At 68.5% G+C, this 111,419-nt stretch carries 105 protein-coding genes, 1 tRNA gene, 1 pseudogene and 1 riboswitch (1 of these 108 running past the window's edge); of the genes and pseudogenes, 57 read left to right on the forward strand and 50 right to left on the reverse strand.

The features are described 5' to 3' along the window. Positions 1–134 precede the first annotated feature (134 nt). The 3 genes from KF708C_RS00005 to KF708C_RS00015 are packed head-to-tail and all read right to left on the reverse strand — an operon-like array spanning position 135 to position 5,915. Complete coding sequence (locus tag KF708C_RS00005) at positions 135–1,583, reverse strand: AdeC/AdeK/OprM family multidrug efflux complex outer membrane factor (RefSeq protein ID WP_059410351.1); 1,449 nt, start codon at positions 1,581–1,583, stop codon at positions 135–137. Beyond that, positions 1,580–4,726: an efflux RND transporter permease subunit gene (locus tag KF708C_RS00010; protein ID WP_020206317.1), complete on the reverse strand. Its 3,147-nt coding sequence runs from the start codon at positions 4,724–4,726 to the stop codon at positions 1,580–1,582. Before KF708C_RS00010 ends, KF708C_RS00005 begins: the two co-directional genes overlap by 4 nt. Before the next feature lie 40 nt (positions 4,727–4,766). After that, complete coding sequence (locus tag KF708C_RS00015) at positions 4,767–5,915, reverse strand: efflux RND transporter periplasmic adaptor subunit (protein ID WP_029044303.1); 1,149 nt, start codon at positions 5,913–5,915, stop codon at positions 4,767–4,769. A gap of 661 nt (positions 5,916–6,576) precedes the next feature. On the opposite strand from KF708C_RS00015, the gene KF708C_RS00020 reads away from it, so the two are divergent. The 3 genes from KF708C_RS00020 to KF708C_RS00030 all read left to right on the forward strand — a co-directional run bounded on the left by KF708C_RS00020 (position 6,577) and on the right by KF708C_RS00030 (position 9,500). Beyond that, the gene (locus KF708C_RS00020) at positions 6,577–7,476 is read left to right on the forward strand and encodes a LysR family transcriptional regulator (RefSeq protein ID WP_029044302.1); all 900 of its coding nucleotides are present in this window, start codon (positions 6,577–6,579) and stop codon (positions 7,474–7,476) included. Between the two features lie 219 nt (positions 7,477–7,695). Next, positions 7,696–8,448 (forward strand): SDR family NAD(P)-dependent oxidoreductase, encoded by a 753-nt coding sequence (locus KF708C_RS00025; protein WP_020206314.1) that lies wholly within the window; start codon positions 7,696–7,698, stop codon positions 8,446–8,448. 62 nt (positions 8,449–8,510) lie between these two features. Then, complete coding sequence (locus KF708C_RS00030) at positions 8,511–9,500, forward strand: zinc-dependent alcohol dehydrogenase family protein (RefSeq protein WP_059410352.1); 990 nt, start codon at positions 8,511–8,513, stop codon at positions 9,498–9,500. Positions 9,501–9,544: 44 nt separating this feature from the next. Here the strand turns inward: KF708C_RS00030 and pstS are convergent, their stop codons facing one another. Both pstS and KF708C_RS00040 read right to left on the reverse strand, forming a co-directional pair. Beyond that, the gene (gene pstS / locus KF708C_RS00035) at positions 9,545–10,603 is read right to left on the reverse strand and encodes a phosphate ABC transporter substrate-binding protein PstS (protein WP_059410353.1); all 1,059 of its coding nucleotides are present in this window, start codon (positions 10,601–10,603) and stop codon (positions 9,545–9,547) included. A 173-nt stretch (positions 10,604–10,776) separates the two neighbouring features. Beyond that, on the reverse strand, positions 10,777–11,445 hold the full coding sequence (locus KF708C_RS00040) for a Crp/Fnr family transcriptional regulator (protein ID WP_020206311.1): 669 nt from the start codon (positions 11,443–11,445) through the stop codon (positions 10,777–10,779). Positions 11,446–11,688: 243 nt separating this feature from the next. Between KF708C_RS00040 and KF708C_RS00045 the strand changes: the two genes are divergently transcribed. From KF708C_RS00045 to KF708C_RS00075, 7 genes are all read left to right on the forward strand, one after another. Continuing rightward, positions 11,689–13,641 (forward strand): AMP-dependent synthetase/ligase, encoded by a 1,953-nt coding sequence (locus KF708C_RS00045; protein ID WP_059410354.1) that lies wholly within the window; start codon positions 11,689–11,691, stop codon positions 13,639–13,641. A gap of 14 nt (positions 13,642–13,655) precedes the next feature. Beyond that, entirely contained in the window at positions 13,656–14,561 is a 906-nt protein-coding gene (locus tag KF708C_RS00050; protein WP_020206309.1) for an ABC transporter ATP-binding protein, read from the forward strand. A gap of 36 nt (positions 14,562–14,597) precedes the next feature. After that, positions 14,598–15,512 (forward strand): branched-chain amino acid ABC transporter permease, encoded by a 915-nt coding sequence (locus KF708C_RS00055; protein ID WP_020206308.1) that lies wholly within the window; start codon positions 14,598–14,600, stop codon positions 15,510–15,512. Positions 15,513–15,541: 29 nt separating this feature from the next. Next, complete coding sequence (locus KF708C_RS00060) at positions 15,542–16,618, forward strand: branched-chain amino acid ABC transporter permease (protein ID WP_059410355.1); 1,077 nt, start codon at positions 15,542–15,544, stop codon at positions 16,616–16,618. Positions 16,619–16,702: 84 nt separating this feature from the next. Next, positions 16,703–18,037, forward strand: a complete 1,335-nt coding sequence (locus tag KF708C_RS00065) for an ABC transporter substrate-binding protein (RefSeq protein ID WP_059410356.1) — start codon at positions 16,703–16,705, stop codon at positions 18,035–18,037. A gap of 101 nt (positions 18,038–18,138) precedes the next feature. Beyond that, positions 18,139–18,954 (forward strand): ABC transporter ATP-binding protein, encoded by an 816-nt coding sequence (locus tag KF708C_RS00070; RefSeq protein WP_059410357.1) that lies wholly within the window; start codon positions 18,139–18,141, stop codon positions 18,952–18,954. A gap of 40 nt (positions 18,955–18,994) precedes the next feature. Next, complete coding sequence (locus KF708C_RS00075) at positions 18,995–20,245, forward strand: phenylacetate--CoA ligase family protein (protein ID WP_020206304.1); 1,251 nt, start codon at positions 18,995–18,997, stop codon at positions 20,243–20,245. A gap of 875 nt (positions 20,246–21,120) precedes the next feature. Here the strand turns inward: KF708C_RS00075 and KF708C_RS00080 are convergent. Further along, positions 21,121–21,591, reverse strand: a complete 471-nt coding sequence (locus KF708C_RS00080) for an Lrp/AsnC family transcriptional regulator (RefSeq protein WP_020206949.1) — start codon at positions 21,589–21,591, stop codon at positions 21,121–21,123. Positions 21,592–21,810: 219 nt separating this feature from the next. On the opposite strand from KF708C_RS00080, the gene KF708C_RS00085 reads away from it, so the two are divergent. Together KF708C_RS00085 and KF708C_RS00090 are read left to right on the forward strand one after the other, a co-directional pair. Beyond that, complete coding sequence (locus KF708C_RS00085) at positions 21,811–22,875, forward strand: porin (protein WP_059410358.1); 1,065 nt, start codon at positions 21,811–21,813, stop codon at positions 22,873–22,875. 82 nt (positions 22,876–22,957) lie between these two features. After that, positions 22,958–24,388, forward strand: a complete 1,431-nt coding sequence (locus KF708C_RS00090; protein ID WP_059410359.1) for an amino acid permease — start codon at positions 22,958–22,960, stop codon at positions 24,386–24,388. Positions 24,389–24,397: 9 nt separating this feature from the next. On the opposite strand, the gene KF708C_RS00095 is transcribed toward KF708C_RS00090, so the two are convergent. Both KF708C_RS00095 and KF708C_RS00100 read right to left on the reverse strand, forming a co-directional pair. Continuing rightward, positions 24,398–24,820 (reverse strand): YbaN family protein, encoded by a 423-nt coding sequence (locus tag KF708C_RS00095; protein ID WP_020206945.1) that lies wholly within the window; start codon positions 24,818–24,820, stop codon positions 24,398–24,400. Positions 24,821–24,903: 83 nt separating this feature from the next. Continuing rightward, on the reverse strand, positions 24,904–25,881 hold the full coding sequence (locus KF708C_RS00100; protein WP_059410360.1) for an NAD(P)H-dependent flavin oxidoreductase: 978 nt from the start codon (positions 25,879–25,881) through the stop codon (positions 24,904–24,906). 448 nt (positions 25,882–26,329) lie between these two features. On the opposite strand from KF708C_RS00100, the gene KF708C_RS00105 reads away from it, so the two are divergent. Continuing rightward, on the forward strand, positions 26,330–26,731 hold the full coding sequence (locus tag KF708C_RS00105) for a hypothetical protein (RefSeq protein ID WP_020206943.1): 402 nt from the start codon (positions 26,330–26,332) through the stop codon (positions 26,729–26,731). Positions 26,732–27,345: 614 nt separating this feature from the next. Continuing rightward, the gene (locus KF708C_RS00110; protein WP_059410361.1) at positions 27,346–27,636 is read left to right on the forward strand and encodes a hypothetical protein; all 291 of its coding nucleotides are present in this window, start codon (positions 27,346–27,348) and stop codon (positions 27,634–27,636) included. Between the two features lie 302 nt (positions 27,637–27,938). On the opposite strand, the gene KF708C_RS34230 is transcribed toward KF708C_RS00110, so the two are convergent. The 14 genes and pseudogenes from KF708C_RS34230 to KF708C_RS00170 all read right to left on the reverse strand — a co-directional run bounded on the left by KF708C_RS34230 (position 27,939) and on the right by KF708C_RS00170 (position 42,377). Next, positions 27,939–29,153 (reverse strand): reverse transcriptase family protein, encoded by a 1,215-nt coding sequence (locus tag KF708C_RS34230; RefSeq protein WP_156173671.1) that lies wholly within the window; start codon positions 29,151–29,153, stop codon positions 27,939–27,941. Positions 29,154–29,327: 174 nt separating this feature from the next. After that, complete coding sequence (locus tag KF708C_RS37115) at positions 29,328–30,548, reverse strand: phosphoribosyltransferase-like protein (protein ID WP_441601682.1); 1,221 nt, start codon at positions 30,546–30,548, stop codon at positions 29,328–29,330. 464 nt (positions 30,549–31,012) lie between these two features. Beyond that, a complete protein-coding gene (locus KF708C_RS00115) occupies positions 31,013–31,510 on the reverse strand; it encodes a DUF4411 family protein (RefSeq protein ID WP_059410362.1) in 498 nt (165 codons plus the stop codon). Next, positions 31,507–32,661 carry an XRE family transcriptional regulator gene (locus tag KF708C_RS00120; RefSeq protein ID WP_197090294.1) on the reverse strand — a complete coding sequence of 385 codons (1,155 nt, stop codon included), beginning with the start codon at positions 32,659–32,661 and terminating at the stop codon, positions 31,507–31,509. The genes KF708C_RS00115 and KF708C_RS00120 overlap by 4 nt, the downstream gene beginning before the upstream one ends. A gap of 91 nt (positions 32,662–32,752) precedes the next feature. Then, on the reverse strand, positions 32,753–33,115 hold the full coding sequence (locus KF708C_RS00125) for a DUF4124 domain-containing protein (protein ID WP_197090295.1): 363 nt from the start codon (positions 33,113–33,115) through the stop codon (positions 32,753–32,755). A gap of 152 nt (positions 33,116–33,267) precedes the next feature. Next, positions 33,268–33,663: a VOC family protein gene (locus KF708C_RS00130; protein ID WP_059410364.1), complete on the reverse strand. Its 396-nt coding sequence runs from the start codon at positions 33,661–33,663 to the stop codon at positions 33,268–33,270. A 2-nt stretch (positions 33,664–33,665) separates the two neighbouring features. After that, the gene (locus KF708C_RS00135; RefSeq protein WP_020204468.1) at positions 33,666–34,004 is read right to left on the reverse strand and encodes a ribbon-helix-helix domain-containing protein; all 339 of its coding nucleotides are present in this window, start codon (positions 34,002–34,004) and stop codon (positions 33,666–33,668) included. Between the two features lie 42 nt (positions 34,005–34,046). Beyond that, positions 34,047–35,616 (reverse strand): annotated as a pseudogene (locus KF708C_RS00140) (GMC family oxidoreductase). Positions 35,617–35,726: 110 nt separating this feature from the next. Next, positions 35,727–36,335, reverse strand: coding sequence for a twin-arginine translocation signal domain-containing protein (locus KF708C_RS00145; protein WP_059410365.1), 609 nt, complete (start codon positions 36,333–36,335; stop codon positions 35,727–35,729). Between the two features lie 403 nt (positions 36,336–36,738). After that, on the reverse strand, positions 36,739–39,123 hold the full coding sequence (locus KF708C_RS00150; RefSeq protein ID WP_082079380.1) for a TonB-dependent siderophore receptor: 2,385 nt from the start codon (positions 39,121–39,123) through the stop codon (positions 36,739–36,741). A 157-nt stretch (positions 39,124–39,280) separates the two neighbouring features. After that, positions 39,281–40,156, reverse strand: coding sequence for a FecR family protein (locus tag KF708C_RS00155; protein ID WP_063922928.1), 876 nt, complete (start codon positions 40,154–40,156; stop codon positions 39,281–39,283). A 41-nt stretch (positions 40,157–40,197) separates the two neighbouring features. Further along, entirely contained in the window at positions 40,198–40,746 is a 549-nt protein-coding gene (locus KF708C_RS00160) for an RNA polymerase sigma factor (RefSeq protein ID WP_059410368.1), read from the reverse strand. A 72-nt stretch (positions 40,747–40,818) separates the two neighbouring features. Further along, complete coding sequence (locus KF708C_RS00165; RefSeq protein ID WP_059410369.1) at positions 40,819–41,511, reverse strand: alpha/beta hydrolase; 693 nt, start codon at positions 41,509–41,511, stop codon at positions 40,819–40,821. Beyond that, positions 41,508–42,377 carry a DODA-type extradiol aromatic ring-opening family dioxygenase gene (locus tag KF708C_RS00170; protein WP_156173673.1) on the reverse strand — a complete coding sequence of 290 codons (870 nt, stop codon included), beginning with the start codon at positions 42,375–42,377 and terminating at the stop codon, positions 41,508–41,510. The genes KF708C_RS00165 and KF708C_RS00170 overlap by 4 nt, the downstream gene beginning before the upstream one ends. A gap of 120 nt (positions 42,378–42,497) precedes the next feature. Between KF708C_RS00170 and KF708C_RS00175 the strand changes: the two genes are divergently transcribed. After that, positions 42,498–43,397 (forward strand): LysR family transcriptional regulator, encoded by a 900-nt coding sequence (locus tag KF708C_RS00175; protein ID WP_059410370.1) that lies wholly within the window; start codon positions 42,498–42,500, stop codon positions 43,395–43,397. A gap of 63 nt (positions 43,398–43,460) precedes the next feature. Next, positions 43,461–43,536, forward strand: a riboswitch (Fluoride riboswitch). 87 nt (positions 43,537–43,623) lie between these two features. Next, a complete protein-coding gene (locus tag KF708C_RS00180; RefSeq protein WP_059410371.1) occupies positions 43,624–44,928 on the forward strand; it encodes a voltage-gated chloride channel family protein in 1,305 nt (434 codons plus the stop codon). Positions 44,929–44,947: 19 nt separating this feature from the next. Here the strand turns inward: KF708C_RS00180 and KF708C_RS00185 are convergent, their stop codons facing one another. Next, the gene (locus KF708C_RS00185) at positions 44,948–45,607 is read right to left on the reverse strand and encodes a Vgb family protein (RefSeq protein ID WP_020204458.1); all 660 of its coding nucleotides are present in this window, start codon (positions 45,605–45,607) and stop codon (positions 44,948–44,950) included. 36 nt (positions 45,608–45,643) lie between these two features. Further along, entirely contained in the window at positions 45,644–46,864 is a 1,221-nt protein-coding gene (locus KF708C_RS00190; protein ID WP_059410372.1) for a hypothetical protein, read from the reverse strand. 120 nt (positions 46,865–46,984) lie between these two features. Here KF708C_RS00190 and KF708C_RS00195 point away from each other — a divergent pair, with 120 nt between their 5' ends. Next, on the forward strand, positions 46,985–47,749 hold the full coding sequence (locus KF708C_RS00195) for a DUF899 domain-containing protein (protein ID WP_059410373.1): 765 nt from the start codon (positions 46,985–46,987) through the stop codon (positions 47,747–47,749). Between the two features lie 79 nt (positions 47,750–47,828). Here KF708C_RS00195 and KF708C_RS00200 read toward each other — a convergent pair whose 3' ends face one another. The 7 genes from KF708C_RS00200 to KF708C_RS00230 form a co-directional block, all read right to left on the reverse strand. After that, complete coding sequence (locus KF708C_RS00200) at positions 47,829–48,527, reverse strand: DUF2076 domain-containing protein (protein WP_059410374.1); 699 nt, start codon at positions 48,525–48,527, stop codon at positions 47,829–47,831. A 148-nt stretch (positions 48,528–48,675) separates the two neighbouring features. Further along, the gene (locus KF708C_RS36860; RefSeq protein ID WP_269432131.1) at positions 48,676–48,810 is read right to left on the reverse strand and encodes a hypothetical protein; all 135 of its coding nucleotides are present in this window, start codon (positions 48,808–48,810) and stop codon (positions 48,676–48,678) included. A gap of 286 nt (positions 48,811–49,096) precedes the next feature. Then, positions 49,097–49,888, reverse strand: coding sequence for a type I methionyl aminopeptidase (gene map / locus KF708C_RS00210; RefSeq protein ID WP_020204453.1), 792 nt, complete (start codon positions 49,886–49,888; stop codon positions 49,097–49,099). Continuing rightward, positions 49,885–50,136, reverse strand: coding sequence for a ParD-like family protein (locus tag KF708C_RS00215; RefSeq protein ID WP_020204452.1), 252 nt, complete (start codon positions 50,134–50,136; stop codon positions 49,885–49,887). The genes map and KF708C_RS00215 overlap by 4 nt, the downstream gene beginning before the upstream one ends. 125 nt (positions 50,137–50,261) lie before the next feature. Further along, positions 50,262–51,335 (reverse strand): DNA alkylation repair protein, encoded by a 1,074-nt coding sequence (locus KF708C_RS00220; RefSeq protein ID WP_082079382.1) that lies wholly within the window; start codon positions 51,333–51,335, stop codon positions 50,262–50,264. A 318-nt stretch (positions 51,336–51,653) separates the two neighbouring features. Further along, positions 51,654–51,740: transfer RNA gene (locus tag KF708C_RS00225), tRNA-Leu, on the reverse strand. Positions 51,741–52,221: 481 nt separating this feature from the next. Then, on the reverse strand, positions 52,222–53,220 hold the full coding sequence (locus KF708C_RS00230) for an NAD-dependent epimerase/dehydratase family protein (protein ID WP_059410376.1): 999 nt from the start codon (positions 53,218–53,220) through the stop codon (positions 52,222–52,224). Positions 53,221–53,316: 96 nt separating this feature from the next. Here KF708C_RS00230 and KF708C_RS00235 point away from each other — a divergent pair, with 96 nt between their 5' ends. The 3 genes from KF708C_RS00235 (at position 53,317) to KF708C_RS00245 (ending at position 57,466) form a co-directional block, all read left to right on the forward strand. Continuing rightward, positions 53,317–54,207, forward strand: coding sequence for a LysR family transcriptional regulator (locus tag KF708C_RS00235; RefSeq protein WP_020204448.1), 891 nt, complete (start codon positions 53,317–53,319; stop codon positions 54,205–54,207). 240 nt (positions 54,208–54,447) lie between these two features. After that, positions 54,448–55,149 carry a glutathione S-transferase C-terminal domain-containing protein gene (locus KF708C_RS00240; protein ID WP_059410377.1) on the forward strand — a complete coding sequence of 234 codons (702 nt, stop codon included), beginning with the start codon at positions 54,448–54,450 and terminating at the stop codon, positions 55,147–55,149. 685 nt (positions 55,150–55,834) lie between these two features. Beyond that, entirely contained in the window at positions 55,835–57,466 is a 1,632-nt protein-coding gene (locus KF708C_RS00245) for an EAL domain-containing protein (protein ID WP_020204446.1), read from the forward strand. A gap of 132 nt (positions 57,467–57,598) precedes the next feature. Here the strand turns inward: KF708C_RS00245 and KF708C_RS00250 are convergent, their stop codons facing one another. Further along, the gene (locus KF708C_RS00250) at positions 57,599–58,567 is read right to left on the reverse strand and encodes a LysR substrate-binding domain-containing protein (RefSeq protein WP_197090296.1); all 969 of its coding nucleotides are present in this window, start codon (positions 58,565–58,567) and stop codon (positions 57,599–57,601) included. A gap of 142 nt (positions 58,568–58,709) precedes the next feature. On the opposite strand from KF708C_RS00250, the gene KF708C_RS00255 reads away from it, so the two are divergent. Further along, a complete protein-coding gene (locus KF708C_RS00255) occupies positions 58,710–59,459 on the forward strand; it encodes an SDR family NAD(P)-dependent oxidoreductase (protein ID WP_020204444.1) in 750 nt (249 codons plus the stop codon). Between the two features lie 83 nt (positions 59,460–59,542). On the opposite strand, the gene KF708C_RS00260 is transcribed toward KF708C_RS00255, so the two are convergent. From KF708C_RS00260 to KF708C_RS00280, 5 genes are all read right to left on the reverse strand, one after another. Beyond that, on the reverse strand, positions 59,543–60,736 hold the full coding sequence (locus KF708C_RS00260) for a class I SAM-dependent rRNA methyltransferase (RefSeq protein WP_020204443.1): 1,194 nt from the start codon (positions 60,734–60,736) through the stop codon (positions 59,543–59,545). 373 nt (positions 60,737–61,109) lie between these two features. Further along, a complete protein-coding gene (locus KF708C_RS00265) occupies positions 61,110–61,412 on the reverse strand; it encodes an HP0495 family protein (RefSeq protein WP_020204442.1) in 303 nt (100 codons plus the stop codon). A 16-nt stretch (positions 61,413–61,428) separates the two neighbouring features. Then, positions 61,429–62,646, reverse strand: a complete 1,218-nt coding sequence (locus KF708C_RS00270) for a D-alanyl-D-alanine carboxypeptidase family protein (RefSeq protein ID WP_020423858.1) — start codon at positions 62,644–62,646, stop codon at positions 61,429–61,431. Between the two features lie 68 nt (positions 62,647–62,714). Further along, complete coding sequence (locus KF708C_RS00275; RefSeq protein WP_059410378.1) at positions 62,715–63,359, reverse strand: alpha/beta hydrolase; 645 nt, start codon at positions 63,357–63,359, stop codon at positions 62,715–62,717. 118 nt (positions 63,360–63,477) lie between these two features. Continuing rightward, positions 63,478–63,795 (reverse strand): (2Fe-2S) ferredoxin domain-containing protein, encoded by a 318-nt coding sequence (locus KF708C_RS00280; protein ID WP_020204439.1) that lies wholly within the window; start codon positions 63,793–63,795, stop codon positions 63,478–63,480. A 433-nt stretch (positions 63,796–64,228) separates the two neighbouring features. On the opposite strand from KF708C_RS00280, the gene KF708C_RS00285 reads away from it, so the two are divergent. From KF708C_RS00285 to cmdF, 4 genes are all read left to right on the forward strand, one after another. Further along, positions 64,229–65,527: a dicarboxylate/amino acid:cation symporter gene (locus KF708C_RS00285; protein WP_020204438.1), complete on the forward strand. Its 1,299-nt coding sequence runs from the start codon at positions 64,229–64,231 to the stop codon at positions 65,525–65,527. Between the two features lie 91 nt (positions 65,528–65,618). Next, positions 65,619–67,607: a sensor histidine kinase gene (locus tag KF708C_RS00290; RefSeq protein ID WP_059410379.1), complete on the forward strand. Its 1,989-nt coding sequence runs from the start codon at positions 65,619–65,621 to the stop codon at positions 67,605–67,607. 8 nt (positions 67,608–67,615) lie between these two features. Continuing rightward, on the forward strand, positions 67,616–68,932 hold the full coding sequence (locus KF708C_RS00295; protein WP_029043905.1) for a sigma-54-dependent transcriptional regulator: 1,317 nt from the start codon (positions 67,616–67,618) through the stop codon (positions 68,930–68,932). A gap of 131 nt (positions 68,933–69,063) precedes the next feature. Beyond that, complete coding sequence (gene cmdF, locus KF708C_RS00300) at positions 69,064–70,677, forward strand: tyrosine 2,3-aminomutase (RefSeq protein WP_059410380.1); 1,614 nt, start codon at positions 69,064–69,066, stop codon at positions 70,675–70,677. Between the two features lie 79 nt (positions 70,678–70,756). Here the strand turns inward: cmdF and KF708C_RS00305 are convergent, their stop codons facing one another. The 3 genes from KF708C_RS00305 to KF708C_RS00315 form a co-directional block, all read right to left on the reverse strand. Beyond that, complete coding sequence (locus tag KF708C_RS00305; protein ID WP_197090297.1) at positions 70,757–72,805, reverse strand: ATP-dependent helicase; 2,049 nt, start codon at positions 72,803–72,805, stop codon at positions 70,757–70,759. 323 nt (positions 72,806–73,128) lie between these two features. Continuing rightward, entirely contained in the window at positions 73,129–73,686 is a 558-nt protein-coding gene (locus KF708C_RS00310) for a TlpA disulfide reductase family protein (protein WP_059410381.1), read from the reverse strand. 117 nt (positions 73,687–73,803) lie between these two features. Continuing rightward, positions 73,804–74,298, reverse strand: coding sequence for a thioredoxin fold domain-containing protein (locus KF708C_RS00315; protein ID WP_059410382.1), 495 nt, complete (start codon positions 74,296–74,298; stop codon positions 73,804–73,806). Positions 74,299–74,496: 198 nt separating this feature from the next. Here KF708C_RS00315 and KF708C_RS00320 point away from each other — a divergent pair, with 198 nt between their 5' ends. From KF708C_RS00320 to KF708C_RS36350, 3 genes are all read left to right on the forward strand, one after another. Then, positions 74,497–75,090, forward strand: a complete 594-nt coding sequence (locus tag KF708C_RS00320; RefSeq protein WP_059410383.1) for a hypothetical protein — start codon at positions 74,497–74,499, stop codon at positions 75,088–75,090. A 39-nt stretch (positions 75,091–75,129) separates the two neighbouring features. After that, positions 75,130–75,780 carry a LysE family transporter gene (locus KF708C_RS00325; RefSeq protein WP_059410384.1) on the forward strand — a complete coding sequence of 217 codons (651 nt, stop codon included), beginning with the start codon at positions 75,130–75,132 and terminating at the stop codon, positions 75,778–75,780. A 93-nt stretch (positions 75,781–75,873) separates the two neighbouring features. Beyond that, positions 75,874–76,041, forward strand: a complete 168-nt coding sequence (locus tag KF708C_RS36350; protein WP_196812966.1) for a hypothetical protein — start codon at positions 75,874–75,876, stop codon at positions 76,039–76,041. 43 nt (positions 76,042–76,084) lie between these two features. Here KF708C_RS36350 and KF708C_RS00330 read toward each other — a convergent pair whose 3' ends face one another. Beyond that, a complete protein-coding gene (locus KF708C_RS00330; RefSeq protein WP_059410385.1) occupies positions 76,085–77,629 on the reverse strand; it encodes a YifB family Mg chelatase-like AAA ATPase in 1,545 nt (514 codons plus the stop codon). 169 nt (positions 77,630–77,798) lie between these two features. Beyond that, on the reverse strand, positions 77,799–78,062 hold the full coding sequence (locus tag KF708C_RS00335; protein ID WP_020206861.1) for an accessory factor UbiK family protein: 264 nt from the start codon (positions 78,060–78,062) through the stop codon (positions 77,799–77,801). Between the two features lie 372 nt (positions 78,063–78,434). Between KF708C_RS00335 and KF708C_RS00340 the strand changes: the two genes are divergently transcribed. The 10 genes from KF708C_RS00340 to bfr all read left to right on the forward strand — a co-directional run bounded on the left by KF708C_RS00340 (position 78,435) and on the right by bfr (position 87,906). Continuing rightward, positions 78,435–79,244, forward strand: a complete 810-nt coding sequence (locus KF708C_RS00340) for a TorF family putative porin (protein ID WP_059410386.1) — start codon at positions 78,435–78,437, stop codon at positions 79,242–79,244. 64 nt (positions 79,245–79,308) lie between these two features. After that, positions 79,309–79,647 carry a P-II family nitrogen regulator gene (locus tag KF708C_RS00345; RefSeq protein WP_006159494.1) on the forward strand — a complete coding sequence of 113 codons (339 nt, stop codon included), beginning with the start codon at positions 79,309–79,311 and terminating at the stop codon, positions 79,645–79,647. A gap of 30 nt (positions 79,648–79,677) precedes the next feature. After that, complete coding sequence (locus KF708C_RS00350) at positions 79,678–81,216, forward strand: ammonium transporter (RefSeq protein ID WP_059410387.1); 1,539 nt, start codon at positions 79,678–79,680, stop codon at positions 81,214–81,216. Positions 81,217–81,757: 541 nt separating this feature from the next. Beyond that, positions 81,758–83,053 carry a glutamate--cysteine ligase gene (gene gshA, locus KF708C_RS00355; RefSeq protein WP_029043517.1) on the forward strand — a complete coding sequence of 432 codons (1,296 nt, stop codon included), beginning with the start codon at positions 81,758–81,760 and terminating at the stop codon, positions 83,051–83,053. Positions 83,054–83,128: 75 nt separating this feature from the next. Then, on the forward strand, positions 83,129–84,082 hold the full coding sequence (gene gshB / locus KF708C_RS00360) for a glutathione synthase (protein ID WP_059410388.1): 954 nt from the start codon (positions 83,129–83,131) through the stop codon (positions 84,080–84,082). A gap of 85 nt (positions 84,083–84,167) precedes the next feature. Beyond that, positions 84,168–84,623: a PTS sugar transporter subunit IIA gene (locus KF708C_RS00365; RefSeq protein ID WP_020202612.1), complete on the forward strand. Its 456-nt coding sequence runs from the start codon at positions 84,168–84,170 to the stop codon at positions 84,621–84,623. Next, entirely contained in the window at positions 84,592–84,861 is a 270-nt protein-coding gene (locus tag KF708C_RS00370; protein WP_020202613.1) for an HPr family phosphocarrier protein, read from the forward strand. Before KF708C_RS00365 ends, KF708C_RS00370 begins: the two co-directional genes overlap by 32 nt. A gap of 136 nt (positions 84,862–84,997) precedes the next feature. Then, positions 84,998–86,782 carry a phosphoenolpyruvate--protein phosphotransferase gene (gene ptsP / locus KF708C_RS00375; RefSeq protein ID WP_020202614.1) on the forward strand — a complete coding sequence of 595 codons (1,785 nt, stop codon included), beginning with the start codon at positions 84,998–85,000 and terminating at the stop codon, positions 86,780–86,782. 235 nt (positions 86,783–87,017) lie between these two features. Further along, positions 87,018–87,314 carry a (2Fe-2S)-binding protein gene (locus tag KF708C_RS00380; protein WP_020202615.1) on the forward strand — a complete coding sequence of 99 codons (297 nt, stop codon included), beginning with the start codon at positions 87,018–87,020 and terminating at the stop codon, positions 87,312–87,314. A gap of 112 nt (positions 87,315–87,426) precedes the next feature. Next, positions 87,427–87,906 (forward strand): bacterioferritin, encoded by a 480-nt coding sequence (gene bfr, locus KF708C_RS00385; protein WP_059410389.1) that lies wholly within the window; start codon positions 87,427–87,429, stop codon positions 87,904–87,906. Between the two features lie 249 nt (positions 87,907–88,155). On the opposite strand, the gene KF708C_RS00390 is transcribed toward bfr, so the two are convergent. The 3 genes from KF708C_RS00390 to gpmA all read right to left on the reverse strand — a co-directional run bounded on the left by KF708C_RS00390 (position 88,156) and on the right by gpmA (position 91,483). Next, the gene (locus tag KF708C_RS00390) at positions 88,156–88,923 is read right to left on the reverse strand and encodes a HesA/MoeB/ThiF family protein (protein ID WP_059410390.1); all 768 of its coding nucleotides are present in this window, start codon (positions 88,921–88,923) and stop codon (positions 88,156–88,158) included. 70 nt (positions 88,924–88,993) lie between these two features. Next, positions 88,994–90,574 carry a S41 family peptidase gene (locus KF708C_RS00395; protein ID WP_059410391.1) on the reverse strand — a complete coding sequence of 527 codons (1,581 nt, stop codon included), beginning with the start codon at positions 90,572–90,574 and terminating at the stop codon, positions 88,994–88,996. Positions 90,575–90,736: 162 nt separating this feature from the next. Further along, a complete protein-coding gene (gene gpmA, locus KF708C_RS00400) occupies positions 90,737–91,483 on the reverse strand; it encodes a 2,3-diphosphoglycerate-dependent phosphoglycerate mutase (protein WP_059410392.1) in 747 nt (248 codons plus the stop codon). A 139-nt stretch (positions 91,484–91,622) separates the two neighbouring features. On the opposite strand from gpmA, the gene KF708C_RS00405 reads away from it, so the two are divergent. From KF708C_RS00405 to KF708C_RS00425, 5 genes are all read left to right on the forward strand, one after another. After that, positions 91,623–92,039: a rhodanese-like domain-containing protein gene (locus KF708C_RS00405; protein ID WP_020202620.1), complete on the forward strand. Its 417-nt coding sequence runs from the start codon at positions 91,623–91,625 to the stop codon at positions 92,037–92,039. Positions 92,040–92,127: 88 nt separating this feature from the next. Further along, complete coding sequence (grxC, locus tag KF708C_RS00410) at positions 92,128–92,385, forward strand: glutaredoxin 3 (protein ID WP_020423754.1); 258 nt, start codon at positions 92,128–92,130, stop codon at positions 92,383–92,385. Positions 92,386–92,548: 163 nt separating this feature from the next. Further along, positions 92,549–93,067: a protein-export chaperone SecB gene (gene secB, locus KF708C_RS00415; protein WP_020202622.1), complete on the forward strand. Its 519-nt coding sequence runs from the start codon at positions 92,549–92,551 to the stop codon at positions 93,065–93,067. 116 nt (positions 93,068–93,183) lie between these two features. Next, complete coding sequence (locus tag KF708C_RS00420) at positions 93,184–94,197, forward strand: NAD(P)H-dependent glycerol-3-phosphate dehydrogenase (protein WP_059410393.1); 1,014 nt, start codon at positions 93,184–93,186, stop codon at positions 94,195–94,197. Between the two features lie 84 nt (positions 94,198–94,281). Further along, positions 94,282–95,277 (forward strand): Bug family tripartite tricarboxylate transporter substrate binding protein, encoded by a 996-nt coding sequence (locus KF708C_RS00425; RefSeq protein WP_370552776.1) that lies wholly within the window; start codon positions 94,282–94,284, stop codon positions 95,275–95,277. Positions 95,278–95,284: 7 nt separating this feature from the next. On the opposite strand, the gene trmL is transcribed toward KF708C_RS00425, so the two are convergent. Then, the gene (gene trmL, locus KF708C_RS00430; RefSeq protein ID WP_020202625.1) at positions 95,285–95,755 is read right to left on the reverse strand and encodes a tRNA (uridine(34)/cytosine(34)/5-carboxymethylaminomethyluridine(34)-2'-O)-methyltransferase TrmL; all 471 of its coding nucleotides are present in this window, start codon (positions 95,753–95,755) and stop codon (positions 95,285–95,287) included. A 99-nt stretch (positions 95,756–95,854) separates the two neighbouring features. Next, entirely contained in the window at positions 95,855–96,772 is a 918-nt protein-coding gene (locus tag KF708C_RS00435) for a ComF family protein (RefSeq protein WP_082079383.1), read from the reverse strand. On the opposite strand from KF708C_RS00435, the gene KF708C_RS00440 reads away from it, so the two are divergent. The 8 genes from KF708C_RS00440 to KF708C_RS00470 all read left to right on the forward strand — a co-directional run bounded on the left by KF708C_RS00440 (position 96,761) and on the right by KF708C_RS00470 (position 103,533). Further along, positions 96,761–97,705, forward strand: coding sequence for a methyltransferase domain-containing protein (locus KF708C_RS00440; RefSeq protein WP_020202627.1), 945 nt, complete (start codon positions 96,761–96,763; stop codon positions 97,703–97,705). The genes KF708C_RS00435 and KF708C_RS00440 overlap by 12 nt on opposite strands. Positions 97,706–97,937: 232 nt before the next feature. After that, positions 97,938–98,447, forward strand: coding sequence for a DUF2244 domain-containing protein (locus tag KF708C_RS00445; RefSeq protein ID WP_020202628.1), 510 nt, complete (start codon positions 97,938–97,940; stop codon positions 98,445–98,447). Between the two features lie 63 nt (positions 98,448–98,510). Continuing rightward, the gene (gene coxB, locus KF708C_RS00450; RefSeq protein ID WP_029043521.1) at positions 98,511–99,767 is read left to right on the forward strand and encodes a cytochrome c oxidase subunit II; all 1,257 of its coding nucleotides are present in this window, start codon (positions 98,511–98,513) and stop codon (positions 99,765–99,767) included. Positions 99,768–99,790: 23 nt separating this feature from the next. Continuing rightward, positions 99,791–101,419: a cytochrome c oxidase subunit I gene (ctaD, locus tag KF708C_RS00455; RefSeq protein ID WP_020202630.1), complete on the forward strand. Its 1,629-nt coding sequence runs from the start codon at positions 99,791–99,793 to the stop codon at positions 101,417–101,419. Between the two features lie 67 nt (positions 101,420–101,486). Further along, positions 101,487–101,618 (forward strand): cytochrome oxidase small assembly protein, encoded by a 132-nt coding sequence (locus tag KF708C_RS36595; protein WP_020202631.1) that lies wholly within the window; start codon positions 101,487–101,489, stop codon positions 101,616–101,618. Between the two features lie 18 nt (positions 101,619–101,636). Then, positions 101,637–102,248, forward strand: coding sequence for a cytochrome c oxidase assembly protein (locus tag KF708C_RS00460; RefSeq protein ID WP_059410394.1), 612 nt, complete (start codon positions 101,637–101,639; stop codon positions 102,246–102,248). Between the two features lie 100 nt (positions 102,249–102,348). Next, entirely contained in the window at positions 102,349–102,564 is a 216-nt protein-coding gene (locus KF708C_RS00465; RefSeq protein ID WP_020202633.1) for a DUF2970 domain-containing protein, read from the forward strand. A 108-nt stretch (positions 102,565–102,672) separates the two neighbouring features. Next, positions 102,673–103,533, forward strand: coding sequence for a cytochrome c oxidase subunit 3 (locus KF708C_RS00470; RefSeq protein WP_059410395.1), 861 nt, complete (start codon positions 102,673–102,675; stop codon positions 103,531–103,533). Positions 103,534–103,702: 169 nt separating this feature from the next. Here KF708C_RS00470 and KF708C_RS00475 read toward each other — a convergent pair whose 3' ends face one another. Then, positions 103,703–103,912, reverse strand: coding sequence for a twin transmembrane helix small protein (locus KF708C_RS00475; protein ID WP_020202635.1), 210 nt, complete (start codon positions 103,910–103,912; stop codon positions 103,703–103,705). Between the two features lie 84 nt (positions 103,913–103,996). On the opposite strand from KF708C_RS00475, the gene KF708C_RS00480 reads away from it, so the two are divergent. The 5 genes from KF708C_RS00480 (at position 103,997) to KF708C_RS00500 (ending at position 108,381) form a co-directional block, all read left to right on the forward strand. Then, positions 103,997–104,800, forward strand: coding sequence for an SURF1 family protein (locus KF708C_RS00480; RefSeq protein ID WP_059410396.1), 804 nt, complete (start codon positions 103,997–103,999; stop codon positions 104,798–104,800). Between the two features lie 61 nt (positions 104,801–104,861). Next, positions 104,862–105,518 (forward strand): SCO family protein, encoded by a 657-nt coding sequence (locus KF708C_RS00485; RefSeq protein WP_020202637.1) that lies wholly within the window; start codon positions 104,862–104,864, stop codon positions 105,516–105,518. A 51-nt stretch (positions 105,519–105,569) separates the two neighbouring features. Then, positions 105,570–106,673 carry a COX15/CtaA family protein gene (locus KF708C_RS00490; RefSeq protein ID WP_059410397.1) on the forward strand — a complete coding sequence of 368 codons (1,104 nt, stop codon included), beginning with the start codon at positions 105,570–105,572 and terminating at the stop codon, positions 106,671–106,673. Beyond that, a complete protein-coding gene (locus tag KF708C_RS00495) occupies positions 106,670–107,605 on the forward strand; it encodes a heme o synthase (RefSeq protein ID WP_059410398.1) in 936 nt (311 codons plus the stop codon). Before KF708C_RS00490 ends, KF708C_RS00495 begins: the two co-directional genes overlap by 4 nt. A gap of 146 nt (positions 107,606–107,751) precedes the next feature. Next, positions 107,752–108,381, forward strand: coding sequence for an SCO family protein (locus tag KF708C_RS00500; RefSeq protein ID WP_020202640.1), 630 nt, complete (start codon positions 107,752–107,754; stop codon positions 108,379–108,381). 112 nt (positions 108,382–108,493) lie between these two features. Here KF708C_RS00500 and rpoH read toward each other — a convergent pair whose 3' ends face one another. Further along, entirely contained in the window at positions 108,494–109,423 is a 930-nt protein-coding gene (gene rpoH / locus KF708C_RS00505) for an RNA polymerase sigma factor RpoH (RefSeq protein WP_029043524.1), read from the reverse strand. 353 nt (positions 109,424–109,776) lie between these two features. On the opposite strand from rpoH, the gene KF708C_RS00510 reads away from it, so the two are divergent. Beyond that, positions 109,777–110,655 carry a pirin family protein gene (locus KF708C_RS00510; protein ID WP_029043525.1) on the forward strand — a complete coding sequence of 293 codons (879 nt, stop codon included), beginning with the start codon at positions 109,777–109,779 and terminating at the stop codon, positions 110,653–110,655. On the opposite strand, the gene ybiB is transcribed toward KF708C_RS00510, so the two are convergent. Then, positions 110,652–111,419: the 3' portion of a DNA-binding protein YbiB gene (ybiB, locus tag KF708C_RS00515; protein ID WP_020202643.1), read on the reverse strand. The gene runs 243 nt beyond the window's last position; the window shows 768 of its 1,011 coding nt (coding positions 244–1,011); its start codon lies off the right edge, out of view — the gene reads right to left on this strand; the stop codon is at positions 110,652–110,654. The genes KF708C_RS00510 and ybiB overlap by 4 nt on opposite strands.

Here is a 111,419-nt window from a genome sequence, read left to right on the forward strand (position 1 = left end):
TTTGGGTTCAAGCACCAAAACCGCCCGAGCCTAAAGACCCACGAAAGCTAGAACAAGGACCCCAAGCTCGAACCACCAATCAAGCCCGAGCCGCCAGGCCCACAGCAGCTAGAACAAGGAGCCCAGCCTCCCCCCTACGAAGCCGGCGTCCCGGCCCCCCCAACCACATCCTTCCACCCACCTCCAAGCGCCTTGTACAGATTGACCTCGCTGCTCAACTGGTTGAGCCGGTCGCCAATCAGCACCTGCTGTGCGCTATACAGCTGGCGCTGCGCGTCGAGCACGGTCAGGTAGTTGTCGACCCCGGTGCGGTAACGCTGCTCGGCCAGCTTGTAGTAGTCCTGCGTGGCGTCGACCAGCCGCGTCTGCGCCTGGAGCTGCTCGCTGAACGTGCCGCGCGCGGCCAGCCCGTCGGCGACTTCGCGGAAGGCGGTCTGAATGGTGCGTTCGTACTGCGCCACGTTGATGTCCTTCTGGATGCGCGCGTAGTCCAGGCTTGCCGACAGGCTGCCCGCGGTAAACAGCGGCAGGTTGATGTGCGGCTGGAACAGCCAGGTGCCCGAGCCCGCCGAGAACAGGTCGGAGAGCTGGTTGCTGGCCGTGCCGGCGGAGGCGGTCAGGCTGATGCTGGGGAAGAACGCCGCGCGCGCCGCGCCGATGTCGGCGTTGGCCGACAGCAGCTGGTGCTCGGCCGAGAGGATGTCGGGCCGGTTCTGCAGCAGGTCGGACGGCAGGCCGGCCGGGACTTCGGCCAGCAGCTTCTGGTCGAGGTCCAGCCCTGGCGGCAGGTCGGCCGGCATGCTGGCGGTGCCGAGCAGCACCAGCAGCGCGTTCTCGTCCTGCGCGACCTGGCGCGTGTAGCGTGCCAGGCTGGCGCGCGCGGTTTCCACGCTGGTCTGCGCCTGGCGCAGGTCCAGGCGTGAGGCCACGCCTTCGTCGTAGCTGCGCTTGGTCAGGCGGTAGCTGCGCTCGTAGGTGCCGAGCGTGTCGCGCGTGAGCTTCAGCAGCGCCTCGTCGGCGCGCAGCGTCAGGTAGGCGTCCGCCACGCTGGCGACCAGCGCGACGTGGGTGCCGCGCATGGCTTCCTGGCTGGCGAAGTAGCGTTCCAGCGTGGCGGTGCTCAGGCTGCGCACGCGCCCGAACAGGTCGAGCTCCCACGCGGTGGTGCCGAGCGACACGCCGTAGCTGCTGCTGATGACGCGCTGGCCGGTGGTGGACAGGTCGGCCGGCACGCGCTGGCGCGAGCCCGAGCCGCTGGCGTCCACCTCGGGGAACAGCTCGGCGCGCTGGATGCGGTACTGCGCGCGGTAGGCCTCGACGTTGAGCGCGGCCACGCGCAGGTCGCGGTTGTTGTCGAGCGCCGTCTCGATGAGGCGGCGCAGGCGCGGGTCGGCGAAGAAATCGCGCCAGCCGAGTTCGGTCGCCTGCGGCGCCTGGGCGGGGGCGGCCTGCGGGTAGGCCGGGCCCTGCGGGTAGGCGCCCGCCACCGGCGCGGCCGGGCGCTCGTAGTGCGGAATCAGGCTGCAACCGGACAGCGCAGCGAGCGCCGCCGCGGCGGCCAGGCCAATCACGTGTTTTTTCATTGGAGCGCTTCCGTTTTGATGGGGGCGGCGTCGTCGTGGGGCTTGCGCTTGAACAGCGCGCCCACCGCGACGAAGAACAGCGGCACCCAGAAGATGGCCAGGACCGTGGCCGTCACCATGCCGCCGATCACGCCCGTGCCGATCGCGTGCTGGCTGCCGGCGCCGGCGCCGCTCGATACCGCCAGCGGCGCCACGCCCAGCATGAACGCGAGCGAGGTCATGATGATCGGGCGCAGCCGCATGCGGCAGGCCTCGACCGCGGATTCGACCAGACCCTTGCCCTGCTCATGCAGCTCCTTGGCGAATTCCACGATCAGGATCGCGTTCTTGGCCGACAGGCCGACCGTGGTCAGCAGGCCCACCTGGAAGAACACGTCGTTGGACAGCCCGCGCAGCAGCGTGGCCAGCAGCGCGCCGATCACGCCCAGCGGCACCACCAGCATCACCGAGAACGGGATCGACCAGCTTTCGTACAGCGCGGCCAGGCACAGGAACACCACGAGCAGCGACAGCGCGTACAGCGCCGGCGCCTGCGAGCCGGACAGCCGCTCTTCATACGACAGGCCGGTCCACGCATAGCCGATGCCCGGCGGCATCTGCTTCATGATTTCCTCGACGGCGGCCATCGCCTCGCCCGAACTGCGGCCCGCGGCCGGCTCGCCGAGCACTTCCACCGCCGGCACGCCGTTGTAGCGCTGCAGCTTGGGCGAGCCGTAGCCCCAGCGGCCGGTGGCGAAGGCCGAGAACGGCACCATCGTGCCCTTGTCGTTGCGCACGAACCACTTGTCCACGTCGTCCGGGTTCATGCGCGAGTTGGGCTGGCCCTGCAGGTAGACCCGCTTGACGCGGCCGCGGTCGATGAAGTCGTTGACGTAGCTCGAGCCCCACGCGATCGACACCGTGTTGTTGATGTCCGACAGCGACAGGCCCAGCGCGCGCGCCTTCTCGTCGTCGATCTCCAGCATGTACTGCGGCTGGTCGTTCAGGCCGTTCGGGCGCACGCGCTGCAGCACCGGGTTCTTCGACGCGAGCTGCAGGAACTTGTCGCGCGCGTTCATCAGCGCCTGGTGGCCCAGGCCCGCCTGGTCCTGCATGTAGAGGTCGAAGCCGGTGGCGTTGCCGAGCTCCTGCACCGCGGGCGGCGCGAACGCGAACGACAGCGAATCGCGGAACGAGGCGAACTTGCGCTGCGCGCGCTGGGTCAGGTCGAACACGCTGGTGTTCTCGCCGCTGCGTTCTTCCCACGGCTTGAGCAGGATGAACGCCAGGCCCGAGTTCTGGCCGCGGCCGGCGAAGTTGAAGCCGTTGACCGTGAACAGTGAGTCCACCACCTTGCCTTCGTCCTTGAGCAGGTACTCGCGCATCTGGTCGAGCACCTTCTGCGTGCGCTCGGCGGTCGCGCCCGGCGGCGTCTGCACCTGGGCATACAGCACGCCCTGGTCTTCTTCCGGCAGGAACGAGGTCGGGATGCGCGTGAACAGGAAGGCCATCGCCGCGACGATCGCCACGTAGAGCAGCAGGAACGGAATGCGCCGGCGCAGGATGCCCTGCACGCTGCGCTCGTAGCTCTGCGTGGTGGAGATGAACTTGCGGTTGAACCAGCCGAAGAAGCCGCGCTTGTGCTCGCCGTGGTCGCCCTTGTCGATCGGCTTGAGCATGGTCGCGCACAGCGCCGGCGTCAGCACCAGCGCCACCAGCACCGACAGCACCATCGACGAGACGATGGTGATCGAGAACTGGCGGTAGATCACGCCGGTCGAGCCGCCGAAGAACGCCATCGGCAGGAACACCGCCGAGAGCACCATCGCGATGCCCACCAGCGCGCCCTGGATCTGCCCCATCGACTTGCGCGCGGCCTCCTTGGGCGACAGTCCTTCCTCGGCCATCACCCGCTCGACGTTCTCCACCACCACGATGGCATCGTCCACCAGCAGGCCGATCGCCAGCACCATGCCGAACATGGTCAGCGTGTTGATCGAGTAGCCGAACGCCGCCAGCACGCCGAACGTGCCCAGCAGCACCACCGGCACGGCGATGGTCGGGATCAGCGTGGCGCGCACGTTCTGCAGGAACAGGTACATCACCAGGAACACCAGCACGATGGCTTCGAGCAGCGTCTTCACCACCTCGTGGATGGAGCCCGAGATCACCGGCGAGGTGTCATACGGGTACACCACCTTCATGCCCTGCGGGAAGAACGGCTGCAGCTGGTCCAGCGTCTGGCGGATCGCCTTGACCGTCTCCAGCGCGTTGGCGCCGCTGGCCAGGCGCACGGCGATGCCGGAAGCCGGCTGGCCGTTGTAGAGCGCGTTGATGTTGTAGTCCTGGCCGCCCAGCTCCACCTGCGCCACGTCCTTCAGGCGCACCTGCGAGCCGTCCGGGTTGACCTTGAGCAGGATGTTGCCGAACTGCTCGCTGGTCTGCAGGCGGGTCTTGCCGATCACGCTGGCGTTGAGCTGCTGGCCCTTGACCGCCGGCAGCCCGCCCAGCTGGCCGGAGGCCACCTGCACGTTCTGCGCCTTGATGGCGTTGCTGACGTCGAGCGGCGCGAGCTGGAAGCTGTTGAGCTTGGCCGGGTCGATCCACACGCGCATCGCGTACTGCGAGCCGAACACCTGGAAGTCGCCCACGCCGTAGGTGCGCGACAGCGGATCCTGGATGTTCGAGACGATGTAGTTCGACAAGTCCTCGCGCGTCACTTTCGGATCGGTCGAGATCAGGCCCACGATGAGCAGGAAGTTGCGCACCGACTTGGTCACGCGGATGCCCTGCTGCTGGACTTCCTGCGGCAGCAGCGGCGTGGCCAGCTGCAGCTTGTTCTGCACCTGCACCTGCGCGATGTCGGGGTTGGTGCCCTGCTCGAAGGTCACGGTGATGGTCATGCTGCCGTCGGAATTGCTTTCCGACGAGATGTAGCGCAGGCGGTCCAGGCCATTGAGCTGCTGCTCGATGACCTGCACGACCGTGTCCTGCACCGTCTCGGCGGAAGCGCCGGGGTAGTTGACCGAAATGGCGATGGTCGGCGGCGCGATCGCCGGGTACTGGCTGATCGGCAGTGCCCGGATCGACAGCACGCCGGCGAGCATGATGACCAGCGCGATCACCCACGCGAAGATCGGGCGATCGATGAAGAATTTAGACATGGAGGATTCCTTATCCCTTGTTCCTTGCTCGGGCGCGTGCTCAGGACTTGGCCGGCGCGGCGGCGGCCGGCGCGTTGCCGGAAGCCTGCGCGGCCGCCGGCACCGCCTTGACCTTGGCGCCCGGGCGCACGAACTGCAGGCCCTCGACGATGACGCGGTCGCCGGCGTTCAGGCCGCTGCTCACCAGCCACTTGTCGCCGACCGCGCGCTCGGTGGTGAGCGTGCGCAGCTCGACCTCGTCCTTGGCGTTGACCACCAGCGCGGTGGCCTGGCCCTTGAGGTCGCGCGTGACGCCGACCTGCGGCGCCAGGATCGCGTTGGCCTTGACGCCTTCGCTCAGGCGCGCGTGCACGAACATGCCCGGCAGCAGCACGTGGTTCGGGTTCGGGAACACCGCGCGCAGCGTCACCGAGCCGGTGCCCTGGTCCACCGACACCTCGGAGAACTCGAGCCGGCCGGTCTCGGGGTAGGTCGTGCCGTCCTCCAGCCGCAGGTTCACCTTGGCCGCGTTGGCGCCGGCGCCGTCGAGCTTGCCGTCGGCCAGCTCGCGGCGCAGGCGCAGCAGCGTGGACGAGGGCTGCGTCACGTCGACGAAGATCGGGTCGATCTGCTGCACCGTGGCCAGCGCGGTGGCCTGCCCGTTGACCGCCAGCGCGCCCTGGGTCACGCTGGAGCGGCCGATGCGCCCGGAGATCGGCGCCAGCACCTTGGTGTAGCGCAGGTTGATCTCGGCGCGCTGCACGGCGGCCTGCGCCTGCAGGAACGACGCCTTGGCCTCGGCCGCGGCCTGCTTGCTGACCGCCTCGTCGGCGACCAGCTTGCCGTAGCGCTCGGCCAGCAGCCGGCTCGATTCCAGCGTGGCCTGCGCGCTCTTGTAGGCGGCGTCGTAGGTGGACGGGTCGATCTGGTACAGCTGCTGACCCTGCTTGACGTCGCTGCCTTCCTTGAACAGCCGGTGCTGGATGATGCCGTCGACCTGCGGCCGCACTTCGGCGACGAGGTAGGCGGTGGTGCGGCCCGGCAGCTCGGAGTCCACCATGACCGACTCCGGCGCCAGCGTGACCACCCCGACCTGCGGCGGCTGCGGTGCCGCGGCCGCCTGTTCTTTCTTGCCGCATCCGGCGAGCGCGGCCAGGGCAATCCCCGGCACGCCCAGAATCAAAGCACGCGTGATGCGCGATCGTTGCATTGCGATTTCCTAGAAGATTGAAAGACTGCGAGACCCGCTCGACCGCCGGACCGTCCATTCTGCGGTCGCGTGGGTCAGCCGATACGGTTGAGTGAGAGCGCCCGCCAGCAGGCGCCTACGCCGGAAATCCGGCGGCAATTGCGATTGTGGATGCGAAGATAGCTGACAGGTCAGATGATTACAAGAGGATGATAGGGAAATGAAATACCGGGCAACGAACGCTCAGGCAGCCTGCGCCGGAGTTTGGTTCCTGGCGCGGGGCACGAGGCAGCCCGGTGTCGGGCGTTTCGGGACGGTGGCAGTCATGCCGCAGAAGCGAGCAAGGAACGTGCCGCCGGGGCCTCACGATGCGTGGCGTGAGTGCGCCTACCGATACGCAGATAGGTGATTCTATCCCGGCTACGCAGGGTTTTCCCGACATTGTCCGGGCGAAATATTTCAAACGATTAATGCGGTGCCCGATGCGGCGCTGTCACCTGCGGCATGTTGTCGCAGTGGCGGCGCGGCGATGATCCATTCTGGTGCGCGAGTCCGCACAAAAAACCGCACAAGAAAGCCGCACGAAAGAGCGCACGCGAAGCCGCGTCCCGCCCGCGCGCGGGCAATGAACGAAAATGGCGCGCGCCGGCAACTTTCAGATTTCAGACAGGACAAGGCAAGCATGAATATGTTCGAAGCGATGGGAATCTTCGTCCAGGTGGTCGATCACGGCAGCTTCGCGCGCGCCGCGCAGGCCAATCAGTTCCATCGCCCCGCCGTGACCAAGGCCATCCAGCAGCTCGAGCGCGAGCTGGGCGTGCAACTGCTCCACCGCACCACGCGCAAGCTGAGCATGACCGAGGAAGGCGAGGAGTTCTACCAGCGCTGCACCCAGCTGCTCGGCGACTTCGCCGACACGCTCGCGCTGTTCTCGCCGACGCGCCCGCCCAAGGGCAAGCTGCGCCTGGACATGCCCACGGCGGTGGCCAAGGCCATCATCGTGCCGGCGCTGCCCGACTTCCGCCGGCGCTATCCCGCCATCGAGCTCGTGCTGCGCTCATCCGACCACCACGTCGACCTGATCGGCGAAGGCGTGGACTGCGCCGTGCGCCTCGGCGAGCTGGCCGATTCCAGCCTGGTGGCGCGCCGCATCGGCACCATCCCGATGGTGACGTGCGGCTCGCCCGGCTACCTGGCCCGGCACGGCACGCCGGCCTCGCTCGACGACCTCGACCGCCACGTTGCGGTCAACTTCCTGGTCCAGCACGGCCGGCGCACGCTCGAATGGCAGTTCGACGCGGGCGACCGCATCGTCACCAGGCAGGTGCCCAGCGACATCGTGGTGGACGACTCCGAAGCGTTCCACGCCTGCGGGCTGGCCGGACTCGGCCTGCTGCAGGGCCTGCGGCCCGCGCTGCAGCCCTACATCGACGCCGGCCAGCTGGTCGAGGTCCTGCCGCACTGCAAGCCGGTGCCCAGGCCGATCTCCGTGGTCATGACGCAGCGCCGCCACCGGCCGCCCAAGGTCGATGCGTTCATCGGCTGGCTGGAGGCGCTGTTCGTCGAGCGCGGGCTGGCCTGAGCGCCGGCCGCGCGCCATTGTTATTGCCACGGCAATAGTCAAGTTCGCCGGCGCGCGTTTATCGGCGCGGGCATTGCGCGTAGATTCCCGCCGCGGGCAGTGCCGGTCCTTGCTGGTCTTCGCGGGTCTTCGCATGCCACGGCCGGGCGACGAGGTCGGCGCCTGCGCTCGCCTGCCAATCGCATTTGCCGCCCACGCGGCACCGAACCGGGAAACAAGATGGACCTGCAGCTCAGCGGCAAGACCGCCGTCGTCACCGGCGCCAGCCAGGGCATCGGCCGCGCCATCGCCAGGACGCTGGCCGCCGAGGGCGCCAGGGTGCTGGCGACCGCGCGCGACGAAGCGCTGCTCGCCAGCCTGGCCGACGAGATCGTCGCCGCCGGCGGCGCCGACCCCGTCCTGCTGGTGCAGGACTTCGTCGCCGACGACGGCCCGCGCCGCATCGCCGACGCCGCGCTGGCGCGGCTCGGCCACGTCGACATCCTCGTCAACAACGCCGGCGGCAGCCGCCCGATGGGCGTGGACGCCCCCGAGGCGCAATGGCTCGAAGGCATGACGCTCAACTTCGACCGCCACCGCCAGCTCACCCAGGCGCTGCTGCCCAATTTCCTCGAACGCAAGTCGGGCGCCATCGTCAGCCTGTCCGGCAACCTCGAGCCGGAAGTGGTCAATGCCGCGATGGTGGCCAAGGCCGGCCTCGTGGTCTGGTCCAAGGGCCTGTCCGAGCAGCTCGGCCAGCACGGCATCACGGTCAACTGCGTGCAGCCCGGCCTGATCGACACCGCGCAGATCCGCCGCCTGTACCCCGGCGACGAGCGCCGCAAGTTCGCCGAGCGCGAGATCGCGCTGCGCGACTTCGGCGAGCCCGAGGACGTGGCCAACGCGGTGGCGTTCCTGGTGTCGCCGCGGGCGCGCTACATCACCGGCACGGTGATGCTGGTCGACGGCGGCATGCGCCGCTACGCGTTCTGACCGCCGTTCCCCGCTTCGCTTCATTTTCAGACAACCGCCAGATTCGCCAAGAGAACGACGCAATGCCAAAGGTCTATCAGTTCAACCGCACCGGCGGTCCCGAGGTGCTGGAGCTGCATGAAGTGGAAGTGGCCGCGCCCGGCGCCGGCGAAGTGCGCATCCGCGTCAAGGCAATCGGCCTGAACCGTGCCGAAGTGATGTACCGCAGCGGGCAATACGTGATCGAGCCGCGTTTTCCGGCCCGCCTGGGCTATGAAGCCGCCGGCGTGGTCGATGCGGTCGGCGCCGGCGTGGCGGGCTTCGCGCCCGGCGACGAGGTCAGCGTGGTGCCCGCCTTCTCGTTCGCCGACTACGGTATGTACGGCGAGCTCGTCAACGCGCCCGCGCATGCGGTGGTGAAGCACCCGCGCGGCCTGTCGTTCGTCGATGCCGCCGCGGCGTGGATGATGTTCGTCACCGCCTACGGCGCGCTGGTCGAACTCGGCAACCTGCGCGCCGGCGAGACCGTGCTGGTGCGCGCGGCCTCCAGCAGCGTGGGCCTGGCCGCGATCCAGATCGCCAGGATGGCGGGCGCGGTGCCGGTGGCGCTGACGCGCGGCAGCGGCAAGCGGCAGGCGCTGCTGGACGCCGGCGCGGCGCACGTCATCGCCACGCAGGAGCAGGATCTCGTTGCCGAGGTGGCGCGCATCACCGGCGGCGCCGGCGCGCGTATGGCGTTCGACCCGGTCGGCGGGCCGGAGGCTGCCAGGCTGTTCAAGGCGCTGTGCGCGGGCGGCATCTTCTTCCAGTACGGCGCGCTCGACACTGGCGACATCCCGGTGCCGGTGATGGACCTGCTCGGCAAGCACCTGACGCTGCGCGGCTACGAGCTGTTCGAGATCACCACCGATCCGGAGCGGCTCGGCAAGGCCCGCGACTTCGTCAACGCCGGGCTCGCCTCCGGCCAGCTGCGCCCGGTGGTGGACAAGACCTTCGCCTTCGAAGACATGGCCGCGGCGCACCGCTACATGGAGTCCAACGCGCAGGTCGGCAAGATCGTCGTCACCTTGTAGTTGCCACCCCGTGGTCGCCGCCCGGCAGCGGGGCGGCCCGCGCGTCAGCGGCCCGGCGCGCCGATGCTGCTCAGGCCGATCGGCGCGCCCGAGCGGTCGGTCACGCGCGCCAGCTCGCGGTAGGCGCGCGCCTGCACGCGCTCGGGCAGCGGCACGAACTTCGCCTCGCGCGCCAGGTCGTCGCCGCGCAGGTAGCCCCAGGTGACGAACTTCAGCGCATCGAGCGTGCGCGCGCCGCTCTGGCTGACCGCCGGCACCACGATGAAGGTGCCCATCGTGATCGGCCACGCGTTGGCGCCCGGCTGGTTCACCAGGCTCGCGGTGAAGTTGCCCTTCTGGTTCCACTCGCTCTGCACCACCGCCTCGCGGAAGTTGTCGACCTGCGCCGGCACGAAGCGCCCGGCCGCGTTGCGCAGCTGCACGGCGTTGAGGCCGGCGTCGAGCACGTAGTTGTAGTCCACGTAGCCGATGGTGCCGGCCGTGCCCTGCACGGCGCCGACCACCTCGCTGCTGCCGCGCGCGGCGGTGAAGGACGACGGCCACGGCAAGGTGGACTGGGTGCCGTAGGTGGCCTTCCAGTCCGCGCTGACCGCGCTCAGGTAGCTGCTGAAATGGTAGGTGGTGCCCGAGCCGTCCGCGCGCACCACCGGGCGGATCGGCAGGCGCGGCAGCGCGACGCCGGGGTTGAGCGCGCGGATCTCCGGCGCGTCCCAGGCCGTGAGCTTGCCCAGGAAGATCGCCGCCAGCACCTCGCCGGTGAGCTTGAGCCTGCCCTGCGGCACGCCGGGCAGGTTGACCACCGGCACCGCGCCCGTCACCACCGACGGCACGAACACCAGCCCGGCCTTCTTCGCTTCCGCCTCCGGCATGGGCACGTCCGACGCGCCGAAGTCCACCTGCCCGGCGCGCACGCGCTTGAGGCCCTCGCCCGAGCCGACCGCGTCGTACTGGAGCGTGACGCCGGTGGCGGCCTTGTAGCCGTCCGCCCAGACGCGGTAGATGGGCGCGGCGGCGGTGGAGCCCGCGCCGCGGATCTCGGTGGCGGCCAGCGCGGACGCGCCGCAGGTCAGCGCCGCCAGGGCGGCCAGGAAAGCCTTTCGCATGATGGGGATACTTGTCGGAGGACGCTGGGAGACGAGGCGCGATTGTATAGGAGCGGCGTGACGCGCATGCCCGCCGGATGCGGCCCTGTCGCGCGGCGCGCATCGGCCCGCCGCCGTCATCATCCTGACGCACGGCGGCGGTAGCCGGCGCCGCGGGGAAGCAACCCGGAGCGTCACTCTCCGTACTGCCGCAGCCCCTCCAGGTCCAGCACCTCGATCACGCCGTAGTCCACCTTCACCAGCCCCTGCTGCTCCAGCACCTTGAGCGCCTGGTTGGCGCGCTGGCGCGAGATGCCCGCCAGCAGGCCGATCTCCTCCTGCGAGATTTCCAGCGTGGTGCCCAGCCCCGGATACAGGTGCTCGTTGAACAGCGACGACACCGCGCGCGCCACGCGCGAGTCGATGTCGAGCAGGCGCTCGTATTCCACCGCGGCGATGAACTGCCCGAGCCGCTCGTTGAACTGCGTGAGCAGGAAGCGCGTAAACGGCAGGCTGGTATCGAGCAGCCACTGGAAGGTGTCGAGCGGCAGGAAGGCGATGCGCGAGCGGCGCAGCGCCATCACGTCGTACTTGCGGATCTCGCGCTTGAGCACCGCGCCCTCGCCGAACCAGCCGCCGGTGGGCACGCCGGTGAACGTCACCGACTTGCCCGAGGGCGACACCGTGGTGATCTTGACGATGCCTTCGAGCACGCCCAGCCAGTGCTCGGCCACGTCGCCCTTGTGGCAGACGTAGTCGCCCTGGCTGTACTCGCGCACGCACATCGCGCGGCGCACGCGGTCGCGCTGCTCGGGCGTGAGGTCGGCCGCCCACACGCAGCGGTCCACGAAATCGTTAAGCATTAGCTGAAAACCCTTCCCGTAGGGATTAACCCCGAATTGTCACCGGCGTGACAACCGGGGGAAATGGCATGAACTATCTTACGATCACCACGAACCGCGAGTGCGCGCCAGGACAGGCGCGGCGGGCTTGTTGCGACGCGGCAGCCGCAGGGCCGCCGGCGGGCAAAACAGGCCAAGTATAACCAGCGGAAGCAGGCTTGACACCGGCCGCGGAGCCCCGCCGCCGAGGGAAAGGAGACAGCGATGCAGGAACCGTCGGCGACGACCTTCCCGCGCCTGCTGCTGGCGCATGCCCAGCAGCGGCCCGGAAGCCCGGCCTACCGCGAGAAGGACCTCGGTATCTGGCAGACCTACAGCTGGGCGCAGGCCGCGCAGGAGGTGCGCGCGCTCGCCTGCGGGCTGGCCGCGCTCGGTTTTGCGCGCGGCATGAACCTCGCGGTGGTGGGCGACAACCGCCCGCGCCTGTACTGGGCCATGAGCGCCGCGCAGGCGCTCGGCGGCGTGCCCGTGCCGCTGTACCAGGACGCCATCGGCGGCGAGATGGTCTACGTGCTCGACGACGCCGAGATCGACTTCGCCATCGTCGAGGACCAGGAGCAGGTCGACAAGCTGCTCGAAGTCCAGGCGCAGCGCGCCGTGCGCCACATCGTCTACGAAGACCCGCGCGGGCTGCGCGGCTACGACCATCCGGCGCTGATGTCGTATGCGCGCCTGCAGGAGATCGGCCGCGAGTTCGACCGCGCCAACCCTGGTTTCTTCGATGCCGCGGTCGAGGCCGGCTCGCCCGAGGACACCGCCATCATCCTCTACACCTCCGGCACCACCGGCAAGCCCAAGGGCGTGTGCCATTCGCACCGCGGCCTGATCGGCGCGGCGCGCAACGGCTGCGCGTTCGACGGCCTGGTGCCCGGCGACGACGTGCTGTCCTACCTGCCGATGGCGTGGGTCGGCGACAACCTGTTCTCCTACGCGCAGGCGCTGGTGGCCGGTTTCACGGTGAACTGCCCCGAGTCGCGCGACACCGTGATGACCGACCTGCGCGAGATCGGCCCTACCTATTACTTCGCGCCGCCGCGCATCTACGAGAACCTGCTCACGCAGGTGATGATCCGCATGGAAGACGCGGGCTGGGCCAAGCGGCGCCTGTTCCGCTGGGCCATGAACGTGGCGCGCCGCTGCGGCACCGACATCCTCGACGGCCGCCCGGTGCCGCTGGCCGAGCGCCTGCGCTACGCCGCCGGCGAAGCGCTGATCTACGGGCCGTTGCGCAACGTGCTCGGCATGAGCCGCATCCGCGTGGGCTACACCGCCGGCGAGGCCATCGGCCCGGACCTGTTCCGCTTCTACCGCTCCATCGGCGTCAACCTCAAGCAGTTCTACGGCCAGACCGAGACCTGCGCCTACGTCTGCCTGCAGCCCGACGGCAAGGTCAAGTTCGACTCGGTCGGCCCGGCCGCGCCCGGCATGGAGATCCGCATCGCCGACAACGGCGAGGTGCTGGTGCGCGGCGTGGGCCTGCTCAAGTCCTACTACAAGCGCGACGACGCCACCCGCGAGGCCATCAACGACGAAGGCTATTTCATGACCGGCGACGCTGGCGTGATCGACGCCGACGGCCACCTCAAGATCATCGACCGCGCCAAGGACGTGGGCAAGCTCGCCGACGGCGCGATGTTCGCGCCCAAGTACATCGAGAACAAGCTCAAGTTCTTCCCCTACATCAAGGAAGCGGTGGCCTTCGGCACCGGGCGCGAGCGCGTCTGCGCGTTCATCAACATCGACTTCGACGCGGTGGGCAACTGGGCCGAGCGGCGCCACCTGCCGTATGCCGGTTATATCGACCTGGCCGCGCAGCCCGAGGTGATCGCCATGATCGGCGAGTGCGTGGCGCAGGTGAACGCGGACCTCGCGGCCGACGCCATGCTGGCCGGCTCGCAGGTGGCGCGCTTCCTGATCCTGCACAAGGAGCTCGACCCCGACGACGACGAGCTCACGCGCACGCGCAAGGTGCGGCGCGGCTTTATCGCGGAGAAATACGCCGCGCTGGTCGATGCGCTGTTCGCCGGCCGCGGCGAACAGTTCATCGAGACGCGCGTGAAGTTCGAGGACGGACGCGAAGGCAGCGTCTCGGCCACCCTGAAGCTGGTCGATGTGAAGCGCTTCCCGCCGGCCGCCGGCGCGGCGCGCGCGGCATGAGCGGGGACGCAAGGATGACGCAGATGGCATGGCAAGGCGTAGCGCGCGGCGGCGATGGCCAGCCCGCATGGAGCGGCGCGTCCGCCGCGGCGATCGCGGCGGAGTCTCCGCGGGAGGATGCGCAGGCCGCGCAGGCGCACGCGCGCCAGGCCGGCGACGTGATCCTGGACCTGCAGAACATTTCGCTCTCGTTCGGCGGGGTGAAGGCGCTCACGGACATCTCGTTCGACGTGCGCGAGCACGAGATCCGCGCCATCATCGGCCCCAACGGCGCGGGCAAGAGTTCCATGCTCAACGTCATCAACGGGGTCTACCACCCGCAGCAGGGCCGCATCGTCTTTCGCGGCGAGGAACGCCGCAAGATGCATCCGACCGAGGCCGCGCGCCAGGGCATCGCGCGCACCTTCCAGAACATCGCGCTGTTCAAGGGCATGACCGTGCTCGACAACATCATGACCGGGCGCAACACCAAATTCCGCAGCGGCCTGCTGGCCAACGCGCTGTGGTGGGGCCCGGCGCGCAACGAGGAAACGCGGCACCGCCGCAAGGTCGAGGAAGTGATCGACTTCCTGGAGATCCAGGCCATCCGCAAGACCCCGGTGGGGCGCCTGCCCTACGGCCTGCAAAAGCGCGTGGAACTCGCGCGGGCGCTGGCGGCCGAGCCGTCCATGCTGCTGCTCGACGAACCGATGGCCGGCATGAACGTGGAAGAAAAGCAGGACATGTGCCGCTTCATCCTCGACGTGAACCACCAGTTCGGCACCACCATCGTGCTGATCGAGCACGACATGGGCGTGGTGATGGACATCTCCGACCGCGTGGTGGTGCTCGACTACGGCAAGAAGATCGGCGACGGCACGCCCGACGTGGTCAAGGCCAACCCGGACGTGATCCGCGCCTACCTCGGCGCCGGGCACTGACGCGCGGGATCCAGGTAACAGGGAACAAGGAACACCATGACGTTCTTCTTCGAGATCCTGATCGGCGGCCTGCTGTCGGGACTGATGTACTCGCTGGTGGCGCTCGGCTTCGTGCTGATCTACAAGGCCTCGGGCGTGTTCAACTTCGCCCAGGGCGCGATGGTCTACTTCGCCGCGCTCGCGGTGGTGGGGCTGATGGACAAGGGCCTGCCGATGTGGGCCGCGGTGATCGGCGCGTTCGGCGTGATGCTGGTGGTGGGCATCAGCACCGAGCGCTTCGTGCTGCGCAAGCTGGTCAACCAGCCGCCCATCACGCTGTTCATGGCCACCATCGGCCTGTCGTTCTTCCTCGAAGGGCTGGGGCCGCTGCTGTTCGGCAACGAAGTGCGGCCGATCAACCTCGGCATCGTCGACGAGCCGATCGAGGCCATCCTCACGCGCTTCAACATCGTGCTGTCCAAGTTCGACCTCGCCGCGGCGGCCATCGCCGGCATCCTGGTCGGCGCGCTGGCGCTGTTCTTCCAGTTCACCAAGGTCGGCCGCGCGCTGCGCGCGGTGGCGGACGACCACCAGGCGGCGCTGTCGCTGGGGATTCCGCTGCAGCATATCTGGGCCATCGTGTGGGGCGTGGCGGGGTTCGTCGCGCTGGTGGCGGGCATGCTGTGGGGCTCGCGCAATGGCGTGCAGTTCGCGCTGACGCTGACGGCGCTCAAGGCGCTGCCGGTGCTGATCCTGGGCGGCTTCACCTCGGTGCCGGGCGCCATTGTCGGCGGGCTCATCATCGGCGCGTCGGAGAAGCTGGCCGAGATCTACATTCCGCCGGTGTTCCAGTCCGCGTTCGGCGGCAACTTCGGCGGCATCGAAGGGTGGTTCCCCTACGTGTTCGCGTTGCTCTTCCTGCTGGTGCGGCCCGAGGGGCTGTTCGGCGAGAAACACATCGACCGCGTCTGAGCGGCACGGCCCCAACAGGAGACAAGCCCATGTTCTATCGTGAAGCCGGCCAGTTCAAGACCACCTACGAGGCCGACAGCCAGGTATTCCCGATCCGCCAGGACCGCATCGGCTTCGCCGTGCTGATGGCGGTGGCCTTCGTGGCGATTCCGTTCACCGCGTCGGAATACTGGTTCTCCGCCATCCTGATCCCGTTCCTGATCTTCGCGCTGGCCGCGCTCGGCCTCAACATCCTGACCGGCTACGCCGGCCAGCTCTCGCTCGGCACCGCCGCGTTCATGGCGGTGGGCGCCTACGCCGCGTACAACTTCCAGCTGCGCATCGAAGGGCTGCCGGTGCTGCTCACGTTCATCCTGGCGGGGTTGTCCGCCGCGCTGGTCGGCGTGGCGTTCGGCCTGCCGTCGCTGCGCATCAAGGGCTTCTACCTCGCCGTGGCCACGCTGGCCGCGCAGTTCTTCGTGGTGTGGGCGCTGACCAAGTTTCCCTGGTTCTCCAACAACAGCTCCTCCGGCGTGATCACCGCGCAGAAGCTCGCGCTGTTCGGCATCGCCATCGATACGCCCGTGAAGAAATACCTGTTCGTGCTGGCGCTGGTGACGGTGCTGGCGGTGGTGGCCAAGAACCTGGTGCGCTCGTCCACGGGCCGCGCGTGGATGTCGGTGCGCGACATGGACGTGGCCGCCGAGGTGATCGGCATCCCGCTCATGCGCACCAAGCTGCTGGCGTTCGCCGTCAGCTCGTTCTACTGCGGCGTGGCCGGCGCGCTCTATGCGTTCTGCTACCTCGGCTCGGTGGAGCCGGACGGCTTCTCGCTGGACCTGTCGTTCCGCGTGCTGTTCATGATCATCATCGGCGGCGTGGGCAGCATCCTCGGCGCCTTCCTCGGCGCGGCCTTCATCCTGCTGCTGCCGATCTTCCTGGACAACGTGCTGCCGCCGCTGGCCGCGCTGCTGCACCTGCCGTTCACCAACGCGGCGGTGTCGCACATCCAGCTGATGGTGTTCGGCGCGCTCATCATCTTCTTCCTGGTGGTGGAGCCGCACGGGCTCGCGCGGCTGTGGCAGATCGCCAAGGAAAAGCTGCGGCTGTGGCCGTTCCCGCATTGAGACATTGACGAGATTTCGAGGTCGGACCAAGCAAAACGGGTATTCCATAACAAACACACACCTGCCAAGGTGAAGGAGACTGTCATGACCATCCTGATTCGCAACCTGCGGCGCATCGCCGTGGCCGCGGGCGCGTGCGCCGCGCTGCTGGCGCCGCCGGCCGCGCAGGCCCAGAGCGGCGAGCAGTTCGTGGCGCTGCCCAGCTACCGCGTGGGGCCGTACGGCGCCAACGGGCAGTCCTTCTACGGCGGCTTCATCGACTACCTCAACTACGTCAACCTCAAGGACGGCGGCGTCAACGGCGTCAAGCTCTCTTGGGAAGAATGCGAGACCGAGTACAACAACGCCAAGGGCGTGGAATGCTATGAGCGCCTGAAGTCCAAGAGCGCGGCCAGCAAGGGCACCGCGTACCACACCATGTCCACCGGCATCTCCTACGCGCTGGTGGACAAGACCTCGGCCGACAAGGTGCCGCTGGTGATGATGGGCTACGGCCGCACCGACGCGGTGGACGGCTCGGTGTTCCCCTATGCCTTCCCGCTCGTGACCACGTACCAGATGCAGGTCTCGGCCATCGTCAAGTTCCTGGCCGGCAAGAACGGCGGCTCGCTCGCCGGCAAGAAGATCGTCTACCTGTACCACGACTCCGCCTACGGCAAGGAACCCATCGTCGCGCTGGAAGCCGAGGCCAAGCTCGGCAAGTTCAACCTGGTCGAGATCCCGGTGGCGCACCCCGGCAACGAGCAGGGCGCGCAGTGGCTCAAGATCCGCCAGGAAAATCCCGACTACGTGATCTTCTGGGGCTGGGGCGTGATGAACCAGACCGCGCTCAAGGCCGCGCAGAAGGTCGGCTACGCGCGCGACAAGATGATCGGCTCGTGGTGGGCCGGCTCCGAGGAAGACACCGTGCCCGCCGGCGACGCCGCCAAGGGCTACATGAGCGCCACCTGGAACGTGGCCGGCAAGACCGTGCCCGTCATCGCCGACATCGACAAGGTGGTCTACGGCGCCGGCAAGGGCAACATGCAGGACCGCAACAAGGTCGGCTCCGTGCTCTACAACCGCGGCGTGTCCGCCGCCGTGGTCACGGTGGAAGCCATCCGCGTGGCGCAGGCCAAATACGGCAAGGGCAAGGTCATGAGCGGCGACGACATGCGCTGGGCCTTCGAGAACCTCAACCTCACCAGCGCGCGCCTGCAGCAGCTCGGCGCCACCGGCCTGCTGCCCGAGATCAAGACCAGCTGCGACAACCACGAAGGCTCCGGCAAGGTGAAGATCCAGCAATGGGACGGCACCAGGTGGACCGTGGTGTCCGACTGGATCGAAGGCAACAAGAACCTGATCCACCCGCTGTTCAAGGCCACCGCCGCGCAGTTCGCCAAGGAGAAGGGAATCACGCCGGGGTGCATGAAGTCGTGATGGCCTGATGCTGTGGGTTTGCTCCCCTCTCCCATGAAGTGGGAGAGGAGAGCAGGAAAACGCCAGGCGCAGCCAGAAAGAACCACCAACCGAGCCGTACCATGACCCTCTTGTCCGTCAACAACATCGAAGTCATCTACGACCACGTCATCCTGGTGCTCAAGGGCGTCTCGCTCGACGTGCCGGAAGGCCGGATCGTGGCGCTGCTGGGCGCCAACGGCGCGGGCAAGACCACCACGCTCAAGGCCATCTCCAACCTGCTGCATGCCGAGCGCGGCGACGTCACCAAGGGCTCCATCGAATACCGCGGCGACCGCGTGGACCGCCTCACGCCCAACGCGCTGGTCAGGCGCGGCGTGATCCAGGTGATGGAAGGGCGCCACTGCTTCGCCCACCTCACGCTGGAAGAAAACCTGCTCACCGGCGCCTACACGCGCGGCCTCTCGCGCGCCGAGACGCGCGACGCGCTGGAGCGCATCTACGCCTATTTCCCACGCCTGAAGACGCGCCGCAAGTCGCAGGCCGGCTACACCTCCGGCGGAGAGCAGCAGATGTGCGCGATCGGCCGGGCCATGATGGCCAAGCCCAGCATGATCCTGCTCGACGAGCCCTCGATGGGCCTCGCGCCGCAGATCGTGGAAGAGATCTTCGAGATCGTGCGCGACCTCAACCAGCGCGAGAAGGTCAGCTTCCTGCTGGCCGAGCAGAACACGATGGTGGCGCTGCGCTACGCCGACTACGGCTACATCCTCGAGAACGGCCGCGTGGTGATGGACGGTGCCGCGGAGGCATTGCGCTCCAACGAGGACGTGAAGGAGTTCTACCTCGGCGTGGCGGCCAACGACGGCGAGGGCGGCGGGCGCAGCTCGTTCCGCGACGTCAAGAGTTATCGCCGCCGGAAGCGCTGGCTCGCCTGATTTCCGCATCGCCCCTATTCACGCGACTCATACGCAAACCATGTCCGAACACTTCGATTCGCTGGAAACGCGCGCGCCCGCCGCGCGCGCGCAGGCCCTGCTGGCGGACCTGCGCCGGCAGGTGGCCCACGCCAAGGCGCACGCGCCGTACTTCGCGCAACTGCTGCGCGAGGTGGACCCGGACGCGCTCGATTCGCGCGCGGCGCTGGCCGCGCTGCCGGTGACGCGCAAGTCCGAGCTCACGCAGCGCCAGCGTGCCGCGCCGCCGCTCGGCGGGCTCAACGCCACGCCGCTGGGCGGGCTGCGCCACATCTTCCAGTCGCCCGGCCCCATCCATGAGCCGGACGGCCACGGCGCGGACTGGTGGCGCATCGCGCGCGCCATGTTCGCCGCGGGCTTTCGCGCCGGGGATCTGGTCTACAACACCTTCTCCTATCACTTCACGCCGGCCGGCATGATGATGGAAAGCGGCGCGCACAAGCTGGGCTGCTGCGTGTTCCCGGCCGGCGTGGGCCAGACCGAATCGCAGGTGCAGGCGCTGGCCAGCCTGCAGCCGGCCGCCTACGCCGGCACGCCCTCGTTCCTGCGCATCCTGCTGGAGAAGGGCGACGAGATGGGCCTGCCGTGCACCAGCCTGCGCAAGGCACTCGTCTCCGGCGAAGCGTTGCCCCCCTCGCTGCGCGCGTGGTTCGGCGAGCGCGGCATCCGCGTGCAGCAGATGTACGGCAGCGCCGACGTCGGCCTGGTCGCCTACGAGAGCGAAGGCGCGGACGGCTGGGTGGTGGACGAAGGCGTGCTGGTGGAGATCGTCGAGCCCGGCGGCACGCAGCCGATGCCCGACGGCGAGGTCGGCGAGGTGGTGGTGACGGTGCTCGGCAACGGCGACTATCCGCTGATCCGCTTCGGCACCGGCGACCTCTCCGCCTTCGTGGCCGGCTCCGCCGAGCGCGCCAGCCCGTGCGGGCGCACCAACCTGCGGCTCAAGGGATGGCTCGGCCGCGCCGACCAGACCACCAAGGTCAAAGGGATGTTTGTGCATCCCGGGCAGGTTGGGGAGGTCATGCGGCGGCATCCCGAAGTGCGGGCCGCTCGCCTCATCGTCACGGGCCGCGTGGGAGCCGATGTGATGACCCTGCATTGCGAGGCTGTGGGGAATGACGAGAGCCTGGCCCGCGCGATCGGGGAATCGGTGCGGGAGGTGTTGCGGTTGCGTGGGGAGGTACGGTTTGTGGCAGTGGGGGCGTTGCCGCAGGATGGGAGGGTTATTGAGGATGCTAGGAGTTATGAGTGAGGGGGGAGTGGTTTATTTGTGCTGCTTGGCTTCAAAGGCAGCTTCAACGGCGTAACGTCAACGGCTGGACGTCAAAGTCAAAATCAACTTCAAAGTCAAAGTCAAAGGCTTTCGCTCCCCCGGAGCGACCTACTTTCTTTTCCCCGAAAAGAAAGTAGGCAAAGAAAGCGGGCTGCCTGGCCGGCAGGGGCAGAGCCGAACAGGGATGCTGGTTGTTGGTGGTTTCGTGGTGGGGGTGGTGGTTCTGCTGGGATTCTGCCGGTACCGGTTTTGGTGGCCACGTTCTCTCGGGTGGTGTTCGATTCGTGGTGGCGCTGCATGATGGCGGTGGCCCAGGCTCTTCGGGCTGCTGCCGCGACCGGGGCGGATGGGTGCGTCATAGGGACGGGGCTGGTTTCGTGGTGGGCGTGGTGGCCCCCAGTCGATCTCAGTGCCAAACGGTTTTGACTTGAGAGGCAATCCGGTTCAAAGCAACCCAGTACACCCGCGTGGGGTCCACCACGCCCACCACGAAACCAGTGCCGGTGCTATGCCGTGACCGCCAGCACCGGTAACGGCAGATGGCCGAACAGGCAGTGCGCCCGCCATCATAAGTCTGACCCCGCAACCCATACCGCCAGCCAGATCGTGGCCAGCCGAACCGGTAACGGCAGGATGCCAGCAGAACCGCAGGCCCCACGACGAAACCACCAACAACAAGAAACCCCAACGTTTCTGCCCCTGCCGGCCAGGCAGCCCGCTTTCTTTGCCTACTTTCTTTTCGGGGAAAAGAAAGTAGGTCGCTCCGGGGGAGCGAAAGCCTTTGACTTTGACTTTGAATTTGATTTTGATCTTGACATTAGGCCGTTGAATTTAAGTTTTTTCCTAGGGAAAGATCAAATCTCCAAGATATCAAGAACAGACCCCGTCCTCTTAACTGTAGCCAAAACAATATGAGAATTAATAGCCATAACCCCCGGCGCCTTATGCAACCGATCGACAACAAACTCAGAATAATGCTCTAAACTCCGTGCCCGCACAGTTAACACATAATTGGAAGGCCCCGACACGATCCGTGCGGTCACCACCTCCGGCCAGTCGTTCAAGGCCTGCACGAAGTTCTCGTGCCAGCGCTCCACGTCGGTGCGCATCGACACCTGCACCAGTGCCTCGAACTCCATGCCCAGCGCCTTGGCGTCGAGCACACAGCGGTAGCCGGCGATCACGCCGGCTTCTTCCAGTAGCTTCACCCGCCGGAAGCATGCCGAGGCGGACAGGTTCACCGCCTCGGCCAGTTCCTGGTTGGTGGTTTTTCCGTCGCGGGTCAGGTGGCGCAGGATGCGGACATCGATCAGGTCAAGTTTCATTCTGAATATTTAACCGCGAAATCGTTATTTGTCGAAATAAATGCAGCGCAAAACGATTTGATGCGGTAAAAAGTCGAAGAAAATTCAATTATCTGTTTGTTAATATACCTCTCCCTGAGCGTAAAAGCACTGGCTGGCATGCAGTGCCGCGCATCAGGCTGGCCTGTTCGCCGCGAGGTGCGCGGAGCCGGAAAAACAAAAAAGAGAGGAGACGCATTAATGAGAAAATTCCGACCCGCGCTATTGGCGGGCATGCTCGCCGCGGGCGGCGCCAGCGCACAGGGCTCGGCCACGCTCTACGGCATCGTCGACCAGAGCCTGCGCTTCACCACCCACGCCAACGCCGCCAACGACCACGACGTCGCGCTGGCCAACGGCGCCGTGACCAACAGCCGCTTTGGCCTGCGCGGCGAGGAAACGCTGGGCTCCGGCCTCAAGGCCATCTTCCGCCTGGAAAACGGCTTCGACCCGCAGACCGGCCACACCAACCAGAACGGCCGGCTGTTCGGCCGCTACGCCTACGTCGGCCTGTCCGGCCGCCTCGGCACGCTGCGGCTCGGCCGCCAGTCCACCGAAGGCTTCAACCTGTTCGGCGACTTCGACCCGCTCACCATCGCCAATTACACCGCCAACTACTGGCCGTACTTCATCACCGCCGGCCGCATCGACAACGCCGCCAGCTATGACGGCACCTTCGGCGGCCTCAACGTGGGCGCCAGCTACGGCTTCGGCGAGCAGCCCGGCAGCGTGGGCCGCAACGCGTACTGGGGCGCGCGCGCCGCCTACACCGCCGGCGCCGTCAGCGTGGGCGGCGTGTACCAGGAAACGCGCGACGCCGCCAGCAACGCGCAGCGCATGTGGGGCGCGGCCGCGCGCTACGCGGCGGGCGCCGGCAGGTATTTCCTCGGCTACCTCGGCGGCCGGGACGCCACCGGCTCGCTCGACGCCGCGCTCAACGATGCCGCCCGCGCCGTCGCCCACGGCACCATCACGGCCAACCCGCGCCGGGACGATACCGTGTACGCCGGCCTCGCTTATCAGATAGCGCCGGCGCTTACGCTGACCGCCGTCTTCTACTACGACCGCATCCGCAACGCCAACGGCATCGCCGGCAACGGCGGCAGGCGCTACACGGGTGTGGCGCTGGCCGAGTACGCGCTGTCGCGGCGCACGCAGTTGTACGGCACGGTGGACCACAACATCGTCAGCGGCGGCGCCGCCACGGAACTGCCCGGGCGCGGCAACCAGACCGGCGTGGCGCTCGGCATCCGCCACGTGTTCTGAGCCGCGGCGCCCTGCATCATCCAGCCCCCTGGCCCCGAGCAGGGGACCACGCGGAGCACCCAGCACCCGAAGGAGACAAGCCATGACAAAGCCCCCGCAGCAGTTCCAGCAGATCGTCGAGCGCGAGAAAGGGCTGCGGCGCAGCCTCAGCGCCAGCCAGATGACCATGATCGCCATCGGCGGCGCGGTCGGCACCGGGCTGTTCCTCGGCAGCGGTTTCGCCATCGGCTTTGCCGGCCCGAGCGTGCTGGTGAGCTACGCCATCGGCGCGTGCATCGCGCTGCTGCTGATGGGCTGCCTGGCCGAGATGACGGTCGCGCACCCGACCTCCGGCTCGTTCGGCGCCTATGCCGAGCACTACGTCGGGCCGCTGGCCGGCTTCCTGGTGCGCTATGCCTACTGGGCCTGCATCGTGCTGGCGGTCGGGGCCGAGGTCACGGCCACCGCACTCTACATGAAGTACTGGCTGCCGGCGGTGCCGGGCTGGTTCTGGATCGTGTCGTTCTCGGGCGCGCTGGTGCTGGTCAACGCGCTGAGCGTCAACATCTTCGGCGCGGTGGAGTACTGGTTCTCGGTCATCAAGATCACCGCCATCGTCGGCTTCATCCTGCTCGGCGCCTACGTGGTCTTCGGCGCGCCCACGCTGGTCGGCGACGGCGCGCGGCAGGCCGGCTTCCACCACTACACCGCGCACGGCGGCTTCTTTCCCAACGGCATTGGCGGCACGTGGGTGGCGGTGATCGTCTCCATCTTCAGCTACCTGAGCATCGAGATGATCGCCGTGGCCGCCGGCGAGGCGCAGGACCCGGAGCGCGCCGTCATGCGCGCGTTCCGCTCCACCATGCTGCGGCTGGTGCTGTTCTACCTGCTCACGCTCGCGCTGATGCTGGCCATCGTGCCGTGGACGGCCGCCGGCCACGACCAGAGCCCCTTCGTCAAGGTCATGGAAGCCATCCGCATTCCCGGCGCGGCCGGCGTCATCAACTTCGTGGTGCTGATCGCCGCGCTGTCGGCCATGAACAGCCAGCTCTACATCACCACGCGCATGATGTTCAGCCTCTCTCGCGCCGGCTACGCGCCGCGGCCGCTCGGCCAGCTCAGCGCGCGCGGCGTGCCGCTGCCGGCGCTGCTGCTGTCCACCGGCGGCATCGCCATCGCCACGCTGGTGAGCATCTTCTATCCCGATGCCTCGTTCACCATCATGATGGCCGTGTCGATGTTCGGCGCGCTGTTCACGTGGATGATGATCTTCGTCACCCACTACTTCTTCCGCCGCGCGTGGCATGCCCGGGGCGGCGCGCCGCTGCGCTTTCGCATGTGGGGTTTTCCGGTGCTCACGCTGCTCGGCGCGGGGCTGATGCTGGCCGTGATGCTCACCACGGCGTTCACGCAGGCATTCCGCATGACGCTGGTGTTCGGCGTGCCCTTCCTGGCGGTGCTGACGGTGGCTTACTTCGGCTGGTACAGGGCGCGCGCGCTGGCGGTGGCCGCGCGGGCAAACGAAGCGGCCTGAACCGGGCGCTCAGGCCTCGCCGTCCGTGGCGGACGGCGGATAGCCGCCGCGCGGGCGCGTCGGCAGCCACAGCAGCCACGCGGTCACGGCCGCCGCGCAGGCCAGCAAGGCAACCGAGATGAACGGGCGCTCGCGCAGCAGCCACGCCGTGGCGCCCATCGACGGCCACATGGTGCCGATGGCCAGCCACTTGGCGCGCAGCGGCACGCTGTGGTGCTGCTGCCAGTCATGCACCAGCGGCCCCAGCCGCGGATGCGCCAGCAGCCGCGCATGAAAACGCTCCGAGCCGCGCGCGAAGCACGCCGCGGCCAGCAGCACGAACGGCGTGGTCGGCAGCACCGGCAGGAAGATGCCGACGATGCCCAGCAGCAGGCTGAGCGCGCCGAGCGCGACGAACAGCGCGCGCAGCACCCGCTCGCGGTGGCTGCGCACGGCGGCGCCGGTACCGGCATTGGCGCCGGCGTCAGTGTCTGCGTCGGCGTTGGCGCCGGAGCCGGCGGGCGGCCGCTTCGCGCTCAGACCGCCAGCCCCAGGCGCGCGCGCGCCGCGTCGTACTCGGCCTTCATGCGCGCCACGATCTCGCCGGCGGCCGGGACATCGTGGATCTGGCCCACGCCCTGGCCCGCGCCCCACACGTCCTTCCACGCCTTCGCCTTGGACGCGCCGCTGGAGAAATCCATCTTGCTCTTGTCCGCTTCCGGCAGGTTCTCCGGGTCCAGCCCGGACGCCACGATGCTCTCGCGGATGTAGTTGCCGTGCACGCCGGTGAACAGGTTGGTGTAGATGATGTCCGCCGCGGCCGACGTGGTGATCGACTGCTTGTACTGCTCGCTCGCGTGCGCCTCCCGCGAAGCGATGAAGCGCGTGCCCACGTAGGCGAAGTCCGCGCCCATCGCCTGCGCGGCCAGCACCGCCTCGCCGGTGGCAATCGACCCCGACAGCGCGATCACGCCGTCGAAGATCTTGCGCACCTCGCCCACCAGCGCGAACGGCGACAGCGTGCCCGCGTGCCCGCCCGCGCCGGCCGCCACCAGGATCAGGCCATCCACGCCGGCCTCGATGGCCTTCTGCGCATGGCGGATGCTGATCACGTCGTGCAGCACGATGCCGCCGTAGCCGTGCACCGCGTCGATCATCTCCCTGGGCGGCGCGCGCAGCGAGGTGATGAAGATCGGCACCTTGTGGTCCACGCACACCTTGATGTCATGCTCCAGCCGCACGTTGGACGCATGCACGATCTGGTTCACCGCCACCGGCCCCACCGGCGCGCCCGGGTTGGCCGCGCGGAAGCTGGCCAGCTCCTCCTCGATCTGCGTCAGCCAGTCGCCCAGCACCTCCGCCGGGCGCGCGTTCAGCGCGGGGAAGGAACCGACGATGCCCGCCTTGCACTGCGCCAGCACCAGCTCCGGATAACTGACGATGAACATCGGCGAGGCAATGACGGGCAGGGTGAGGTTCTGCAGGACCTTCGGCAATTGTCTGGCGGCGGGCATGGTATCTCCTGAACCACGGCGGGCGCCGCGACCGGCGCCCGGGATGTGAACGATCGTTCGATTATAGGGAGTTTCCGCGCGGCGGCGTTGGGGGCTGGCTAGACGCGCCAGTCTACGGCCGGCTGGCCGGCGCGGGCGCGTGTAAGAAACGGATACAAGCCCGGAGCCCGCCCCGGTACACGGCGCATACGCCTCATCCGTTAAACCCATACGAGATGGCGCGCGGCGACTGGTGCATATGCAGCTTGGTTCCGCGCACATTGTTTCTTTTGCAGAACAGTGTATTGACTGAATCAGGGTTTCCCCTAGGTCAATCCCAGGCGTACATTTCGTGAACCGCCAGGCTTCCGCCCCGCCGCCACAAGGCGACGGCCACGGAACCAGGCAGCAGCGCCGGCCCGGCCGGCGCGCGTCCCCAGCCAGTAGTCAGCAGCAAAGGAGTGCATTCATGAGTTCCATCCTCGAAGCCCTGTTCTCCAGGCACATCGGCGACCCCGATCGCGTGGTCACGGCGCTCAACCACCAGGAAATCGTCGTCGCCCTGTCAGCGCTGGTCGCCGAGAAGAACGTCGCCATCCTGCACATGCTCTACCCGCGCACCGACGCCCGCACCCACCGCAGCCTGGACGCCCTGGTCGGCGCGCTGCACAACCACGGGCTGCACCAGACGGCCGAGCTGATCGCGCAGGAAGCGCACTACCTCGTGTTCAAGGAACCCGACAAGGCGTGGAAGACCCTGCAGGAAATCCGCCACGACTCGCTGGCCATCGGCGTGCATCTTTACTACAAGGGTGCCACTGGCGACGCGGCGGAACGTGAGCTGGATAAGGATGCGCACCGGAAGGCTTGAGGTGGTGCAGGTATTGCAGCGGCGTGGCCCCGCGCTGCGTGGTTGCTGATCTGCTGACTGACTTCCCGGTTTGCTCCCCTCTCCCGCGCAGTGGGAGAGGGGGCGGGGGAGAGGGCAGAGCGCTTGCGAATGACGAACGCGGTCACTTTGCAGAGCACCTGATTTCCTCCCCCGCCGCTGCCCCGCACACGGGAGAGCAGCGTGCCACAAAGCGCCAGGCCGACTTCATCAACAGCCTGAAGGCCCCGCAATGCGGGGCCTTGTTGCATGTTCTTGCTGAAGACGGACATGTGCCGGGTGCTTGCGCATGCAGTGACTTTGGGCTCGGTCCAGGCGCGCGCGTTTGCTGATCCTGCGTCGCCGCAGTTGAGCGAGGCGTTTGCTGTGACTGCTGAAATGCCAGGGTGGAGGGTGTTGCAGGCGGTTGTGGGACTGGCGTTCAGGGGTGCAAAAAAATCTGCGGTTGGTAACAGAAGTTATCAAATCGCACGCCAACTCGGAGCTAGACTCTAGTCGTTGCCGCTTTCTGCGGCGACCGGGAATAGCAGCCTGAATACGAAGGACGAACCGCCGGCATCCGGTGGACACCTTATTTCAGCTTGCGAGAACGCCCAATGCACCAGCACACCCGAGACGGCATCACCGTCGACCACAACGGCGCAGACATGTCCTTGACTGCGCGCTTCCCACATGAAAATCCCCTGAGCCTTGCGGTATTGAAGGCTGCGCAGCTGCATGCGTTGTTGTTAATGGCCAGCGATTTTGTGGTGGCCGATGGTTCGGCCAACGGCCTGCAGCCGATGGAGCGGGAGAGTGTTTTTTCGCTGGCTGCGGAGCTGGCGGGGGAGGTGTTGGCGTTGAGTGAGATGGTGGGGGTGGCGGGGCGGGAGGTGGTTGATGGGTGAGACAAGTGGCTCTTGGACCTAGCCTACCTAGAACACTGACTGTTGTTTACAGGGAATGGCTCACAGGTGTTTGAACTTGTTGGCCATTTTTTTTGAGCTAAGGGAGGGGCCGGTAAGCGGACATTGGGCGAGGCTGTCAGAGGGCTGCTGCCGACCCATTACAGCCACGCAATAAATTCGGGCCACCGTCTTAAGTTCCTGCAACAAGAGACATTCCTGATTCATGCATAGCCATACTTCAGCTGTGTGCGCCTCCAATAAATCATGAGCAATTCAAATCGAATTGCATCACCTAAATGAATCTAACCGAGCATGTGCCGATTCGGGCGAGGGCGGCCACTGAAGCTTCGTAGCAGTTCAACTGTCTCGCGTTCGGGAGCTAGCACGCGATCGAACTCTTTCTGAGCCCAAGCCCCAAAACGGTCATCTACAGAGTGAGCAAAGTGGATGAGTCCAGTCAGGTGGTTCAGGTAACCGAGCGGACTTTTGGTTTTCCTGCGCTTGGCGTGCGACAGAAGACCAAATTTTCCGATGTAGTACAGGGAAAGTTCGATCTCGTCCTTGATCGACTTGGTTAAGCGTGGCTTGACATCGTTTACTACTAGGCCAGTGACAATTTTTCGACTTCCCGGTCCGCGAATGAGGCACTTCTTTTCATTCAACCTGAAGCCGGCTGTCGTGACTGCCAAGCACACCTGGCGAAAAATCTCTTGGCACGATTCTCTATCGGAGTTCGTCAACGATAGAACGATGTCGTCTGCGTATCTGGTATACGCCGCACCAGCGGCGTCTGCGATTGTTTGGATTTTCGTGTCCAAGGATGCCGCTACATAGTTTGCCAGCATGGCGCTGCTAGGTGCACCTTGGGGCAGGTGCCCGACGGTTGTACGCGAACGGTATGGCACCTTACCAGCAACTTGTGGACTGCCCCAACGCCAAGTTTTATCTCTGCGACGCGGCTGCCCGTCATATCGACGTGGCGCTGTTCGAGTGCAAAGCCTTGCCAATTCGAAGGCGAGCAAAGCTCTATATCCAAACTTCCTAAAAACGTGGTAAACCTGCCTCTCTGAAATGGATTCAAAAAAGTCCTTAATATCGACTTTAATTATCCACTCACTACCAGCATGTACGGACGCATTATTCAGAATACTATCGCCGTCACCGTATGCCTTGGAAGCCTCATGTAGATAGTCAAGCGCACCTCGACTCTTCAGAATTTGATCGTGTATCCAACGCTGTGCACGCTTCAAGTGTGGGACGGGCACGCAAATTCGACGAAATCCGCCCGACTTCTTGCGGATATTAAACACACGATAATCATTTTCGGCCCGTCGGCCAATCGTTTGTATCAATGCCGCCCAAGGCGTGTTCGACAATGTCGCGAAATGCATTAACGTGAATACAACCGGTACACGCTTAACCGACATTTGTCTGGCCGTGTCGACAAGCACTTTGACATATTGCTCGTTGAGCCCGTGAGCGTGGGCTTTGATAGCGTGGAGAGAAGGGCCAAGCATCACTTTAATCCCGCCCCGCGAAGCGGGGTCAACACACGGCTCAGAGGTATAGGCGCTGTTTCGAAGCTCTGAACCGCGTGTTAACCTCGATCAAGAGAGAGCTACTTCCAAGGCATCAGGACTCCCGATGCCGCATTGTTGGCCTTCCAGCGCAACAAGGTCGCAACTACCAAATTAGGTAGCCACGTTTGACTGATGCTTGGTCACCCCTCCACATGAATCAGGATAATATAAATCGGTCACTCGACGCAATGGGGAAGACGAGCGCGGCCCGCGATTTTCGCGCCCAGCACCTCGTTTCACGAGCGATAGGAACTCTCGGCCGAAGATCGTAAGACGGTGAGTCTGGGTGTCTATCACCCCTAGTCGATAGGCGCGTCTGCGAAGCTCAGCAACTTCGCTGGTTAGAATTAGCAGGCGCTCGGCGAGTCGTGTGTCATTCCATCCAGATCGTGACGAGTGACCCAGCGCAAGGAGGAGTCGCCACTCCATCGGGCTCGCCTGGTGAAGACGGACGTGATCTAGCAAACCGACGGCCAATGAATATTGCCCATGGTCCCAAAGTGATTCAGCCTGCTGCGTAGGATTGGCATCATCAAAATAGTGTCTAATGTCTGTTGGGATTCCTCGGTTCGGAAAAATGGGCGACCATTTTCTACCGAAATCCCACAGGATGGTGGGCGCGTTGTTCGGGCAGCCATGCTCGAAGACTACTAAAGTTCCGCGCGATCCAAAGCCGAGCGGCATACCTGACTTTGATATGCGTTGAGCATATTTAATCGCCAAGGCTGTCATTGGCATGGTTGGCCTTATGCCTGCGGCCGTGGTCGGCAAGACAGAATGTATTCGCGCTGAGGTCAGCTTTGGAACTCTCCGACATACTTGGCGAAGGCCTTCAGCGTCTGCAGCGAATGTCACCAACCATAGCTTGGTCCATCCATAAGAAACCCAGCTCTTTATTGATGTGTCAATCTGCTCCGTCCAGAAATCTGACACACGTTTCCCCGTTCCCACATAGTCTTCAACGATGACTATATTGCGAATTCGCTCCGCTCGCATTGAATCAACGGTGGGGTTCGCGAGCACTCGATCGCCGTGGACTCGGCGCAAGTTCTCCACCATGTGTCGGACACGATCCGCGCTGCTCCCCGGCGTGCGCCGCTCCTTCCCTTCATCGAATATCTGAGGCTTAGGTTCGGTTACTGAAATTAAGGCAACGTTCTCTTTACCGACACTTGAGAGGATCTTTTCGATTTCGAATTGTACACCACGCTCAAACTCCGAGTGCGATACGAGTCGGAGAGCACGAAGCATCTGACGACCGATCTCGCGGTCGACGGGATCGTGGATTTGCGCGAGCCATCTACTTGCCCGCTCGGAGGACTCGATTGTCATATTACCTACTTTGGGGGAGGGTCGCCTGACGTTGTCTTCTGCTTAGTCGAAAATCGCTGCACTATAGTTGCCGCTGAGCGAATAAAATCGTTGGGCCACCGGCATCATGATAATTCCTCGGAGCGACCCAACCCGCTCAATAGCCACCGACAGTGCTACTGACAACAAGAATCTTTCGTCATGACCGTCAGCTATTGACAAGCATGCGGTCGTTCAAGGCCAGTCTGCGAGCGTCGCTTTGTGGCCGACAGCGGCCAGTGGCAGGCTCGTAATCTATGACCGCTGTTGAAACGTGAACTATTGCCGAACTAGACTGGCAACGAAAGCCTATCGGCAGTTACTAGTTTAAGCAATGCAAGAGATCTGGAGCGGGGGCAATACTCTTACCATTAGCAAGCGCTGCGTCCGCCGTGTGGGTGGAGGGAGGCTTAACGGCAGCCTTATTGTAGAGCCCCAAAAAAACACTAAGCCGCCAACACAAACTGCGCCCCAAGCTTATCCAGCAACTCAAACGTATTCATCCACCGCACACCAAAGTGCTGGCAGATATTCGGAATAAAGAACTTCTTCCGAGCATCCCTGTGAAAAGCCTCATGCGTAACCACAATCGCATCGGTCGCCATGGCCTTGGCAATCAACCAAGGATCGGCTCCGGCCATAAATTCTTCAAGAGCACCGACTTTCATCACAGGCGCCTGCTCGGCAACAACACGTGCAACATCAACGAAGGCCAACTGCGTGGCGTCGTCGCTGACATCCATGAAAAGCCCTGCATTGTCCTTGGCCCATTGGGCCAGTTCGTCGTTGCCCTTCTTCAACTCGTCGGCAACCATAGAGATGCTGCCTACCTGCAACAACTGATTTTGGCCATGAACCCACTGCCAGAAAGCCGGACAGAAGGTCATGCTGTAGTACCGGTTCTTTGCCTCAATCAACGTGTTGGAGTCGAGCAGATGCTTCATTCGGTGACGGTACTGGCGTAGGCTTTCATTTTCGATGGCTGGATACCGAGTAGCCTGGCGGCGTCGCGCAGCAGCATGTTGCCTCGCATCGTCTCCGCCAGCACGGCTCTGCTGAAGCGCGCGCTGTTCTTGGCGCCGGCGTTGCGGTAGAAATTCCCGCCGCCGTTGTCTTTGTCCCGGTATGCCTGGAGTTCGGCGAGGTAGTAGCCGCTGTAGGCCTCCCTGGCGATGAGGCCAAGATCGGCGGCGCGCCTGGCAATGACCAGCTTGCTGACCTTGAAGTCGGCGGCGAGCACGGGAAGGTTCTCCTTCCAGTCGACATCGCCGCGCCAGGCTTGGCGGAAGGCGGCCTCCGGCGCGAGAAACTCGCCGGCAACGGCGTTGCAGAAGATCTCTTCCCGCCGGTTGGCGTTCACCGATACGCTGGAAATGCCGCTGCTGTTGATCCAGACATGCGCCAATTCGTGGACGAGCGTGAAGAGCCGCGCTGCCGGCGCATCGGCGCTGTTGATGAACACCACGGGCGCCAGCGGGTTGCTGATGGCAAAGCCGCGGAATTCGCCCACGTCGAGTTTGCGATGGGTATTGGTTCCCACGATGCCGCTGCGCATCACGAGTATGCCGACGGACTCGGCAGCCGCTATGAGCGTGCGAAGGAATTCTTCATGGGTTGGCCGCGCGGCATTTTCTGCGACATGCAGTGTCTTCCGCATGTCCGCGACGACCTCCTTGACAGGGCTCTGGCTGGTGAAGCGCCCGACGAACGGTAGCGGCCCGAACTCGTGTTCCTTGAGATAGTCCAGATACCAGCTGTGCTTCCAGAGAACGTCCTTTACCGCATCGACCAATTCGGGGCTCGGCCGGGCCGGCGCCGCGCCACCCAGCGTGCGCAGGTCCGGCAGCGGCAGTTCGTCAGAGGGTGGTTCCTTCAGGAACAGGAATCCGAACGGTATGTGAGACAGAAGGGCCCACTTCTGCGCCTGCTTGAAAGTGGGCTGGCTATCGCCTACCTCCCACTCAAAGACTTTCTCCGGCTTCACGGGGATTTTGTCCGCCACGTCGAACTCGGACAGCCCGGCCCGCAGGCGGGACCAGGTGAGCAGACGAGGGGTGACGAGAGCGTGACTCATGGCGTAGTGATGATAGGTCACGGTGTCGATTTGCGTCCAGTGTGGCGGAGAGGTGGCATTGCAGAGTGCTGATTTTCAGACTGTGCCTGTGTAGCTCAAGGGACGTTTCCAATCACTCGCACCGATTAGCCGAAATCTGCGCCCCCGACCTTTGAACCGCCTCCGACGCCCGCTGCGCCTCAACTGCATCCCCCCGCGCCATCGCGCGCTCCGACCAAGCCAGGTTTGCCGTATACGTCTGCCGAAGGGAAGGGCAGACAATGCTGGACGCCAACCGCTTGGCGGATTGCTGGTCCCCAATCACAAACGGCTGCGCACGATCCTCGGCGTTAAGCTGCCCGATGGACTTGCGAGCCAGTTCGGTCTTGGCGCTGTCCGGGCAAGGTGAATCCTGGAGCGTGACTTTCCCCGCGGCATTTCGGCATTGATAGATCGTCTGGGCCTGGACGCCCGTGCCGGTCACGATCAGCAGCAATAGTAGCGGTATCCGCATCGCAATCCTCCCGAGGGGGATTCTGCAGATGCTTGCCTTCGCTGGATTCCCCTCCGGAGCAGGGTGTTTCTCCGGGCTGTAAGTCTTCGCACGCTATCCCGGTTGCATGACAACGGTCTGACCCGGACGCCACTTCACCGATAATGCCCATGCCTTTCCAAGACTTCGATCTTGTATCCGTCAGGGTCCTGGATGAAGAAAAACCGCGCTAGCAACTCCTCCCCAACCCTGAACTCCTTGACCGGCAGCGGACTGTACCCGGCGGCGGTCAGCGCTGCATGCGTGGCCGCAACATCGTCAACGACCGCCGCCACATGCCCGTAGCCATCGCCATGCGTATAGGGCTCCTCGCGCCCCTTGTTCAACGTGAGCTCAAGCTCGACATCGTTCTCGGCATTGCGCAGATACACCAGCGCGAAGTCCGGAAAATCCAGCGTGTGGGCAGGCTTGAGGCCGAGGACTTCGTCGTAGAAGCGCAGCGATGCGTCGAGGGCGCGCACGCGGATCATCGTGTGGATCAGCTTGGCCATGATTAGTGGGTGGTGACGGTGGTTTTCTTCGGGGGCGGCGCGGGTTCGGCCAGGCTTTCCTGCGCGCTTTCGAGCCGGTCGCATTTGCGGCGCAGGTAGCGCAGGCACGTCACGCGCAGGAACGAGGTGAAGTTCTGCACGTCGCCGCGGTGGAGCATGATCTCGTCGTGGAACTGCACGATCAGCGCGTTGGTGGTCATGCCTTCTTCGGCGGCCAGGGTGGCCAGCGTGTCCCAGACGAAGTTCTCCAGGCGGATGCTGGTGTGCACGCCGTGGATGCGCACCGAGCGCGTGCGGGATTCGTAGTGGATCGGGTCGGCCGTGACGAAGAATTCGCACATGGGGGCCTCCTTGGCGGCTGGGGGTTCGCTCGGATGCCGCGCTCAGATCGTGCGCCTGGACATCTGCGCGGCGATGTAGTCGGCCTGGCGGATGGCGAGCGTCACGATGGTGAGCGTGGGGTTTTCGGAGCCGCCGGTGGTGAACTGGCTGCCGTCGCTGATGAACAGGTTGGGGATGTCGTGGGTCTGCCCCCATTTGTTGCACACGCCGTCGCGGGGGCGCGCGCTCATGCGCGCGGTGCCGAGGTTGTGGGTGGACGGGTAGGGCGGCGTGCGGAAGGTCTTGATGGCGCCGACCGCGCCGTAGATGCGCTCGGCCTGGGTGTAGGCGTGGCTGCGCATGGCGATGTCGTTGTCGTGGTCGTCGAAGTGGACGTTGGGCACGTAGTTGCCCCACTGGTCCTTGACGGTCTGGTTGAGCGTGACGCGGTTGGTCTCGCGCGGCATGTCTTCGCCGACCAGCCACATGCCGGCGAGGCTGGTGTAGCGGTCCATCCACCACGTGAAGTCGCTGCCCCAGCCGCCGGGGTTGAGGAAGGCGGCCATGAACGGGATGCCGAGCGAGAGCGTTTCCAGCTCGTAGCCGCCGACGAAGCCGCGCTTGGTGTCGTGGCGCGATTCGTCGCGCACGATGCCGGCCATCGTGGTGCCGCGGTACATGTGCACGGGTTCGTTGAAGGCGGCGTAGACGGAGCCGGTCATGTGGCGCATGTAGTTGCGCCCGACCTGTCCGGAGGAGTTCGCCAGGCCGTCCTTGAACAGGCTGGAGGCGGACAGCAGCAGCAGGCGCGGCGTTTCGATGGCGTTGCCGGCCACGCAGACGATGCGCGCTTTCTGGCGCTGGGTCTTGCCGTCGGCGTCCACGTAGAGCACGGCGTTGGACGCGGCCTTTGTCGTCGTGCTCGATGCGCGTGGCGTGCGCCTGCGTGCGCAGCTCGAACTTGCCGGTGGCTTCGGCTTCGGGCAGTTCGGTGTAGAGGGTGGACCATTTGGCGCCGCTCTTGCAGCCTTCGAAGCAGAAGCCGAGCTGCAGGCAGCGCGCGCGGCCGTTGCGCGGGCGGCTGTTGATGGCCATGTTGCCGGTGTGCACTTCCTTGTAGCCCAGGCGCGTGGCGCCGTTGTACATGACCTTGAAGTTGTTGTTGCCGGGCAGGCCGGGGATGCCGTGGGTGCGCGTGACACCCATCTTGTCCTCGGCCTTGCCGTAGTAGGGCGCGAGTTCGCGCAGCGTGAGGGGCCAGTCCTGCAGGTTGGCGCCCTTGATGTCGCCGTAGACCGTGCGCGCGCGGAATTCGTGTTCCTGGAAGCGCAGCGACGCGCCGGCCCAGTGCGTGGTGGTGCCGCCCACGGTCTTGCAGATCCACGCGGGCAGGCCGGCGAAGTCCTTGGCGACGCGCCAGCTTCCGGAGGTGGTGCGTTTGTCGAGCCACGCGAGCTGGCTGAACGCTTTCCATTCGTCGTTGATGAAGCTGGCGTTGGATTGCGTGCCGCCGGCTTCCAGCACCACCACCTTGACGCCTTTCTGGCACAGCTCGTTGGCCAGCGTGCCGCCGCCGGCGCCGGAGCCGATGATGACGACGACGGAGTCGTCGCCGAAGTCGAACTTGGCCATGTGCATGTCTCCTTTGTGGGCCCGGGCGCGCGGCTCGGGTTGTGTCCGGGTTGCGTCCGGGTTGTGTCTTGCCCCGGCTCTGCGGCCGGATCGGGGGACTGCCGCCGGCGTCAACCCATGTACGGCGGCGGGCTCGCTGCCGCGGGCGGCGCGGGCAGCCACTTGAGGTCCTGGAAGCCGCGCAGGATGTAGCCGCCTTTTTCCCAGGAGGAGCCGGGATAGCCGAAGGTGGCGAACGCCATTTCGTTGTCGTAGAGCGCGGTCACGCACTTGCCTCGCACGGTGTCGAAGAACGGCTGCCCTTCGAGCGCCTTGACGGCGGCCAGCTGCCGGTCCGGCGCGGCGGCGGTGAAGCTGCCGCCGGCGAGCTTGTCGAGCGAGGCCACGCCGGCGCGCAGCTGGCTGGCGACGGCGGCGTCCTTGGCCGCGGCGGCGTCGAGGTCCTTGACCAGCAGCGCGTAGACGGCGTCCGGCAGGCGCTCGTGCGGGTACAGCACGCGGCCCATGCGCAGCAGCGCCTCGCCTTCGCCCTGGTCCAGCGCGGCGAGCTCTAGCGCCCACACGGTCGACGGCGCCAGCAGCGCCAGCGGGCTGCCGATGGCCAGCGTGCCGATCAGCACGCCGGTGCCCTTGAGCAGCGAGCGGCGCGTGAGCGTCGGCGTGGTCTTGTGCGCTGCATCGCCGCGCTCGCGGATGTGCACGATGGGAATGGTTTTCACGGTGTCTGCTCCGAGGGGTTCGACGGGCGTGGTCCGCCGCGGGCGGTGTCTCGCATGATGTCGCGCGCCTGCGTGCTTCACATGGCGGTTGTCGGGAGGGGAGAGGCGGCGTTGTGCGATGCGGCACGATCCTGCCGCCGCGGCCGTGCCGCGTGGCCGGGCCGGCGTGCGCCTGGGGTGAGCGTGGTGGACAAGATGTCGTCTCCGTCGTTGTCGTTCCCTCCATTCTTGCGGGAGGGTCGATACGACTATAGGCCGAAGACGCCGGGCATGGGTCACAGCCCGCTACTCACACGGGAAAAACCCTAGTGAGGATGGTGGCGCACGCCGGCACGCGACGGCGCACCGGCGGCGGGGTTCGCGCCCGGCGGCGGAGGCAGCCGGCGCGGCGGGGAGGGAAGGGTCAGAAATCGACCTGCGCGCTCAGCATGAAGGTGCGCGGCGCGCCTTGCGTCAGGTACGAGGCGCTGGTGAGCCAGTACGCCCGGTCGGCGAGGTTGTCGATGTTGAAACGCACCGTGGCGCGCTTGCCGGCCACGCGCGTGACGTAGCGCACGCCGGCGTCGAGCAGCGTGTACGACGGCACCGACGCGGTGTTGGCGGCGTCGATCGGGCGCGCGCCGTAGTACTGCAGGCCGGCGGTGAGCGTGAAGCCGGTGTCCGCCAGGCGGTATTCGGTGTACAGCGCGGCCTGCTGCTTGGGCGTGCCGTCCACGCGCTTGCCGTTGAGCTCCTGGGCGACGTTTTCGTTGCGGGCGTTGAGGAACAGCACGCTGGCGCTGACCAGCCACAGCGGCGTCACCTGTGCGCGCGCGGACAGTTCCAGCCCGTCGTAGCGCGCTTCGCCGTCCTGCGTGAACACGTTCGACGCATTGGTGTACGTGAGTCCGCGCTTGATGCGGAACAGCGCGGCGTTGGCGGACCAGTTGGCGCGCTCGGCCTTGACGCCCACTTCCATCTGCTTGCTCTTGAGCGGCGCGAACACTTCCTGCGCGTTGGCCGCGGACAGCGGCGCGGTCGAGCCCTGCTCCAGCGACTCGACGTAGCTGCCGTAGGTGGACAGCCAGTTCACCGGCTTGAAGATGAGCGCCGCCGTGGGCGTGGTGGCGCTCTTGTCGTAATGGTTGATGGTGTCCTTGATGCTGTTGCGGCGCACGCCGGCCACCACGTCCCAGTGCTGGCCGAGATGGAGCGTGTCCGAGGCGAACACGGCGCGCTGCGCGGCGTAGCTGCCGAGCGTGTCGGCGGGCTCGGCGGCGATGCCGGGATTGGCGAAATTGCCCGGGTTGGCGAGGTTGCCGGTGCCGAGCACGGCGTAGTTCGACACGCTCGAATAGTAGGAGCGGGTGCGCCCGTAGGACAGGCCGAAGGCGAGGTCGTGCGAGACGAAGTCGGTGCGCGCCTTGCCGGTGACGAGCGCCTGCGCGTCGTCGGTCTTGAAGCGGTCGGTGCCGCCGTACTGGGCCTCGGTGTAGTCGCCCTGCGCGTTGGCGTAGACGGAGCCGTTCAGGTAGACCCGGTCCATGACCGAGCCGCGATAGGCCAGGCGCGCGTTCCAGTCTTCGGCGAAGCCCCAGTCGACGGCGGTGCCGTAGACCTTGGCGCGCGTCTCGTAGCTGGTGAACGGCGAGAAGATGCGCTTGCTGCCGCGGATCGGGCCGGGCGGCTGCGCCACGGTGAAGTCGCTGTCGGTGCCGCTGGCGTTGGGGAAGAGGCCCCAGGTGGAGGAGCCCTTGACCACGCGGTCCATGCCCAGCGCGTCCGCGCTCCAGACCAGGTTGGGCAGGATGCGCCAGTCCAGCGCCAGCGAGGCGGAGCCGCGCTTGACGCGCCCGCCGTCGGTGACATAGCTGTCGCCTTCCTCGCCGACCAGGTTGGCGCGGTAGCCGAAGCGGTCGTCGGGGCCGAAGCGCCCGCCGAGGTCGCCGGCCAGCAGGAAGGTGCCGCTGCCGGTGACGGAGGTGAGCACGCTGCGCACGGGCGTGTCGGTGGGGCGCTTGCTGACGAAGTTGACCGTGCCGCCGGGCTGCGCGAAGCCGTAGAGGAAGCCGGTGGCGCCGCGCAGCACCTGCAGCTGCTCGAAGTGCTCCAGCGGCAGGTCGCCGCTCCAGCCGAAGACGTTGAGGCCATCGATCTTGCGGCCGTTGAGCAGGTCCAGCCCGATGCCGCGGATGGCGATCTGCGAGGACAGGCCGCCGATGTTGTTGCTGGTGGGCGAGACCGAGGCGTCGTTCTTGAGCGCCTGCACCAGCGAGCCCGCCTGCTGGTTGTCCATCAGCGCGCGCGTGACCACGTCCACGCTGTAGGGCGTGTCGAGCAGCGCCTTGTTGCCCAGGGCGCCGAGGCTGGCGCTGTCCGCGCGGTAGGCCAGGCCGGCGGGCGGCTCGGGCTGGTCGGCCAGCGCGCGCACGGTGACGGGCGGCAGCGTGGCCTCGGCGCCCGGGGCCGGCGCGGCGACGATGGTGTAGGTGCGCGGGCTGTTGGCCACCAGCCGCAGCCCCGAGCCGGCCAGCAGGCGGCCCAGCGCGTCTTCCACGCTGAGCGAGCCGCGCACGGCCGGCGCGCGGTGGCCTTCGGCCAGCGCGGTCGAGAACAGGATCTGCACGTCGGCCTGGCGCGCCAGCGCCGCGAGCGATTGCGCCAGCGGCTGCGCGGGCAGGTCGACCGCCAGCGCGGCGCTCTGCGCGATGGCGCCGGCGGCGAACAGCGCGGCCACGGCCGGCACGGCCAGAGACAACAGCCGCGCCACCGGGCGGCGCGCGGGCTGGTTACGAACGATCGGCTTCAATGATTTCTCCCGAATTCGGCCGGTGCATCCGGCCTTGTCAGAGAGTTGCCGAGCGGGAGGCGCGCGATGTACACCTGCGCGCGGAAAAAATTTTCGGGTGCGCGGCGGCGGCCGGTGTTCGCCGCCGCCGCGGTTTGCCGATGTTCGCCGGCTGCCGCTAGTTGCCGCCCTGTCCGGCCCGCAGCGCCAGGTGCGCGCTGCCGTCCGCCGCGGTACGCAGCGTGACGGGCAGGATGCCGGGCAGCAGCGGCAGCCTGGCGTCGGCCTGGTCGCGGTCGAACTCGGCGGACAGGCGCAGCGCCGCCGCCCGGCTGTCGTCGATGACGATGCGGCGCGCGGTGAACGGCTGCATCTCGCGCACCGCCTCGGCCAGCGTCAGGCCGTCGAACGAGAGCTTGCCGCGCCGCCAGGCGGTGATGCGCTCGGCGTCGACGCGGCTGGCCGCCGACGGCGCGCCGCCGTCAGGCACGTCCACCCGCTGGTTGGCGCCGACGCGGCGCGTGTCGCCGCCGGCGCTGACTTCCACGGCGCCTTCGAGCACCACCACGCGCGTGCTGCCGTCATGCCGGCGCACGTCGAACACGGTGCCGATGTCGCGCACGCGCGTGTCGCCGGCCTGCACCGTGAACGCGCGCGGGCCGTGGGCGACGCGGAACAGCGCCTCGCCGGCGGCCAGCGTGAGCTGGCGCGAGCGCAGGTGCCAGGCCACGTCGACGCGGCTGCCGCGGTCGAGCTCGATCTCGCTGCCGTCGGCCAGCACCTGCGTGGCGGGCTGGCCGGCCGCGGCGGTAACGTGATCGGTGCGGTATGCGGGATCGGCCACCCACAGCGCCGCGGCGAGCAGCGCGGCGCACGCGGCGGTGCCGGCCCGCGCGCGGCGCCGGCGCTCGCGGCGCGCCTGGGCGGCCTGCGTGATGGCCTCCACCGACGGGAAGCGCTCGCGCAGCGCCTGCTGGTACGGCGAGAGCGGATCGGCCGGCGCGGGCGGAGATGGCCGGGATGGCTGGGAGGAGGGCGGGGATGGTTCGGCCATGGGCGCGTCGGATCTGGCCCGGGCTGGCGCGGCAATCGGCTTCATGAGGCGGACCCCGGAGGTTGGGCGCTGGCGGCCAGTTCGTCAAGCGCCGGCGCGAGCAGGGTCATGGCGCGCGCCATGTGCCGCGCCACCATGCCGCGCGAGATGCCGAGCCGCTCGGCCACCTCGTCCTGCGGCAGGTCGTGCAGCCGGTGCAGTACGAAGGCGTCCCGGCAGCGCGGCGGCAGGGCGGCGATGCACGCGGCGAGCCGGTCCACCTGCTGGCGGAACGCCAGTGCCTGGGCGCCGTCCGGCGCGCTCGCGCCATGCGCCTGCGTTACCGCGGCCCATTCGTCCAGCGCCTGCTGGCGGGCCTGCTCGGCGCGGTAGCGGTCGATCGCGCGGTGCGTGGAGACGTGGCGCAGGAACGCCAGCGGCCTGGCGACGATGCCGGCCGGCGGGCGCTCCAGCACCTGCACGCAGACGTCCTGTACCACGTCGCGGGCGAAATGGCGGTCGCCGAAGCGGCGCCGGACGTGGTCGACCAGGTCGTCATAGTGCCGTATCAGGGTGGCGAACAGCGTGAGGTGGGCGGGGTCGCGTAGCACGGCCGGGAGAACCTGGTTCTGTCGAGGTGCGCACGATTATAAATACGAATGATTGTCATTTGTGTGATGTATTCATGCCCGGCCCGCGCGCGGCGAACCGAGATCGAGGGTCTGGCGCAGCCACTGCGCGAAATCGGCGATCTCCGCGCGGACCAGTTCGTGGCCCATGTCGTAGAGGCGGGTCTCGCGGCGCACGCCGAGGCGCGCCAGCAGCGCGTCGGCGCGCTGGGCCCAGAACGCGGGCAGCTTGTCGTCGTGGCGGCCGTGGGCGACGAAGGCGCCCAGCGTGCGCAGCGCCTCGGGCGGGGCGATATGCGGTTCGATCTCGGGCAGGATGCGGCCGCTGAGCAGGCCGAAGCCGCTGACCTTGTGCGGCGCGCTGAGGCCCACGCTGGCGCTGACGATGCCGCCCTGGCTGAAGCCGGCGACGACGGTGGGCAGCGGCGGCAGGGCGTCGAGAAAGCGCAGCACGCGCGCGCGGCTGGCTTCGGCCTGCGCGGCGTCGATGACCGGGCCGCCGGCGGTGAAGCTGACCGGGAACCACGCGAAGCCGGACGGCCCCATGCGCAGCGGCGCGCGCAGCAGCAGCACTTCGAGGCCGTCGGGCCAGTCGCTTTCCAGCCCGGCGAAGTTGGTTTCGTTGCCGCCCACGCCGTGCAGCAGCACCAGCCGCGCGCGCGGCGCCCGCGGCTGGCAGGCGCGGCGGTAGTGCAGGCCGGAGTGGGGTTCCAGTTCGAGGCTGGCGATTCCGTTCGCGTCGTTCATGCGGCCACCTCGCGTTGCGCGGGCTGCGTGGATCGGGTTTGCGCCGGCGGGCCGTCGAACAGATAGCTGTCCATCGACAGCACGCCGTGCGTGATGCCGCCGTCGAGCACGCGCAGCGTGTAGTTTTCGCCGGCGGCGCCGAGCGCGACGAACAGCGGCAGGAAATGCTCGTCGGTCGGGTGCGCGCGCGCGGCGCCGGGCGCGAGGTCGCGGTAGGCCAGCAGCTTGTCGCGCTGCCTGTCGCGCAGCGCGCCGGCGGTCCAGCGCGCGAAGTCGACCACATAGCCGGCCACATCGCCGGCCGCCTCCGGCGAGCCGTCGCGCGACGCGCGGAACTCGTACAGGTTGTGCGTGAGGCTGCCCGATGCCACGATCAGCACGCCCTGCTCGCGCAGCGGCCGCAGCGCCTGCCCGAGGCGCAGCGCGTCGGCCGGCGCGAGCGGCGCGGGCAGCGAGACCTGCACCACGGGCACGTCCGCCGCGGGCAGCAGGTGCATCAGCGGCACCCAGGCGCCGTGGTCGAGTCCGCGCTGCGGATCGAGCGTGGCGGGCCAGCCGGCGGCGCCGAGCAGCGACTGGATCCGCGCGGCCAGCGCGGGCTGGCCCGGCGCGGGGTATTGCAGCCGGTACAGCGCTTCGGGGAAGCCGCCGAAGTCGTGGATGGTGGCCGGCGCGGCGCTGGCGCCGATGCGCACGCCGCCGCGCGTGTGCCAGTGCGGCGAGATCACGACCACGGCGCCGGGGCGCGGCAGTGCCTGGCCGAGCGCGGCGAGGCTGGCGCCGGCCGGGCCCGGTTCGATGGCGAACGTGGGCGCGCCGTGGGAGACGAAGAGAACCGGGGATGCGTGCTGCATCGGGGTGTTCATGGGGGCCTCTGCAAATCGGTGGGAACGTGATTCCGAGTGTATAGATTCGGTTGCAGGGATAAAGATGGTCTAATGCGACAAATCATCCCGGCAGGTGAGACAAAGGCAGGTGAGATAAACATGGATCGCGCCCTCGAGATGCAGGTGTTCTGCACGGTGGTGGACAAAGGCAGCTTCATCGCCGCCACCGAGCCGCTGGCCATGTCCAAGGCGGCGGTGTCGCGCTACGTGAACGCGCTGGAGGCGCGGCTCGGCGTGCGGCTGCTGCACCGGACCACGCGGCGGCTGTCGCTGACCGAGGAGGGGCGCATCTTCTACCAGCAGGCGCGCGACGTGCTGGCGCTGATGGACGCGGCCGAGGGCGCGGCGGCGTCCGGTTCGGAGGAGCCGGCGGGCGTGCTGCGCGTCAACGCGCCGCTGAGCTTCGGCATCGCGCACCTCGCGCCGCTGTGGGCGGACTTCATGCGCGCGCACCCGAAGATCGAGCTCGACATCAGCCTCAACGACCGCGTGGTGGATCTGGTGGAGGAGGGGTTCGACGTGGCGGTGCGCATCGCGCGCATGGAGGATTCGTCACTGGTGGGCCGCCGGCTGGCCAGCACGCGCATGCGCCTGTGCGCGGCGCCGGCGTACCTGGCGCGGCATCCGCCGCTGGCGCGGCCGGCGGACCTGCTGGCGCACAAGGTGATCGCGTACAGCCACTTCGCCTCGCGCAATGAATGGACCCTCACCGGCCCGGCGGGCGAGGCCACGGTGCAGACGCAGCCGGCGGTACGCTGCAACAACGGCGACACCTGCCGCGCCATCGGCCTGAGCGGCGGCGGCATCCTGCTGCAGCCGAGCTTCATGCTGGCCGACGACATCCGGCGCGGCGATCTCGTGGAAATCCTGCCGGACTACCGCGCCATCGAGTTCGGCATCTACGCGGTGTATCCGTCGCGCAAGCATCTGCCGCCCAAGGTGCGGGCGCTGGTCAACTACCTCGTGGAGCGCTTCGCGGGCGTGCGCTGGGACGACTGACCCGGCCGGCTGGCCTGGCGCGCGCCGGGCGCTTGCGCCCGGCATCGGGCTGCGGCAAAATGCACAGCTTGCGGAGATGGCATGCCTCCCTTAACCGCCGACGGCAGCAACCTTGTCGGCTGATGATGCCTACGAGTTCCTGGACAGGGAAGTCGTAGGCTCGCGTCTGTGCGATCACCATGCGGCGTCCCGCCGTCCAGGTTTGTGTTCTGCGAATCTGGTCATCATGAAGAAAACATTCGTTCCGCCGGAACAACTGGCGATGCTGCCTTACCTGGGCCGCTGGCTCGTTCTCGCGTCCGCCGCCGGCGTGCTTGCCGGCACCGGCTCGGCCGCGCTGCTGGTCGCGCTGGACTGGGCCACGGCCACGCGCGTGTCGCATCCGTGGCTGCTGTGGCTGCTGCCGTTCGCGGGCCTCGCGGTCGGGCTGGCCTATCACTACCTGGGGCAGTCGGTGGAGGGCGGCAACAACCTGCTCATCGACGAGATCCACGACCCCAAGCGCATCGTGCCCAAGCGCATGGCGCCGCTGATTCTCGCCGGCACCGTGGTCACGCACCTGTTCGGCGGCTCGGCGGGGCGGGAGGGCACGGCGGTGCAGATGGGCGGCAGCTTTGCCGACTACCTCACGCGGCTGTTCCGGCTCGGCGCGCAGGCGCGCCGCATCCTGCTGATGGCGGGCATCAGCGCGGGTTTTGCCTCGGTGTTCGGCACGCCGCTGGCCGGTGCGGTGTTCGGGCTGGAGGTGCTGGCGATCGGGCGGCTGCGCTATGACGCGATCCTGCCGTGCTTCGTGGCGGCCATCGTGGGCGACCTGATCCCGCCGCTGCTGGGCGTGCATCACACCGCGTACGCGGTGCCGTTCGTGCCGCATCCCGGGCCGCTGACGCTGGGCGCGATGGTGCTGGCGGGCATCGTCTTCGGGGTGGCCGGCATGACGTTCGCCGAGGCCACGCACCGCCTGTCGCGCGCGCTCAAGCGCCGCGTCGCGTTCGGGCCGCTGCGGCCGCTGCTGGGCGGCGCGGTGGTCGCGGGCGCGGCCATGCTGATCGGCACCGACAAATACCTGGGGCTGGGCATCCCGACCATCGTGGCGGCGTTCCAGGGGCCGCTGCCGGCCTACGACTTCGCCGGCAAGATGGCGTTCACGGTGGCGACGCTGGCCTCGGGCTTCAAGGGCGGGGAGGTGACGCCGCTGTTCTACATCGGCGCCACGCTCGGCAACGCGCTGGCCTACGTGCTGCCGCTGCCGCTGCCGCTGCTGGCCGGCGCGGGTTTCGTCGCGGTGTTCGCCGGCGCGGCCAACACGCCGATCGCCTCGACCATCATGGCGATGGAACTGTTCGGCCCGGAGGTGGGCGTGTTCGCGGGCATCGCCTGCGTGGTGAGCTATCTGTTCTCGGGCCACACCGGCATCTATCCCGCGCAGCGCGTCGGCCATGCCAAGCGCGCGCGCGTGCCGGAGGGTTTGCGGCTGTCCGAGGTGCCGGCTTTCCAGCGCGCCGAGAGGGATGCCGCGGAGAAACACTGAGCGCGGCGCCCGCGCCCGCTCATTCGTCCGCGGCGCCGGCCGCGCCGCGCGCGGGCCGGCGCACGACGCGCAGCCTGGCGCTGTTGCCGCCGCCGCAGTAGAACCTGTCCGCGCCGTCGGACTCGAGCCCGGACACGCCGACGCCGGCCGGCATGTCGAGCTGTTCCAGCACTTCGCCGGTTTGCGGATCGATGCGCCGCAGGTCGCTCTGCTCGTTTTCCCAGGTGCCGTGCCAGAGTTCGCCGTCGACCCAGGTGACGCCGGTGACGAAGCGGCTCGACGCGATGGTGCGCAGGACCGCGCCGGTCTCGGGGTCGACCTGGTGGATCTTGCGCTCGCGGTACTGGCCGACCCACAGCGTGCCTTCGGCCCATGCCATGCCCGAGACGGCGCCGCCGCCGGGCGCCGGGATGGTGGCGAGCACGCGGCCGCTTTGCGGGTCGATCTTCTGGATGCGGTCTTCGGCGATCTGGAACAGGTGGCGGCCGTCGAAGGCGGTGCCGGCGTGCGCGGGGACCGCGATGGCGCGCACGGTCTCGCCGCTGGCCGGGTCCAGGGCGTTGAGCTTGTCGCCGCTGGCGAACCAGACGTGGCGGCCGTCGTAGGTGACGCCGCCGATCTGGTCGACGCCGGGGAAGGGGCCGTATTCGCGGAGGATTTCGGCTGCGGATGGTTTCATGTCTGTCCTCGTGGTCACGCGGTGGTGGAGTGCATCCTACTCACTCGGCAGCGGCGCGGGGAGTAACAAGGCCGTCGCGAATCCGGGCACGGGCGGGGTCATCCAGCGGCGCGCGCGGCCGTGGCCGCACGGCTGCACCTTGCCGGCGGCGGCCAGCGCGTCGAGCGCGCGCTGCACGGTGCGCTGGCTGGCGCCGAGCGCGAGCGCCAGCGCGGAGCTGGACCACGATTCGCCGTCGGCGAGGCAGGCCAGCAGCGCGGCGTGCTTGTCCTCGACCGGGCGCGCCAGCAGGACCACCTCGCGCGTGTTGCGCGGCGCCAGCACGAAGCCCCGCGGCGTGGCTTGCACGCCGGCCAGCGCGCGCAGCAACGCGCGCAGCCGGCCGATCTCGACGCGCAGCCGCGCGCGGTGCGAGGCGTCGGCGTGCCGGGTGCGGAAGGCCTGCGCGATGAGCGTGTCGCGCGGCACGTCGGCGGGCCACGCCTCGGCCAGCGCGCGGGCGAGCGCGAACAGGACCGGGCGCGTGGCGAGCGAGACCGCGTGGCCGGCGTCGCGCACCGCGTGGCGGCAGGCGTCCACCACCAGCGCCGGCGATGCCAGCAGCGTTTCCACTTCGTCGAGCAGCACGGGGCGCGACTCGCCATGCGCGACCACGCGCGCGGCGGGCGTGTCGAGGACGGCGCCGGCGTGCTCGACTTCCGCCAGCAGCGCGGGGATGCCCGCGTCGCGCGCGGCGAGCCTGGCGCGGGCGAGCGCGGCGCGCGCGGCCTGCGCATGCAGGCGCCGCAGCGCGATGCCCGCGGCGATCAGTTCGTGGGCGGCGCGCAGCGCGGGCGGCAGGGGCGCGGGGTCGAGCGCGGCGAGCGCGTGCCCGGCGGCGTCGACGCGGCCGGTCAGCAGCAGGTGCCGGATGGCGAGATAACCCGCATGCGCGGCGTTGACCGGGTCGCCGTGCGCGGCGAGCGTGGCGCGCGCCGCGTCGAGCGCGCGGGCGGGCCAGCCCAGGTCGCGCGCGGCCAGCGCGATCTCGGCCTCGGCGACCACGCAGCGTGCGCGTGCCACGGCTTCCTGCGGGCCGAAGGCGCGCGCGGCGCCGCGCACCAGCGCCCGCGCGCGCGCGAAATCGCCGAGCTGCGCCAGCGCGATGCCGCGCAGCGCGAGCGCGGGCGCGTCGTCGCGCAGGGCGATCCGGTTGAGCGCGCCGAGCGGATCGCCGGCCGCGAGCGCGCGCGCTGCCGCCGTGATCAGCGAGTCCATCGGAATCCCGCCACGCTTGTCACTCCCGCCGTTCGATGTCCGGGGCTAATCTAGCACACGACCATCCATCGGCCGGCGCGCCGGATGCGGCGCCGCGGGCCAAGCCAAGGAGGACGAACCATGACCACGCACATCACCGGAACACACGAGGAATGGCTGGCGGCGCGGCTTGCGCTGCTGGAGGAGGAGAAGGCGCTGACGCGGCGCAGCGACGCGCTGGCGCGGCAGCGGCAGGCGCTGCCGTGGGTGCGCGTGGACAAGGCGTACCGCTTCGAGACCGAGGCGGGCGCGGCCTCGCTGGCGGACCTGTTCGGCGGGCGTTCGCAACTGCTGGTCTATCACTTCATGTTCGGCCCGGACTACACGGCGGGCTGCCCGTCCTGCTCGGCGCTCGCGGACGGCTTCGACGGGTTCGCCGTCCACCTGGCGCATCACGACGTCACGCTGGCGGCGGTGTCGCGCGCGCCGCTGGCGAAGCTGCTGGCGTACCGGCGGCGCATGGGCTGGACGTTTCCGTGGGCGTCCTCGCTCGGCGGCGACTTCAACTTCGATTTCAACGTCGCGGTCACCGAGGCGCAGCAGCGCGCGGGCGACGTGGAATACAACTACCGGCGCGGCGGCCACGCGATGGACGCGGCGCCGGTGCCGGAGCCGGTCGCGCGCTTCGCCGCCAGTTGCGGCACCGATGCGCCTACCTACTCGCGCGACCGGCCGGGCATGAGCGCGTTCGTGCTGGAGGACGGCGTGGTCTATCACACCTATTCCACCTACGCGCGCGGGCTGGACGGCCTGTGGGGCATGTACCAGTGGCTGGACCGCGCGCCCAGGGGACGCAACGAGACCGGCGTGTGGTGGCGTCGCCATGACGAATATGGCGCGCGTTGAGCAGGGCTTCCGGCGATGGCGGCGGCTGGCGGGAATGCGGCGCGGCGCGATGCCCGCGCCGCGCGCGTGACGTGCTGGATCAGGCGTTGAACGAGTCGTCGTCCAGGAAATCGTCGAGGCCGTCGTCGAGCCCGCCGTTGTCCAGCGCGGCATCCACGCCGGTGTCGCGCCCGTCCGCCAGCGCGCGGTCGTCGCTGCCGTAGAAGTTGTTGACGACGGTCTCGGTCGGCGCCTGTCCCGTGGCGGACTGCCCGAGGAAGCCGCCGCCGCCGTTGCGGTGGAACAGGCTCTCGATGCCCTGGAACAGGAACGCGCCGCCGGCCACGCCGGCCGCCGTGGTGGCGATGCCGCCCAGCGCGCTGCCGAAGCCGCCGCCGAGGAATCCGGGCCGGGCCGCCTGCGCGGGCATGGCCTGGGGTTCCGGCGGCAGCGGTGCCGGCGCGCTGGGCGGCGGCGCCATGACGGGGCGCGCCGCGGCGGCGGGGCTGGGGTTGGCGTTGGCGTGGACGCCCCAGGCGTTCTCGGTGTCGAGGAAGCGGCTGGCGCCGCCGGCCTGGGCGGCCTGCAACTGGCTTTGCAGCGTGGTGATCTGGGTCCTGGCCGAGGCCAGCGCGTGGTCGAGCAGCATGGCGCGCTGGACCAGCAGGTAGGCGGCATCGGGCTGCCGGGCGACGGCTTCGGCGATCAGCGCGTCGGCCTGCGGGTCCTTCGCGCCGGCGCGGGCCTGCGTCAGCTGGTTCAGGAAGCCTTCCAGCGCTTGCATCTCTTGGGGGGTCATGGCACCACCTATCCGGGTTGTTGAGTGCTCCCAGTCTAGGGGCCGAGTCTTAAGCAAGACTTAAATCGGGCAAGACCTGGCGGGATGCAAAACCGGCGGCTGTGTGGCGGCGCCTGCCTGCGCCGGGTCCGGCGCGGCGCGGGGGAGGCTACTTCTTCTTGGCGGCGCCATCGTTGCCGACGCGCGACTGCACGGCGCCGAACGGGGTGGCCGGCGCGGCGGGCTTCTTGGGCTGCTTCGGTTTCTTGGCTTCGCGATTACCGCGTAGTTGACTCTTGGCCATGATGTACTCCTGTGGCGTGGTGGTGCATTGCTTGCCGGAGGGCGCATCCAGCATACGCCGTTAACCGGCGGCCAAGGGAAATATCGTGCACGGTGCGGTCGGCCACATTCGCGCGCGGCGCTTCGCGCGGCGCGCGCCGCCGGACGCCTACAATCGAGCGGTTTTCCGTCCACAAATTCCCCGGCCGCCCGGATGCGGGCAGTGCCTGGGCCTGGCCGTCGCCACCGTGGCGGGCTCGGGCGCTTCGCCGCTGTGACGCGGCGCGCCGCACGCGCACCGGACGCGGCTAGATGCCTTCGTACTCGCCGGGGCCGTCGGGCCACGGCGTGAGGATCTCCACGCCGTCCGCCGTCACCGCCACCATGTGCTCCCACTGCGCGGAAAGCGAGTGGTCGCGCGTCACCACGGTCCAGCCGTCGGGCAGTTCCTTGACGTGGCGCTTGCCCGCGTTGATCATCGGCTCGATCGTAAACACCATGCCTTCCTTGAGGCGCAGCCCTTCGCCGCGGTTGCCGTAGTGCAGCACCTGCGGCTCGTCGTGGTAGATGGTGCCGATGCCGTGCCCGCAGTATTCGCGCACCACGCTGAAGCCCTCGCGGTGCGCCACCGTCTGGATCGCGTGGCCCACGTCGCCGAGCGTGGCACCGGGGCGCACCTGGCGGATGCCGGCCAGCAGCGCCTCGTAGGTGGTGCGCACCAGCTTGCGGGCCAGCGGCGCGGGCTCGCCGACGAAGTACATGCGGCTGGTGTCGCCGAACCAGCCGTCCTTGATGATGGCCACGTCGAGGTTGACGATGTCGCCGGCCTTGAGCACCCTGGCCGGCGACGGGATGCCGTGGCACACCACCTGGTTCACCGACGCGCACAGCGTCTTCTGGTAGCCGTGATAGCCGATGTTGGCCGGCGTCACCTTGAGTTCGTGGACGATGTAGTCGTGGCAGATGCGGTCCAGGTCCTCGGTGCTGGCGCCGGGCTTCACGTGGGGCGCGATCATGCGCAGCACGTCGGCGGCCAGCTTGCCGGCCTCGCGGGCGCGGGCGACTTCCGCCGGCGACTTGATCGGAACGCCGCGTCTCATCGCGCACCTCCGGCGGCGGCCAGGCGCGGCGCTTCGTCGGCCAGGATGGCGGCCAGGTCGAAATGGCCGGCCTGCTCGGCGCGCATGAGCAGCTGGCAGATCTGCGCGTGGTTCAGCGCCGGGTACAGCTCGGCCAGCATGCCGATGCGCATCCAGTGCTCGGCCTGCGCGTTGATGGAGCGGGACAGTGCACTGCTGCTCAGGCGCAGGTTCTCGTGCATCTGGTCCGAGATCTTGACGATACCCATGTTTTTTAATATATGAAACGTAAACGAATCGTATATTAACACGGTGCCGGCGGCCGCGCCAAGGGTGCCGCGGATGGTTCGCCCGCAAGCGGTACTTGCCGCGCCGATCTTCTCGAAACGGCTTGCTAGCAGCGCAGATCGAAGAACCCGCTCGCCATGCGCCGGCCGTTCACGACCAGCTCGACCTCGTGGCGGCCCGGGTAGTGGGTGCGCGTGGTGAAGTCGCGGATATGCTGGCTGCGCCGCACGGACACGCGCTGCCCGCCCGGCAGCGACAGTGCCTTGAGCTTGAACACCTTGGCCGAGGTCGCGCCGGATTTCTTCACGTAGGTGATCCGGTAGTCGACCACGAGCCGCTGCGGCGCCGGCGAGGTCGACACCAGCTCGAACGACAGCGTGACCGCGTCGCCGAGCGCGATGCTGGCCGGCGTGACGGCGAACCGGCCGATCTCCACCAGCGGCGCGGCGCCCGCGCCGATCGCCGCCAGCGCGCGCGGGTTGCCCTGCTTGACCAGCGTGCGCAGCGCCTGCTTCACGATCCACGCGGTGCGCGGATTGCCGGCGGGCCAGGCCTCGACCCGGTCCAGCACCCAGTCCGGATGCCGCTTGGTGATGTCGTTGAGGTGGTTGGCCACCGACTTGCGGACGTAGAGGCTGTCGTCCGCGCGCAGGTTGTCGATGATGTTCGCGGTCAGCGCCGGGTTGGCTTCTATCTCGCCGAGCCGGAAGGACCACGGCAGGCGCGGGCGGCTGCCTTCGCTGGCGAGGCGGCGCACCGCGTCGCTGCTGTCCGTGGACCACGTTTCCATGATGGCGAGCGCGCGCGGCAGGTCGTCGCGCAGGAATTCCCGGACCGCGAATTCCGACGTGCCGAACTGCGTGAAGAACTTCAGCGCGTTCATCGAGGCATCGAACGCGCGGCGTCCGGCATGGCGCCCGTATTGCCCGACGTAGTCGGGCGGCACCAGCGACATGAAGCCTGCGCCGATATGCGGCGCGGCTTCGGTCAGCATGCGCAGCGCGCCGTCGAAGCCGGCGGGGCAAGCCGCGTGGATGGCCACGCTCGCCTGGCGCACGCGCGCCATCAGGGTCAGGTCTTCCAGGCCGTCGAGCGCGACCGAGAGAAAGGTCTTGTCGTCGAAGTCGGGCGCAACGGCGCGCAGGCGCTTCGCCAGCTGGCGGAAGCGCTGCGTGTCCATTGCCAGTTTCAGCGGAGCTGGCGCAGCTTTGGTCATGGGTCTTGTGCCGGTCAGACCGCCGTTCGGTCTGCTGGCGGGAGCATAGACCAGGCTGCTGTCAGTTTCTGTCAGGAGACTTCGGGGAGCGTGAAGCGCGCGCGCGGCTGGCGGGGCGTGGCGAGTGGCGTGGCGAAAAACCGGAGCCGGAAAACAGAAAACCCCGCGGGCACGAGGCTTTGCGGGGCTCTGACGGATTGCTTGTTGCTACCTTCTCACTGCTTTTTTACTGCTTTCTCACTGCGCTTTCTCACTGCGCTTTCTCACTGCAATACAGCTTCGTGGTGCCCAGGAGAGGACTCGAACCTCCACAGTGTTGCCACCGCTAGGACCTGAACCTAGTGCGTCTACCAATTTCGCCACCTGGGCAAGCTGAGCCGCGCATTTTACCCAAGACATGGAAATTTGCAAGCGTCGCGGTTCGCGATGGCGGGAAGGCGCCGGCGAAGTCCCGTCATGGGCCTGTGCCGACGCCGGCTTGCGGCGGGTGGGGAGCCGCGCTCAGCACCGTGGCCGGCGTGCTCCCCGGGGCTGTCCCCGCGTCAGGTCAGGAGGTTGAACGCGAACCCCAGCGCGATCGCGCCGCCGAGGGCTTCCAGTGCTGCCAGTGCGAGAAGGTTCTTCAAAACGAAGGCATCATCCTGCTTGGTCACCATGTCGTCTCCCGATATAGGAATCCACGGCCGAAGGTCGATGGCGGGCACCGCGATGGCAAGCACGGCGGTACGGGTCCACGCTCCAGCCACGTCTTGATGCGCGTTCAGTAGACCGCAACGCGGGGGCGGCGAAAAGTCGGCATAAACCCGTACCGCGGTACGGTGCAGAGCAGCAATCGCCGCCGTCCGCGGCCTCATGCCGCCGCCATTGCCTTCGGCGCGCCGGGCGCGAGGTTCCCCATGCCGGCCAGCGTCGCCTCCACCGCTTCGTCGAGCGGGGTGTGCGGCTCGTGTCCCAGCACCGCCAGCAGGCGCGCGTTGTCCATGCGCACGGGCGTGTTCCACAGGTAGCGCATCTCGCGCAGTTCGCGCAGCGTCGCCACGAACGGCGACGCCAGCGCGGCCAGCCACCACGGGAAGGCGGCCACGCGCGGCGCGGCGCCGGTGCGGCGCGCCACCACGCGGCGGATGGCGCCGCTCATCTGCGTGCCGTCCGCGTCCCAGTGGCCCGCCATGTGGAACGCGGCGAAGGCGTCGAGCGTGTCGCGGCGCGCGAGCAGCTCGACCATCGTGCGGGCGACGTCGGGCAGGTAGGACCACTGGTGCCCGACGCCGCGCCGGCCCGGGTAGCGGATGGTCTTCACCGGCTGCCCGGGTTTGACCAGCCCTTGCGAGAACCAGTTGTTGCCGGCGCCCGGCCCGAAGAAGTCCCCGGCGCGCACGATGATGACGCGGGCGCCCGCGCGGCTGGCCTGTTCCAGGCGCCGCTCGAGCTCGACGCGGATGGCGCCCTTGCGCGTGGCCGGGTGCTGCGGCGCGTCCTCGCGCAGCACGGGGAAGGCGTCGGCGCCGTAGTTGTAGACCGTGCCGGGCAGCACGATGGTCGCGCGCTGCGCGATGGCGGCGGCGATGGTGTTGTCGAGCATCGGCAGCACCAGCTGCTGCCAGTTGCGGTAGCCGGGCGGGTTGACCGCATGGACGATCACCGCGCAGCCCGCCGCGGCGCTGGCCACGTCCGCGGCGGCGAGCGCATCGCCGCGCAGCCACAGGATGCCGTCCCTGCGCCCGGTGGCGTGCGCCGCGCCGCGCCGGAGCGCGCGCACGTCCCAGCCCGCGTCGCGCAACTGGCGCGCCACTTCGCCGCCAGCGCCGCCGGTGGCGCCGAGAACCAGGACCGTGTTGCCGTTTGCCATCTTGCTCTCCGAAAAGGCGTGTCGATGGCGGTATTCTGCGAGCGGATGGACTAAACGAAAATTACCGAATTCCGACTAGTCGCTATACATTTACGCATGACCTCGAATATCGGCTGGGAACTCTACCGCTCCTTCCTCGGCGTGCTGAAGGCCGGCTCGCTGTCCGGCGCCGCGCGCGAACTGGGCCTGACCCAGCCGACCGTGGGGCGCCACGTCGCGGCGCTGGAGGCGGCGCTGGGCGTGGCCCTGTTCACGCGCTCGCAGGTCGGCCTCGCGCCGACCGAGGTGGCGCTGGGCCTGCGCGCCCATGCGGAGATCATGGCCAGCACGGCCGCCTCGCTCGAGCGCGCGGCCTCCGGTTATGGCGAAGGCGTGCGCGGCGTGGTGCGCGTGTCGGCCAGCGAGGTGGTCGGGGTCGAGGTGCTGCCGCCCATCGTCGAGCGCCTGCGGCGCCGGCACGCGGAACTGAAGATCGAGCTGGTCCTGACCAACCGGGTGCAGGACCTGCTGCGGCGCGAGGCCGACATCGCGGTGCGCATGATGCGGCCCGAGCAGGCGCAACTGCTTGCCCGCCGCGTCGGCAACATCGAGATCGGCCTGCACGCGCGCAAGGACTACCTCGCCCGGCATGGCGCGCCGCGCCGGGTCAGCGAGCTGGCCGGGCACGCGCTGATCGGCTACGACCAGCCGAGCGCGTTCGTGCGCGCGGCCAGCCGGTCCTTCACGGGCTTCGACCGCGATGCGTTCTCGATCCGCACCGACAGCGACCTCGCGCAGCTCGCGCTGATCCGCAGCGGCGCCGGCATCGGCATCTGCCAGGCCGCGCTCGCCGCGCGCGACGACACGCTGGCGCGGGTGCTGCCAGGCGCGTTCTCCATGCAGCTCGACACCTGGGTGACGATGCACGAGGACCTGCGCAACAGCCCGCGCTGCCGGGTCACGTTCGATGCGCTGGTCGAGGGGCTGGTGGCCTACGCGCGGCCCTGATGCGTGGCCGCGGGCGTCTGGCGCGGCGGCCGGGATTGCTGGTGCGTTCTTCCCCGCTCTTGCCGACGCAGGCTGCCATGAGGTGACGCCGCAGGCATCGGCGCCGCCGCGCCGCCGGCGAATGTGGCGGCGTGGGCGCCCGCCTGCCGCGCCCGCCGCGCTGGTGCTTGCCTTGCGCGGCCATTTCCCGAACACTGCGGGGACCCTCGTGCCAGGCTGGCCGCCAGCAAGGAGCGCCGCGTGATCACACTCTATTCCTACCCGGACCTGTTCGGCGTGGAGGACAACAATCCCTACGGCCTCAAGGTCTTCGCGTTCCTCAAGCTGTGCGGGCTGGCGTTCGGGCATCGCCACATTCTCGACGCGCGGTCGGCGCCGCGCGCGCAGTTGCCCTACGTGGACGACGACGGCCACGCCATCGGCGACAGCGACGCCATCGTGCGCCACCTGACGCAGCACTACGGCTTGTCCATCGACGCGGCGCTGACCGACGCGCAGCGCGACCTCGATCACCTCGTGCGGCGCACGCTGGACGACCTGTACTGGGTGATGTCGTATTCGCGCTGGCGCGACGAGCGCTATTGGCCGGCGTTCATGGCGGCGCTGCTGCGCACGCATGCCGACCTCACCGAGGACGCGCTCCTCGCCGCGCGGAAGTACAACTTCGAGCGCTATTACTACCAGGGCATCGGGCGCTACGAGCGGGACGAGGTGTATGCGCGGGGCATGGCCGACCTTGCGGTGGTGTCCCGCCTGATCGGCGAGCGGGCCTTCCTGTTCGGCGACGCGCCGGCCAGCACCGACGCGGGCATCTACGGCTTCGTCGCCAACATCCATTGCTACGACATCGACACGCCGCTCAAGCGCTTCGTGCTGTCGCGGCCGAACCTGGTGCGGCACTGCAACGGCGTGCGCGCGGCGATGGGGCAGGGTGCGCGGTAGGGCGGCGGGCCGTTCGGTTCCTGGCGCGTGGCCGCGCGTCCTTCCTGGCGGTGCTTTCGGTCCCGCTTTCGGTGACGTTTCCGCCGGCATTTTCCGGTAATGTGCCGCCACCGTCATGCATGCCTGCCATGCCGGGTTTAAAAACAATTCGTGAATTCGTTTCGGAAATTTCTTTATTGATTGTTTTATATCAATTGCCCGTGCGATTGAAGTGCGGGCTGCCTTATTTCACGGAGAATTCGCCGCGAAATCAGGCCGGGAGTGGCGAAATGGAAGAACGGAGTTCAATTTGGCGCGGGAATGGCCGCCGGCAATGAGGGGAATCCACAATGCCGGCATAGATATGATTGACCTCGCCTCATGGCGATGGCAGTGTCTTGAAAAAACGGCAAGGCATCCGTTTTCGCGGGACCGGATCCGGATATTCGATCAGACGCTGCCGGACGCTTATCGGAAATTTATCGGAAATTTATCGGACATTTATCGGACGATATCGGAAAATTCCTGTTCGATAAAAAAGACGAGACATCTGCAAGCTGCCCGCGCGCCACGCTCGTGCGCCAATTTCACCGGCTGCGAAGCCATCGCCGTACCATAGCCGGGCTTTGATCATGCCGGAGCGCCGCGCCCGGGCGACGCGCTCCGCTCGCCGGGCACCGGCGCTTTTCATCACAGGGAGTCAATCTTGTCCGAATCGGCCATCTCGGACCGCCCGCCGTGGCGCCGCCATCTGCTGCTGGCCTGCGTCGCGCTCGTGCCGCTGCTGTTGTGCGCGGTGCTGAGCTGGACCGAGGCGCGCCGCCACGAGCGGCGCGAGGCGATGCAGGTCGCCGACCTCGTGCGCAACCGGGCGGAAAGCATACTCGGGCACGCGCGCCTGGTGGCGGGCCAGTTGCTGCCGCTGACGGAGCAGCCGTGCGCGCCGATCGCCAACCAGCTGGCGCGCGTGGGCTCGCTGGAGCCGTATTTCCGCTCCGTGCTGCTGACCGACCACGACCGCATCTATTGCTCGTCGATCGACGGCCCGGTGGACTACCCGCTGTCCTCGGTCAAGGCGTTCCCGGCCAGGGTGCCCGGCAAGCCGTGGACCCGCATGGTGAGCGGCTCGCCGCTGATGCCGGACCGCCCGGCCCTGCTGGTGGAGAAATCCGGCGGCGCGCGCTCGGTGCTGACCATCGTCGACGGCCAGCACCTGCTCGACCTGCTGCAGGCGGTGGCGCCGCTCGGCGGCTACAGCCTGGAGCTGCGCGTGGGCGACGGCATCGCCCTGCGCGGCGGCGTGCCGGAGGCCACCCGCGCGATGACCTCGATGCTGTTCGAGGGCGACGCCGACGTGTCGGGCACCCGGATCGGCGTGCGCGTGCACGGCCTGCGCGCGCGCCTGTACGCCGCGTGGCACGAGCTGCTGCAGCGTTTCATGCCGTTCGCGGTGCTGCTGTCGGGCGTGCTGGTGTTCCTCTGCCACCGGCTGCAGCAGGGCCGGCGCTCGGAGCGCGAGCAACTGCTGCGCGCCATCCGCGACGGCGAGTTCCGCGTCGAGTACCAGCCGGTCTACAGCGCCGCCGAGGACCGCTGCGAGGGCGCGGAGGCGCTGCTGCGCTGGGACCGCCCGGGCACGGGCCCGGTGCGTCCCGATACCTTCATCGCCACCGCGGAGCAGACCCACGTCATCGTGCCGCTGACGCGGCACCTGCTGGAGATGGTGGCGCGCGATTTCCGCGGCTGGCAGACCCGGCCCGGGTTTCACCTCGGCATCAACCTCGCCGCCGAGCACCTGTCGAGCCCGGGCCTGCTGGCCGACATGCGCGCCTTCCTGGCCGAGGTGTCGGCGCGCCAGCCGGTGGTGGTGCTCGAAATCACCGAGCGCGGCCTGGTCGAGAACCCGGAGCAGGCGCAGCGCAACCTGCATGCCCTGCGCGCCGAGGGCGTGCGCGTGGCCATCGACGACTTCGGCACCGGCTATTGCGCGCTGTCGTACCTGCAGCGGTTTCCGTTCGACCTGCTCAAGGTCGACAAGGGCTTCGTGCAGGCCATCGACCCGGAGCAGGGCAACGCGCCGGTGCTGGACACCATCATCGGCCTGGCGCAGCGCCTCGGCGCCGGGCTGGTGGCCGAGGGCGTGGAGCGGCCGGTGCAGTTCGACTACCTGCGCGCGCGCGGCGTGTCGTTCATGCAGGGCTTCCTGTACGCGCGGCCGATGCCGCCGCTGGAATTCGCGCGCTGGTACGCGAGCGCGGGGCAGCGCCGCTTGCCCAGCAGCGCCGGCGAGGCAAAAAAAAGCCCCGCTACGCCGCGGGGCAACTACCACGAAGACTGATAGGAAGAGGCGGAAGGACACCTGCCAATGCCGCATCCGCACAGCGGACTATAGGCAGGTTTTGTGACGGACCGAAGACGTTCGCATGAAGACGTGATGACGGCAATGGCGATGACGGCGCGGGGCGGCGCGCTAGCGGAAGGCGCCCGCGCGCGCATCGCCCTCGCGCCCGCCCGCGGCCGGCGTGCCGAAGCCGCGCACGAGCGCGTCGAGCAGCGTGCGCACCGCCGGCACCAGCCCGCGCCGGCTCGGGAATACCGCGTGGACGATGCCGACCGGCAGGCGGAATTCCGGCAGCACGCGGATCAGCGCGCCTTCGTCGAGCGCGCGCTGCACGAAGTTGTGGGGCAGGCATGCCACGCCGGCGCCATCGCGGGCGGCATGCAGCAGGGTGGACATGTCGTCGGTCGCCAGCCGCGGCACGTGATGAAAGGGCACTTCCGCGCCGCCGGGCCCGCGCAGCGGCCATACGTGCTTGTCGGCCATGCGCGCGGTGCCCAGCGTGGGCAGGCCGGCGAGCGCCGCCACCGTGGCCGGATGGCCGTAGCAGGCGAGCAGGCGGGGGCTGGCGACCAGCACCATTGCCGAGTCGCCCAGCGGCCGCACGGCCAGGTCGGAGTCGTCGAGCGGCGGCCGCCGCACGCGGATGGCGATGTCGAACCCTTCCTTCACCACGTTGACGCGCCGGTTGGTGGCGACCAGGTCGATGCGCACCAGCGGGTGTTCGGCCAGGTAGCGCGACAGGATGGCCGCCACGTCGCTGCGCAGCAGCCCCGGCGGACAACTGAGGCGCACCACGCCCTGCGGCGCGGAACGCACGCGCTCGACGGCTTCGCGCGCCGCGCGCGCCTCGCTTTGCAGCGCCACGCAATGCCGGTAGAGCGTCTGCCCGATCTCCGTCACGGTGACGCTGCGGGTGGTGCGCTGGAGCAGCCGCACGCCGAGCTGCGCCTCGAGTTCCGCGACGCGCCGGCTCAGCTTCGATGCCTGCATGCCGGTGGCGCGCGCGGCGGCGGTATAGCCGCCGTGCTCGACCACCTGGGCGAACAGCAGCATGTCGGTCACGTCGGGGAAATCGGGCAGGTCGGCGGCGGCGGGCAAAAGTGGCTCCTTTGAACTATTGCAAATATAGAACGATCCCTTGCCGCAGGCTGCCTTGTTCCGCACCTGGGCGCGGCCTATTCTGCTCCCACACCGGCGTGCCAATGGTGGCAGGCCGCAAGACACCGCAAGGAATCGCAGCATGGGCAACAAACTCGAAGGCAAGATCGCCGTCATCACCGGCGCCAGTTCCGGCATCGGCCTGGCCACCGCCAGGCGCTTCGTCGCCGAAGGCGCGCGCGTCTTCATCACCGGCCGCCGCCAGGATGCGCTCGACGCCGCGGTCGCGCAGCTCGGCGGCAATGTCACGGCATTGCGCGGCGACGTCGCCAGCCTCGACGACCTGGACCGGTTCTACGCGCTGGTCGGGCAGGAGGCGGGACGGATCGACGTGCTGTTCGCCAATGCCGGCGGCGGCGAGTTCGCGCCGCTCGGCACGATCACCGAGGCGCACTACGAAAGCACCTTCGATACCAATGTGAAGGGCACCCTGTTCACGGTGCAGAAGGCGCTGCCGCTGCTCAAGGATGGCGCCTCGGTGATCCTGACCGGCTCCACCGCCGGCTCCTCGGGCACCGAAGCGTTCAGCGTGTACAGCGCCAGCAAGGCCGCGGTGCGCAACTTCGCGCGCTCGTGGATCCTCGACCTGAAGCCGCGCGGCATCCGCGTCAATGTGCTGAGCCCCGGGGCCACGCGCACGCCCGGGCTGACCGGGCTGGTGCCCGAAGGACAGGCCGATGCGATCTACGGCCACCTGGCGGCCGCCACGCCGCTCGGCCGGGTCGGCGATCCGGCCGAGATCGCCGCCGCCGCGCTGTTCCTCGCGTCGGACGACAGCAGCTTCGTGAACGGCGCCGAGTTCTTTGTCGACGGCGGGCTCGCGCAGGTCTGAGTCCCGGCAAAAAAAAGCCCGCCGCGCTGCCTGGCGCGGCGGGCGGGCTGCCTGGCATTGCCGGAAACGGCGCCGCCGGGGCCTCAGATTTTTTCGAGCAGCAGGCCCTTGAGGTATTCGCCTTCGGGGAAGGCCGCCAGCATCGGGTGGTCGGTGCCGGCCGACAGGCGCCGCAGGATGCGCGCGTCGACGCGCGCGTCGGTCGCCGCGCCGGCCACGATCTTCTGGAACAGCTCCATGCTGATCGCGCCCGAGCACGAGTACGTGAACAGCAGGCCGCCCGGGCGCAGCAACTGCATGCCGACCAGGTTGATCTCCTTGTAGGCGCGCGCGGCGCGGTCGATGTGCTGGGCCGACGGCGCGAACTTGGGCGGGTCGAGCACGATCAGGTCGAACTGGCGGCCCTCGGCGCGGAACTGGCGCAGTGTCTTGAACACGTCGGCGTCGAGCCAGGTGGCGCGCGCGGGGTCGAAGCCGTTGAGCGTGACGTTGCCGGCGGCGGTCTTGAGCGCTTCGCCCGACGAGTCGATCGAAGTCACGGCGGTGGCGCCGCCGCGCAGCGCGGCCAGCGAGAAGCCGCCGGTGTAGCAGAAGCAGTTGAGCACCTCGCGGCCGGCGGCGAGATCGCCGACCAGCTTGCGGTTGTCGCGCTGGTCCACGTAGAAGCCGGTCTTGTGGCCGTTGCGCACGTCCACGTAATAGCGCACGCCGTGCTCGGTGACGTTGAGCGCCGGGTCGGGCTCGGCGCCGGCCAGCACGCCAGTGACCAGCGGCAGGCCTTCGCGCTCGCGCACGGCGGCGTCGGAGCGCTCGTAGACGTTGGGGCAGCCGGTTTCCTTGACCAGCGCCTGCACCAGCGCGTCCTTCCAGGCTTCCACGCCGGCCGAGTTGAACTGGCACACCAGCTGGCCGCCCGCGCCGCTGCCGTAGTAGTCGACGATCAGGCCCGGCAGGCGGTCGGACTCGCCGAAGACCAGGCGCACGGCGTTGCTGTCGGCGACCCACTGCTTGCGGTGCGCGAGCGCGGCGGACACGCGGCGCTTGAACATGGCGTGGTCGACCGGCTCGTTCTCGTCGAAGCTCCACACCCGCGCGCGGATCTGCGAAGAGGGGCTGTACGCCGCGCGCGCCAGGAAGCGGCCGTCGGCGGCGCGCACGATCACGGTGCTGCCCGGCTCGCAACGGCCTTCGGTGGCGGCCACGCCGGTGGCGTAGACCCAGGGGTGGCGGCGCAGCAGCGATTTTTCCTTGCCGGGCTTGAGGGTGATGGTGTTCATGGTTTTTTTGGTTTTGGGGCTGGCAGCGGCGGGCAACGAAGCCGGGGGTTTTTTCGGCACGGCGGCATTCGCAAGCCCCCGCCCTCTCCCCCGGCCCCTCTCCCGCGGGCGGGAGAGGGGAGGAACCCCCCCCCGGGGCGATCGACGAAGCCCGCGAATGGGCCCACACCGCCAGAGCTGGCCCAAGCAAGGTGTCCCCCCTCTCCCCTCACGGGGAGAGGGCCGGGGAGAGGGGCGGTTTAGCTAGGAGCCACATCAAGCGGAGCCAGCGGTTTTTCCCAGCGTAGAGGCGAGAAACGAAGCCGCCGGTTTTTTCCTGCACGGCAGCATTCGCAACCCCCACCCTCTCCCGCAAACAGGAGAAGGAAGCGAACTACAGCACGATCTTGACCATCGGGTGCGAGGTCAGCGCGCGGTACAGGTCGTCGAGCTGCTCGCGGCTGGTGACCCACACGGTGATGGTCAGGCCGAGGTAGTTGCCGTTGCGCGAGGGGCGCATTTCCAGCTTGCCGGCGTGAAAGTCGGCGTCGAACTCCTGCACCAGCGTGACGATGGCTTCGGCGAAGCCGTCCTGCATGCTGCCCATCACCTTGATGGGGAAATGGCTAGGGTATTCGATCAGCGATTCGGACGGCGGGATGTCGCCCGGCCTGCCCTTGGGGTCGTCGGTGCTCATGGCAAAGCCCTCCTGCTTACTTGCGCTTGAACCACAGGCGGATGGTATCCCACAGGCGGCCGAAGAAGCCGGCCTCGGGCACTTCCTCGAGCGCCACCACCGGGAACTCGGCCACCTTGGTGGCGCCGTCCATCAGCTTGACGGTGCCGACCTGCTGGCCGGCGGCGATCGGCGCCACCAGCAGCTCCTGGCGCTCCAGCACCGGCTTGATGCGCGCGCCCGTGCCCTTGGGCACGGTGATGAAGGTCTCGTCCTTGACGCCGATCTTGATGGTGGACGCGCGGCCCTTGTAGATGTCCGGCGTGGCCAGCACCTGGCCGCGGTCGTACAGGCGCAGCGTGTCGAAGAACTGGAAGCCGTAGTTGAGGATCTTCAGGCTTTCCTGCGTGCGCACGGCTTCGGTGGCGGTGCCGATCACCACCGAGATCAGGCGGCGCGAACCGTTCGGCACGTTGGCCAGCGGGCGCTTGGCCGACGAGATCAGGCAGTAGCCGGCCGACTTGGTGTGGCCGGTCTTGACGCCGTCCACGGTCGGGTCGATGTAGAGCAGGCGGTTGCGGTTGGGCTGGCGGATCTTGTTGTAGGTGAATTCCTTCTGCGAGTACATGCCGTAGTACTCGGGGAAGTCCTTGATCAGGCGCGTGGTCAGCGTGGCCAGGTCGTTGGCCGTGGTGTAGTGGTTCGGGTCGGGGATGCCGTCGGTGTTGGTGAAGTGGGTGTTCTTCATGCCCAGTTGCTGGGCCTGGCGGTTCATCATCGCCACGAAGCCTTCTTCCGAGCCGCCCACGGCTTCGGCCAGCGCCAGCGCGGCGTCGTTGCCGGACTGCACGATCAGGCCCAGCAGCAGGTCCTGCACGCTGACCGGCTTGTTGGGTTCGAGGAACATGCGCGACTCGTCGCTCTTGACCTTGAGCACCAGCGTGGTCGGCACCACGGTCTGCTCCAGCGTCAGGCGCTTTTCCTTGAGCGCGGCGAAGGCCAGGTAGGCGGTCATCAGCTTGGTCAGCGAGGCCGGCTCGATGCGCTGGTCGGCGTTCTGCGAAGCCAGGGCCTGGCCGCTGGTGGCGTCGAACAGCATCCAGGACTTGGCCGCGACCTGCGGCGTTGGCACGCCCTGGGCGCGCGCGGGCGCGGGGGCGAGCAGCGTGGCGGCGCCGACCACGGCGGCGGTGGCGGCGGCGGCCAGGACGGACGTGTTGGCGGACGCGAGAAGCGGCGTGGCTCTATTCAACATGTTTCAGTTTCCGACAAAAAAATGGGTACGGGCAAGGCGCGGGCGGGGCGGGCAGAAGCGCTGCCGCGTCACCGCTCCCACGCATTGACGACGAGCTGCTTGATCAGGTGCAGCTTGCGGTGAAAGAAGTGGTCGGCGCCGGGAATCACGATCACGGGCAGCTCCTGCGGGCGCGCCCAGTCGAACACGCTCGCCAGCGGCACGGTCTCGTCCTGCTCGCCGTGGATGACGATGGTGTCGGCCGGCACCCCGGCCACCTGCCAGCGGCTGGCGGCGGTGCCGACCATGACCAGGCGCTGCGCGGGCGTGCCGGCCTCGGCCAGGCGCCGGGCGACGTGGCTGGCGACGAAGCTGCCGAACGAGAAGCCGCCCAGCGCCAGCGGAAGCGTGGCGGCCTCGGGCGACCAGCCGGTCTGCGCGCGCATCCAGTCGATCACGGCGAGCAGGTCGTCCTGCTCGCCCACGCCGTTGTCGTGGGTGCCGGCGCTGCCGCCCACGCCGCGGAAGTTGGGGCGCACGGTGGCGTAGCCGAGCTGCACGAAGCTGCGCGCCAGGGTCTGCGCCACCTTGTTGTCCTTGGTGCCACCGAACAGCGGATGCGGGTGGGCCACCAGCGCGAGGCCGCGCGGCGCCTGGCCCTGCGGTAGGTCCACCGAGAGTTCGATGGCGCCGGCCGGGCCGGTGATGGTGAGTACCTGGGTATGCGCGTTCATGGAAAACCGGAAGCAGGGAACTGGATGGCGGTATGGCTGGCGCCGGCGCGGTGGCGCGCGGGCTTGCAGCGATGCCGGGGATTCAGGGGCGTCCGCGCGGCGGGCGCGGACCGGCGGCTCAGCGGTCGATCATCAGGCGCTCGACCGGCTTGCCGCCCACCAGGTGGCTGTCGATGATTTCGTCGATGTCGTGCTCGTCGACGAAGGTGTACCAGACGGCCTCGGGATAGACCACCAGCACCGGGCCGAGTTCACAGCGGTCCAGGCAGCCGGACTTGTTGATCCGCACGCGCCCTTCGCCGTTGATGCCGAGCGCCTTGCAGCGCTTCTTGGCGTATTCCTGCATGGCCTGGGCGTTGTGGTCGGCACAGCAGGCCCGGCCGTCGTCGCGCTGGTTGAGGCAGAAGAAAACGTGGTGCTGGTAGAAGCTGCTCATGCGTGCTCGGCGGATGTCGTCGGGTGTCGGCGGAGGTCGGCGATCTGTGGCACCGGAGGCTGGTGCCCGGCGTGCGCCGGCCGCTGGGTCAGGTGGAAGCCCTGAATTATACGGCGTTGCGCGCGGCGATTTACCGCTTTGCCGCGGCGCCGCCGGGCGGGAACGCGGCGGCCGAGCTCGCGGGTGGCGTAACGGGCACCTTTGCCGGCGCCGGCGTACGGATTCCCGGACGCGCGCTTTCCGGAATTCCGGAAAGCCGGAGTGCGCGCGCCTGCGCTTGGAGAATTCCCGTTTGGAATCATGAGGTTGTCGCGTGGCGCCGGGCTGGCACGGCGGTTGCGATGCTTAAGCCAGACGCGTCCTCGTCGAGAAGGGCGCGCGATCCTGCCGCCGCCGCGGCGGCGGGCACGGTCAAAACACCGAGGACGACATCATGAGGAAACCCTTTTACAAGATCCTGTACGTGCAGGTGCTGTTCGCCATTGCGGTCGGCATCGTGCTCGGACACTACTGGCCCGACACCGGCGTGGCCATGAAGCCGCTTGGCGACGCGTTCATCAAGCTGATCAAGATGATCATCGGGCCGATCATCTTCTGTACCGTGGTGTCCGGCATCGCCGGCATGCGCGACATGAAGAAGGTCGGCCGGGTCGGCGGCAAGGCGCTGCTGTACTTCGAGATCGTCTCCACCTTCGCGCTGCTGATCGGCCTGCTGGCCGCCCATGCGCTCAAGCCGGGCGTGGGCTTCAACATCGATCCGGCCACGCTGGACACCAAGGCGATCTCGCAGTACGTGAAGCAGGCGCACGGCCAGAGCACGGTCGACTTCTTCATGCACATCATCCCGGACACGATCTTCAGCGCGTTCGCCAACGGCGAAATCCTGCAGATCCTGCTGGTGTCGATGTTCTTCGGCTCGGCGCTGGCGGCGATGGGCGACCGCTCGAAGATCGTGTTCGACTTCGTCGAGCAGGTCTCCAAGGTGTTCTTCCACATCGTGCACGTCATCACCAAGGTCGCGCCGCTCGGCGCGTTCGGCGCGATGGCCTTCACCATCGGCAAGTACGGCCTGGGCTCGCTGGTGCCGCTGCTCAAGCTGATCGGCACGTTCTACTTCACGGCCATCGTGTTCGTGGTGGTGGTGCTGGGCACGATCGCGCGCTTCACCGGCTTCTCGATCTTCCGCTTCGTCGCCTACATCAAGGAAGAGCTGCTGATCGTGCTGGGCACCAGCTCGTCGGAAGCCGCGCTGCCGCACCTGATGGAAAAGCTGGAAAAGCTCGGCTGCTCCAAGTCGGTGGTGGGCCTGGTGGTGCCCACGGGTTACTCGTTCAACCTGGACGGCACCAACATCTACATGACGATGGCGGTGATCTTCATCGCCCAGGCCACCGGCATCGAGCTGACGCTGCTGCAGCAGTTCACCGTGCTGGGCGTGGCGATGATCACCTCCAAGGGCGCCAGCGGCGTGACCGGCTCGGGCTTCATCACGCTGGCCGCCACGCTGGCGGTGGTGCCTGACATCCCGGTGGCGGGCATGGTGCTGATCCTCGGCATCGACCGCTTCATGAGCGAGTGCCGCGCGCTGACCAACATCGTCGGCAACGGCGTGGCCACGGTGGTGATGTCGGCCTGGGAGCGCGAGCTCGACCGCAAGCAGCTCGACCGCGTGCTGCGCGGCGGCGGCGATGGCACGGCCGAACTTGCCGAAGCCGGCACCGGCGCCCGCTGAGGACGCCGCCGGCGCCCGCGGGCCGGCCGCGGCGCCCGCCGGCGCCGCCCGCCAGCGGGTATCATCGGCGCGTGTCCCAACGCATGCGCCGATGCCACATTCCGACGATTTCCTCGCCGTGCATGATCCCGCTTCCGACCGCCTGGTGCACGCGCCGGGCGAGGGCGGCGGGACGCTGCGGGGATTTGCCGCGGCGCTGGCCGCCGGCCTGCTGCTGCTGTGCGCGCTGACCTGGCTGGTCTCGGTGCAGCGCGGCATCGACGCACTGCAGCAGACCACCGCCACGCGCGCCGACCGCTACGCGGCCACGCTGGAAAGCACGCTGGACCGCTACGAGTTCCTGCCCGCGCTGGTCTCGCTCCATCCCTTCGTACACGATCTGCTGGCCGCGCCCGACGATCCCGCGCGCGTGGCGGCGGCCAACCGCTACCTGGCCGAGGTCAACCGGCGCGCGCGCGCCTCGGCCACCTACGTGATCGCCGCCAACGGCATCGCGCTGGCGGCCAGCAACCATGACCTGCCGGGCAGCTTCGTCGGCACCGACTACCGCTTCCGGCCCTATTTCCAGATGGCCGCGCGCGGCCAGGTCGGGCGCTTCTACGCCATCGGCGTGACCAGCGACGAGCCCGGCTACTACATCGCCCAGCCGGTCCGGTCGGGCGGGCGCGTGGTGGGCGTGACGGTGGTCAAGCTCAACCTGGAGTGGTTCCAGCGCGCCGGCGCCGGCGGCACCGAGCCGGTGATGGTGAGCGACGACCACGGCGTGATCTTCCTGTCCTCCGTGCCGGCCTGGCAGTACCGCACGCTGCGCCCGCTGCCGCCGGCGCTGCAGACGGAGCTGGACCGCACGCGCCAGTACCACGGCCAGGCGGTCAGGCCGCTGCCGCTCGAGGCGCTGCAGTCGCCGGTGACGCGCTGGCTCACCCAGGCCGTGCTGCGCGACGGCGCGCGGCTGGTGCGCATCGGCACCGGCGGCGGCGCCGAGCGCTACCTGGAGATCAGCCGCAAGGTCGGCCCGGCCGACTGGACCATGCAGGTGATGGCCGCGCTCGACCCGGTGCTGGCCAGCGCGCGCAACGCCACGCTGGGCGCGGCGCTGGCCTATGCCTGCATGTGCCTGCTGCTGTTCAACTGGCGCCAGCGCCGCCAGCGCGCGCGCGACATCGAGTACGGCCGGCGCCTGCTGGAAGCCGCCTACGACGAACTGGAGCGCCGCGTGGAGGCGCGCACCGCCGACCTGATGGCGATCAACGAGCAGCTCGAGGCCGAGGTGGCCGAGCGCACCCGCGCCGAGAGCGAGCTGCGCGCGGCCCAGGACGAACTGGTGCAGGCCAGCAAGCTGGCGGCGCTGGGCCAGATGGCCGCCGGCATCACCCACGAGCTGAACCAGCCGCTGGCGGCGCTGCGCACGTTTTCCGACAACACGCGCGTGCTGCTCGAGCGCGGCAAGCTGGATGCCGCCACCGACAACCTCGCCGCCATCGCCGACCTGACCGCGCGCATGGGCAAGATCACCGGCCAGCTCAAGCTGTTCGCCGGCAAGGCGCGCCCGCGCCGCCACGCGGTGCCGGTGCGCGCCGCGCTCGACCACGTGCTGGCGCTGATGGCGCCGCGCCTGGGCGCGGTGGCGCTGCGGGTGGAAGGCCTGCAGGCGGCGCCCGGCCCGGCGGTGTGGGCCGACGAGCTCAAGCTCGAGCAGGTGCTGCTCAACCTGCTCGGCAACGCGCTCGACGCGCTGGCCGCCGCCGCGCCCGCGGCGCCCTGCGTCGAGGTGGTGGTCGGCGAGCAAGGCGACACCGTCAGCATCGCGGTGCGCGACAATGGCGGCGGCATCGCCGAAGACGCGCTGCCGCGGCTGTTCGAACCGTTCTTCACCACCAAGGAAATCGGCCAGGGGCTGGGCCTGGGCCTGGCCATCTCCACCTCCATCGTGCGCGAGTTCGGCGGCCAGTTGAGCGCGGCCAACCGCGCCGGCGGCGGCGCCGAGTTCGTGGTGGTGCTGCGGCGCGCGCCCGCGGCGGACGACGCCGGGGCGGTGCCCGCGGCGTCCGACGCCGCTTCCCCTACCCATACCGAGTGAGCATTGCCATGCAAGACGGATTGCGTGTCCTGTTCGTCGAAGACGAACCCCTGGTGCGCCAGGCTACCGCGCAGAGCCTGGAGCTTGCTGGCTTCAACGTGCTGGCGCTGCCTTCGGCCGAAGCCGCCATGCCGCACCTGTCGGCCGAGTTTCCCGGCGTGCTGGTGACGGACGTGCGCCTGACCGGCGCCAGCGGGCTGGACCTGCTGCAGCACTGCCGCAACGCCGCGCCGGGCGTGCCGGTGATCCTGGTCACCGGCCACGGCGATATCACGATGGCCGTGCAGGCCATGCGCGAGGGCGCCTACGATTTCATCGAGAAGCCGTTCGGCGCCGACCGCCTGACCGAGACCGTGCGCCGCGCGCTCGAGCGGCGCGCGCTGGAACTGGAAAACCACGCGCTGCGGCGCGAGCTGGCCGGGCCCGCGGCGGGCACGCGCATCATCGGCCGCTCGCCGGCCATCGAGCAGGTGCGCATGCTGGTGGCCAACGTCGCCGCCACCGACGTGCCGGTGATGATCAACGGCGAGACCGGCACCGGCAAGGAGCTGGTGGCGCGCAGCCTGCACGCGCTGTCCACGCGCCACCAGGCGCCGTTCGTGGCGCTGAACTGCGGCGCGGTGCCGGAGGCCATCTTCGAGAGCGAGATGTTCGGCCACGAGGCCGGCGCCTTCACCGGCGCGGGCAAGCGCCGCGTGGGCAAGCTCGAGCATGCCTCGGGCGGCACGCTGTTCCTCGACGAGATCGAGAGCATGCCGCTGGCGTTGCAGGTCAAGCTGCTGCGCGTGCTGCAGGAGGGCACGCTGGAGCGGCTCGGCTCCAATGCCTCGATCGGCATCGACGTGCGCATCGTGGCGGCGGCCAAGGGCGACATGGAGACGCTGGTGGCCAACGGCACCTTCCGCCAGGATCTGCTGTACCGGCTCAACGTGGTGACGATCCCGCTGCCGCCGCTGCGCGAGCGGCGCGAGGACATCGTGCCGCTGTTCGAGCATTTCATGCTGGTGGCGGCGGTGCGCTACCAGCGGCCCGCGCCGATCCTGTCCGAGCTGCAGCGCCAGGCGCTGATGCAGCGCGCCTGGCCCGGCAACGTGCGCGAGCTGCGCAACGCCGCCGACCGCCTCGTGCTGGGCGTGCCGGAGGGCGGCGCGCGCGCCGACGCGCCGGACGACTCCACGCCGCTCAAGGAGCGCATGGAGCACTACGAGCGCGCGGTGATCGCCGACACGCTGGCGCGCACCGGCGGCGCGGTCAGCCAGGCGGCCGACCTGCTGCAGGTCGGCAAGGCCACGCTGTACGAGAAGATCAAGCGCTACGGCCTGTGAAGGGCCCATGAAGGGCCGCCGGCGGGCCGCGGCCGGCGCCGGCTGCATCTCTTGATACACTCGCGGGCTCTGCATGCCGCGCGGCCCCGCGCCGCCCGGCGTGCCTCCGAACAGCTCATCCGGAACAAGCCATGAACGAGGTATCCCTGGAGGCCGGCGCGACCGTGCGGGTCGACGGACATCAACTGACTGCCGCCGCGGTGGCGCAGGTGGCGCGCGGCGCCGCCGCGCGGCTGGACGACGCGGCGCGCGCGCACGTGGCCGATGCGCGCGCGCGCTTCGAGCAACTGGCCTCGGCCAATATCCCGATCTACGGCGTGTCCACCGGCTTCGGCGAGCTGGTCCACAACTGGGTGGACATCGAACATGGCCGCGCGCTGCAGGAAAACCTGCTGCGCAGCCACTGCGCCGGCGTGGGCCCGCTGTTCGCGCGCGAGGAAGTGCGCGCCATGATGGTGGCGCGCGCCAACGCGCTGGCGCGCGGCTATTCGGCGGTGCGCCCGCTGGTGATCGAGCAGCTGCTGCGCTACGTGGAAGCGGGCATCACGCCGGCGGTGCCGCAGGTCGGCTCGCTCGGCGCCAGCGGCGACCTCGCGCCGCTGTCGCACATCGCCATCACGCTGATCGGCGAAGGCAAGGTGCTGCTGGCCGACGGCGGCACCGCGCCCACCGCGCAGGTGCTGCGCGAGCACGGCATCGAGCCGATCAAGCTGGCCTACAAGGAAGGGCTGGCGCTGATCAACGGCACCTCGGCCATGACCGGCATGTCGTGCCTGCTGCTGGAGACCATGCGCGCGCAGGTGACGCAGGCGGAGATCATCGCCGCGCTGGCGCTCGAAGGGCTGAACGCCTCGGCCGACGCCTTCATGACGCACGGCCACGACATCGCCAAGCCGCACCCCGGGCAGGTGCAGTCCGCGGCCAACATGCGCGCGCTGCTGGCGGGCGCCACGCGCCTGTCCGGCCACGGCGAGCTGGCCGGCGAGATGAAGACGCGCGCCGGCGCCGAGAAGAACACCGGCACCGGCGTGTTCATCCAGAAGGCCTACACGCTGCGCTGCATCCCGCAGGTGCTGGGCGCGGTGCGCGACACGCTGGGCCACTGCGCCGCGGTGGTGGAGCGCGAGCTGAACTCGTCCAACGACAACCCGCTGTTCTTCGACGACGGCGAGCTGTTCCACGGCGGCAATTTCCACGGCCAGCAGGTGGCGTTCGCGATGGACTTCCTGGCCATCGCGGCGACGCAGCTCGGCGTGGTGTCCGAGCGCCGCCTGAACCGCCTGCTGAGCCCGCACCTGAACACCGGCCTGCCGGCGTTCCTGGCGGCGGCCAACGAGGGCCTGAGCTGCGGCTTTGCCGGCGCGCAGTACCCGGCCACCGCGCTGATCGCCGAGAACCGCACCATCTGCAGCCCGGCCAGCATCCAGAGCGTGCCGTCCAACGGCGACAACCAGGACGTGGTGAGCATGGGCCTGATCGGCGCGCGCAACGCGCGCCGCATCATCGACAACAACCAGTACATCCTCGCCGTGGAACTGCTGGCCGCGTGCCAGGCGGCCGAGCTGGCGGGGGCGGTGGCGCACCTGTCGCCGGCCGGGCGCGCGGTGTTCGGCTTCGTGCGCAAGCGCGTGCCGTTCCTGGACATGGACCGCTACATGACCGACGACATCGAGGCCATCGCCGCGCAGTTGCGCGCGGGCGCGCTGGTGGCGGTGGCGCGCGCGGCGGGCGCCGCGGTGCACTGAGGCGCTTGATTAGCGCCGATCTGCGCTGAGATGCGCCGGGATGTGCCGTGATGCGCCGAAATGTGTTGAGGCGCGGCGGCTAGCGCCACATGTCGCGCATCTTGCTGCCGAGGTCCAGCTTCGGCAGCGAAGCCTTGGCGGGGGCCTGCGGCACCGGCGGCGGCTCCGGCCACGCCCGGCTGTGGAACAGCGGCATCACGCGGTTGGGCAGGAAGCGCGTGCGCGAGGCATAGATGTGGCGGTCGCCGAAGCCGCTTTGCTGCTGCACGTAGAAGCGCTGCGGCACCACGATGTCCAGGTGGTCGCGCGCGCGCGTCATGGCCACGTAGAGCAGGCGGCGCTCCTCCTCGATTTCCTCGGTGGTGCCGGTGGCGAGGTCCGACGGCATGCAGCCGTCCACGGCGTTGAGCACGTAGACCGCCTTCCATTCCTGGCCCTTGGCGGAGTGGATGGTGGACAGGATCAGGTAGTCCTCGTCGCGCAGCGGCGCGCCGGATTCGTCGCTCGACGCATCGGGCGGGTCGAGCGTGAGCTCGGTCAGGAAGCGCTCGCGCGAGGCGTAGGTGGCGGCGACGCGCTCGAGCTGCTGCAGGTCGGCGGCGCGCGCGTGGGCGTCGTCGTGCATGCGCTCCAGGTGCGGCTGGTACCACGCCACCACCTGCTCGAAGACCGGCGGCCACGGCGCGGCCGGCGCCATCAGCACGCGCGCCAGCGCGACGAACTCCGGCCACGCCTCGGCCGCGGCCGGCGGCGCCTCGAACGATTCGAGCGCGAACAGCGGCTCGGTGGCGACCTCGATGGCGTCGAGCACGCGCGCGGCGGTCTTGGGGCCCACGCCCGGCATCAGCTGCAGGCTGCGGAAGGCCGCCATGCGGTCGCGCGGATTCTCCATCCAGCGCACCACCGACAGCACGTCCTTGACGTGCGTCGACTCCAGGAATTTCAGGCCGCCGAACTTCACGAACGGGATGTTGCGGCGGACCAGCTCGATCTCGAGCTGCGCGCTGTAGTCGGCGGCGCGGAACAGCACCGCCTGCGAGATCAGCGCCAGCCCGGCCTCGCGCCGCGCCAGGATCTGTTCGGCCACGTAGCGGGCCTGGTCGGCCTCGTCGTTGACCACCACGATGTGCGGCTTCTCGGCCGAGGCGCGCTCGGACCACAGGTCCTTGGTGAAGCGCTCGGCGGCCAGGCCGATCACGGCGTTGGCGGCGCACAGGATGGGCTGCGTGGAGCGGTAGTTTTGCGACAGCGTGACCATGTCCGCCGCCGGCGAGAACCGCGTGGGGAAATCGAGGATGTTGCGCACGGTGGCGCCGCGGAACGCGTAGATGGACTGCGCGTCGTCGCCGACCACCGTGAGGCCGCGCCCGTCCGGCTTCAGGCGCAGCAGGATGGCGGCCTGCAGCGCGTTGGTGTCCTGGTATTCGTCGACCAGCACGTGGTCGAAGCGCGCGCCCATGTCCTGCGCCAGCGCCGGCTCGCCGAGCGCCTGCGCCCAGTAGAGCAGCAGGTCGTCGTAGTCCAGCACCTGCTGCTTCTGCTTGGCCTCCACGTAGCCGGCGAACAGGCCGCGCAGCGCGTCGGCCCACTGGGCGTAGCGCGGGAACCAGTGCTTGAGCACGTCTTCGAGCGGGGCCTGGGTGTTGACCACGCGCGAATAGATCGACAGGCAGGTTTCCTTGCGCGGGAAGCGCGTGGCCTGCGCCGACAGGCCGAGGTCGTGCCGCACCATGTTCATCAGGTCGGCGGCGTCGCCGCGGTCGCTGATGGTGAAGGCGGGCGACAGGCCGAGCGTCTCGGCGTACTCGCGCAGCAGGCGCGCGCCGATGGCGTGGAAGGTGCCCGACCATTGCAGCGCGGCGCGCCCGGCGCCCGAAGCCTGGTTGCCGAGCGCCTGGTCGACGATGCGCTCCACGCGCCGCCCCATCTCGGCGGCGGCGCGCCGCGAGAACGTCAGCAGCAGGATGCGGCGCGGATCGGCGCCGCCCAGCACCAGGTGCGCCACGCGGTGCGCCAGCGTGTTGGTCTTGCCCGAACCGGCGCCGGCGATGATGAGCAGCGGCGAGTGCGCCTCGTGCGTCACGGCGGCGCGCTGTTCGGGATTCAGCTTCGCGAGATGCGGCGGCACTTCCGCGGCGGGCGGCGGCGGCGTGGCGGGCGAAGCCGGAGGGGCGTCGCCGGGAGCGGCAATAGGGGTGGCAGGGGCGGCAGGGGTGGCAGCGGGGGCGGAATCGAGTAGCACGGCAGGAGCCTCTGGGCTGCGGGGGCGCGCATGTGCGCTGCCCGGCATGGGCGGGACGAGGGCGAGAAACGGCTGCCGGTAACTGTATATCTATACAGGCCGCGCGCGCAAGCCGCAGCGTTGCGCGCGTGGCCCTGTCAGCGGGAAACGCTGCGGGAAAGTGCCTGCAAAGGCTGGCGGAGGCGGGGAAAGACGAGAAAGAAGGCGGGTCAGGCGGCCTTGGCCAGCGCGTCGTCGAGCAGCTTGTGCAGCGCGTCCCACTCGGGCTCGCCCACGTAGCGCTTGAGGATGTGGCCGTCCTTGTCGATCACGAAGGTGGTCGGGGTCAGTTGCACTTCGCCGAAGGCCTTGGCGGCGGCGCCGTCGGAGTCCATCGCCACCTTGAACGGCAGCTGGCGCGTCTGGGCATAGTTCATCACGTACATCGGCGGATCGTAGCTCATCGCCACCGCCACGAACTCCAGGCCCTTGCCCTTGAACTTGTCGTAGGTGCGGACCATTTCCGGCATCTCCTTGACGCAGGTGGTGCAGCTGGTGGCCCAGAAGTTGACGAGGTAGACCTTGCCCTTGAGGTCGGCGGTGCTGATCTTCTGGCCCGACAGCAGCGTGAAGGTGGCGGGGGGCGCGGCGTTGGCCGGCGCGATCGCGCGGTAGCCGAAGAAGCCGAGCACGGCGACCAGCACCACGGCGCCGATGACGGGCCACAGCTTGCGCTGGGCGGCGCGGGTGGTCGGGGTGGGCATGGCGGGGGAAGCCGAAGTCGTCATGATGCTTGCCGGCGGGTCAGGGGATAAGCTCCCATTCTACTGCCGCGGCCGAAGCGCTGCCGGAGGCAATTCCGGGCGCGGCCGGGCTGCGGCGATTGGCCGCAGTGCCGGGCGGTGTCAGCGTGGCGCCGCCGCCAGCGCCGCGCGGGCCTGGTCCAGCGCCTGCTCCAGGTAGGCGCCGTAGAAATCCGGCTGCAGGCCTTGCAGCGGCGCGGCCAGCGAGCGGCCGCGGGCGTCGAGGAACAGCACCGTGGGCGCCACCGACACGTTGTGGCTGCGCGCCCAGTCGCGCGCGGTGGTCATGGTGCCGTCGGCATTGCGCAGCGGCGTGGCGGCGGTCATGTCCAGCTCGCGCGCCTCGATCTTGCCGGCGGCGGCCTGCGGGCCGAGATAGTTGCGGCGCACGGTCTCGCAGTAGACGCAGCCGGGCAGGCTGACCAGCACCACCAGCGGCTGGCCCTTGCCGGCGGCGGCCGCGCCCTGCGCGGCGAGGTCGGTGGCGGGCGGCAGGTGGGCGGGCGCGGCCAGCGCGCTCGCGCCGCCGGCGAGCAGGGCGGCACCGAGCAGCACGGCGGCCACGGCATGCCGGGCGCGCGCGCATGGCGGCGGCATCGGGGACGGGGCGTGGGGCAGGCTCGGCATGGCGGGGGCGGGGGGGGGGTGGGGAATGCAAGAATACGCGTTGGCGCGCGGGTTCCCCGATAATAGCGGCTTCCGTCCGTACCCGTGGCGCCGCGCCGGCCCGCGGGCGCGAGACCGCACCATCACGCAGCAGCCGTCCGCAGGACCGTTGCCCTATCCGCCGCCGCGATGCCCCACGCCTGGTTGTCCCGCCTGCCGTCCACGCTGTCCGCCCTTGGCGCGGCCGCCGCCGTCTGCGTGCTCGTCGGCTGCTCGCCGCGCTACGACTGGCGCACCATCCAGTCCAGCGAGGGCGCCTACGCCGCGCTCTACCCGGGCAAGCCGACCGGCGCGGCGCGCGAGGTGGCCATCGCCGGGCGCAAGCTGCCGATGACGATGGACGCGGCGCGCGTCGACGAGACCCTGTTCGCCGTGGGCGTGGTGACGCTGCCCGCCAACGACGCCGCCTTGCGCCAGGCCGCGCTCGAATCGATGCAGGCCGGGCTGCTCGGCAACCTCGGGCCGCACGCGCCCGACGCGGTCAAGACGCGCCAGGTGACGGTGATGTCCGCCGCCACGCCGGCGGTGGCGCTGCCGGGCGTGGAGGTGCAGGTGGCGGCGGTGTCGCCGCAGGACCAGGCGCCGCGCCGGCTGACCGCGCGGCTGGTGGCCTCGGGCGTGCGGGTCTACCAGGCGGTGGTGCTGGAGGCCGGCGACGCCGCGCGCGACCAGCGCCAGGCCGAGCAGGTCGACCAGTTCCTGACGGGTTTCCATCCGTTCTGAGTGCGGGACTGGCGCAACGTTTTTTCAAGGAGTGATGTCATGCGTTGGGAAGTTTGGCTGGCCTATTTCGCGGCCTGTTGGGTGATTGCCGTGTCGCCGGGTTCGGGCGCGGTGCTGTCGATGAGCCACGGCCTGTCCTACGGGCTGCGCAAGACCACCACCACCATCTTCGGCCTGCAGGCGGGGCTGGTGATCATCCTGCTGGTGGCGGGCGGCGGCCTGGGCGCGCTGCTGCTGGCTTCCGAGCACGCCTTCGCCGTGGTCAAGACGATCGGCGCGCTCTACCTGATCTACCTGGGCGTGCAGCAGTGGCGCGCGCGCGTGGAGGACAGCCCGGCCGCCGCCGAGGACGCGGCCGCCGCGCCGCGCGTGGCCGCGCTGAGCCCGCGCCGGCGCTTCGCCACCGGGCTGCTGACCAACGTGACCAATCCCAAGGGCATCATCTTCATGGTGGCGGTGCTGCCGCAGTTCATCGACCCCACGCATCCGCTGGCGCCGCAGCTCGCCATCCTGGCCGCGACCATGTGCGGCGTGGACCTGGTGGTGATGCACGGCTACGCGCTGCTGGCCTCGCGCATGCGCGGCCTGTTCCGCAACGCGCGTGCCATGCGCTGGCAGAACCGCGTGTTCGGCAGCGTGCTGGTGGCGGTGGGCACGGCGCTGTTCTTCGTGCGGCGCCATCCGGCCTGACCGTCGGGCCCGCCCGCGCCGGCCGCATCGCCGCTGGCCCCGGGGTCGCGGGTTTGCTTAAATAGGTGCATTGTTCCGTTGCGGAGTCCAGCCATGCGCAGTCCCTCCCTCTTGCAGGCCCTGCCGTCCGGGCGTCCGTTCCATACCGTGCCGCCGGTGGAGGAGCCCGGGCCGCCGGGGGTGCCGCCCGACCTGCCGCTGCCGCCCGAGGAAGACCCGCCGCCGGCGGAGCCGCCGGTGGCCGTGCCGCCGCGCGGCTGAGGGCATTCGCCCAAGCCCCTCCCAAGGCTTGCTAAAGACCATCTCAAGGCCCGCGCAGCGCGCGCCGGTACTGGATGGCCTCGCCCACATGGCCGGGCTGCAATAGCCCGGCGCCTTCCAGGTCCGCCACCGTGCGGGCGATCTTCAATACCCGGAAATAGGCGCGCGCCGACCACGCCAGCTTGGTCATGGCGGCGCGCAGCATGGCCTGCGCCTCGGGCGCGAGCGGGCAGTGCTCGTCGATCTCGCGGCCGGCCAGGGCGGCGTTGGGTTTGCCCTGGCGCGCCTGCTGGCGGGCGCGCGCGGCCAGTATGCGCTCGCGCACGTCGGCGCTGGCTTCGCCGGGCGGGCCGTCGAGCATGTCCTGCTGGTCCTGGGCGCGCACCTCGACCTGCAGGTCGATGCGGTCGAGCAGCGGGCCGGAGAGCCGGGACTGGTAGCGCTGGACCTGGTCGGGCGTGCAGCGGCAGGGCCGGGACGGATGGCCGAGGTAGCCGCACGGGCACGGGTTCATGGCGGCGACGAACTGGAAGCGGGCCGGGAAGTCGGCCTGGCGGTTGGCGCGCGAGATGGTGACGCGGCCGGATTCCAGCGGCTCGCGCAGGACTTCGAGCACGCGGCGGTCGAACTCGGGCAGCTCGTCCAGGAACAGCACGCCGTGGTGGGCGAGGGAAATCTCGCCGGGCCGGGGATTGCCGCCGCCGCCGACCAGCGCGGCGGCCGAGGCGGTGTGGTGCGGCGCGCGGTAGGGCCGCTCGCGCCAGCGGGCGGGCTGGAAGCCGGCGGTGGTGAGGCTTTGCACGGCGGCCGACTCGAGCGCCTCTTCCAGCGTCATCGGCGGCAGCAGGCCCGGGAAGCGCTGCGCGAGCATCGACTTGCCGGTGCCGGGCGGCCCGACCAGCAGCGCCGAATGCTGGCCCGCGGCGGCGATCTCCATCGCGCGGCGGGCCTGGGCCTGGCCGCGCACGTCGCGCATGTCGGGGCAGTCCGGGCCATTGTCGGCGAGCGCGACCAGCGGTTCGGCGCGCGGCAGGCGGCCGTCGGGCAGCGGCCCAAGGTGAGCGCAGACTTCCAGCAGGGAGCGCGCCGCGTAGACGGTGACGCCGTCGATCAGGGCGGCCTCGGGGGCGTTCTCGGCCGCCACCACGAAGGCGCGCGCCGGCCCGGCGCCGGCGGCCGCGCGCGCGGCGTTGTCGCGCCCGAGGCCCATCGTCATGGCCAGCGCGCCGCGCACCGGGCGCAGCGCGCCGGACAGCGACAGCTCGCCGGCGAACTCGCAGGCGTCCAGCCCGTCGAGCGGGATCTGCCCGCTGGCGGCGAGGATGCCGAGGGCGATGGGCAGGTCGAAGCGCCCCGATTCCTTGGGCAGGTCGGCCGGCGCGAGATTGACGGTGATGCGCCGGTTCGGGAATTCGAAGCGGCTGTTGAGGATGGCCGCGCGCACGCGCTCGCGGCTTTCGCGGACCTCGGTCTCGGCCAGGCCGACGATGCTGCAGGCGGGCAGGCCGTTGGCGAGATGGACCTCGACCGACACCAGCGGGGCTTCCAGCCCGGTCAGGGCGCGGCTGCGCAGCAGGGCGAGGCTCATCGCGGCGCCGCCGGCGTTGCGGAAGTGTTAACGAAAATGGCCGCCGGAGTGCGGCGGCCATCGTGGCGGGTCGGGCTGCGGCCCGGGCTTCCCGGTGTCCCGGCGCGGTCCGGGACCATATTCGGGACGCTATCCGGGACCATGCAGCGGCGGCGGCGCGGCAAGCGCGTCAGCCGGCAGCCGGGGTGTCGGTGCCGCCGGCGGCGCGGCGTTCCAGCTCGAGCACGCGCGCTTCCAGTTCTTCCAGGCGCGCGCGGGTGCGGGCCAGCACCTGCGACTGCACGTCGAATTCCTCGCGCGTGACCAGGTCGAGCTTGGAAAAGCCCTGCGCCATCATGCTGCGCACGTTTTTCTCGATGTCCTTGGCGGGCGAGTTGCGCAGCGCCTCGCTGACCTTGGCCTGGAAGTCGTTGAACAGGTCGGTCGGTTTCATGGTGATTCTCCTTTTGCACCGCGTTGGTGCGAATGATGGGTGGGCGGCTCCGCTCTGCTGCATCGCGGTGCAGCCTCCCGGGGGCGCGGGCAAACGCGGTGCGCACTCGGCACATGCCGCCGGCATGGGCCGATTATCGCGCTTCGCGCGCCGCCGGGAAAGCGCCAGCGCGGCCTGGTAACACCTTTTGACGTGTGGATGCCCTCGCGGCGGTCCGTGGCGGGGGGATTGGGGAGGGATTCAATCTGCACAAAAACCGTGGCCGGCGGGGTCCGTGAGGCTGGCACGGCAGTTGCAGTAATGAAACCAGGAGCCTCGTTTTACATTTATTCAAACACACGAGTACCGAGCCAAAAAAAGGAGAAGAAATCCATGAAGAAGTTGGCCTTTGCAGTCAGCGCCAGTGCAGTCGTGCTTTGCGGTCTTGTTCCCGCAGCTTACGCCCAGAGCACCCCGGACGCGGCGGCCGCCCCCGCCGCCGCTCCCGCCGCTGAAGAAGCCTCGCCGCATACCTTCTCGGCCAACGTGACGCTGGCCAGCGAATATCGCTATCGCGGCCTGATGCAGACCAACCGCCGCCCGGCCATCCAGGGCGGGTTCGACTACGCGCATTCGAGCGGCTTCTACATCGGCAACTGGAACTCGAGCATCAGCTGGCTCGACGACAGCAACCCGGACGTGTCGGCGCCGATCGAGATGGATTTCTACGCCGGCTTCAAGAATACCGTGACCATCGCCGGACTGGAGTGGAACTATGACGCCGGCGTGCTGCAGTACTACTACCCGGGCGACTACCCGAACGGCTACACGCGCCCGAACACGACGGAGCTCTATGTTGGCGCCGGCTACGGCCCGGTGTTCCTGAAGTATTCGCAGTCGATGACCAACCTGTTCGGTTATGCCGACAGCCGCTACAGCTACTACGTGGACCTGAGCGCGAACGTGCCGCTGAACTTCTGGGACCTGACGGCGAACGCGCACATCGGCTACCAGAACGTGAAGCACGTGGACAGCGCCTCGTACACGGACTGGAAGCTGGGCCTGACCAAGGACCTGGGCAAGGGTTTCGCGCTGGCGATCGCGTATATCGACACCAACGCGCACCGCTCGGTCTATACCAATACCTCCGGCCGCTATGTCGGCCGTGCCACGGCCTGGGCTTCGATCACCAAGACTTTCTAAACAAGCGTGAGGTAGGGCGGGCGGCCGGTGCATACTCGGCCGCGCTGCCCAGAGGAGAAATCGGATGAAACTCATCATCGCTGTCATCAAGCCGTTCAAGCTCGACGAGGTGCGCGAAGCGCTCTCCGACGTCGGCGTGTCCGGCATCACCGTGACCGAGGTCAAGGGCTTCGGTCGCCAGAAGGGCCATACCGAGCTGTACCGGGGCGCGGAGTACATCGTCGACTTCCTGCCCAAGGTGAAGATCGAAGTGGCGGTCCCGGACGACGTGGTGGACCGGGCCATCGAGGCGATCGAAAAATCGGCGCGCACCGGCAAGATTGGCGACGGCAAGATCTTCGTCGCCCCGATCGAGCAGGTCATCCGCATCCGCACCGGCGAGACCGGCGGCGATGCGCTGTGACGCACAGCCCAACGACAAGAGGTTAATCACATGAAATCCTGGTTCAAGCGCATCCTGACAACCGGCGCCGTGGCGCTGGCCCTGGGCACGGCCGGCCTCGGCCTGGCCACGCAAGCCGTGGCGCAGGACAAGCCTGCCGCCGAAGCGTCGGCCCCGGCCGCCGCTGCCGCGGCACCCGCGCCCGCGCCCGCAGCGGCCGCGCCTGCCGCACCGGCCGCCGCCGCACCGGCCGCCGCGCCCGAGGCTGCCCCGGCACCCGTGCCCAACAAGGGCGACACCGCCTGGCTGCTGGTCGCGACCGCCTTCGTCATCCTGATGACGCTGCCCGGCCTGGCCCTGTTCTACGGCGGCCTGGTCCGTTCGAAGAACATGCTGTCGGTGCTGATGCAGTGCCTGGTGATCTTCTCGCTGGTGTCGCTGCTGTGGGCCATCTACGGCTACAGCTTCGCCTTCACCGAGGGCAACGCCTTCTTCGGCGGCACCGACCGGCTCTTCATGAAGGGTCTGGTTGCCGACGCCGTGACCGCGACCTTCAGCAAGGGCGTGGTGGTGCCGGAACTGGCCTTCTTCGCCTTCCAGTGCGCTTTCGCGGCGATCACCTGCGGCCTGATCATCGGCGCCTTCGCCGAGCGCGCCAAGTTCTCGGCGGTGCTGGTGTTCGTGGTGCTGTGGTTCACCTTCGCCTACATCCCGATGGCCCACATGGTCTGGTTCTGGCCGGGTCCTGACGCCTACACCGACGCGGCAGCAGGCGCGGCGGCCACGGCCAAGGGCGGCTGGCTGTTCCAGAAGGGCGCGCTCGACTACGCCGGCGGCACGGTGGTGCACATCAACGCGGCCGTGGCCGGCCTGGTGGGTGCCTTCATGTTCGGCAAGCGCATCGGCTTCGGCCGCGAGGCACTGCGTCCGCACAGCCTGACCTTCACGATGGTGGGTGCTTCGCTGCTGTGGTTCGGCTGGTTCGGCTTCAACGCCGGCTCGGGCCTGGAAGCCAACGGCGGCGCCGCGCTGGCCTTCGTCAACACGCTGCTGGCCACCTGCGCCGCGGTGCTGGCCTGGACCTTCGGCGAGTGGATCAGCAAGGGCAAGCCGTCGATGCTGGGCGGTGCCTCGGGCGCCGTGGCCGGCCTGGTGGCGATCACCCCGGCGGCCGGCTTCGTCGGCCCGATGGGCTCGATCGTGATCGGCATCGCCGCGGGCCTGCTGTGCCTGTGGGGCGTGACCGGACTGAAGAAGCTGCTGGGCATGGACGACTCGCTGGACGTGTTCGGCGTGCACGGCGTGGGCGGCATCCTGGGTGCGCTGCTGACCGGCGTGTTCGCCGCGCCGAGCCTGGGCGGCACGGGTGTCTACGACTACGTGGCCAACAAGGTCGCCGACGACTATTCGATCGCCGGCCAGGTGTGGATCCAGTTCGAAGGTGTGCTGACCACCATCGTGTGGTCCGGCGTGGTGGCCTTCGTGGCCTACAAGCTGGTGGATATGCTGATCGGCCTGCGGGTGCCGGAAGAAGAAGAGCGCGAGGGTCTGGACATTACCTCGCACGGCGAGACCGCGTATGAGGCCTGATCGTAAAGGTGTTGTGCTGGAGAGCTGATTGGGAATCTTCTCTCAGGAGTTTCGCCCGGCCTTGTGCCGGGCTTTTTTCATTCTGGTGCCGGCATCGTGGCGGCTTTGGCGCCGAACCTGCCGGCATCGTGCGCCGCTGGCGCCCGGCGGTGCCTTACGCACACTGCCGGCATGGACTTTTCGCCAAGTGCTTAAATCCGATCTTAAAAAGCTTCAATTGTTTTAGGGGGGCGGCGCACATACAGTGCGAGTGAGGCAGTTTCCTCCACCTGCAGAACGCTCCCCGTATCTGTCAGGCCATTTGAAAGCGCGACGAACGTCGCGCTTTTTTTTGTCCCGGCGCCCCGGCGCGGCCCTCGGCCCGGGAGGCTGGCGGCTGGCGCGCGGTCCCCTTTGCGTCCCCCTTTTAATCCGGCCCGCCACCCCCATATTCTTCATCCTCTTGCCGGTGCTCGCATATGCTTATTCAGGCGGCGCCAGCAGCCAATTGGCCGTTCCTCTACAATCTGGGCGAACGATAAAGACGATCAATAGGATGTATATGGTCCCGCATCTCATCACCGCGCTGAACGGTCCGCTGCTCGAACTGGAAAAAAAGATCCTGGACGCGACGCCGTCCATCGAGCGCTGGTTCAGGCTGGAATGGCAGGAACATACGCCTCCGTTCTACTGTTCGGTGGACCTGCGCAACGCCGGTTTCAAGCTGGCCCCGGTCGATACCAACCTGTTCCCGGGCGGCTTCAACAACCTCGCGCCGGAGATGCTGCCGCTGGCGGTGCAGGCCGCGATGGCCGCGATCGAGAAGATCTGCCCGGACGCCAAGAACCTGCTGCTGATCCCCGAGCGCCACACGCGCAACATGTTCTACCTGCAGAACGTGGCGCGCCTGTCGCTGATCATGCGCCAGGCCGGGCTCAACGTGCGCCTGGGCTCGCTGTCCGAGGACATCACCGAGCCCACCCCGATCGAGCTGCCCGACGGCCAGACGCTGGTGGTCGAGCCGCTGGCGCGCCTGGGCGTGCGCGGGCGCCGGCTGGGCCTGAAGGACTTCGATCCCTGTTCGATCCTGCTCAACAACGATCTCTCGGCCGGCATCCCGCCGATCCTGGAGAATATCAACGAGCAGTACCTGCTGCCGCCGCTGCACGCGGGCTGGTCGACGCGGCGCAAGACCAGCCACTTCGCCGCCTATGACGAGGTGGCCAAGAAGTTCGCCAAGCTGATCGACATCGACCCGTGGATGGTCAACCCGTACTTCGCCAAGTGCTCGGGCATCGATTTCCACGAGCGCGTGGGCGAGGAAGCGCTGGCCGACTCGGTCGAGGCGGTGCTCAAGAAGATCGCCAAGAAGTACCGCGAGTACGGCATCAAGGAAACGCCCTACGTGGTGGTCAAGGCCGACGCGGGCACCTACGGCATGGGCATCATGACCGTGCGCGACCCGTCCGAGGTCAAGGGGCTGAACCGCAAGGAACGCAACAAGATGAGCGTCGTCAAGGAAGGCCTCGAGGTCAACGACGTCATCATCCAGGAAGGCGTGCACACCTTCGAGAAGGTCAACGAGGCGGTGGCCGAGCCGGTGGTGTACATGATCGACCGCTACGTGGTCGGCGGCTTCTACCGCGTGCACACCGGCCGCGGCAACGACGAGAACCTGAACGCGCCGGGCATGCATTTTGTGCCGCTGGCGTTCGCGCCCAATGGCATCCCGGACAGCCATGCCAAGCCGGGCGCGGCGGTGCCGAACCGTTTCTACATGTATGGCGTGGTGGCGCGGCTGGCCCTGCTGGCGGCCTCGCTGGAACTCGAGAAGACCGACCCCAATCCGATTCTGTAAGGCGGCGCCGCCCCCGGCGGCGCCCGACGTGCCGCGCGACGCGCGCGGCGATCCTGTCACCCGGGACGAGCCATCATGCGCATTCTGTTTATTACCGACCCGCTGGACACCTTCAAGACCTACAAGGACTCCACCTACGCCATGATGGTGGAGGCGGCCGCGCGCGGCCACGCGCTGTTCGTCTGCCTGCAGTCGCAGTTGTCGCTGTCGGCGCACCAGGTCGAGGCGGTCACGAGCCCGCTGCAGCTGACCGGCGACGCCCATGACTGGTACCGCGCCGGCGAGCCGTCGCTGCAGCCGCTGACCGGCTTCGACGCGGTGCTGATGCGCAAGGACCCGCCGTTCGACATGGAATACGTGACCAGCACCTGGCTGCTGGAGTTGGCCGAGTCGCATGGCGCCAACGTGTTCAACAAGCCGCAGGCGGTGCGCGACTTCTCCGAGAAGCTGGCGATCGCCAAGTATCCCCAGTTCATCACGCCGACCCTGGTCACGCGCGATGCCGAGCGCATCCGCGCGTTCCACGCCGAGCACCGCGACGTCATCCTCAAGCCGCTCGACGGCATGGGCGGCATGGGCATCTTCCGCGTCGGCGCGGACGGCCTGAACCTCGGCTCCATCATCGAGACGCTGGGCGAGAACGGCGCGCGCACGCTGATGGCGCAGCGCTACATCCCCGAGATCAAGGATGGCGACAAGCGCATCCTGCTGATCGGCGGCAAGCCGGTGCCGTATGCGCTGGCGCGCATTCCCAAGGACGGCGAGGTGCGCGGCAACCTGGCCGCGGGCGGCACCGGGCGCGCGCAGGAGCTGTCGCGGCGCGACCGCGAGATCGCCGAGGCGCTGGCGCCGGGGCTGTGGCAGCGCGGCCTGCTGCTGGTGGGGCTGGACGCGATCGGCGACTACCTCACCGAAGTCAATGTGACGAGCCCGACCTGCTTCCAGGAAATCACGCAGCAGACCGGCTTCCGGGTGGCCGCCATGTTCATCGACGCGCTGGAGCAGGCGGTGCAGGCCCGCGCGGCCTGAGCGCCCCGCCGGAGGCGGGGCGTCCTGGCCGATTCGCGGGCTGGAGTGCCTGCTACAATCGCGTCAATCCAACGGATTCACCACCATGGCAGGCATCCTGATCATCGCGCACGCCCCGCTGGCTTCGGCATTGCGCGAGTGCGCCGCCCACGTCTACTGCGGCCAGCCGCAGCGGCTCGAAGCGATCGACGTCATGCCCGACGCCGAGCCGGCCGCCGTGCTGGCCGAAGCGCGGCGCCGCCTGGCGGAAATCTGCGAGGACAACGGCGCGCTGGTGCTGACCGACATCTTCGGCGCCACGCCGGCCAACATCGCCGCGCGCCTGGCCGAGCCGGGCCGCGTCAGGGTGCTCGCCGGCGTCAACCTTCCCATGCTGGTGCGCGCCATTTGCTACCGTACCGAGAAGCTCGACCAGCTCGCCCTCAAGGCGCTGGCCGGCGGCTCGCAAGGGGTGCTGCAGGTAGGCTCCACCACCGTCCAGAACCAGATCGCAAATCATCCCGACAAATATGCTGCAGAGGGACACCAACATCATCAATAAGCTCGGGCTGCATGCCCGCGCTTCCGCCAAGCTGACGCAGCTGGCGGGCAGTTTCGTGAGTCAGGTCAAGATGTCGCGCAATGGCCGGCAGGTCGACGCCAAGAGCATCATGGGCGTGATGATGCTGGCCGCGGGCATCGGCTCGACCGTGACCATCGAGACCGACGGGCCCGACGAGCAGGAGGCGATGGACGCGCTGCTGGCGCTGATCGCCAACCGCTTCGGCGAGGGAGAGTAAAGGCCCGAGCGGGACCAGGCGGCGGCAGCGTCCGCCACGGCGCGCCCGGCCGGGGCCGCCTCGCCGCGTTCCGCAACGGCTCCTGAGGCTGCTGGCCCTGGCCAGATTTCTTTAAACGTTCCTGACGGAGCGGTACATGCCATTTGCCCTGCACGGCATCCCGGTCTCGCGCGGCGTCGCCATCGGCCGCGCGCATCTGCTGGCGCCTGCCGCGCTCGATGTTTCCCATTACCTGGTCGACGAAGACCGGCTCGACGACGAGGTCGAGCGCCTGCGCTCGGCGCGCGCCGTGGTGCGCGCCGAGCTCGCCGCGCTCAAGCGGGACCTGCCGCGCGAGGCGCCCGAGGAGATGGGCGCCTTTCTCGACGTGCACGCGATGATCCTCGACGACGAGGCGCTCGCGCGCGAGCCCGAGGCGCTGATCCGCAACCGCCGCTACAACGCCGAATGGGCGCTGACCACGCGGCTCGAAGAGCTGATGCGGCAGTTCGACGAAATCGAGGACGAGTACCTGCGCGAGCGCAAGGCGGACATCCGCCAGGTGGTCGAGCGCATTCTCAAGGTGCTGGCCGGCGCGGCCATGCTGGCGCCGGCCCCGGCGCCGCCGTCCTCGCTGGCGCCGGACGGCGAGCCCGCGCCGGGCGTGATCGTGGTCGCGCACGACATCGCGCCGGCCGACATGCTGCAGTTCCGCCATACCGTGTTCCACGGCTTCGTGACCGACCTGGGCGGGCGCACCTCGCATACCGCCATCGTGGCGCGCAGCCTGGACATCCCCGCCGCGGTGGGCGTGCAGAGCGCCAGCGAACTGATCCGCCAGGACGACTGGGTCATCATCGACGGCGACGCCGGGCTGGTGATCGTGGACCCGTCGGCGATCATCCTCGAGGAATACCGCCACCGCCAGAGCGAGCGCGCGCTGGAGAAGAAGCGCCTGCAGCGCCTGCGCCATACGCCGGCGGTGACGCTGGACGGGCTGGAGATCGACCTGCTGGCCAACATCGAGATGGCCGAGGATGCCAGCGCGGCGCTGGCCGCGGGCGCGGTCGGCGTGGGCCTGTTCCGCTCCGAGTTCCTGTTCATGAACCGGCGCGGCGAGCTGCCCGACGAGGAGGAACAGTTCCAGGCCTACCGCGGCGCCGTGGATGCCATGCACGGGCTGCCGGTCACGATCCGCACCATCGACATCGGCGCCGACAAGCCGCTCGACGGGCGCGACGGCAGGGACGGGCGCGGCGATCGCGGCGACGACTTCGAGACCGCGCTCAACCCGGCGCTGGGCCTGCGCGCGATCCGCTGGTCGCTGTCCGAGCCGACCATGTTCCTGACCCAGTTGCGCGCGCTGCTGCGCGCCTCGGCGTTCGGGCCGGTGCGGCTGCTGATCCCGATGCTGGCGCACGCGCGCGAGATCGACCAGACCCTGGAGCTGATCGCCCAAGCCAAGCGCCAGCTGGCGGCGCGCGGCCAGGCCTTCGACCCCAACCTCAAGGTCGGCGCCATGATCGAGATCCCGGCCGCGGTGCTGATGCTGCCGCTGTTCCTGCGGCGCATGGATTTCCTCTCGATCGGCACCAACGACCTGATCCAGTACACGCTGGCCATCGACCGCGCCGACAACGCCGTGGCGCACCTGTACGACCCGCTGCACCCGGCCGTGCTGCAACTGATCGCGCGCACCATCCGCGAGGCCAACCACGCCGGCGTGCCGGTGGCGGTGTGCGGCGAGATGGCGGGCGACCCGGCCATGACGCGCCTGCTGCTGGGCATGGGCCTGCGCGAGTTCTCGATGCATCCCTCGCAACTGCTGCGGGTCAAGCAGGAAGTCCTCCACGCCGACTGCCAGCGCCTCGAGCGCCTGGTGGGGCAGGTGCTCGAGGCCTACGAGCCGGACGAACTGGCCTGCGCGCTCAAGCAGCTCTGACAACCCTGTCCACCTTGGGGTTTTTCTGCCGGATACCACGCCCGCGGGCGCGGTATCCGGCACTTCAAGATAGCGCTGTGACGCCTCCCGCATGCCGGCAACGCCGCCCGAGTGGCGCTTTCCGGGCATGTACCCTTTGTGGCTTAATGGGAATTGTTATCATTTTCGATCTCTGATATTCTGACGTACATCGCGGGTGACATGCCGGTGTCACCCCTGCCCCAAGGAGGGATTTGTGTACGTTTGCATCTGCAACCAGGTTACCGACCGAGAAATCCATGGCGCCGTGCATCTCGGCGTGGAAACGCTCGACGAACTGGCGGAAACGCTGGGCGTGGGCACCTGCTGCGGGCGCTGCCGCGATTGCGCACAGCAGGTGCTGTGCGAAGGCGTGGCCGCGGTGCGCAGCGTCACGGTCGCCACCATCCAGATGGTGGACATTTCGTCCTGTTCGTCCTCAGGTCCGCGTGCCATAATGGACACTCGGGACCCGGCAGTCGCGAACGACCAGCAAACCGAGCTGGTTGCCTGAACTCGCCCGCAACTTCCAGGTTGCGGGGCGTTTTCCCATTTCCAGACTGCATGCGGCGCATCTTGCGCCGCTTCGCGTTTTTGCGGGGTTCCGATGCTACAGGAGCCTCCAAATGAAAGGTGACAAGAAGGTCATCCAACACCTGAACGCGCAGCTCAAGAACGAGCTGACCGCGATCAACCAGTATTTCCTGCACGCCCGCATGTACCGTCACTGGGGCCTGAAGAAGCTCGGCGAGGTGGAATACAAGGAATCCATCGGCGAGATGAAGCACGCCGACCGCCTGATCGAACGCATCCTCATGCTCGACGGCCTGCCCAACCTGCAGGACCTGAACAAGCTGCTGCTCGGCGAAGACACCCCGGAAATGCTCAAGTGCGACCTGAAGCTCGAGCAGGGCGCGCACGCCACGGTCAAGGAAGGCATCGCCTACTGCGAATCGGTGGGCGACTACGTCAGCCGCGAGATCCTGGTCGACATCCTGACCGACACCGAAGAGCACATCGAATACCTGGAAACGCAGATCGACCTGATCGACAAGGTTGGCCTGCCGAACTATCTGCAATCGCAGATGGAGCCGGGCGAGCTGTAAGCCTGGCAGTCGGCCGCAAGTTCGCGAGAACGCAGTGGCCGCATCCGCGCGGCGCCGTCCGGTGCTGCCGCCATCCGCCGCGTCCTGGCGGGAATTCCTCTCATTCGGATTCAGATTCCCATTCGAGCTCATGCGAGCCGGATCGAGCGCATTCGCGCCCATCCGGGGCGGGCCGTCCTGCGCGCGCGGGACAGCGGTTGAGGCGAGGCCCTGGCCTCCGCAAATCGTCCCTGGCCGCCAGCCGGATTGCTAGGCGCCGTGCCCGCCGTCGTGCCTGCCGCAGACCTCGCAGTCCGGCGCGCGGGCGAGCCGCATGGTGGTCCACTCCATGCCGAGCGCATCGACCATCAGCAGGCGCCCGGCCAGGCTGGTGCCGATGCCCGCCAGCAGCTTGAGCGCCTCGGCGGCCTGCACGGTGCCGACCATGCCCACCAGCGGCGCGAACACGCCCATGCTGGCGCAGGCGGCCTCCTGCGCGGGCTGCGACGGCGGGAACAGGCAGGCGTAGCACGGCGCGCCGGGCTGGCGCTGGTCGAACACGCTGACCTGCCCGTCGAAGCGCAGCGCGGCGCCGGACACCAGCGGCACGCGGTGCCGCACGCAGGCGCGGTTGACGGCCTGGCGCGTGGCGAAGTTGTCGCTGCAGTCGAGCACCACGTCGGCCCCGGCGACCAGCCGCGCGAGCTCCGGCTCGCCCGCGCGTGCGGCAATCAGCCGCACGTCGATGTCCGGATTGATGCGCAGCATGCCTTCGCGCGCCGACTCCACCTTGGGCCGGCCGACGTTGGCGGTGGTGTGGATCACCTGGCGCTGCAGGTTGGTGAGGTCGACCACGTCGTCGTCCACCACCGTGATGGTGCCGACCCCGGCCGAGGCGAGGTAGGGCAGCGCGGCCGCGCCCAGCCCGCCGGCGCCGATCACCAGCGCGTGGCCGGCCAGCAGCCGGCCTTGTCCTTCGATGCCGAGCTCGTCGAGCAGGATGTGCCGCGAGTAGCGCAGCAGTTGGTCGTCGTTCATGCGTCCTTGCGTCCTTCATGCCTGGCAACGAAAAAGCGGCCCCGCAGGGCCGCTTTTTCCGGTCGGGATATCAGGGAGTCTTGCCGGTCGGGGTGCCCAGCGGGGTCCCGATCGGCGCGCTCGCCGGCGCCTTGTCCTTGGTGGCGGGCTTGGCCGGCGCGGTGCTCTTGGGCGCGGGCCTGGTGGCCGGCTTGTCGGAGGTCGCCACGGCTTCGAGCCTGGACTTGGAGCGCTTGACCGGCTGGCCTTCGAGCTGGGCGACGGCCTGCTGCAGCATGAAGTCTTCCGCCGAGCCGAACTCGATGGGCTTCTTCTTGCGTTCCTGGTCGCGCTGCTCCGGCGTCTTCTTGGCGTTTTCTTCCTCGAGCCGGCGCAGTTCCTCGACGCGGCGCTGCTCGCGCTCGTTCATCTCCGGCTCTTCCGATTCCTGCTTGTTGTGCAGGTGGCGCTCGGTGTCGATCTCGCGCGTGATCAGCGCGTCGTCGGGATCGCCCTCGGGGTTCTGGTCGACCGGGATGTCCGGGCGGATGCCCTTGGCCTGGATCGACTTGCCGGTCGGCGTGTAGTAGTACGCGATGGTCAGCTTGATGCCGGTGTCGTTGGTCAGCGGGCGCACGGTCTGCACCGAGCCTTTGCCGAAGGTGGTCTTGCCCATGATCAGCGCGCGCTTGTGGTCCTGCAGCGCGCCGGCCACGATCTCGGAAGCCGAGGCCGAGTAGGCGTTGGTCAGCACCACCATCGGGATCTTCTTGTACAGCGCCGGCAGGTCCTTGAGCGGATCGTCCTCGAGCGACGACAGGCGGTAGTTGTTGAAGGTCGCCTTGTAGACGCGCTTGGCGTCCGGCACCTGGCCGTTGGTCGAGACCACGGTCGCGTCGTCGGGCAGGAAGGCCGCGGCCACGCCCACGGCGCCTTGCAGCACGCCGCCGCCGTTGTTGCGCAGGTCGAGGATCACGCCCTTGAGGTTGGGGTTCTTCTTGGCCAGCTCGTCGAGCTTCTTGCCCAGGTCGGCCACGGTGCGTTCCTGGAAGCTGGTCAGGCGCACCCAGGCCAGGCGGTCGTTGTCGATCAGCTTGGCCTTGACCGACTGCACGCGGATCTCGGCGCGCGTGATCGAGACCGGGAAGGTGCGCTCGTCGCTCTTGCGGTAGATGGTCAGCGTGACCTTGGTGCCCGGCTCGCCGCGCATGCGCTTGACCGCCTGCTCCAGCGGCAGGCCGCGCACGGGCTTGTCGTCGATGCGGGTGATCAGGTCGCCCGGCTGGATGCCGGCGCGGAAGGCGGGGGTGTCCTCGATCGGGTTGATGACCTTAACCAGGCCTTCTTCCTGCGAGATCTCGATGCCCAGGCCGGCGAAGCGCCCGCGCGTGCCTTCCTGCAGTTCCTTGAAGTCCTTTTCGTCCAGGTAGGCCGAATGCGGGTCGAGGCTGGCGACCATGCCCTTGATGGCTTCGGTCAGCAGCTTCTTGTCGTCGACCGGCTCCACGTACTCGCGCTTGATCTGGCCGAAGATGTCCGCCATCAGGCGCAACTGCTCCAGCGGCAGCGGCCCGGACGAATTCTGCGCCGTGGCCGAGAGTTGCATGGTAGCCAGCACGCCGGCGACGAGTCCGGCAGTAACAAGACTGATGTTCTTGAGCGTCTTACGCATGAGGGCTGCCTGAACGTGTGAGGAAAATGCGGTGTCGGACCCGGCCTGGTGCGTCACACCGGCCGGTTGTGTCCGACAGTATAAGAGGGAGTGGAAAAAAAGGCCTGACCCGCTGCGAGCCAAGGCCGGGCAGCGCGCGGCGGCGCGCGCCCGGCCCTGGCCTCAGCGTGCCTTGCCCTGGCTGGCCACGGCGGCCAGCGATGCGGCGATCGCTTCCTGGTCGCCCAGGTAGTAATGGCGCAGCGGACGCAGTTCGGCGTCGAGCTCGTACACGAGCGGGGTGCCATTGGGAATGTTGATGCCAACGATGTCGTCATCCGAAACCTGGTCCAGGTACTTCACCAGCGCGCGGATGCTGTTGCCATGAGCGGCAATCACCACGCGCTTCCCGGATTTGATGTCAGGTGCAATGAATTCGTTCCATAGCGGCAGCACGCGGGCCACCGTGTCCTTCAGGCATTCCGTGAGCGGGATCTGCTCGCGCGGCACGCCGGCGTAGCGCGGGTCGTCGTATGAGGCACGCGGATCGTCCTGCGCCAGCGCGGGCGGCGGGGTGTCGTAGCTGCGGCGCCAGACCAGCACCTGCTGGTCGCCGAACTTGGCGGCGGTCTCGGCCTTGTTGAGGCCGGACAGCGCGCCGTAGTGGCGCTCGTTCAGGCGCCACTCGTTGCGCACCGGGATCCACATCTGGTCCATCTCGTCCTGCACGTGCCACAGCGTGCGGATGGCCCGCTTGAGCACGGAGGTATAGGCTACGTCGAAGGCGAAGCCGCCCTCGCGCAGCAGCTTGCCGGCCTGCTTGGCCTGCGCCACGCCGGTGTCGGTCAGGTCGACGTCGACCCAGCCGGTGAAGCGGTTTTCGAGATTCCAGGTGGATTCGCCGTGACGAATGAGAACGAGTTTGTACATGCTGCTTCCAAAGCGTGAGAAACCGGTGCGCGCCATGTCACTCGCTCCGTTCATGTGTCAAGTAGGAGACAATGCCGGCTCGCGGGCGCGAAACCGTCTATTTTATAATGCCGCCGACTCAACCCACCGGAATGCCAACGTGAATTTCTTCGCCGACTACAACAACCTTGCCCTGATCGCCATCGCCGTGGTGTCGGGCGGCCTGCTGGCCTGGCCCGTCATCTCGCGCGGCTCCCTGGGCGGCAAGTCGGTCAACCCGGCTGGCGCGACGCAGCTGATCAACAGGCGCAACGCGGTGGTGGTGGACATCCGCGAGGCCGCCGAATACGCCAAGGGCCACCTGCCGCAGGCCAAGAGCGCGCCGCTCGCCGACCTGGCCAGCCGCGCCGCCGGCCTTGCAAAGGACAAGTCCGTACCCATCATCGTGGTGTGCCAGACCGGCCAGCGCTCGGGCAAGGGCCAAGCAGCGCTGAAGGAAGCCGGTTACAGTGAGGTCTATTCGCTCGAAGGCGGCCTGGCCGCATGGCAGCAAGCCGGCTTGCCGGTGGTCAAGTAAGACGCGCGCCGGGCGCGGCAGGGTGCCGGGCCGGCTGTCCCGCCGGCCGCCCCGAGCCGCGCCAGTTTCTAGTCTCAAGGAGAACCGCATGGCCCGCGTTGTGATGTACAGCACGGTAGTTTGCCCGTATTGCCAGATGGCCGAGCGCCTTCTGAAGGCCAAGGGCGTGGAGTCGATCGAGAAGATCCTGATCGACCGCGAACCCGGCAAGCGTGAAGAAATGATGACCCGCACCGGCCGCCGCACGGTGCCGCAGATCTACATCGACGAGACCCACGTGGGCGGTTTCGACGACCTCTCGGCGCTCGACCGCAAGGGCGGCCTGGTGCCGCTGCTGGCGGCCTGAGGCAAATTCCTAGCCGCGATGCGGGTGAATTCGCCACCCGCGTCATGTACCATATGCGTTTTCCAACCGGGTGCCGACCCGGGTCGCCAGCCTGGGCCTTAGCCGCCCGCGGGGCTCGTGGCCGCGGTATCTGGCGTCCAATGCCCATTCCCGGAAGCCTTTCATGAGCGACCAGCAAAACAATCAGCAGGAAGACCAGCCGTTCTTCAACATCCAGCGCGTGTACCTGAAGGACATGTCGCTCGAACAGCCGAACTCGCCCGCCATCTTCCTCGAGACCGAAGCGCCGGCCGTGGAAGTCCAGGTGAACGTGGGTGCCACCCAACTGCAGGAAGGCATCTTCGAAGTGGTCGTGACCGGCACCGTGACCACCAAGGTGCAGGACAAGGTCGCCTTCCTGGTCGAAGCGCACCAGGCCGGCATCTTCGACATCCGCAACGTGCCGGTGGAGCAGCTCGACCCGCTGCTGGGCATCGCCTGCCCGACCATCCTCTACCCGTACCTGCGCGGCAACATCGCCGACGTGATCACGCGCGCCGGCTTCCAGGCCATCCACCTGTCGGAAATCAACTTCCAGGCGCTCTACGAGCAACGCCTGCAGGCGGCCATGCAGGAAGCCGAAGCGGCCCAGGGCGGCAACAGCGGCATCGTGATGCCCGACGGCAGCCAGGCCCGCCACTGATCCTCGGATCCTGGCGCGGCATGCGGTAAAGACGGGGCCACGTGCCCCGTTTTGTGTTTTCCGGCCCGCCCGGCGGGCCACGCGGCCGGCAGGCCGTTCGAGCGAGGCAAAGCGTCATGAAAATCACTGTCTTCGGAGCCGGGGCCTGGGGCACCGCGCTGGCCAGCCATGCGGCCGCGGTCCACGACGTGGTGCTGTGGGGCCGGGAGGCCGCCGGGCTGGCGGCGATCGGCGCCAGCCATGAAAACGCCACCTACCTGCCCGGCGTGGCGCTGTCGGCGCGGCTCGCGGTGCAGGCCGACTTCGAGCGCGCCGCCGCGCACGTGGATGCCGATCCCGACGGCCTGCTGATCGTCGCCACGCCGGTCTCCGGCCTGCGCGAGATGACGCGCCGGCTGGCCGCGCGCCGCGCCGGCCTGCGCATGCTGTGGCTGTGCAAGGGCTTCGAGGCCGTCACCAATGCCTTGCCGCACCAGATGGTGCGCGAGGAGCTCGACGCCGCGGGCCGGCTCGGCGACGCCATGTTCGGCGTGCTGACCGGCCCCAGCTTCGCCCGCGAGGTGGCGCTCGGCCTGCCGTGCGCGCTGACCGTGGCCGGCACCTCGCCGCTGCTGGCCGACCTCGCGCAGCAGGGTTTCCATCACCATGCCATGCGCATCTACGGCAGCGACGACCTGGTCGGCGCCGAGGTGGGCGGCGCGGTCAAGAACGTGCTGGCGATCGCCACCGGCGCCAGCGACGGGCTCGGCCTGGGCCTGAACGCGCGCGCCGCGCTGGTCACGCGCGGCCTGGCCGAGATGACGCGGCTGGGCATGGCGCTGGGCGGGCGCGTCGAGACCTTCATGGGCCTGGCCGGCGTGGGCGACCTGATCCTGACCGCCACCGGCGACCTCTCGCGCAACCGCAAGGTCGGCCAGCAACTGGCGCAGGGCATGACGCTCGAGCAGATCCTCACCGACCTCGGCCACGTCGCCGAAGGCGTGCGCTGCGCGCAGGCGGTGGCGGCGCTGGCCGCCGCGCACGGCGTGGAGATGCCGATCACGCGCGCGGTGTGCGCGGTGCTGTTCGATGGCCTGCCGGTGGCCGACGCGGTGGCGCGCCTGCTCCAGCGCGACGCGCGCGACGAGTGAGCGCGCCGCTTTTTCCCCTTCATTTCCTTTCCCGGCGGTGATGCCCGCGTCGACGCGGATGTCCGGCCGCCCTGGTCCTGTCTCATGTCCCAAGATTGCATCGCGGCCCGCCGCCGCGTCCTGATGGCCCTTGCCGCCGCCGTGCCCGCCGCGCTGGCGTTTCCCGCGCGCGCGGCCGGCAACTGGCCCGAGCGGCCGGTGCGCCTGGTGGTGCCGTTTCCGGCCGGCTCCTCGCCGGACCTGATCGCGCGTCTGCTGGCCGAGAAGCTGTCGGCGTCGCTCGGCCAGCCGGTGGTGGTGGAGAACCGCCCCGGCGCCGGCGGCAATATCGGCACCGGCATGGTGGCGCGCGCCGCGCCCGACGGCTACACGCTGCTGCTGACCATCAACGGCCCGCTGGTCACGGCGCCGACGCTGTGGCGCCATCTCGGCTACGACCCCGTGCGCCAGCTTGCGCCGGTCTCGCTGGTGGCGACCTCGCCCAACGTGCTGGTGGTGGATGCGCGCCTGCCGGTGCGCGACGTGCGCGAGTTCGTGGCGCTGGCGCGCGCGCGTCCCGGCGCGCTGAACTACGGCTCGGTCGGCAACGGCAGCGCCGCCCATCTCGCGATGGAGCAGCTCAAGGCGATGGCGAAGATCGACCTCGCCCATATTCCGTACCCGGGCTTCGCGCAGATCACCACGGCGATGGTCGGCGGCCAGGTGCAGGCCGGCTTCATGGTACCGGCGATCGCCATGCCGCTGGTGAGCGCGGGCAAGCTGCGCGTCCTCGCCGTGACCACCAGCGGGCGCACCAGCCTGCTGCCGGCGGTGCCCACCGTGGCCGAGTCCGGTTATCCGGGCTTCGAGGCGATCTCGTGGCAGGCCGTGATGGCGCCGGCGGGCACGCCCGCGCCGGTGATCGACCGGCTCTACCGCGAGCTGGTGGCGATCATCGGCAGCGAAGACGTGCGCGCCAAGATGCGCGCGCAGTATTTCGCGCCGGCGGGCACGGCGCCGCAGTCGCTGCGCGAGACCCTGGCGAGCGAGAAGGCGCGCTGGGACAAGGTGATCCGGATCGCCGGCGTGCAGCCGGAGTAGGCGAACGCTAGGCGCCGCCGGCGAAGCCGTTCTGGCGCCAGGCCTCGAACACCACCACGGCCACCGTGTTGGAGAGGTTGAGGCTGCGGTTGTCCGGCCGCATCGGCAGGCGGATGCGCTGCGCGGCGGGAAACCACTCGCGCCGCTCCGGCGCCAGGCCGCGCGTCTCGGAGCCGAACACGAACCAGTCGCCGGGCCGGAAGGCGACCTGCCCGAACGGCGTCGCGCCATGCGTGGTGAGCGCGAACATGCGGGCCGGGTCGGGCTGTTCGCTGGCCATCAGGGCGTCCCAGTTCTCGTGCACGCGCATGGTGGCGTATTCGTGGTAGTCCAGGCCGGCGCGGCGCATGCGCGCATCCTCGAGCGGGAAGCCGAGCGGCTTGACGAGGTGCAGGCGGGCGCCGGTATTGGCGCACAGGCGGATCACGTTGCCGGTGTTCGGCGGGATCTCGGGTTCGACCAGGACGACATTGAACATGTTGGGGGGCGGGCCTCGGAGCGCCGCTTGTAAACCGCTGCGCAGCTTACCTTGCCGGGTGGCGCCTGTCACGCCGCCATCGCCACGCCCCCCTCCCCGCTACGGCGTGCGCAGCGGGACGAACAAGGTGACGCGCGCCGCGCCGTGCGCCTTCAGCACGCGCGCGGCCTCGCCGAGCGTCGCGCCGCTGGTCATCACGTCGTCCACCAGCCCGATGTGCAGGCCGGCGACCTCGCCACCCGGCGCGAGGCCGAAGGCATCCCGCAGGTTGGCCTGCCGCGCGGGCAGGTCCAGCGAGGCCTGGGCCGGCGTGTCGCGCAGGCGGGCCAGCAGCGCCGGGCGCGCGCGCACGCCCAGACGGCGCGCCAGCGGCCGGGCGATCTCCCACGACTGGTTGAAGCCGCGCGCCGCCAGCCGCCGCGGCGACAGCGGCACCGGCGCCAGCAGGTCGGGCGGGGCGGGCAGTGTCGGAGGATCGGGCAGGGCGCGCGCGGCATCGTGCATGGCCTGCCAGCGCTCGGCCAGCGCCGCCGCCAGCCAGTCCGCGAGCGGCAGCGCGCCGCCGAACTTGAGCGCCAGCACCAGCCCGTCCTGCGGGCTGGCGTAGTCGCCGAGCGTGACGGCGGCGTCGAACGCGGGCGGTTCGAGCCGGCAGTGATGGCAGCGCGGACCGTGGCGCAAGCTGTGGCGCGCATCGCGGCGCAGGGCAGGCCGCGCGCAGACGCGGCAGCGCGCCGCCGGGGCCAGCAGTTCGCGCGCGCAGCCGGCGCACACGGCGTCTTCCTGCACCTCGCCGCACAGCGCGCACGCGCACGGCAGCAGCGCGCGCCACAGCCGGCGCGCCTGGCGGCGCAGGGCGCCTTCGGCGTGGCGGGCGCCGGCAGCGGACGCGGCGCGCGCGTATACTTGCGCTCCGGCCGCCGCGCCCGCAGGCGCGCGCGCCGCATTCCGCCCGGGCGCGCGCGTCCGGCCGTGTTCCTCATTCTCCTGTTGCCTGGCTTGCCCGTGTCCCTGCATGACGCCGACTCCCCCGATGCCTATCTGCCGCCCGCGCGGCTGACCCGCCTCGCCTTCGACCGGCGCAGCGCGCGCTTCGGCCAGCTCGATTTCCTGCTGGGCGAGATCGGCCAGCGCATGCAGGAGCGCATGCAGATGATCCGGCTGTCGCCCGCGCGCGCGCTGGACATCGGCTGCGGCCACGGCCGCGGCCTGGCGGCGCTGCGCGCGCAGTACCCGGACGCGCAGATCGCCGGCCTGGACATCTCCGGCGCCATGCTGCGCGAGGCGGCCCAGCGCGATCCCCAGCGCCAGGCCGGATGGCTCGGGCGCATGCTCGGCAAGCGGCCCGTGTTCGACCTGGTGCAGGGCGATCTTGCCACATTGCCGTTTGCCCCGGCCAGCTTCGACCTGCTCTGGTCCAACCTCGCGCTGCACTGGCATCCTGAACCACATAGGGTATTTCCCGAGTGGCATCGTGTCGCACGTGACGAGGGCCTGGTGCTGTTCTCGCTGTTCGGCCCGGACACGCTGGCCGAGTTGCGCGCGGCCTTCGCCGAGGTCGATCCGGGTACCCACACGCTGCGCTTCGTCGACATGCACGACATCGGCGACATGCTGGTCAACAGCGGCTGGTCCACGCCCGTGATGGACATGGAAACGCTGACGATCACCTATGAATCGCCGCGCACCCTGCTGCGCGAAGTGCAGGCCTTCGGCGGCCTGCGGCTGCCGCCAATCCCAAGCCAGGGCTTGCGTGGCAGGCGTTGGCTCGATGCGCTGCTGGGCGCGCTCGAGCGCCGCCGCAATGCCGACGGGCTGATTCCGCTGACCTTCGAGATCGTCTACGGGCATGCGTGGAAACTGGCGCCGCGCGGCCGGCAGGACGTCGACGAAATGGGCCGCGCGGTGGTGCCGCTGGACAAGATCGGACGCGCGCGGCCGCGCCGATAGCGTGCCCCGGACGGGGCACCGCGAGGCCACCGCGTGCACCGCGCTGAAGCACAAAACCGTGTCGCGCGCCACCCCGGCGGTCAAGGGGCGGCCTTGTTCGAGCAGGTGAAGCGCCCTATAATGCGCCAGTTTGTCGCAGTGGTTCCCCTGGCACATGTGCCCCGGAATCGCACTAAGTTAGTGCGGCCCAGGCGATCGTCCCAGGTGTGCATCCTATGCAGAGTGGTGGGCGATGCAAGACTTGGGTATCGCATTCCAGACGGCGCAAGACGAGCCCGGCAGCAGTCCCGGCGGGCCCGGTGCGCCGGACAAAGACTGGCTGATGAAGCGGAATTGCTCGCTGTCGCCACGCCAGGTCGGCTGGTTCTACCTCTCAATCGTCTGTGTCTCGCTCGCCATCGCGTTGTGCTTTGCGTGGCGGGGTTCGTGGCTCGTGCTGCCCTTCGCCGGGCTGGACCTGCTGGGTCTGGGCATCGCGCTGCTGGTCTACGCGCGGCATGCGGCCGACTACGAACGCGTGAGCCTGGCGGGCGGCCTGCTGGTGGTCGTCTCCGTCAGTGCCGGGCAACTGACCCGGCATGAGTTCAACCCGCTCTGGGTGCGGGTCGAACAGGGTGAATCGTTAAGGGCGCTGGTGCAGTTGCGCTCGGGTAAGTGCGTTGTGCAGGTGGGGTGTTTTCTGGACCCGTACAAGCGCAGAAAGTTCGCGCAGGAGCTCGTATCTGCCTTGCGTTGCCTTTGAATGGAGACTGGCAGCGGCCGGGCAGGCTGACAGATTTGCATCTGTAAATTGGGTAGATAACAAATGAAAATGTGGAAGAAGGCATCCGCAGCGTGTCTGACGGGCGCGTCCCTGCTCGTTGGCCAGGCAGCCCTGGCGGTGGAAGACATGCCGGGCGGCCCCGCAGTGCGACAGCTCAATCTGGCCGAGCCCGTTACCAAGATCGCCGAACAGATTCACTGGCTGAACTGGATGATGCTGATCATCTGCACGGTGATCTTCGTCGGCGTGTTCGGCGTGATGTTCTATTCCGTGTTCAAGCACCGCAGGTCCAAGGGTGCGAAATCTGCCTCCTTCCACGAAAGCATCACCGTCGAGGTGATCTGGACCATCATCCCCTTCCTGATCGTCATCGGCATGGCGCTGCCCGCCACCAAGACGGTCGTGGCGATGAAGGACACCACCAATTCCGACATCACCATCAAGGCCACCGGCTACCAGTGGAAATGGGGTTATGACTACCTCAAGGGCGAAGGCGAGGGCATCTCCTTCGTCTCCACCCTGGCCACCCCGCGCGACCAGATCAACAACGAGGCGCCGAAGTCCAACACCTACCTGATGGAGGTGGACAACGAGCTGGTGGTGCCCGTCAACAAGAAGGTGCGCATCGTCACCACCGCCAACGACGTGATCCATGCGTGGATGATCCCGGCGTTCGGCGTCAAGCAGGACGCGATCCCCGGCTTCGTGCGCGACACCTGGTTCAAGGCCGAGAAGATCGGCGTGTACCGCGGCCAGTGCGCCGAGTTGTGCGGCAAGGAACACGCCTTCATGCCGATCGTGGTGCGCGTGGTGTCCGACGCCGACTACGCCAAGTGGGTCGACGGCAAGAAGAAGGAACTCGCCGCCAAGGCCGACGACCCCAACAAGACCTGGACCCTCGACGAACTCAAGGCGCGCGGCGAGAAGGTCTACGCCGCCAACTGCGCGGTCTGCCACCAGCCCACCGGCAAGGGCGGCGGCGCGTTCCCGGCGCTGGACGGCTCCAAGGTCGTCAACGGCCCCAAGGCCGGCCAGATGCACATCCTGCTCGAAGGCAAGGGCGCCATGCCCGTCTGGAAGCACCTCTCCGATACCGAGCTCGCCGCCGTCATGACCTTTACCCGCAACAACTGGGGCAACCATACCGGCGAAGTGATTCAACCGAGCGATTTCGTGAACGCCCGCGCGGGCAAGTTCCCGGAAGGCGGTGGCGCCGCGGGCGGCGACGCCGCGCCCAAGGCGCAAGACAAGCCCGCCGCCAAGCAGGCCAGCGTCGCGGGCGACCGCGCGGCAGGCTGATCAGGACTAGAGGAGTTTTCGCGATGAGTACTGCTACCCCGGACGCGCTCGGCCATCCGCACGACCACGCGCACGATCATGCGCATGACCACGCGCACGATGAGCATCACGATCACCCGCATGGCTGGCGCCGCTGGCTGTTCGCCACCAACCACAAGGACATCGGCACGCTGTACCTGCTGTTCTCGTTCACCATGCTGCTGTCGGGCGGCATGCTGGCGCTGCTGATCCGCCTGGAACTGTTCGAGCCGGGCCTGCAGTTCTTCCGCCCCGAGCTGTTCAACCAGTTCACCACCATGCACGGCCTGATCATGGTGTTCGGCGCGATCATGCCGGCCTTCGTGGGCTTCGCCAACTGGATGATCCCGCTGCAGATCGGCGCCTCCGACATGGCGTTCGCGCGCATGAACAACTTCAGCTTCTGGCTGATGCCGCCGGCCGCGCTGCTGCTGGTGCTGTCGTTCTTCGCGCCGGGCGGCGCCACCGCCGCCGGCTGGACGCTGTACGCGCCGCTGTCGGTGCAGATGGGCCCGGGCATGGACATGGCCATCTTCGCCATGCACATCATGGGCGCGTCGTCGATCATGGGCTCGATCAACATCATCGTCACCGTGCTCAACATGCGCGCGCCCGGCATGACGCTGATGAAGATGCCGATGTTCTGCTGGACCTGGCTCATCACCGCCTACCTGCTGATCGCCGTGATGCCCGTGCTGGCCGGCGCCATCACGATGGTGCTGACCGACCGCCACTTCGGCACGAGCTTCTTCTCGGCCGCCGGCGGCGGCGACCCGGTGATGTACCAGCACATCTTCTGGTTCTTCGGCCACCCCGAGGTGTACATCATGATCCTGCCCGCGTTCGGGATCATCTCGCACGTGGTGCCGACCTTCGCGCGCAAGCGCCTGTTCGGCTACAGCTCGATGGTGTACGCCACCGCCTCGATCGCCATCCTGTCGTTCATCGTGTGGGCGCACCACATGTTCACGACCGGCATGCCGGTGACGGGCCAGCTGTTCTTCATGTACGCGACCATGCTGATCGCGGTGCCGACCGCCGTGAAGATCTTCAACTGGATCGCCACCATGTGGCGCGGCTCGATGACGTTCGAGACGCCGATGCTGTTCGCCATCGGCTTCATCTTCGTGTTCACCATCGGCGGCTTCACCGGCCTGATGCCGGCGGTCGCGCCGATCGACATCCAGCTGCAGGACACCTACTTCATCGTGGCCCACTTCCACTACGTGCTGGTGGCCGGCTCGCTGTTCGCGATGTTCTCGGGCTTCTACTACTGGGGCCCGAAGTGGAGCGGCTTCATGTACAACGAGACCCGCGGCCAGATCCACTTCTGGGGCTCGATGATCTTCTTCAACATCACGTTCTTCCCGATGCACTTCCTCGGCCTGGCCGGCATGCCGCGCCGCTATGCCGACTACCCGACGCAGTTCGCCGACTTCAACGCGATCGCCTCGATCGGCGCGCTGGGCTTCGGGCTGATGCAGGTGTATTTCTTCTTCTTCGTGGTGCTGCCGTCGTACCGTGGCGGCCAGAAGGCCGGAGACAAGCCCTGGGACGGCGCCGAAGGCCTGGAATGGACCGTGCCGTCGCCGGCCCCGTTCCACACCTTCGAGGTGCCGCCGCAAGTCAAGTAAGCCGTAACCAGGCGCGGCAGGGACGGGCGCGACGCCTGTCCCCGCCGCGCCACGCAGACAGGGTGCCATGCAGGGTCCAGACAACAATCCATCGCAGCCTGACCGCAAGGCCGCCAACCGCCGCCTCGGTCTGATCCTCTTCTCGATCGTGGTGGTTTTCTTTCTGGGTTTCTTCGCCAAGATGATTCTTCTGGGCTGAAGCCGCGGGGGTATTGGAATGAGCACGAACCAGCCGTCACAGGACGCCGCCGACAGGCGCTTCAACCGCAGCATGATGCTGCGGCTGCTGGTGGTGGTGGCGCTGATGTTCTCGTTCGGCTACGCGCTGGTGCCGCTGTACAAGAAGATCTGCGAGATCACCGGCCTCAACGTCGTGACCACGCGCGACCTGTACGGCGGGCAGGTCAGGAACACGCAGGTGGACAAGAGCCGCACCATCACGGTCGAGTTCGATTCCAACGCGCGCGGGCCGTTCGCGTTCCGGCCGGTGAAGAGCAGCATGGAAGTGCATCCGGGCGAGATGGCGACGATCGTCTACGAGGTGGCCAACGGCCAGCCGCGCGACATCTCGGCGCAGGCGATCCCGAGCTACCTGCCCAAGCTGGCCACGCAGTATTTCAAGAAGATCGAGTGCTTCTGCTTCAAGCAGCAGACGCTCAAGGCAAAGGAAGCGCGCGAGATGCCGGTGGTGTTCGTGATCGATCCGGACCTGCCGAAGGACGTGAGGAACATTACGCTGTCCTATACCTTCTTCGAGATCGGCGCGCCGGTGGCGCAGGTGCCGCAGGGCGGCGCCGACACGCCGGCCGGAGCGGGCCGGGGCATTTGAGATTCCGGGATTCGCGCCGTGGCCGGCGATGCCGGTCCGGGCAGTTCGAAGCGACACGACGCAACACGAAGCGACACGAAGCCACAAGCAGGAGCAAGCCGTGGAAGAGATGAAGGACGCGGTCAAGCGCAAGATGTCTTTCGCGCAGACGCTGCGCGCGGTGTTCTGGTCGTTCATCGGCCTGCGCAAGGGCAGCGAGCACGAGCGCGACATGGCGCAGCTCAACCCGGTCCACGTGATCATCGCCGGGCTGATCGGGGTGGCCATCCTGATCGCGGTGCTGATCACCGTGGTGCGCGTGGTGGTGGCAGGGTAAGGGTACAAGTAGGGTACAAGCAGGCAAAAGCATGCCGCCGGCCGGCCGTCGGGGCCGGATGCGCGGATAACGATGACTGAATCAAGACTCTGAGCTGGAGAAAAAAGAATGAGTGCGAATCGCGCCAACGCTCCGTACTACTTCGTACCGGGCCCCTCGCGCCATCCGATCACGGCGGCCTTCGGCCTGCTGCTGACGGCCGGCGGGGCCGCGGGCTGGGTGAACGGGCAACCGTGGGGGCCGTATGTCTGCGGCCTCGGCTTGCTGTGGTTCCTGTTCGTGCTCAAGAGCTGGTTCGGCGACGCCATCAGCGAATCGGAGACCGGCAAGTACGGCAAGAACATCGACCTGTCCTTCCGCTGGTCGATGGGCTGGTTCATCTTCTCCGAGGTGATGTTCTTCGCGGCCTTCTTCGGCGCGCTGTTCTACGCCCGCAACATCGCCATGCCGTGGCTGGGCGACCTGAACAACAAGATCCTGTGGCCCGACTTCGCCGCGGTGTGGCCCAACGCCGGCCCGGCCGGCGTGGTCGAGAGCTTCCAGACGATGGGCCCGTGGCCGATCCCGACGATCAACACGGCCCTGCTGCTGACCTCCGGCGTGACGCTGACCTGGGCGCACCACGCGCTGCTGGCCAACAAGCGCAGCCAGCTGATCCAGGGCCTTGTGCTGACCATCCTGCTGGGCGCGCTGTTCATGTGCTTCCAGGTCTACGAGTACCATCACGCCTACACCGAGCTCAACCTCAAGCTGACCTCGGGCATCTACGGCTCCACCTTCTTCCTGCTGACCGGCTTCCACGGCTTCCACGTGACGATGGGCGCGATCATGCTGACGGTGGTGCTGGTGCGCGTGCTGAAGGGGCATTTCACGCCCGACCACCACTTCGCCTTCGAAGGCGCGGCCTGGTACTGGCACTTCGTGGACGTGGTGTGGCTGTTCCTCTACGTCGTGGTGTACTGGCTGTAACACACCCGGGGCGCGGTGGCCGCCGGCCACCGCCGGGGAGGGCAGCCTCCCACGGAGCACGAAAAACAAGCGCCGCAGGGGCCTGGCCAGCCTGCGGCGCTTGTTTTTTGCGATCCCGCCGCCGTGGCGCGAGCCGCCGGCGGCCATCCGCGAGCCCGGCGCGCGCGCCTCACGGCCCCATGCGGATGCCGGTGCTCTGTATCCAGCCCATCCAGTGCGAGAACAGGATGAACAGGAACAGCGCCACGGAGAAGCCGACCCGGAACATCAGCGAGCGCATCATGTTCGGCGTCCTGCCGCGGTCGCGCATCATGAAGAACAGGGCGGAGGCCAGGCTGCCGACGATGAGGACGAACGCGATGAGGATGACGATGCGCATGGAGGGTTCGCCCGGGCGGGATCGGCTGGAGGTGAAGTACCATTATCGCACCGGCGCGCCGTTGCCGGCACTCGGGGGCCGCCCGTGAAACCGTGGCGCGCGCTGAGCCCGGTGCCTGCCATCGCCGCGCTGGCGGTGATCGCCGCGACCTGCGCGCTGGGCAACTGGCAGCTTGGCCGCGCCCACGAGAAGATCGCGCGGGCGCAGCGCCTGCAGGCGCTGGCCGCGCAGCCGCCGCTGGAAGTCGGGCGGACGCTGGTGTCGGGCCCGGTGGCCGAGCGGCGCGTGCATGCGCGCGGCCGTTTCGACGCGGACCATACCGTGCTGCTGGACAACCGGCCGCATGGCAACGGCAGCGACAGCCGCGCCGGCTTCATGGTGCTGACGCCGCTGCGCGTGTCGGATGACCGCGCCGCGCCGGCGGTGCTGGTGCTGCGCGGCTGGCTGCCGCGCGACGCGCAGGACCGCACCCGCATCGCGCCGTTCGCCACGCCCGCGGGCGAGGTGGACGTGGAAGGCACGGCGCTGGCAACGGTGCCCCGGGTCTTCGGCCTCGGCCGCGGCGCGGATGCCGAAGCCGGCCAGAAGATCCGCCAGAACGTGGACATCGCCGCCTTTGCCAGGGAGCTGGGCATGCCCTTGCAGCCGTTCGTGCTGGAGCAGCGCAGCGACAATGGCGACGGGCTGGCGCGCGACTGGGCGCCGGCCGACATCGGCGCCGACCGCCATTACGGTTATGCCTTCCAGTGGTTCGGGATGGCCGCGCTGACGCTGGTGCTGCTGGTGGCGCTGAGCTGGCGGCGCGCGCGGCGCATGGCGGCCGAGGCGCGGGCGGAGATGCCGCCGGAGATGCGGCCCGAACCACCGCGGGGCCGCGCGGTCAGATGAGCGCGGCACCCGCGACCGGACACCCGAGAGACAGAAGAGACAGAAGAGACGAACGAACGTGATGCCACAACGAGACCCAGCGCCGGCCCAGGCCGCGCGCGCCGCACCGCAGGACCCGCGCATCGATGCCCGCACCCGGCGCGGCCGCATCCAGATGCTGCTGCTGCTGCTGGTGTGCGCTTCGCCGGTGATTGCCTCCTACCTGACCTACTACGTGTTCAGGCCGGCCGGCGGCACCACCAACTATGGCGCGCTGATCGAGCCGCAGCGCCCGATGCCGGCCGTGCAGGTCGCCAACGAGCGCGCCGAGCCGGTGCCGCTGGACAGCTTCAAGGGCAAGTGGCTGCTGATCAGCGCCGACGGCGCCGCCTGCGGCGAAGCCTGCGCCAGGAAGCTGTTCACCATCCGCCAGCTGCGCGCCGGCCAGGGCCAGGACCGCGAGCGCATCGTGCCGGTATGGCTGGTCAGCGACGACGGCCCCATCGACGCGCGCCTGTCCGCCGCCTACAACGAGCCCTACGCCGGCGTGCGCTTCCTGCGCGCGCCGCGCGACGCGCTGCAGAAGTGGCTGCCGCCCGACGCGGGCGCGCGCATCGAGGACACGCTCTACCTGGTCGACCCGCTCGGCAACCTGATGATGCGCTTCCCGAAGGACCCGGACCCCCAGAAGATGAGCTCCGACCTCAAGAAGCTGCTCAAGTATTCCCACATCGGCTGAACCCACATCGGCTGAAGCCCGGGCTTACGGCCAGACTCAACCACTACGCGCATGCTGCTCCAACTCGCCGTCATCGGCGTCCTGATCGCGCTGTTTCCCCTGAGCTACGTGCTGGTCAGGGGCGACCGCAACAAGTACCGCAAACTGGTGTGGATCACCGCCTTCCTGACGCTGGACCTGATCATGTTCGGCAGCTTCACGCGGCTGACCGATTCCGGCCTGGGCTGCCCGGACTGGCCGGGCTGCTACGGCCACTCCAACCCGCACGCGGCCAGCGAGCCGATCCGCGCGGCCGAGACCGCGTTGCCCAGCGGCCCGGTTTCCGCCACCAAGGCCTGGATCGAGATGATCCACCGCTATTTCGCGATGGCGGTGGGCGTGCTGATCATCACGCTGATGGTGCTGGCCTGGGTCAGGCGGCGCGAGCTGCGGCAGTCGCCGTGGTTCGCCACCGGCGTGCTGCTGCTGGTGTGCGTGCAGGGCGCGTTCGGCGCGTTCACGGTCACGCTCAAGCTGCAGCCCGTCATCGTGGTCACGCACCTGATGCTGGGCATGGCCCTGCTGGCGTCGCTGATCTGGCTGGGCTCGCGCAACGACCCGCCGCTGGGCGTGGCGCCGGCCGCCGGCGCGCTGCGCTGGCCGGCGCGGCTGGGGCTGGCGCTGCTGGTGCTGCAGATCTTCCTGGGCGGCTGGGTGAGCACCAACTACGCGGTGCTGGCCTGCACCGACTTCCCGCTGTGCAACGGCCAGCTGGTGCCGGAGATGGACTTCCGCCACGGCTTCACGCTGTGGCGCCAGCTCGGCATGACCGCCGACGGCGACTATATCCCGCACTCGGCGCTGGTGGCGATCCACTGGGTGCACCGCGGCTTCGCCTTCGTGGTGCTGGGCTACCTGGCGTGGTTCGGGCTGCGCGCGCGCCACCTCGGCGGGCTGGCGCGCCACGCGGGCTGGCTGCTGGGCGTGCTCGCGCTGCAACTGGCCACCGGCTTGTCCAACATCGTGTTCGACTGGCCGCTGGTGGCCGCGGTGGCCCACAACGGCGGCGCGGCGGTGCTTCTGATGCTGTTGGTCCGCCTCAACTACAATATAGGGCTCGCGGCCCGCGCCGCTGACCTCGCTACTGACGTGCCGGCCGCCGTGCGCGCCACATGAAAGAGAAGATTCCCCCCGTGGTTACTGCTACCCACCCTCATCCTGCCGGACGGGTCCGTCACCTGGTCCGCCAGTACGCCGCCCTCACCAAGCCCCGCGTCACGCAACTGGCCGTCTTCTGCGCCATCATCGGCATGTTCCTGGCCGCGCCGGGCATGGTGCCGTGGCCGGTGCTGATCGGCGGCGCGGCGGGCATCTGGCTGCTGGCGGGCGCGGCGTTCGCCATCAACTGCCTGGTGGAGCAGAAGATCGACGCGCTGATGCGCCGCACCGCGTGGCGCCCCTCGGCCACCGGCGAGATCACCACCGCGCAGACGCTGGTGTTCTCCGCGGTGCTGGGCGGAGCGGGGATGTGGCTGCTGCACGTGTTCGCCAACGACCTGACCATGTGGCTGACGGTGGCGACCTTCGTCGGCTACGCGGTGGTGTACACCATCCTGCTCAAGCCGGCCACGCCGCAGAACATCGTGATCGGCGGCCTGTCCGGCGCCATGCCGCCGGCGCTGGGCTGGGCGGCGGTGTCGGGCACCGTGCCGGCCGAAGCGTGGTTCCTGGTGCTCATCATCTTCACCTGGACCCCGCCGCATTTCTGGGCGCTGGCGCTGTACCGCCGCGCCGACTACGCCAAGTCGGGCCTGCCGATGCTGCCGATTACCCACGGCGAGCGCTTCACCCTGCTGCACATCCTGCTGTACACGCTGATCATGATCGCGGCCACGCTGCTGCCGTTCGTGTACGGCATGTGCGGTTATATCTACCTGGCGTCCGCGCTGGTGCTCGGCGGCGGTTTCCTGGCCTATGCCTGGAAGCTGTACCGCAACTACTCGGATGCGCTGGCGCAGCGCATGTTCCGCTTCTCGATCCTGTACCTGTCGCTGCTGTTCGCGGCGCTGCTGATCGACCACTATTTCAAGTTCCTGCCGCAGTCCTGAACGGCGCGCCGGCGCCGGTCTTGCGGCATCTTGTCGCGGACCGGGCGCAGCGGCGGCGCGATCGGCGATACTGCGCCCATATGCCAATGCGAGGCGGCCAATGTGAAGCGGCCGCCCTGCGCCGCCCCATCCATCACGCGACCCGAATGCCTACCCGCCCCTTCCCCGGTTCTTCCTCCAGCTTCGCGCTGCTGCTTCGTCGTTTCTGCCTGCTGGCGCTGTGTTCGCTGCTGCTCGCCGCGTGTGGCCAGCAGCGCGCGTCCTTCAAGAACGTCGACATCACCGGCGGCAGCGAATTCGGCAAGGACTTCAGCCTCACCGACCACACCGGCAAGGTCCGCACGCTGGCCGACTTCAAGGGCAAGGCGGTGGTGATGTTCTTCGGCTACACGCATTGCCCGGACGTCTGCCCGACCACGATGGCCGAGCTCAAGGCGGTCATGGAGCAGCTCGGTCCCGATGCCGACAAGGTGCAGGTGCTGTTCGTCACGGTCGACCCCGAGCGCGACACGCAGGAGCTGCTGGCGCAATACGTGCCGGCCTTCGACCCGCGCTTCCTGGGCATGCGCGCGGCCGACGACGCCGCGCTGCAGAAGGTGGCCAAGGACTTCAAGGTGTATTACGCCAAGGTGCCCGGCACCTCGCCGAACAACTACACGATGGACCACTCGGCCGGCAGCTACGTGTTCGACCCGAGCGGCAAGCTGCGCCTGTTCATCCGCCACGGCCAGGGGCCGGAGCCGATCGTGCACGATCTCAAGCAGCTGCTGTCCTGATCCGCGTGCCGCCGCCGGCGGCGCGCGGACGAAAAAAGGGCCGGTCGCGAGGACCGGCCCTTTTTCGTTGCGCGGCGCGGCTTTCGCCGCCGCGCGCAGTCAGGCAAACGCTTCAGGCAAACGCTTGCAGCGCGCCCTTCATCTTCTTCATCGCCGCCGTTTCGATCTGGCGGATGCGCTCGGCCGACACGCCGAACTCGTCAGCCAGCTCGTGCAGCGTCGAGCCGCCCGAGCCGTCGTCGTTGACGTGCAGCCAGCGCGCCTCGATGATGCGGCGGCTGCGCTCGTCGAGCTTGCCCAGCGCTTCTTCCAGGCCCTGCACCTGCAGGCGGTCGTGGCGCTGGGCCTCGATCACGCGGGTCGGCTCGTTGTGGTTGTCGGCCAGGTAGGCGATGGGGGCGAATTCCTCCTCGCCGTCGTCGATCTGGCCTTCCAGCGCCAGGTCGCCGCCCGACAGGCGGGTCTCCATCTCCATCACTTCTTCCGGCTTGACGTTCAGCTCGCGCGCCACCGCGTCGATCTGTTCCGGCGTGAAGGTGTGGGCGCCCTGCTTGTGGCTGCGCAGGTTGAAGAACAGCTTGCGCTGGGCCTTGGTGGTGGCCACCTTGACCATGCGCCAGTTCTTCAGCACGTACTCGTGGATCTCGGCCTTGATCCAGTGCATGGCATACGACACCAGGCGCACGCCCTGGTCCGGGTCGAAGCGCTTCACTGCCTTCATCAGGCCGATGTTGCCTTCCTGGATCAGGTCGGCGTGGGGCAGGCCGTAGCCAAGGTACTGGCGGGCGATGGACACCACCAGGCGCAGGTGCGACAGCACCAGGCGGCGCGCCGCGTCGACGGAGTCGTGCTCGCGCAGGTCGCGCGCAAGCCGCTGCTCCTCCTCGGGCGTCAGCATGGGGATACGATGGACAGCCTGGATATAGCTGTCCAGGTTTCCCAGATTACCGGGAAACGTCAGCGCGAACGCCCCGGCGCCCTGAGGCGCCGTAGGCAGGCGGCTGCTGGTTTGGGTCTGGTCGGCAGATAGGACCGCGTTCACTCGATTGCTCCTTTCGCATCCGGCGGGTGGGTTGCCCGCGGCGCTCGCCACAAGGGTCCGCGCACTGCATTGCAACACATATTAGCACTCAAGCCGGGGGACTGCTAAGTTGGAGTCCCCGTGGGGTTGATAGTTCCAGCTAATTGATGTCGTGAATCACATAGTCTTTTATCGGGACCGGCTTCCGTCATGTGGCGTAATCACTATCAGACAGCGTTCGCTGCCTTATCGGACAAAGATTAGAGGGGGCGCGCCCCGTCTGGTTCTGTCGCCGGATGAGATGCTGTGTTCCGCCAGCAGCTACACTCCTCTCATTTGGCCGGCCTTCGGCTTCGGCCCAACCGGGGAGATCCATGTCTGTCATCGAACACTTGCTCAAGCCGCACACACGCGACCTCGGCGACGGTTTCACCGTCAGCCGCGTGCTGCCCGCCGCCGCGGCCCAGACGGTGGGCCCGTTCATCTTCTTCGACCACATGGGGCCCACGGCCCTGCCGCGCGGCCAGGGGCTGGATGTGCGCCCGCATCCGCATATCGGCCTGGCCACCGTGACCTACCTGTTCGACGGCGAGATCCTCCACCACGACAGCCTGGGCAGCAAGCAGGTGATCCGGCCCGGCGACGTCAACTGGATGACCGCCGGCAGCGGCATCGCGCACTCGGAGCGCTCGCCCGCGGCGGCCCGCGAGGCCGGGCCGAGCCTGCACGGCATCCAGACCTGGGTGGCGCTGCCGCTGGAGCACGAGACCACCGCGCCGTCGTTCTTCCACCATCCGGCCGCGACGCTGCCCAAGCTCGAGCGCCCGGGCGTGCGCATGACCGTGATCGCGGGCGATGCGTTCGGCGCCGAGGCGCCGGTGAAGGTCTTCAGCCGCACGCTATACGTGGCGATCGAGCTGGAGGCGGGCGCCAGCCTGGAGATCCCGCCCGAGCATGCCGAGCGCGGCGTCTATCCGGTCGACGGCGTGGTCGCGCTCGACGGCGAGGTGCTGCCGGAGCGTCACATGGCGGTGCTGGTGCCCGGCCAGACCGTCACGCTGAACGCCGAGGCGCCTTCGCGCGTGATGCTGCTCGGCGGCGATCCGACCGACGGGCACCGCTTCATCTTCTGGAATTTCGTCGCCAGCAGCAAGGAGGCCATCGAAGCCGCGTCGCAGCGCTGGGAGAACGACCAGTTCCCGCGCGTGCCGGGCGAGGACGACCGCATCCCGCTGCCGCCGCGCAAGCGCTAGACCGGGCTGGTCCAGGCCACGCGCGTGCCCTGCTGCACGCAGCCGCGGATGGCCTCGACCTGGGTGGCGATCGGTGCCGGCACCGGCACCTTGCCGTCCAGCACGGCGCGGATCCAGGCCGCGGTCTGCGCGGCGTCGTTGCCGGGCGGGAGTTCCGGCACCTCGCCAATCGAGCCCGCGGTGGGGTCGACCAGCGTGCGCTGGTGGCCGTCGTGCAGCCAGTCGATGCGGCCGGCGCGGCGCGCGTCGGCCACCACCTCGCCCTCGGTGCCGCGCGCCAGCAGCACGTTGGCCGGCTCGTGCGAGAAGTAGTCGGTCAGGGTCTCGCGGTATTCCGGATGGGTGTAGCTGTACAGGCGCAGCGCCTCGGCCGGCGTATGCGCGCCGACGGGCTGCAGCATCTTCGCCACCGTGTGCGAGGAATTGCGCAGGCCGATCTGCATGCGCCGGTCGAGCAGCCGTGACAGCGCCGGCGACAGCACGTCGACCGGCAGCACCGCCAGCGGGTTGTCCTTCTCGCGCAGGCGGGACTCGGCTTCGGCCACCGTCGCGCACGGCGCGATGCCGAGCGCCCCGAACAGCGCGATGCTGGTCACGCGCCCGCTGAATTCGCGGCTGCCGTGCACCAGCACCGGCACGCCTTCGCGCGCCAGCAGCAGCGCCAGCAGCGGCACCAGGTTGGGCTGCTTGCGCGCGCCGTTGTAGCTGGGGATGGAGACCACCACGCGGTCGGGCGGCGCGGCCAGCGGCAGGCAGTGCGCGTG

The organism is Cupriavidus basilensis (genome assembly GCF_000876015.1).
In the GTDB taxonomy this organism is placed as follows: domain Bacteria; phylum Pseudomonadota; class Gammaproteobacteria; order Burkholderiales; family Burkholderiaceae; genus Cupriavidus; species Cupriavidus basilensis_B.

What these genes read in the sequence shown, in the direction of transcription:
- KF708C_RS00005 (WP_059410351.1), bottom strand. Translation starts at nt 1,583, where the DNA reads ATGAAAAAACACGTGATTGGCCTGGCCGCCGCGGCGGCGCTCGCTGCG.
- KF708C_RS00010 (WP_020206317.1), bottom strand. Translation starts at nt 4,726, where the DNA reads ATGTCTAAATTCTTCATCGATCGCCCGATCTTCGCGTGGGTGATCGCG.
- KF708C_RS00015 (WP_029044303.1), bottom strand. Translation starts at nt 5,915, where the DNA reads ATGCAACGATCGCGCATCACGCGTGCTTTGATTCTGGGCGTGCCGGGG.
- KF708C_RS00020 (WP_029044302.1), top strand. Translation starts at nt 6,577, where the DNA reads ATGAATATGTTCGAAGCGATGGGAATCTTCGTCCAGGTGGTCGATCAC.
- KF708C_RS00025 (WP_020206314.1), top strand. Translation starts at nt 7,696, where the DNA reads ATGGACCTGCAGCTCAGCGGCAAGACCGCCGTCGTCACCGGCGCCAGC.
- KF708C_RS00030 (WP_059410352.1), top strand. Translation starts at nt 8,511, where the DNA reads ATGCCAAAGGTCTATCAGTTCAACCGCACCGGCGGTCCCGAGGTGCTG.
- pstS (WP_059410353.1), bottom strand. Translation starts at nt 10,603, where the DNA reads ATGCGAAAGGCTTTCCTGGCCGCCCTGGCGGCGCTGACCTGCGGCGCG.
- KF708C_RS00040 (WP_020206311.1), bottom strand. Translation starts at nt 11,445, where the DNA reads ATGCTTAACGATTTCGTGGACCGCTGCGTGTGGGCGGCCGACCTCACG.
- KF708C_RS00045 (WP_059410354.1), top strand. Translation starts at nt 11,689, where the DNA reads ATGCAGGAACCGTCGGCGACGACCTTCCCGCGCCTGCTGCTGGCGCAT.
- KF708C_RS00050 (WP_020206309.1), top strand. Translation starts at nt 13,656, where the DNA reads ATGACGCAGATGGCATGGCAAGGCGTAGCGCGCGGCGGCGATGGCCAG.
- KF708C_RS00055 (WP_020206308.1), top strand. Translation starts at nt 14,598, where the DNA reads ATGACGTTCTTCTTCGAGATCCTGATCGGCGGCCTGCTGTCGGGACTG.
- KF708C_RS00060 (WP_059410355.1), top strand. Translation starts at nt 15,542, where the DNA reads ATGTTCTATCGTGAAGCCGGCCAGTTCAAGACCACCTACGAGGCCGAC.
- KF708C_RS00065 (WP_059410356.1), top strand. Translation starts at nt 16,703, where the DNA reads ATGACCATCCTGATTCGCAACCTGCGGCGCATCGCCGTGGCCGCGGGC.
- KF708C_RS00070 (WP_059410357.1), top strand. Translation starts at nt 18,139, where the DNA reads ATGACCCTCTTGTCCGTCAACAACATCGAAGTCATCTACGACCACGTC.
- KF708C_RS00075 (WP_020206304.1), top strand. Translation starts at nt 18,995, where the DNA reads ATGTCCGAACACTTCGATTCGCTGGAAACGCGCGCGCCCGCCGCGCGC.
- KF708C_RS00080 (WP_020206949.1), bottom strand. Translation starts at nt 21,591, where the DNA reads ATGAAACTTGACCTGATCGATGTCCGCATCCTGCGCCACCTGACCCGC.
- KF708C_RS00085 (WP_059410358.1), top strand. Translation starts at nt 21,811, where the DNA reads ATGAGAAAATTCCGACCCGCGCTATTGGCGGGCATGCTCGCCGCGGGC.
- KF708C_RS00090 (WP_059410359.1), top strand. Translation starts at nt 22,958, where the DNA reads ATGACAAAGCCCCCGCAGCAGTTCCAGCAGATCGTCGAGCGCGAGAAA.
- KF708C_RS00100 (WP_059410360.1), bottom strand. Translation starts at nt 25,881, where the DNA reads ATGCCCGCCGCCAGACAATTGCCGAAGGTCCTGCAGAACCTCACCCTG.
- KF708C_RS00105 (WP_020206943.1), top strand. Translation starts at nt 26,330, where the DNA reads ATGAGTTCCATCCTCGAAGCCCTGTTCTCCAGGCACATCGGCGACCCC.
- KF708C_RS00110 (WP_059410361.1), top strand. Translation starts at nt 27,346, where the DNA reads ATGCACCAGCACACCCGAGACGGCATCACCGTCGACCACAACGGCGCA.
- KF708C_RS34230 (WP_156173671.1), bottom strand. Translation starts at nt 29,153, where the DNA reads ATGCTTGGCCCTTCTCTCCACGCTATCAAAGCCCACGCTCACGGGCTC.
- KF708C_RS37115 (WP_441601682.1), bottom strand. Translation starts at nt 30,548, where the DNA reads ATGACAATCGAGTCCTCCGAGCGGGCAAGTAGATGGCTCGCGCAAATC.
- KF708C_RS00115 (WP_059410362.1), bottom strand. Translation starts at nt 31,510, where the DNA reads ATGAAGCATCTGCTCGACTCCAACACGTTGATTGAGGCAAAGAACCGG.
- KF708C_RS00130 (WP_059410364.1), bottom strand. Translation starts at nt 33,663, where the DNA reads ATGGCCAAGCTGATCCACACGATGATCCGCGTGCGCGCCCTCGACGCA.
- KF708C_RS00135 (WP_020204468.1), bottom strand. Translation starts at nt 34,004, where the DNA reads ATGTGCGAATTCTTCGTCACGGCCGACCCGATCCACTACGAATCCCGC.
- KF708C_RS00155 (WP_063922928.1), bottom strand. Translation starts at nt 40,156, where the DNA reads ATGGCCGAACCATCCCCGCCCTCCTCCCAGCCATCCCGGCCATCTCCG.
- KF708C_RS00165 (WP_059410369.1), bottom strand. Translation starts at nt 41,511, where the DNA reads ATGAACGACGCGAACGGAATCGCCAGCCTCGAACTGGAACCCCACTCC.
- KF708C_RS00170 (WP_156173673.1), bottom strand. Translation starts at nt 42,377, where the DNA reads ATGAACACCCCGATGCAGCACGCATCCCCGGTTCTCTTCGTCTCCCAC.
- KF708C_RS00175 (WP_059410370.1), top strand. Translation starts at nt 42,498, where the DNA reads ATGGATCGCGCCCTCGAGATGCAGGTGTTCTGCACGGTGGTGGACAAA.
- KF708C_RS00180 (WP_059410371.1), top strand. Translation starts at nt 43,624, where the DNA reads ATGAAGAAAACATTCGTTCCGCCGGAACAACTGGCGATGCTGCCTTAC.
- KF708C_RS00185 (WP_020204458.1), bottom strand. Translation starts at nt 45,607, where the DNA reads ATGAAACCATCCGCAGCCGAAATCCTCCGCGAATACGGCCCCTTCCCC.
- KF708C_RS00190 (WP_059410372.1), bottom strand. Translation starts at nt 46,864, where the DNA reads ATGGACTCGCTGATCACGGCGGCAGCGCGCGCGCTCGCGGCCGGCGAT.
- KF708C_RS00195 (WP_059410373.1), top strand. Translation starts at nt 46,985, where the DNA reads ATGACCACGCACATCACCGGAACACACGAGGAATGGCTGGCGGCGCGG.
- KF708C_RS00200 (WP_059410374.1), bottom strand. Translation starts at nt 48,527, where the DNA reads ATGACCCCCCAAGAGATGCAAGCGCTGGAAGGCTTCCTGAACCAGCTG.
- KF708C_RS36860 (WP_269432131.1), bottom strand. Translation starts at nt 48,810, where the DNA reads ATGGCCAAGAGTCAACTACGCGGTAATCGCGAAGCCAAGAAACCGAAG.
- map (WP_020204453.1), bottom strand. Translation starts at nt 49,888, where the DNA reads ATGAGACGCGGCGTTCCGATCAAGTCGCCGGCGGAAGTCGCCCGCGCC.
- KF708C_RS00215 (WP_020204452.1), bottom strand. Translation starts at nt 50,136, where the DNA reads ATGGGTATCGTCAAGATCTCGGACCAGATGCACGAGAACCTGCGCCTG.
- KF708C_RS00220 (WP_082079382.1), bottom strand. Translation starts at nt 51,335, where the DNA reads ATGGACACGCAGCGCTTCCGCCAGCTGGCGAAGCGCCTGCGCGCCGTT.
- KF708C_RS00230 (WP_059410376.1), bottom strand. Translation starts at nt 53,220, where the DNA reads ATGGCAAACGGCAACACGGTCCTGGTTCTCGGCGCCACCGGCGGCGCT.
- KF708C_RS00235 (WP_020204448.1), top strand. Translation starts at nt 53,317, where the DNA reads ATGACCTCGAATATCGGCTGGGAACTCTACCGCTCCTTCCTCGGCGTG.
- KF708C_RS00255 (WP_020204444.1), top strand. Translation starts at nt 58,710, where the DNA reads ATGGGCAACAAACTCGAAGGCAAGATCGCCGTCATCACCGGCGCCAGT.
- KF708C_RS00260 (WP_020204443.1), bottom strand. Translation starts at nt 60,736, where the DNA reads ATGAACACCATCACCCTCAAGCCCGGCAAGGAAAAATCGCTGCTGCGC.
- KF708C_RS00265 (WP_020204442.1), bottom strand. Translation starts at nt 61,412, where the DNA reads ATGAGCACCGACGACCCCAAGGGCAGGCCGGGCGACATCCCGCCGTCC.
- KF708C_RS00270 (WP_020423858.1), bottom strand. Translation starts at nt 62,646, where the DNA reads ATGTTGAATAGAGCCACGCCGCTTCTCGCGTCCGCCAACACGTCCGTC.
- KF708C_RS00275 (WP_059410378.1), bottom strand. Translation starts at nt 63,359, where the DNA reads ATGAACGCGCATACCCAGGTACTCACCATCACCGGCCCGGCCGGCGCC.
- KF708C_RS00280 (WP_020204439.1), bottom strand. Translation starts at nt 63,795, where the DNA reads ATGAGCAGCTTCTACCAGCACCACGTTTTCTTCTGCCTCAACCAGCGC.
- KF708C_RS00285 (WP_020204438.1), top strand. Translation starts at nt 64,229, where the DNA reads ATGAGGAAACCCTTTTACAAGATCCTGTACGTGCAGGTGCTGTTCGCC.
- KF708C_RS00290 (WP_059410379.1), top strand. Translation starts at nt 65,619, where the DNA reads ATGCCACATTCCGACGATTTCCTCGCCGTGCATGATCCCGCTTCCGAC.
- KF708C_RS00295 (WP_029043905.1), top strand. Translation starts at nt 67,616, where the DNA reads ATGCAAGACGGATTGCGTGTCCTGTTCGTCGAAGACGAACCCCTGGTG.
- cmdF (WP_059410380.1), top strand. Translation starts at nt 69,064, where the DNA reads ATGAACGAGGTATCCCTGGAGGCCGGCGCGACCGTGCGGGTCGACGGA.
- KF708C_RS00310 (WP_059410381.1), bottom strand. Translation starts at nt 73,686, where the DNA reads ATGACGACTTCGGCTTCCCCCGCCATGCCCACCCCGACCACCCGCGCC.
- KF708C_RS00315 (WP_059410382.1), bottom strand. Translation starts at nt 74,298, where the DNA reads ATGCCGCCGCCATGCGCGCGCGCCCGGCATGCCGTGGCCGCCGTGCTG.
- KF708C_RS00320 (WP_059410383.1), top strand. Translation starts at nt 74,497, where the DNA reads ATGCCCCACGCCTGGTTGTCCCGCCTGCCGTCCACGCTGTCCGCCCTT.
- KF708C_RS00325 (WP_059410384.1), top strand. Translation starts at nt 75,130, where the DNA reads ATGCGTTGGGAAGTTTGGCTGGCCTATTTCGCGGCCTGTTGGGTGATT.
- KF708C_RS36350 (WP_196812966.1), top strand. Translation starts at nt 75,874, where the DNA reads ATGCGCAGTCCCTCCCTCTTGCAGGCCCTGCCGTCCGGGCGTCCGTTC.
- KF708C_RS00330 (WP_059410385.1), bottom strand. Translation starts at nt 77,629, where the DNA reads ATGAGCCTCGCCCTGCTGCGCAGCCGCGCCCTGACCGGGCTGGAAGCC.
- KF708C_RS00335 (WP_020206861.1), bottom strand. Translation starts at nt 78,062, where the DNA reads ATGAAACCGACCGACCTGTTCAACGACTTCCAGGCCAAGGTCAGCGAG.
- KF708C_RS00340 (WP_059410386.1), top strand. Translation starts at nt 78,435, where the DNA reads ATGAAGAAGTTGGCCTTTGCAGTCAGCGCCAGTGCAGTCGTGCTTTGC.
- KF708C_RS00345 (WP_006159494.1), top strand. Translation starts at nt 79,309, where the DNA reads ATGAAACTCATCATCGCTGTCATCAAGCCGTTCAAGCTCGACGAGGTG.
- KF708C_RS00350 (WP_059410387.1), top strand. Translation starts at nt 79,678, where the DNA reads ATGAAATCCTGGTTCAAGCGCATCCTGACAACCGGCGCCGTGGCGCTG.
- gshA (WP_029043517.1), top strand. Translation starts at nt 81,758, where the DNA reads ATGGTCCCGCATCTCATCACCGCGCTGAACGGTCCGCTGCTCGAACTG.
- gshB (WP_059410388.1), top strand. Translation starts at nt 83,129, where the DNA reads ATGCGCATTCTGTTTATTACCGACCCGCTGGACACCTTCAAGACCTAC.
- KF708C_RS00365 (WP_020202612.1), top strand. Translation starts at nt 84,168, where the DNA reads ATGGCAGGCATCCTGATCATCGCGCACGCCCCGCTGGCTTCGGCATTG.
- KF708C_RS00370 (WP_020202613.1), top strand. Translation starts at nt 84,592, where the DNA reads ATGCTGCAGAGGGACACCAACATCATCAATAAGCTCGGGCTGCATGCC.
- ptsP (WP_020202614.1), top strand. Translation starts at nt 84,998, where the DNA reads ATGCCATTTGCCCTGCACGGCATCCCGGTCTCGCGCGGCGTCGCCATC.
- bfr (WP_059410389.1), top strand. Translation starts at nt 87,427, where the DNA reads ATGAAAGGTGACAAGAAGGTCATCCAACACCTGAACGCGCAGCTCAAG.
- KF708C_RS00390 (WP_059410390.1), bottom strand. Translation starts at nt 88,923, where the DNA reads ATGAACGACGACCAACTGCTGCGCTACTCGCGGCACATCCTGCTCGAC.
- KF708C_RS00395 (WP_059410391.1), bottom strand. Translation starts at nt 90,574, where the DNA reads ATGCGTAAGACGCTCAAGAACATCAGTCTTGTTACTGCCGGACTCGTC.
- gpmA (WP_059410392.1), bottom strand. Translation starts at nt 91,483, where the DNA reads ATGTACAAACTCGTTCTCATTCGTCACGGCGAATCCACCTGGAATCTC.
- grxC (WP_020423754.1), top strand. Translation starts at nt 92,128, where the DNA reads ATGGCCCGCGTTGTGATGTACAGCACGGTAGTTTGCCCGTATTGCCAG.
- secB (WP_020202622.1), top strand. Translation starts at nt 92,549, where the DNA reads ATGAGCGACCAGCAAAACAATCAGCAGGAAGACCAGCCGTTCTTCAAC.
- KF708C_RS00420 (WP_059410393.1), top strand. Translation starts at nt 93,184, where the DNA reads ATGAAAATCACTGTCTTCGGAGCCGGGGCCTGGGGCACCGCGCTGGCC.
- KF708C_RS00425 (WP_370552776.1), top strand. Translation starts at nt 94,282, where the DNA reads ATGTCCCAAGATTGCATCGCGGCCCGCCGCCGCGTCCTGATGGCCCTT.
- trmL (WP_020202625.1), bottom strand. Translation starts at nt 95,755, where the DNA reads ATGTTCAATGTCGTCCTGGTCGAACCCGAGATCCCGCCGAACACCGGC.
- KF708C_RS00435 (WP_082079383.1), bottom strand. Translation starts at nt 96,772, where the DNA reads ATGCAGGGACACGGGCAAGCCAGGCAACAGGAGAATGAGGAACACGGC.
- KF708C_RS00445 (WP_020202628.1), top strand. Translation starts at nt 97,938, where the DNA reads ATGCAAGACTTGGGTATCGCATTCCAGACGGCGCAAGACGAGCCCGGC.
- coxB (WP_029043521.1), top strand. Translation starts at nt 98,511, where the DNA reads ATGAAAATGTGGAAGAAGGCATCCGCAGCGTGTCTGACGGGCGCGTCC.
- ctaD (WP_020202630.1), top strand. Translation starts at nt 99,791, where the DNA reads ATGAGTACTGCTACCCCGGACGCGCTCGGCCATCCGCACGACCACGCG.
- KF708C_RS36595 (WP_020202631.1), top strand. Translation starts at nt 101,487, where the DNA reads ATGCAGGGTCCAGACAACAATCCATCGCAGCCTGACCGCAAGGCCGCC.
- KF708C_RS00460 (WP_059410394.1), top strand. Translation starts at nt 101,637, where the DNA reads ATGAGCACGAACCAGCCGTCACAGGACGCCGCCGACAGGCGCTTCAAC.
- KF708C_RS00470 (WP_059410395.1), top strand. Translation starts at nt 102,673, where the DNA reads ATGAGTGCGAATCGCGCCAACGCTCCGTACTACTTCGTACCGGGCCCC.
- KF708C_RS00475 (WP_020202635.1), bottom strand. Translation starts at nt 103,912, where the DNA reads ATGCGCATCGTCATCCTCATCGCGTTCGTCCTCATCGTCGGCAGCCTG.
- KF708C_RS00485 (WP_020202637.1), top strand. Translation starts at nt 104,862, where the DNA reads ATGCCACAACGAGACCCAGCGCCGGCCCAGGCCGCGCGCGCCGCACCG.
- KF708C_RS00490 (WP_059410397.1), top strand. Translation starts at nt 105,570, where the DNA reads ATGCTGCTCCAACTCGCCGTCATCGGCGTCCTGATCGCGCTGTTTCCC.
- KF708C_RS00495 (WP_059410398.1), top strand. Translation starts at nt 106,670, where the DNA reads ATGAAAGAGAAGATTCCCCCCGTGGTTACTGCTACCCACCCTCATCCT.
- KF708C_RS00500 (WP_020202640.1), top strand. Translation starts at nt 107,752, where the DNA reads ATGCCTACCCGCCCCTTCCCCGGTTCTTCCTCCAGCTTCGCGCTGCTG.
- KF708C_RS00510 (WP_029043525.1), top strand. Translation starts at nt 109,777, where the DNA reads ATGTCTGTCATCGAACACTTGCTCAAGCCGCACACACGCGACCTCGGC.